Source organism: Enterobacter sp. BIDMC109, from assembly GCF_001037885.1.
Lineage (GTDB): Bacteria > Pseudomonadota > Gammaproteobacteria > Enterobacterales > Enterobacteriaceae > Enterobacter > Enterobacter hormaechei_C.
In genome coordinates, this window is sequence record NZ_KQ090002.1 from 4182852 (window position 1) to 4298194 (window position 115343).

The window sequence follows — 115343 nt, forward strand, 5'->3', positions numbered from 1 at the left end:
TAGTGTCCGAGGACATTAAGAATCCATGTCACTTTGAGTGCCCACACAGATTGTCTGATAAATTGTTAAAGAGCAGTTGCGACGCGCTTCAGCGCTCTGTCGCGAGGTGGCGTATATTACGCTTTCCTCTTTCAGAGTCAACCCGTTATTTCAGGATTTTTTCTCTTCAGCCGACCGGGTTATCTGTGAAGTGATTCACATCCGCCGTGTCGATGGAGGCGCATTATAGGGAGTTCCCGAGCGACCGCAACAGAAAAGTTGCAAAAAAATGACTGACTGCTGTATTCCCCAGCAAAACCCCGCCTTATACCCTTTTACACACAGAGTTATCCACAGCACTGCGAAAAAGTGAAAATATGCGAGCGTTGCGCAAACGTTTTCGTTAAAATGCTCGCGCTTAACAAGGAGGCCTCGTCAGGTGTGTTAGATGAGTTTTTCGCTGGAAAATTCATCTAACGCTCTCTGTAATCGTGAAATCCAGGGGATTTACCATGCAACAACGTCGTCCAGTCCGCCGCGCTCTGCTCAGTGTTTCTGATAAAGCCGGTATCGTCGAATTCGCTCAGGCACTTTCCGCACGCGGTGTGGAGCTGCTTTCTACAGGTGGCACCGCGCGCCTGTTAGCAGAGAAAGGTCTGCCGGTAACCGAAGTGTCCGATTACACCGGTTTCCCGGAAATGATGGATGGACGCGTCAAAACCCTGCACCCGAAAGTGCACGGCGGTATTCTGGGCCGTCGCGGTCAGGACGACAGCATTATGGAGCAGCACAATATTGCCCCCATCGACATGGTGGTCGTTAACCTCTACCCGTTCGCCCAGACCGTCGCCCGTGAAGGCTGTTCTCTGGAAGACGCGGTTGAGAATATCGATATCGGCGGCCCGACCATGGTGCGCTCCGCAGCCAAGAACCATAAAGATGTGGCCATCGTGGTAAAGAGCAGCGACTACAACGCCATTATTAATGAGATGGATGCCAACGAAGGGTCCCTGACGCTTGAAACGCGTTTCGATCTCGCCATCAAAGCCTTCGAGCATACCGCCGCCTACGACAGCATGATCGCCAACTACTTCGGTAGCCTGGTACCTGCCTACCACGGTGAAAGCAAAGATCCATCTGGCCGCTTCCCGCGCACCCTGAACCTGAACTTCATTAAGAAGCAGGATATGCGTTACGGCGAGAACAGCCACCAGCAGGCTGCCTTCTATATAGAAGAAGAGGTAAAAGAAGCCTCTGTAGCGACCGCCCAGCAGGTTCAGGGCAAAGCGCTCTCCTATAACAACATTGCCGACACCGACGCCGCGCTGGAATGCGTGAAAGAGTTCAGCGAGCCAGCCTGCGTTATCGTCAAGCACGCCAATCCATGCGGCGTTGCGGTAAGTGCGTCTATTCTGGAAGCTTACGATCGCGCCTACAAAACCGACCCGACCTCCGCGTTCGGCGGCATTATCGCCTTCAACCGCGAACTGGATGCGGAAACCGCGCAGGCCATCATCTCCCGTCAGTTTGTCGAAGTGATCATCGCGCCATCAGCATCCGAAGAGGCGCTGAAAATCACCGCGGCGAAACAGAACGTGCGCGTACTGGTTTGCGGCCAGTGGGCAGAGCGCGTTCCAGGCCTGGACTTCAAGCGCGTGAACGGCGGGCTGCTGGTTCAGGACCGCGATCTGGGTATGGTGGGCGAAGCCGATCTGCGTGTCGTCACCAAACGTCAGCCAACCGAGCAGGAACTGCGTGACGCGCTGTTCTGCTGGAAAGTGGCGAAGTTCGTGAAATCCAACGCCATCGTCTACGCCAAAGAGAACATGACCATCGGAATAGGCGCAGGCCAGATGAGCCGCGTTTACTCTGCGAAAATCGCGGGTATTAAAGCAGGTGACGAAGGTCTGGAAGTCAAAGGTTCCGCCATGGCCTCTGACGCCTTCTTCCCGTTCCGCGACGGTATCGATGCGGCCGCTGCTGTGGGCATCACCTGTGTGATCCAGCCTGGCGGTTCAATCCGTGATGACGAAGTGATTGCCGCTGCCGACGAGCATGGCATCGCAATGATCTTCACCGACATGCGCCACTTCCGCCATTAATTCCCGGAGCAGAAAATGAAAGTATTAGTGATTGGTAACGGCGGGCGCGAGCACGCCCTGGCGTGGAAAGCAGCGCAGTCTCCGCAGGTTGAAACCGTCTTTGTGGCACCGGGTAACGCCGGGACCGCGCTGGAGCCCGCGCTACAGAACGTCGCCATCGGCGTAACCGACATCCCGGCGCTGCTGAGCTTTGCCCAAAACGAGAATATCGATCTGACGATTGTTGGCCCGGAAGCACCGCTGGTGATCGGCGTTGTAGATGCCTTCCGCGCCGCGGGCCTGAAAATTTTCGGCCCAACGGAAGGGGCTGCGCAGCTGGAAGGCTCAAAAGCCTTCACCAAAGATTTTCTCGCGCGTCATAACATCCCGACGGCGGAATATCAGAACTTCACCGAGGTAGAGCCTGCTCTGGCTTACCTGCGTGAAAAAGGCGCGCCCATCGTGATCAAAGCCGACGGCCTGGCTGCCGGGAAAGGCGTTATCGTGGCGATGACCCTCGAAGAAGCGGAAGCCGCCGTGCAGGATATGCTGGCGGGTAACGCCTTTGGCGACGCGGGCCACCGCATCGTGATTGAAGAGTTCCTCGACGGCGAAGAAGCGAGCTTTATCGTGATGGTTGACGGCGAGCACGTTCTGCCGATGGCGACCAGCCAGGATCACAAGCGCGTAGGCAATGCCGACACGGGGCCAAACACCGGCGGGATGGGGGCTTACTCCCCTGCTCCGGTGGTCACTGACGAAGTACACCAGCGCACCATGGACCGCATCATCTGGCCAACAGTGAAGGGGATGGCTGCGGAAGGCAATACCTACACCGGTTTCCTTTACGCAGGCCTGATGATCGACAAGCAGGGTAACCCGAAGGTGATTGAATTCAACTGCCGCTTCGGCGATCCGGAAACCCAGCCGATCATGCTGCGCATGAAGTCCGATCTGGTTGATCTGTGTCTGGCGGCGTGCGAAGGCAAGCTGGACGAGAAAACTTCCGAGTGGGACGAGCGTGCCTCTTTAGGTGTGGTGATTGCTGCGGGTGGCTATCCGGGTAGCTACAACACCGGAGATGAGATCCACGGCCTGCCGCTGGAAGAGATTGACGGTGCGAAGGTGTTCCACGCCGGTACAAAGCTCTCTGACGACGACCGCGTGCTCACCAACGGCGGTCGCGTGCTGTGTGCGACCGCGCTGGGCCAGACCGTGGCAGAGGCGCAGAAGCGCGCCTATGCGCTGATGGCGGATATTCACTGGAATGGCAGCTTCAGCCGCCAGGATATCGGCTATCGTGCCATTGCGCGGGAGCAGGGAGAGTAATTTCACACCCTCACCCTAACCCTCTCCCACTGTACAGTCCGGGGACATGGTAGACAGGTGTTCGGGGACATGGTGAACACTTTTTAACATCCTTTACCCATGATGATCGACTTTTTCTTCAGGTCGATCATCCCCACTTTCGTGCTGTACCACCATACTTCATAGCAGCCGTCCTCCTGTGTCTCCCTCAGCCCCACACGCTCTCCCCTGAAGGCCTTCCCTGCGTTCAGACTGATACCCTGTATGCTCAGCTTCCCGCTGATATCCACCTTCCTGACCACCACGCCTTCATCGTACTCCGGTGGGGGTGTGCCGGCGCGGTACTGCCGCGCAGACGGCTGGTATCTCGAGGCCGGTACTGCCATGTCCAGCGCTTCATGTGGCCGTTCAAGGTTGTACACCGTCCGCCAGTGGTCGAAAGCGCGCTGCAACTCACCGCTGTCCGCGAACCATCTCTCCTGTAGCACTTCCGCCTTCAGGCTGCGGTGAAAACGCTCCAGCTTGCCCTGCGTCTGCGGATGGTAAGGCCGGGAATGGCCCACCCGGATACCGTGGCGCATCAGCCACAGCTCCAGCGCCGTCCAGGTGCCGGTGGTGTCACCCCACGGCGAGCCGTTGTCCATCGTCATCCGGTCCGGCAGGCCGTAACGCTCAAACACGCTGACCAGTTGCTGCTGCACGGTCTCGCGCCGTTCATCGGTACAGTGCGCCAGGCACAGGGAAAAACGGGAGTGGTCATCCAGCAGGGTGAGCGGATGGCAGCGGCCACCGCCAAAGGGAAAGTGGCCCTTAAAATCCATCTGCCAGAGCCTGTTCGGCGCATCGTGTTCGAAGCGGCCCGTAGCCGGAATACCGGGCGCCGTTCCCGGCAGCAGGCCATGGCGGGCCATCAGGTTATGGACGGTGCTGAAGGCAGGCATGGTGTGTCCCTGGTCTTCGAGCCAGCGCTTAATCTTGCGGGCTCCCCAGCGTTCATGACGGGCATGTGCCATGCGCAGCAGGGCAGTGATGTCGTCTGACGAGCGGTTCGGGGAATGGTGCGGTATGCGCGGGCGGTCCTGAAGGCCGGCGGCGCCTTCCTGAACCCAGCGCTGAAGCCACTTGTAGCCGGTGGCAGGGGAAATGCCGTAGTGACGGCAGAGGGAACGGATGTTCGCCCCGTCCTGCGAGGCGAACAAAACAAACTCGGTACGTAATGACATGGTATCTCTCGCATCCCAGGGCATAAGCGACTCCATAAACGGGTTCTTATGCCTTAGTTGTAAGTGTCTACCATGTCCCCGAACAAGTGTTCACTATGTCCCCGGACCGTACACCCACAGGGAGAGGGGATTTACGTCAGAAACTCTTCTCTGTCGGCTGCCAGGTGCAGAAATCTTCATTCGCCACCAGCAACAGCTGAGAGCCTTCCGGCGCTTCCAGCCATGCCACACTCACCTCCACAGATGAATGCCGCTGACGACGCTGAATGTGTTCGGTTGCCCAGGATTCAAGCTCAGGCTTCACTGTCTGCCCTTCGCAGGTGGTCACCGTGCCGTCGGCATGCCAGCGCCCCTGGCGCAGCACCACGCGGCCCTGACGCAGCGCATCGCTGGTCTGGCGGAGTTGTTCAGCACGGTAGCGGTAGAGAGCGACCTGATCGCTGGAAAGCTGCTGTTTCAGTCCACTGACCTCATGCTGCATAAAGCTCAGCTCGCCGTGGTCGTCGAAACGCACCTTCACGTGTTCGGGAGTCTTACTGTAGATATTCAGTTCAATGAGCGACAGCGCATCGCCCTGCCAGCGGTATTCTGCGGTCGAGGTGTTGCCGTTATGCCACGGGCTGAATGCGGTGAGCATATGGACTTCATCGCTGGAATCTTTGCGCCAGATCCTGACCGCACCCTGGTTGTCAGCATAGCCGCTGGCGGTAAACGGGGGGAGTGAGGAATCATGGCTACAGGCAGACAGCAACAGTACGCCTGCCAGCGCGAGCGTTCCACGCCAGAATGACAAAAGGGGCGTTGCCGCCCCTTCGTTAAAACTGTTCACTGCCACGCGTCTTACTTAACTGCGTCTTTCAGTGCTTTACCAGAAACAAATGCCGGCACGTTAGCTGCGGCGATTTTGATTTCTTTACCGGTCTGCGGGTTGCGGCCAGTACGCTCAGCGCGGTGGTTCACTTTGAAGGTACCGAAACCAACCAGTTGTACAGCATCGCCTTCTTTCAGAGACTCAGTAATAGCAGCCAGGGTAGATTCCAGAGCAGCTTTAGCCTGCACTTTAGACAGATCAGCCTTGTCCGCAATTACATCAATCAGTTGAGTCTTGTTCATAAGTTATCCTTTCAATGTGTTTATCGCTTGCTAAGCATCGAGTGCGACGAAAATGCCAAAAAAGCACTCTCCTGCATACACGCACCGATAGCCACTTTTTTTCGCCCCCCAAATGTAGACCAGACGGGGGGCGAAAGGGAAGAGTCGAGGAGTGACAAAACAGGCGTTAAATCACGTTTTGTTGTCTCATTGGTTAAAAATTATACCAATATTGCTCTCACCGGCCTCGCGAAGGTCCGCGCGAAGCCCTTTGATCAGCTCAATATCACGTTCTTCACACTCCGCCAGCAGACGGAAAATTTCCCACTGAATATCCCATTCCTGTTCAACCGCCGGGTTAGCACGCAGCTCCTCGTCGGTCATTTCACGGCCTTCCTGGGTCATTTCCAGCATCGCAACGGTGGTAATGGATGCCTTACTGACTTCAATGGCGTGTTCCAGGGTTTCACCGCTCAGACGGGAGTGGATCAGCTCGCTCAACGCCACACAGGCATCAATGGCCGGGTAGACGCCATACAGGTCGAAATCATCCGCAGCCGGAATAGCCTCTTCCAGCTTTTCGAGCTGAGAGTCAAAATTTACCTTCGCATCTTTGACCGTCAGCGTCTCCCAGATTAAATCCAGGATACGACGATAAATCTGGCCTTCGCCAAACGCCGTCTGCTTGCAGAACGCGGCATAGTTGGGATACATGCGCTCGCACAGGCAAGCCATAAACGTCACGTGCTGCCAGCTTTCCAGCTTCTCAAGGCGCAGATGAATCGGGTTTTGTAACATGATGATGTCTCGAATCGAAAATTAGCCGCAGTTTACCTGAATCACGGCTGAATTTCCTGCCAACGAATGAATGCCGGACGTGAAGAGGCCACGGCGTCAGCCCAGCGGGTTGGCTCAGGTAAACGGTAGCCCTTCATACAGCGTTGCACCCACGCCAGGGCGCTATCCATGCTGACCCGATGCCCGGTGGCGATAAACAGCGGGTTGCAGCGCGCTTTACTGCGCCAGACCCACGCCAGCTGCTCGCCTTTATGGATAAGCGGCGCCAGCGCACCCGGTTCGGCAGAGAGCGGCTCAAACGCGCCGCACAGGCGTTTTTTCGCTACGCCGATGGTCGGCACGTCCACCAGCAGACCAAAGTGGCTGGCGACGCCTAAGCGACGCGGATGGGAGATACCATGCCCATCAACAAACAGTAGATCGGGTTTTTGCGAGAGTTGCTCCCACGCGGCCAGCAGCGCGGGATATTCGCGGAAGGAGAGAAAGCCGGGGATATAGGGCATGGTGGTGGCGATACGCGCCACCTTGTACTCCACCAGCTCCAGCGAAGGGTATTTCAGCACCACCATCGCCGCTCGCGTCACTTCACCGCCCTGCTCAAACCCGACGTCCGCCCCGCCAATGTACCGCGGAGGGTCCGTATCCAGACGATCCTCGCGGATCACTGATGAAGCCAGTTCGATTTGCTGAGCGCGTAGCGACGCGAGATCCATAACCACTCCTTACTTATGATACTGGGCAGAAAGCCGATGCACCGCCTCCACAAATACGCCAGCGTGTTCTGGCGGTACATCCTGATGAATACCGTGACCGAGGTTGAAGACGTGGCCTTCGCCCTGGCCGAAACCAGACAGTATAGTCGACACTTCTTCTTCGATACGGGCAGGCTGCGCATAGAGCATGGACGGGTCCATGTTGCCCTGGAGCGCCACTTTGTCCCCCACGCGACGGCGCGCATCGGCAATATCGGTGGTCCAGTCGAGGCCCAGCGCGTCGCAGCCGGTGGCCGCCATCGCTTCCAGCCACTGACCGCCGCCTTTGGTAAACAGCGTCACCGGCACGCGACGGCCTTCGTTTTCACGCAGCAGGCCATCGACAATTTTGTGCATGTAGTACAGGGAGAACTGCTGATAATCACGTCCGGTCAGCACGCCGCCCCAGGTGTCGAAAATCATCACCGACTGCGCGCCCGCTTTAATCTGCGCGTTGAGATAGAGCGTGACGCTCTTCGCCAGCTTGTCGAGCAGGGCATGCAGGGCCAGCGGCTCGGCGTACATCATCTTTTTGATGACGGTAAAGGCTTTGCTGCTGCCGCCTTCCACCATGTAGGTGGCCAGCGTCCACGGACTACCGGAGAAGCCAATCAGCGGCACGTCGCCTTTCAGTTCGCGGCGAATGGTGCGCACGGCGTTCATCACATAGCCCAGCTCGCCTTCAGGATCGGGGATCGGCAGCTTATCAACGTCGGCTTTGCTTTTGATCGGAGAGGTAAAACGCGGGCCTTCTCCGGTTTCGAAATAGAGCCCAAGGCCCATCGCATCCGGAATGGTGAGAATGTCCGAAAAAAGAATGGCGGCATCGAGCGGGAAGCGGCGCAGCGGCTGGAGCGTCACTTCACAGGCCAGCTCGGCGTTTTTGCACAGCGACATAAAATCGCCTGCCTGCGCGCGCGTGGCTTTGTACTCTGGCAGATAGCGTCCCGCCTGGCGCATCATCCACACCGGGGTGACATCAACGGGCTGGCGCAGCAGCGCACGCAGATAACGATCGTTCTTCAGTTCGGTCATTTTGCAGTTCCTTATTGCGTCAGTCCGTCAGTGTAACACTACTCATACTCGGCCCGACACATTGCCACGGTATCTTCTATCAGGCGACGCGCCACCGTTCCCGGTGGGGGCAGCAGCGGTAAATCGTCGTAGCGATACCAGTTCGCCTCCAGCAGCTCTTTCTGATCGATAACAATCTCGCCGCTGTCGTATTCCGCCATAAACGCGGTCATCAGGGACATCGGGAACGGCCACGGCTGCGACGTCACATAGCGCAGGTTTTTCACCTTAATGCCGCTCTCCTCCATCACCTCGCGCGCCACCGCCTGTTCCAGCGTTTCGCCGACTTCCACGAACCCGGCAAGGACGGTGTGAATGCCGTTGCGATGACGGGTATGTTGCGCCAGCAGGATGGAATCATCACGGCGGATGGCGACAATGATGCACGGTGCGATTTGCGGGTAGTAGCGTTCACGGCAGTGGCCGCAGAGCATTGCCCACTCGGTTTTGCTCGGGTGCATGGTATGGCCGCAGTAGCCGCAGTATTTGTGCGAGCGATAAAACTCCGCCAGCTGCACGCCGCGCCCCGCCAGCTGGAACAGGCCGACGTCCAGATCCAACACCTGACGAACGGATCCCATATCCTGACGACGAGCCTGTTGGATCAACCATACCGGATCGCCCTGCCACTCGCCGATCCGCAGCGCAGGTTGCCCGACGAGATCGAAGATGTCTGCCGCGCCGTAGGGTATCTCCCCACCGGGCAGCCATAATTTTTGTTCGTGACTGACGATCCACCAACCCAGATCTGATTTTTCAATAATACGATCCATATCTATTGCACTACCTTCGCTTCACTGACATGTTGTTAGCATTGTGGTTACATTTTGGATAAGCAGATCCCATTCTAAACCTTATGGAGTCGACCATGTTAAACCAGCTGGAAAGCCTGACTGAGCGCGTTGGAGGAAGTAACACCCTGGTGGATCGCTGGCTACTTGTGCGCAAGCATCTACTCGTGGCGTATTACAATCTGGTTGGTCTTAAGCCTGGCAAAGAATCCTTTATGCGGCTGAATGAAAAAGCGCTGGACGACTTTTGTCAGAGCCTGGTCGACTACCTCTCCGACGGCCATTTCAATCTTTATGAACGCATTATCCGCGAAATGGAAGGGACAACGCCGTATTTAGCGGCCAGCAAACTCTGTCCGCTGCTGGAAGCCAACACCCAGCAGATCATGGACTACTACGATTCCACGCTAGAGAACGCTATCGATCACGATAACTATCTTGAGTTTCAGCAGGCGCTTTCCGACCTTGGCGAAGCGCTGGAAGAGCGATTCACGCTGGAAGACAAGCTCATCGCCCTCGTGCTGGACAACAACCTGAATATCAGCACCAGCGATAACGTTGCGCGCCCTGCTTGAGTTCTTAATCGTTAACGAGTAATTTACAACCATTCGCCCCTCTCACGAGGGGGATTTTTCTTGTCGGAGTGCCCAGTGTGAAAGCACGGGCTGAGACCGTTAATTCGGGATCCGCGGAACCTGATCAGGTTAATACCTGCGAAGGGAACAAGAGTCACACTGCTGTTGTATCGCCCCTGAGGCGATCTTCTCTTGCTTCATCCGTCGTCTGACAAGCCATGTCCTTCACATCTGGAATGAGCTATGTCTACAACAAAACTGACCCGCCGCGAACAGCGCGAACACGCACAACGCTTCATCGACACCCTGGAAGGCACCGCTTTCCCGAACTCAACGCGCATCTACATCACCGGTTCACAGGCTGATATCCGCGTGCCGATGCGCGAAATCCAGCTCAGCCCGACGCTTATCGGCGGCAGCAAAGAAAACCCGCAGTTTGAAGACAACGAAGCCGTGCCGGTGTATGACACTTCCGGCCCGTACGGCGACCCTTCTGTTGCTATCAACGTACAGCAGGGTCTGGCAAAACTGCGCCAGCCGTGGATTGACGCCCGTAACGACTGCGAAGAACTGAGCGTGCGCAGCTCGGCGTATACCAACGCGCGCCTGGCCGACGACGGTCTGGACGAGCTGCGCTTTACCGGCCTGCTGACGCCGAAACGCGCTAAAGCGGGCAAATGCGTCACCCAGCTGCACTACGCGCGCCAGGGTATCGTCACGCCGGAGATGGAGTTCATCGCCATCCGCGAAAACATGGGCCGCGAGCGCATCCGCAGCGAAGTGCTGCGCCACCAGCATCCTGGTGAAGGGTTTGGCGCTCGCCTGCCGGAAAACATCACGCCGGAATTTGTGCGTGACGAAGTGGCCGCCGGGCGCGCCATTATCCCCGCCAACATCAACCACCCGGAATCCGAGCCGATGATTATCGGCCGCAACTTCCTGGTGAAGGTCAACGCCAACATCGGCAACTCAGCGGTGACGTCATCCATCGAAGAAGAGGTGGAAAAGCTGGTCTGGTCGACGCGCTGGGGCGCGGACACGGTGATGGACCTTTCCACGGGCCGCTATATTCACGAAACCCGCGAGTGGATCCTGCGTAACAGCCCGGTGCCGATTGGCACCGTCCCGATTTATCAGGCGCTGGAGAAGGTCAACGGCATCGCCGAAAACCTCACCTGGGAAGCGTTCCGCGACACGCTGCTGGAGCAGGCCGAGCAGGGCGTGGACTACTTCACCATCCACGCGGGCGTGCTGCTGCGCTACGTGCCGATGACGGCGAAACGTCTGACCGGTATCGTCTCACGCGGCGGTTCGATTATGGCGAAATGGTGCCTTTCCCATCATCAGGAAAACTTCCTCTACGAACACTTCCGCGAAATCTGCGAAATTTGCGCCGCGTACGACGTCTCCCTGTCGCTGGGCGACGGCCTGCGTCCTGGCTCCATCCGCGATGCTAACGACGAGGCGCAGTTTGCCGAGCTGCACACGCTGGGCGAGCTGACCAAAATCGCCTGGGAGTACGACGTGCAGGTGATGATTGAAGGCCCGGGCCATGTGCCGATGCAGATGATCCGTCGCAACATGACCGAGGAGCTGGAGCACTGCCACGAAGCACCGTTCTACACCCTGGGGCCGTTGACCACCGATATTGCGCCGGGCTACGACCACTTCACGTCAGGCATTGGCGCGGCGATGATCGGCTGGTTCGGCTGCGCCATGCTCTGCTACGTGACGCCGAAAGAGCACCTCGGGCTGCCAAACAAAGAGGACGTGAAGCAGGGGCTGATCACCTACAAGATTGCCGCCCACGCGGCGGATCTGGCGAAAGGCCATCCGGGCGCGCAAATTCGCGACAACGCCATGTCCAAAGCGCGCTTTGAATTCCGCTGGGAAGACCAGTTTAACCTGGCCCTCGATCCGTTCACCGCCCGCGCCTATCACGACGAAACCCTGCCGCAGGAATCGGGCAAAGTTGCGCACTTCTGCTCCATGTGCGGACCTAAATTCTGCTCGATGAAAATCAGCCAGGAAGTACGCGATTACGCCGCCGCGCAGACCATTGAAGTCGGCATGGCGGACATGTCGGAAACCTTCCGCGCGAAAGGCGGCGAAATCTACCTCAAAAAAGAGGAGGCATAATGTACCAGCCTGATTTCCCCCCTGTCCCCTTCCGCTTAGGGCTTTACCCGGTGGTGGACAGCGTGGCGTGGATCGCCCGCCTGCTGGAAGCTGGCGTTCGCACCCTCCAGCTACGCATCAAGGATAAACGCGATGAAGAGGTGGAGGCCGACGTGATCGCCGCTATCGCGCTGGGACGTCGCTACCACGCCCGCCTGTTTATCAACGACTACTGGCGGCTGGCGGTTAAACACCAGGCGTACGGCGTGCATCTGGGACAGGAAGATCTGGAAACGACCGATCTCAACGCGATCCGTGACGCCGGTCTGCGGCTGGGCGTTTCTACCCACGATGATATGGAGATCAACGTGGCGCTGGCGGCCCGCCCCTCTTACATCGCGCTCGGGCACGTTTTCCCGACGCAAACCAAACAGATGCCGTCCGCTCCACAGGGTTTGACGCAGCTGGCGGCCCACGTTAAGCGCCTTGCCGATTACCCCACCGTCGCCATCGGCGGGATCAGCCTTGAACGTGCGCCCGCCGTGCTGGAAACCGGCGTCGGCAGTATCGCCGTCGTCAGCGCCATCACCCAGGCGGCAGACTGGCAGGCCGCCACCGCGCAGCTTTTACAACTGGCAGGAGCAGGTGATGAAAGATCGTGATTTTATGCGTTACAGCCGCCAGATCCTGCTGGAGGATATCGCCATCGAGGGGCAGCAAAAGCTGCTCGCCAGCCGGGTACTGATTGTCGGTCTGGGCGGATTAGGCACCCCCGCCGCGCTGTATCTGGCCGGCGCGGGCGTGGGCACGCTGGTGCTGGCCGATGACGACGAGGTACATCTCAGCAATCTGCAACGGCAAATTCTCTTTACGACAGAAGATATCAACCAGCCTAAAGCGCACGTTACGCGCCAGCGGCTGAACCAGCTTAACCCCGATATCGAACTGGTCGCACTCCAGACGCGGCTGAGCGGGGAAGATCTGCAACGCGAAGTGGCCCTTGCCGACGTGGTGCTGGACTGTACGGACAATATGGCGACACGTCAGGCCATCAACGCGGCCTGTGTTGCGCAGAACACGCCGCTGATCACCGCCAGCGCGGTCGGTTTCGGTGGGCAAATAATGGTGCTTACGCCGCCGTGGGCACAGGGCTGCTACCGCTGCCTGTGGCCGGACGAGGCTGAACCGGAGCGTAACTGCCGCACGGCAGGCATTCTGGGCCCGGTGGTGGGCGTGATGGGTACTCTTCAGGCGCTGGAGGCCATCAAGTTGCTCAGCGGCATGGAGACAGAACGCAACACGCTGCGGCTGTTCGACGCCCGCTCCAGCGGCTGGCGTCATCTGGCGTTAAACCGTGCCAGCCACTGCCCGGTATGCGGAGGCCGCAATGCGCATTCTGTTTAACGATGAGCCGATGACGTGCGACGACGATCTCACCGTTGCCGCCCTGCTCGACATGCTGCGCCAGCTGAAGCCGGGAACGGCGCTGGCGCTCAATCAACAGATCCTGCCGCGCGAGCGGTGGGAACATCAGCAGGTCAATGAGGGCGACCAGATCCTGCTGTTTCAGGTTATCGCAGGGGGCTGAGATGTTACGTATTGCCGACAAAGTCTTTGATTCACATCTGTTTACCGGAACCGGAAAATTCGCCTCCCCGCAACTGATGGTGGATGCCATTCGTGAAAGCGGCAGCCAGCTGGTGACGCTGGCGATGAAGCGCGTGGATCTGCGTCAGCACAACGATGCCATACTTGCGCCGTTACTGGAGGCAGGCGTGACGCTCTTACCAAATACCTCCGGTGCGAAAACGGCCGAGGAAGCAATTTTCGCTGCGCAACTGGCGCGGGAAGCGCTCGGCACCCGCTGGCTGAAGCTGGAAATTCACCCGGACGCCCGCTGGCTGTTGCCCGATCCGATCGAAACCCTGAAAGCGGCAGAGAAGCTGGTGCAGCAGGGATTCACCGTTCTGCCCTACTGTGGTGCCGACCCCGTGCTCTGTAAGCGTCTGGAAGAGGTCGGCTGCGCGGCCGTAATGCCGCTGGGCGCCCCCATTGGCTCCAACCAGGGGCTGGAGACCCGCGCGATGCTGGAAATCATTATTGAGCAGGCGACCGTGCCCGTGGTGGTGGATGCGGGCATCGGCGTACCCAGTCACGCCGCGCAGGCGCTGGAGATAGGGGCCGATGCGGTGCTGGTCAATACCGCGATTGCGGTGGCCGACGACCCGGTGATGATGGCGCGTGCGTTCCGCCTTGCCGTGGAGTCCGGTCTGCTGGCTCGGCAGTCCGGCCCCGGCTCGCGCAGTGTTCAGGCGCAGGCCACCAGCCCGCTGACCGATTTTCTGGAGGCGCTCTGATGGCTACCTTTACCGATCGCTGGCGTCAGCTTAACTGGGACGATATTGCCTTACGCATCAACAGTAAAACCTCTGCGGACGTAGAGCGGGCATTAACAGCCAAACATTTGACGCGCGAGGATTTGATGGCCCTGCTTTCTCCGGCAGCCAGCGCGTACCTTGAACCGATGGCCCAGCGCGCGCAACGCCTCACCCGCCAGCGCTTTGGCAACACGGTGAGCTTTTACGTGCCGCTCTATCTTTCTAATCTGTGCGCCAATGACTGCACCTACTGTGGTTTCTCCATGAGCAACCGTATTAAGCGTAAAACGCTGGATGAGCATGAGATCGCCCGCGAGTGTGCGGCTATTCGTGAGATGGGTTTTGAACATCTCCTGCTGGTGACGGGTGAACATCAGGGCAAAGTGGGGATGGACTATTTTCGCCAGCATCTTCCGGCCATCCGCCGCGAATTTGCCTCGTTGCAAATGGAAGTGCAGCCTCTGTCGCAGGAGGAATATGCGGAGCTGAAAACCCTCGGGCTGGACGGCGTAATGGTTTATCAGGAAACCTACCATGAGGCGACCTATGCCCGGCATCACCTGAAAGGGAAGAAGCAGGATTTCATCTTCCGGCTGGAAACGCCGGACAGGCTGGGGCGCGCCGGTATCGATAAAATTGGGTTGGGCGCGCTTATCGGTCTGTCCGACAACTGGCGGGTGGACTGCTATATGGTGGCGGAGCATCTGCTGTGGCTACAGCAGCAGTACTGGCAAAGCCGCTATTCCATCTCTTTCCCGCGGCTGCGTCCCTGTACGGGAGGCGTTGAACCCGCCTCGCTGATGGATGAGCGCCAGCTGGTGCAAACCCTGTGTGCATTTCGCCTGTTCGCGCCGGAAGTGGAATTGTCGCTCTCCACGCGTGAATCCCCCGCGTTTCGCGACCGCGCGATCCCGCTGGCGATCAATAACGTCAGCGCCTTTTCCAAAACGCAGCCGGGCGGTTACGCGGACGATCACCCGGAACTGGAACAGTTTGCACCGCACGACGGCCGACGGCCCGAAGCGGTGGCGGAAGCCCTGACTGCACAGGGGCTACAGCCGGTGTGGAAAGACTGGGATAGCTGGCTGGGAAGAGCCTCGCATTAGCGCTGAAACTGTCTGCAAAAATGCGAAAAGGTTACGAGGCGGCTCGTAAGATCATAACCGGGCGATTGAGGCGATCTGCCCGGTTTTCTTATGCTTAACCACGTCAGCAACGGACGCTGACCAGGGTGAAAATGCTTCTTCCTCGTTTCGCCCTGCCCTCCGCCTCTTAAACAAAATTCAATTGATACAATAAATACGTCGTTTCTTATCTACGCTTAAGATAAATCATCTCGTCGGTAATCGCCTTCTGTATAATTTACTACCAGCAACCGGACAGCGACTATGCTGAGGGTATCGACAGACGCAACGCGTCTACCATCTGGATTGATGTACAACTCATGGCACTCCACAGTAAAAAGCTCTCTTTTACCCGGCCAATTATGGTCAGCTTCGCGGGGATCCTGTTCAGTTTCGCGCTGATCGCCGTCCTGGTCGTCCTTTCACAGAGAAAGGATTTTCTTGAGGATTATCATAAGATTAATGGTAACTTCACCCATAATCTGGCGGTGAACTATACCGAATCCATCCTGCGAGAAAATGACTATATTCTTGGTCGCGCTGCGATGTACTTCGCCCGTAATGACAGAGTGAATCAGACAATAAATATCGATCCGACACACGGTTTGCAGATGTTGATGCATTTGCAGAACCTGATGCCGACGGTGTCGTCTATCTCTCTGGCGGACACAGAAGGGCGCCATCTGCGCGCGCCGGAAGTGCTGCCAACGGAGAAAAGTAAGTCGTTCGACGCCAGAACCCGCCCATGGTTTGTCGGGCAAGCGGAAGCCAGCAACTTTCCTCACTACACCCGCCCCTATCTGGACTATTTCACCCAACATCCTACTGTCACCCTCTATAAGCCGGTCATTTCACCGGAAGGCCGTCTGAAGGGCACGCTCGCTTTCCATCTTGATTTAACGTCCATGGGGTATACCCTGCGCCAGATGGTGGCGCCGGTTCAGGGTGAGTTTTTTGTCGTGGAGCGTGACGGCGCCGTTGTGCTGCATCCGGACACGGGGGCGCTCTTTAAGCAGTACGTAAGCGAAGCGCTGATGGACAAAATGACCAGCGGCGAAGGCCATCTTTTCGACCCCAAAAGTAAAACCTGGTATTACTACTACTCTTTCACCAATCCGGACTGGTTTGTGATTTATCGGGTCTCCGATGCCACGCTTACCGTCATCACCCGGCATGAAACCACCGTCGTCGGCTGGGGATTTGCGCTGGCGGCAATCATCATCATTTTGTTCGGGCTTTACCTTCGTCATGCCTCGCGTTCTGTGCTGATGAACATTATCAACGCCATCAAAACCGGCGACGTCAACCAGGCACCACGCCTTGAGGCGATGCTCAGCCATACCATTCGAACCAATAAAGAACGCGAGCTGGCCTATGTCCGTCAGGCCACCCATGATGCGCTGACAGGCTGCAAAAATCGCCGTGCGTTCGATAACGATGTGGATGAGCTGCTTACTGCTCATCAACCCTTCGTTCTGGCGCTGATCGACATCGATAACTTCAAATCCATTAACGACACCTGGGGCCACCTGAGCGGGGATATTGTGCTGCGCAACGTGGCGCGGGAAGGTATTCATATCATGCAGCCGCACCACGTTTCCGTTTACCGCTACGGTGGAGAAGAGTTCGGCGTGATATTCCCGGCCGAGCTGATGAACTCCGCGCACGCGCTACTGGAAGCCTGGCGCACCGCCGTTGAAAAGCGGACCTGGCGGGAAGAGAATCTGCGAGTGACCTTCAGCGCCGGGATGGGGGAGTGGCACTTCGAACCGCTGGAACAATTTATCGGTAGCGTAGATGAAGCGCTGTATACCGCTAAACAACAGGGTAAAAACCGCATCGTAAGCACGGCCAGCCGATAATACCCTTCCTCAAATTCTGCCCGATCTGACGGGCAGAATGCTCTCCGCTGTAAAATTGTAACCGGTTTCAGGAAAATGCCGATTTCTTTGTGATGCCTGACACACAATCGCGGTAAAGCGGTTGTTGAAGCGGTCTGCACGGGATAATTATCAATAAACACATGTAGATCGAGGCTGACTATGAAGAACATCGTTTTATGCTGTGCAGCGGGAATGTCAACCAGCATGCTGGTTCAACGTATGAAAGATGCCGCGCAGAAAAAAGGAGTCGAAGTAACCATTAAAGCCGTTCCGGTCGCGGAGTTTAAAGATAACATCGCGACGGCTGATATCGTATTACTGGGGCCACAGGTTAAATACGAACAGGCAAAACTCCAGGCGCAGGCCGATCCGCTCGGAAAAAAGGTTGCGGTCATCGACATGATGGATTACGGCATGATGAAAGGTGATGCCGTACTGGAAAAAGCGCTCAAACTTCTGGAGTCATAATGGAAGACTTAGAAACCACGATTATGGAACTGCTGGTCAACGCAGGCGCAGCGCGCAGTGCGGCCCTGACGGCGTTACAGATGGCGCGAAAAGGCGACTTTGATGAAGCCGAGAAAGCGATGGAAGAATCGCGTGAATATGTGAAGCATGCGCACACCATCCCGACACAGCTTATTGGTCTTGATGAAGGCACCGGGAAGCTTCCGGTTAACCTGATTACCGTCCACTCTCAGGATCACCTGATGAACGCAATGGTTATTCAGGATCTGGCGGGCGATATGATTGAGCTTTATCGACGCATCCCGTTAGTGAATTGAAGACATACAGACGTAAAAAAACCCGCCGAGGCGGGTTTATTATTTACGGCATCAACGATTACTCGTTGTCGGAACCGCCCAGACCTGCGTTCAGCAGTTCTGCAAGGCTCGCGGATGCATCTTCGGCAGTCACCTGCGGTGCAGCTGGCAGTTCGCCCGCTGCGCGACGACGCATACGATCCTGGTGGTACGCATAACCGGTACCGGCCGGGATCAGACGACCCACGATAACGTTCTCTTTCAGACCGCGCAGTTCATCACGTTTACCTGCAACAGCCGCTTCGGTCAGGACACGAGTGGTTTCCTGGAACGATGCAGCAGAGATGAAGGACTCGGTTGCCAGAGACGCTTTGGTGATACCCAGCAGATCGCGTGCGAAGGTCGCACCGATTTTGCCGTTCGCTTCCAGATCGCGGTTAGCGATCTTAACGCGTGAGTATTCAACCTGCTCGCCTTCCAGGAAGTCGGAGCTGCCCGCGTTTTCGATGGTTGCTTTACGCAGCATCTGACGAACGATAACTTCGATGTGCTTATCGTTAATCTTAACGCCTTGCAGACGGTATACGTCCTGTACTTCGTTAACAATGTAACGGGTAACAGCATGCACACCACGCAGACGCAGGATGTCGTGCGGCGCTTCTGGACCATCGGAAACCACGTCACCACGTTCTACGCGTTCACCTTCGAACACGTTGAGCTGACGCCACTTAGGAATCATCTCTTCGTACGGCTCGCTGCCATCTACTGGCGTGATAACCAGACGGCGCTTACCTTTGGTCTCTTTACCGAAGGAGATGATACCGCTGATTTCAGCCAGGATCGCAGGCTCTTTCGGACGACGTGCTTCGAACAGGTCCGCAACGCGTGGCAGACCACCGGTGATGTCCTTGGTACCGCCGGATTCCTGAGGAATACGCGCCAGGGTGTCACCAGAGCTGATCTGTACGCCATCTTCCAGCTGTACAATCGCTTTACCCGGCAGGAAGTACTGCGCAGGCATATCGGTACCAGGGATCAGAACGTCGTTACCCTGAGCATCAACGATTTTCAGTGCAGGACGCAGATCTTTACCGCCGGTAGTACGTTCAGCAGAATCCAGAACCACCAGAGAAGACAGACCGGTCAGCTCGTCGGTCTGACGAGTAATGGTCTGGCCGTCGATCATGTCAGTGAAGCGGATGAAACCACTTACTTCGGTGATAACCGGCATGGTGTGTGGATCCCAGTTTGCAACGGTTTCACCGCCAGCAACCTGCTCGCCATCACCTTTCGCCATAACCGCACCGTAAGGCACTTTATAGCTCTCTTTGGTACGACCGAATTCGTCGATCAGCTTCAGCTCGGTGTTACGGGAAGTGATAACCAGTTTACCGCTGGAGTTCACAACCGACTTCGCGTTGCTGAGCTTGATGCTACCTTTGTTTTTCACCTGGATGCTGGATTCAGCAGCCGCACGAGATGCCGCACCACCGATGTGGAACGTACGCATCGTCAGCTGTGTACCCGGCTCACCGATGGACTGTGCCGCGATAACGCCGATAGCCTCACCTTTGTTGATGATGTGGCCACGCGCCAGGTCACGACCGTAGCAGTGCGCGCACACACCAAAGTCGGTGTCACAGGATACAACGGAACGCACTTTCACGGAGTCAACAGAGTTCGCTTCCAGCAGGTCACACCACTGTTCGTGCAGCAGGGTGTTGCGTGGAACCAGAATGTCTGCGGTGCCCGGCTTCAGAATGTCTTCCGCGGTCACACGACCCAGTACGCGATCGCGCAGCGGCTCTTTAACATCACCACCCTCGATAACCGGGGTCATGGTGATACCTTCGAGGGTGCCACAATCGTCTTCGGTGACGACCAGATCCTGCGCAACGTCAACCAGACGACGCGTCAGATAACCGGAGTTCGCCGTTTTCAGTGCGGTATCCGCCAGACCTTTACGCGCACCGTGCGTGGAGATGAAGTACTGGAGTACGTTCAGACCTTCACGGAAGTTCGCGGTGATTGGCGTTTCGATGATGGAGCCATCTGGCTTCGCCATCAGACCACGCATACCTGCCAGCTGACGAATCTGTGCCGCAGAACCACGCGCACCGGAGTCGGCCATCATGTAGATGCTGTTGAAGGAGACCTGCTGCTCTTCTACGCCGTCACGGTTAATCACGGTTTCGGTTTGCAGGTTATCCATCATCGCTTTAGATACACGATCGTTCGCCGCAGCCCAGATATCGATAACTTTGTTGTAACGTTCGCCTGCGGTTACCAGACCAGACTGGAACTGCTCCTGGATCTCAGCAACTTCAGCTTCCGCTTCAGAGATGATCTCGTGTTTCTTCTCTGGGATGACCATGTCATCGATACCAACAGATGCACCTGAACGCGCTGCATAAGCAAAGCCGGTGTACATTGTCTGGTCAGCGAAGATTACGGTCGGCTTCAGACCCAGAATGCGGTAACAGGTGTTCAGCATTTTGGAGATCGCTTTCTTGCCCAGCGCCTGGTTGACGATGGAGAAAGGTAGACCTTTCGGTACGATCATCCACAGAATGGCACGGCCAACGGTCGTGTCTTTCAGGCTGGTGTGCGCAACGAACTCGCCGTTTTCATCTTTTTCGTATTCGGTGATACGCACTTTAACGCGCGCATGCAGAGAGGCCAGGCCAGCGCGATAAATACGCTCAGCTTCTTTCGGGCCAGTCAGCACCATGCCTTCGCCTTTGGCGTTAACACAGTCACGGGTCATGTAGTACAGACCCAGTACAACGTCCTGAGAAGGAACGATGATAGGTTCACCGTTCGCTGGAGACAGGATGTTGTTGGTAGACATCATCAGCGCACGCGCTTCGAGCTGGGCTTCCAGCGTCAGCGGTACGTGAACAGCCATCTGGTCACCATCGAAGTCGGCGTTATAGGCCGCACAAACCAGCGGGTGCAGCTGGATCGCTTTACCTTCGATCAGAACTGGCTCAAAGGCCTGGATACCCAGACGGTGCAGAGTTGGTGCACGGTTCAGCAGTACCGGGTGTTCGCGGATCACTTCGTCCAGGATATCCCAAACGACAGCTTCTTCACGCTCAACCATTTTCTTCGCGGCTTTGATGGTGGTGGCGAGGCCACGCAGTTCCAGCTTGCCGTAGATGAACGGTTTGAACAGCTCCAGTGCCATCTTCTTCGGCAGACCGCACTGATGCAGACGCAGGTATGGACCTACGGTGATTACAGAACGACCAGAGTAGTCAACACGCTTACCGAGCAGGTTCTGACGGAAACGACCCTGCTTACCTTTGATCATGTCGGCCAAAGATTTCAGAGGACGTTTGTTAGAACCGGTGATCGCACGACCACGACGACCGTTATCCAACAGGGCATCGACTGCTTCCTGAAGCATACGTTTTTCGTTGCGTACGATGATGTCCGGCGCAGCCAGATCCAGCAGACGTTTCAGACGGTTGTTACGGTTGATCACGCGACGGTACAGATCGTTCAGATCCGACGTTGCGAAACGACCGCCATCCAGCGGAACCAGCGGACGCAGATCTGGCGGCAGAACCGGCAGAACGGTCAGGATCATCCACTCTGGTTTGTTACCAGACTGAACGAACGCTTCCAGCAGTTTGATACGCTTGGTCAGCTTTTTACGCTTGGTTTCGGAGTTGGTTTCGTTCAGCTCTTCGCGCAGAGTTTCACACTCTTGCTCCAGATCCATGCTCTTCAGCAGGGCCTGGATAGCTTCCGCACCCATCTTCGCGTCGAATTCGTCACCGAACTCTTCCAGCGCGTCCAGATACTGTTCTTCGGTCAGGATCTGGTTACGTTCCAGATTGGTCATCCCGCCTTCGATAACCACATAAGATTCGAAGTACAGAACACGTTCGATATCGCGCAGCGGCATGTCCAGCAGCAGACCGATACGGGACGGCAGAGATTTCAGGAACCAGATGTGAGCGGTCGGAGACGCCAGCTCGATGTGGCCCATACGCTCACGGCGTACTTTGGTCTGGGTCACTTCAACGCCGCACTTCTCACAGATCACACCACGGTGTTTCAGGCGCTTGTACTTACCGCACAGGCACTCGTAATCTTTTACTGGCCCGAAAATACGCGCACAGAAAAGGCCGTCACGCTCAGGTTTGAACGTACGGTAGTTAATGGTTTCCGGCTTTTTAACTTCACCGAAAGACCATGAACGGATCATGTCTGGCGAAGCCAGAGCAATTTTGATCGCATCAAACTCTTCGGTTTTAGTTTGCGCTTTCAGAAACTTTAATAAGTCTTTCACGGATTTGCTCCCGTCGGAGTTAGCACACTCTGCTGTCGGGCGTTAACCCGACAGCAGTGACCTGTTTGAGCGAGAATTACTCGTCTTCCAGTTCGATGTTGATACCCAGCGAACGAATCTCTTTCAACAGTACGTTGAAGGATTCTGGCATGCCCGGTTCCATCTGATGGTTGCCGTCTACGATGTTCTTATACATCTTAGTACGACCGTTCACGTCATCAGACTTAACGGTGAGCATTTCCTGCAAGGTGTATGCTGCGCCGTATGCTTCCAGCGCCCACACTTCCATCTCCCCGAAGCGCTGACCACCGAACTGAGCCTTACCACCCAGCGGCTGCTGAGTAACCAGGCTGTAAGAACCGGTAGAACGAGCGTGCATCTTGTCGTCGACCAGGTGGTTCAGTTTCAGCATGTACATGTAACCTACGGTTACCGGACGCTCGAACTGTTCACCGGTACGGCCGTCAAACAGCGTAATCTGGCCAGACGTTGGCAGACCACCCAGTTGCAGCAGCTCTTTAATTTCAGCTTCTTTTGCACCGTCGAATACCGGCGTTGCAATTGGCATACCTTTGCGCAGGTTCTCTGCCAGACGCAGCACTTCTTCATCGCTGAAGGTGTTCAGGTCGACTTTCTGACGAACGTCGGTACCCAGATCGTAGGCACGCTGGATGAACTCGCGCAGTTTCGCGACTTCCTGCTGCTGTTTCAGCATGGCGTTGATCTTATCGCCGATACCTTTCGCAGCCATACCCAGGTGGGTTTCCAGAATCTGACCGATGTTCATACGAGACGGTACGCCCAGTGGGTTCAGTACGATATCTACCGGCGTACCGTTAGCATCGTGCGGCATATCTTCGATCGGGTTGATCTTAGAGATAACACCCTTGTTACCGTGACGACCTGCCATCTTATCACCAGGCTGGATCTGACGTTTAACAGCCAGATACACCTTAACAATCTTCAGCACGCCTGGTGCCAGATCGTCGCCCTGAGTGATTTTGCGGCGTTTCGCTTCGAGTTTTTTCTCGAACTCGTGTTTTAGTTCGTCATACTGCTCAGCCAGCTGTTCCAGCTGATTCTGTTTCTCTTCGTCGGTCAGGCCCAGTTCCAGCCAGCGATCGCGTGGCAGTTTGTCGAGCTTCTCAGCTTCAACGCCACCGGCAACCAGCACCGCATAGATACGGCTGAACAGACCTGCTTCGAGGATTTGCAGTTCTTCAGACAGGTCTTTCTTAGCCTGTTTGAGCTGCATCTCTTCGATTTCCAGCGCACGCTTATCTTTCTCAACGCCGTCACGGGTGAAGACCTGAACATCGATAACCGTACCGGAAACACCGTTTGGTACGCGCAGAGAAGAGTCTTTAACGTCAGACGCTTTCTCACCGAAGATAGCACGCAGCAGTTTCTCTTCTGGCGTCAGCTGGGTTTCGCCTTTCGGCGTGACCTTACCAACCAGAATGTCGCCGCCGGTCACTTCCGCGCCGATGTAAACAATACCGGATTCATCCAGTTTAGAGAGCGCAGCTTCACCCACGTTCGGGATGTCAGCGGTGATCTCTTCTGGCCCCAGCTTGGTGTCACGGGACACACATGCCAGTTCCTGAATGTGGATGGTGGTGAAACGATCTTCCTGAACCACACGCTCGGAGACGAGGATGGAGTCTTCGAAGTTGTAACCGTTCCACGGCATGAACGCTACGCGCATGTTCTGACCGAGCGCCAGTTCACCGAGGTCGGTGGACGGACCGTCTGCCAGCACGTCGCCGCGCTCAACTGGCTCACCCAGAGACACACATGGCATCTGGTTGATACAGGTGTTCTGGTTAGAACGGGTGTATTTGGTCAGGTTGTAGATGTCGATACCCGCTTCGCCCGGATACATCTCGTCTTCGTTAACTTTGATAACGATACGGGATGCGTCAACGTACTGAACGGTACCGCCACGCTTAGCAACTGCTGTAACACCAGAGTCAACGGCAACAGCACGTTCCATACCGGTACCAACCAGCGGCTTATCAGCACGCAGAGTTGGAACGGCCTGACGTTGCATGTTCGCACCCATCAATGCACGGTTGGCGTCATCGTGTTCCAGGAACGGGATCAGGGACGCACCGACGGATACCACCTGCTGGGTGGATACGTCCATGTAGTCAACCTGGTCGCGGCTGAACAAGCTGGATTCGCCTTTGCTACGGCAGGTAACCAGATCTTCTACAAAGTGGCCTTCGTCATCCAGGTTGGAGTTCGCCTGAGCGATAACGTAGTTGCCTTCTTCGATAGCAGACAGGTAATGAATTTCGTCAGTAACAACACCGTCGGTCACTTTACGATACGGGGTCTCGAGGAAACCGTATTCGTTCGTCTGTGCGTACACGGACAGGGAGTTGATCAGACCGATGTTTGGACCTTCAGGCGTTTCGATTGGACATACGCGACCGTAGTGAGTCGGGTGTACGTCTCGAACTTCAAAGCCTGCGCGTTCACGGGTCAGACCGCCTGGGCCGAGTGCGGAGATACGACGTTTGTGCGTGATCTCAGACAGCGGGTTGTTCTGGTCCATGAACTGAGACAGCTGGCTGGAACCGAAGAACTCTTTCACTGCCGCAGAAATCGGCTTCGCGTTAATCATATCCTGAGGCATCAGGGTATCCAGATCGCCCAGAGACAGACGCTCTTTCACCGCACGCTCTACACGTACCAGGCCAACGCGGAACTGGTTTTCCGCCATTTCGCCTACGGAACGGATACGACGGTTGCCGAGGTGGTCGATATCGTCCACTTCGCCTTTACCGTTACGGATATCGATGAGCTTCTTCATCACTTCAATGATGTCGTCTTTGCTCAGGATACCGGAACCTTCGATCTCGTCGCGCAGCAGAGAACGGTTGAACTTCATACGACCAACCGCGGACAGATCGTAGCGGTCTTCGGAGAAGAACAGGTTCTCGAACAGGCTTTCAGCCGCTTCGCGAGTTGGTGGCTCACCAGGACGCATCATGCGGTAGATTTCGACCAGCGCGCTCAGACGATCGTTGGTTGGGTCGACGCGTACAGTCTCAGAGATGTACGGACCGTGGTCCAGATCGTTGGTGAACAGCGTTTCGATACGTTTGTGGCCAGACTGGCTCAGCTTAGCCAGCAGATCCAGGCTCAGCTCCATGTTCGCCGGGCAGATCAGCTCGCCAGTTGATTCATCAACGTAATCTTTCGCGGCTACTTTTCCTGCAATGTATTCAACCGGAACTTCGATGTGTTTGATATCATCTTTTTCCAGCTGGCGGATGTGGCGCGCGGTGATACGGCGACCTTTTTCCACATACACTTTGCCGTCGGCTTCGATGTCGAACGACGCGGTCTCACCACGCAGACGTTCCGGCACCAACTCCATCTGCAACTTGTTGTCGCGGATTTCAAAGATCACTTTCTCAAAGAACAGGTCCAGGATCTGCTCAGTGGTATAGTTCAGTGCACGCAGAATGATGGTTGCAGGCAGCTTACGACGACGGTCGATACGGACAAACAGGTTGTCTTTTGGATCGAATTCGAAGTCCAGCCATGAACCACGGTAAGGAATGATGCGTGCGTTATACAGTACTTTACCGGAAGAGTGCGTTTTACCTTTATCGCTGTCGAAGAAGACACCCGGGCTACGGTGCAGCTGGGAAACGATAACACGCTCAGTACCGTTGATAACGAAAGTACCGTTGTCCGTCATGAGTGGAATTTCACCCATGTAGACTTCTTGTTCTTTAATGTCTTTTACGGTGCCTTCCGGCGCTTCGCGCTCGTAGATCACCAGACGCAGTTTTACGCGCAGCGGTGCGGAATAGGTCACGCCACGGATCTGACATTCCTGAACGTCAAACACCGGTTCGCCAAGGCGGTAGCTGACGTACTGCAGCTCGGAATTACCGCTGTAGCTCTGAATCGGGAACACGGAACGGAAGGCTGCTTCCAGGCCGTACTGCCCTTCAGGATCTTGCTCGATAAACTTCTGGAACGAGTCAAGCTGGATAGAAAGGAGATATGGAATGTCCAGAACTTGTGGACGTTTACCAAAATCCTTACGAATACGTTTTTTCTCGGTATAGGAGTAAACCATAGGGTTCCTCAGCTCGCTGACAAGTCGACCCATCTGTCCGACGAAGGGACAGTTTGTGCAACACCATTTTGTGGACCGGAAAATTGAATACTTTCCGCAATACCTGTTGCTATCACGCTTAAACCATTTCATTGCGATTTACACAGAGCGAGCACCCTGTCGCAGTATATTAAGTCGTCGATAGAAACAAGCATTGTCAGGACAACCAGCAGTCAAACAGTGTGAAATGCTGCTGATGCCTTACAGCGCAAAAAGGCTGGTGACTAAAAAGTCACCAGCCATCAGCCTAATTACTTAGGCTGCAACCAGAAAAGTTGGCTTATTTAACTTCAACTTCAGCGCCAGCTTCTTCCAGAGATTTTTTCAGTGCTTCTGCGTCGTCTTTGCTCACGCCTTCTTTCAGCGCAGCTGGAGCAGATTCTACCAGGTCTTTAGCTTCTTTCAGACCCAGGCCAGTTGCGCCACGTACTGCTTTGATTACAGCAACTTTGTTCGCGCCAGCAGCTTTCAGAATTACGTCGAATTCAGTTTTTTCTTCAGCAGCTTCAGCCGGGCCCGCAGCTACAGCTACAGCAGCAGCAGCAGAAACACCGAATTTTTCTTCCATTGCAGAAACCAGCTCTACAACGTCCATTACGGACATAGCTGCTACTGCTTCAATGATTTGATCTTTAGTGATAGACATTTAAATTGTTCCTGAAAATCAGAATAAGTTTATACGTAAGCAAATGCTTTATAAAGATAACTGCGATTAAGCAGCTTCTTTCGCATCGCGTACAGCAGCCAGAGTGCGAACCAGTTTGCCAGCCGCAGCTTCTTTCATGGTTGCCATCAGGCGTGCAATTGCTTCTTCGTAGGTCGGCAGGGTTGCCAGGCGATCGATTTGCGATGCCGGGATCAACTCACCTTCAAAGGCTGCAGCTTTGACCTCAAATTTTGCATTCGCTTTCGCGAACTCTTTGAACAGACGAGCAGCAGCGCCCGGGTGTTCCATAGAGTATGCAATCAGGGTCGGACCAACAAACGTGTCTTTCAGGCACTCGAACTGAGTACCTTCAACTACGCGACGCAGCAGGGTGTTACGAACAACACGCATGTATACGCCAGCTTCACGACCTGCTTTACGCAGTTCAGTCATTTTGTCTACAGTAACGCCACGGGAATCCGCAACTACTGCAGACAGCGCGCCTTTGGCTACTTCGCTGACTTCAGCAACAATCGCTTGTTTGTCTTGAAGATTTAAAGCCATTAGCTTTGCTCCTGGATGTTTGCCGGAACTCATGTTCCGGAACTCACTTCACTCGACCCAACGGGAAGAGCGTCTTAATACGGTGAGCAGAAACAAGCCAGAGTATTTAAAATAATCTTAGCGTTCTGTCACCGTCTACGCAGGGGATTAAGTTTCTTGCGAAACACCTGCGGTCTTCGACGGAGGCCTGGATAGGCCAGGCTCCAACGAACAATTCTTTTAGCCGCTAACTTTTGTTAGCAAACGTGGGGGTAAGATTGTAGACAAAATCACCGCCCACGTAAAGGCATTAGTTTGCAGCAGCGCTCAGGCCAGCCTGGTCAACTGCAACACCTGCACCCATGGTGGTGGAGATGCTAACTTTCTTGATGTACACGCCTTTCGCCTGAGTTGGTTTTGCTTTTTTCAGCGCAACCAGCAGAGCTTCCAGGTTTTCTTTCAGTTTGTCAGCGTCAAAGTCCACTTTACCGATGGTGGTGTGGATGATGCCGTTTTTGTCGTTACGGTAACGAACCTGACCTGCTTTAGCGTTCTTAACCGCTTCAGCAACGTTAGGCGTTACAGTACCCACTTTCGGGTTTGGCATCAGGCCGCGTGGACCCAGAACCTGGCCCAGCTGGCCAACAACGCGCATTGCATCTGGAGAAGCAATAACAACGTCAAAGTTCATTTCGCCTTTCTTGATCTGATCAGCCAGATCTTCCATACCTACCAGTTCAGCGCCGGCAGCTTTAGCAGCTTCAGCGTTTGCACCCTGAGCAAATACAGCTACGCGTACGGAACGGCCAGTACCGTGTGGCAGTACAGTTGCGCCACGAACGTTCTGATCGGATTTACGAGCGTCGATGCCCAGGTTAACGGCAACGTCAACGCTTTCAACGAACTTAGCAGTTGCCAGTTCTTTCAGCAGAGCGATAGCTTCGTTGATGTCGTACTGTTTGGTCGCATCAACTTTGTCACGGATCACGGACATGCGCTTGGTCAGTTTAGCCATTTCTTAGTCCTCCACTACCAGGCCCATGGAACGTGCAGTACCTTCGATGGAGCGAGTCATCGCTTCAATGTCGGAACCAGTCATGTCGGCAGCTTTGGTCTGCGCGATTTCCTGCAACTGAGCGCGGGAAATTTTACCCACTTTGTCTTTGTTCGGCTTACCGGAACCAGACTTGATGCCCGCTGCTTTCTTCAGCAGAACTGCTGCTGGAGGGGTTTTGGTAACGAAAGTGAAAGAACGGTCAGCGTAAACAGTGATTACAACTGGGATTGGCAGACCTTTTTCCATGGATTCAGTTTTGGCGTTGAACGCTTTACAGAATTCCATGATGTTCACACCCTGCTGACCCAGAGCTGGACCAACTGGTGGACTTGGGTTCGCCATACCTGCTGCAACCTGCAGCTTGACGTAGGCTTGTACTTTCTTAGCCATTCTAAAATCCTCTGATTGGGTAATAACGCCTCGGAGAGGCTCCCCGTGAATAAAATTCGTTTTACGGGCCGGGGCCCATAAAAACAAAAGGCGCGAAATTGTATTCCAATCTCGCGCCCTGTGCAACGATTAAATCGTCGCTTTTTTGATCGCTGCTTAGGCTTTTTCTACCTGAGCAAAGTCCAGCTCTACCGGGGTCGCACGACCAAAGATAGAAACGGAAACTTTCAGGCGGGACTTCTCGTAGTCCACTTCTTCGACGACGCCATTGAAGTCAGCAAACGGACCGTCGTTAACACGAACCATCTCACCCGGTTCAAACAGCGTTTTCGGACGCGGTTTATCACCAACCTGCTGGAGGCGGTTCATAATCGCATCAACTTCTTTGTCGCTGATTGGCGCCGGACGGTCAGATGTGCCGCCGATAAAGCCCATCACGCGTGGTACGCTGCGCACCAGGTGCCAGCTCGCGTCGTTCATCACCATCTGAACCAGCACGTAACCCGGGAAGAATTTACGCTCGCTTTTGCGACGTTGGCCGCCACGGATCTCAACCACTTCTTCGGTCGGAACCATAACTTCGCCAAATAACTCTTCCATATTGTGTAATTTGATATGCTCACGCAGCGACGTAGCTACGCGGCCTTCAAAACCGGAAAACGCCTGAACGACGTACCAGCGCTTTTTAGGGGCTTCAGACATCTCAGAACCTCAGGCCAGTGATAAAGGATACCAGGCGAACCAGAATACCATCCAGTCCCCACAGGATCAGTGACATTACAGCGGTTACCGCCGCTACAATCAGCGTGGTGTGCAATGTTTCCTGGCGAGTCGGCCAAATGACCTTGCGGACTTCGGTACGCGCTTCGCGGGCAAACGCAACGGTCGCTTTGCCTTTCGTCGTCAACAGCGCGACACCACCCGCCGCAGCAATCAGAATTACCACTGCAAGCGCGCGTAGCGGCAGCATCATGTCACGATAAAGATAGTTGCCGACAATCGCCACAATCAGCAGCACGGCTACAACTACCCATTTCATCGCTTCCAGGCCGCGCCCGCTCCCTTGAGCTTCGGTATTCGCACTCATAAACCAACCTGTCAGAAGTATTCTACAAACATTTTCACCCCGCGAGTGCGAGGCAAACCAATCGAAATGCTATTCGCTTTTCGTATTATACGCTCTCCGCAGAGCCTGTCTCAGCAATGATTATGACAAAATTAATCACTGATGAGCCAGGTTCTGATGTGAAAGCGTGCAAAAAGGGCATCAAATGATGCCCTTTTATTGCGCATTGCGTCAAATGTTATCAGCGATTAGCCGAGAACTTTAGCAACAACGCCCGCGCCAACGGTACGGCCGCCTTCACGGATTGCGAAACGCAGACCGTCGTCCATCGCGATTGGGTGGATCAGCGTCACAACCATCTTGATGTTGTCGCCTGGCATTACCATCTCTACGCCTTCTGGCAGTTCGATGGTACCGGTCACGTCAGTTGTACGGAAGTAGAACTGTGGACGGTAGCCTTTGAAGAACGGAGTATGACGACCGCCTTCGTCTTTGGACAGAATGTACACTTCAGATTCGAACTTGGTGTGTGGCTTGATTGAGCCTGGCTTCGCCAGAACCTGACCACGTTCGATTTCTTCACGTTTGATACCACGCAGCAGAACACCAACGTTCTCACCAGCACGGCCTTCGTCCAGCAGTTTGCGGAACATTTCAACGCCAGTACAGGTAGACTTCGCAGTCTCTTTGATACCAACGATTTCAACTTCTTCACCCACTTTGATGATACCGCGCTCTACACGACCGGTAACAACGGTACCACGACCGGAGATGGAGAATACGTCTTCGATTGGCAGCAGGAATGGCTTGTCAATCGCACGCTCTGGTTCTGGGATGTAAGAATCCAGGTAGCCAGCCAGTTCGATGATTTTCGCTTCCCACTCTGCGTCGCCTTCCAGCGCTTTCAGCGCGGAACCACGAACGATTGGAGTGTCGTCGCCTGGGAAATCGTACTGAGACAGCAGTTCACGAACTTCCATCTCTACCAGTTCCAGCAGCTCTTCGTCATCAACCATGTCGCATTTGTTCAGGAACACGATGATGTAAGGAACGCCTACCTGACGACCCAGCAGGATGTGCTCACGAGTCTGAGGCATAGGGCCGTCAGTCGCAGCAACAACCAGGATCGCGCCGTCCATCTGCGCAGCACCGGTGATCATGTTTTTAACATAGTCGGCGTGGCCTGGGCAGTCTACGTGCGCGTAGTGGCGAGTCGGGGTGTCATACTCAACGTGAGAGGTGTTGATGGTGATACCACGAGCTTTTTCTTCTGGTGCGTTATCGATCTGGTCGAAAGCACGAGCAGCACCGCCGTAGGTTTTAGCCAGTACGGTAGTGATTGCAGCGGTCAGCGTTGTTTTACCATGGTCAACGTGGCCGATAGTACCGACGTTAACGTGCGGTTTTGTACGTTCAAACTTTTCTTTAGACATCGATTGTCCCTCTAAGACACGGATAAATCGGTGATATCACCACATCAACCAGGCGAAAATGCCTGCACTGTTGAATACATTTACATTGAAACAGAGAGAAAGGGAGGGAGAAGTGAAGTGGTGCTGATACCCAGAGTCGAACTGGGGACCTCACCCTTACCAAGGGTGCGCTCTACCAACTGAGCCATATCAGCACGTATTGGAGCGGGCAGCGGGAATCGAACCCGCATCATCAGCTTGGAAGGCTGAGGTAATAGCCATTATACGATGCCCGCATCCTGAAACTCGGCTACCCAGTTCTTTCTGTAACAAAAAAAGAGATTTCTCTCTTTTCTGTTCGAGCTGGTCAATTTTTCCAACCAGCTCCGGCGGCGTTGTCGCTGCCAGAAAGTGGTGGTGGGGGAAGGATTCGAACCTTCGAAGTCTGTGACGGCAGATTTACAGTCTGCTCCCTTTGGCCGCTCGGGAACCCCACCGGACTTGATGGTGCCGACTACCGGAATCGAACTGGTGACCTACTGATTACAAGTCAGTTGCTCTACCTACTGAGCTAAGTCGGCATCAAGTAGCGCGCATTCTATGGAGACCTGCGCAGTCATGCAACTAAAAAATTGCATAAAACGTTCTTTCGCTCACATTTTATTCGAAACCAGGGCTAACCGCTGTAAATTCATCCGCTCACGGTTAAAAATTCAACATGAACGCCTGATTTCGGCACGCTATAGCCCCAGGTGATGCCTGCCCGGTTAAGCATCGCTTTCCCATATTTTTTCTTATTATTCCTCTCATCTGGTGTTAACCTCCTGCCCATTGTCCAAAATTAACTATGTGATGAGCCCGCACCCGCCGTTTCGTGATGGTTCACAGAAGCATGCTTATGAGCAAAAAAGAGCAAACGTTAATGACGCCCTATCTTCAGTTTAACCGTAGCCAGTGGGCAGCCCTGCGTGACTCCGTCCCTATGACACTGACGGAAGGTGAAATCGCACGGCTAAAAGGGATAAACGAAGATCTCTCCCTGGAAGAGGTGGCAGAAATCTATCTCCCCCTTTCTCGCTTGCTTAACTTCTATATCAGCTCCAATTTGCGCCGTCAGGCCGTACTGGAACAGTTCCTCGGCACGAACGGTCAACGTATTCCTTATATCATCAGTATTGCGGGCAGCGTGGCAGTGGGTAAAAGTACCACCGCGCGCGTGCTACAGGCGCTGCTGAGCCGCTGGCCGGAACACCGCAGCGTGGAGCTGATCACCACCGACGGCTTCCTGCATCCCAACGAGGTGTTGAAAGAACGCGGCCTGATGAAAAAGAAGGGCTTCCCGCTCTCTTATGATATGCACCGCCTGGTAAAGTTTGTTTCAGATCTAAAATCGGGCGTACCTCACGTTACCGCGCCGGTTTACTCGCATCTGATCTACGACCGCATCCCGGATGGCGACAAAACGGTTGTGCAGCCCGACATCCTGATTCTGGAAGGCTTAAACGTCCTGCAAAGCGGGATGGATTATCCTCACGATCCGCATCATGTGTTTGTCTCTGACTTTGTCGATTTCTCAATTTATGTCGATGCGCCGGAAGATTTGCTGCAACGCTGGTATATCAACCGCTTCCTGAAGTTCCGCGAAGGCGCGTTCACCGACCCGGATTCCTACTTCCACAACTACGCCCAGCTCTCTGAAGAAGAGGCTATCAGCGTGGCGACCGGGCTGTGGAATGAGATCAACTACGTCAACCTCAAAGAGAACATCCTGCCGACGCGCGAACGCGCAAGCCTGATCCTCACCAAGAGTGAGAAACACGCCGTCGACCAGATTCGTTTACGGAAGTAGACCTCAGACGTAAAAAAAACCGGCTTAACGCCGGTTTTTTTATTTATGCCTGCGGCTTTTCGCCGTTTTCATCCTGATCGACCGCGAAGCAGGCCACCAGCTGTCCGCCATAATCCTTCAGCTGTGGCTGCAACTGCGTGCACGGGCCGAAGCGGCGACGGCAACGGGCGTTGAACGCACATCCCGGCGGCGGGTTAAGTGGGCTTGGCAACTCGCCGGTCAGCTTAATGCGCTCCCGGCGGTCATCCGGGTTCAGCCGCGGCGTTGCAGACAGCAGCGCCTGCGTATACGGATGACGCGGGTTAGTAAAGATCTGATCTTTCGTCCCCTTCTCCACGCAGCGTCCCAGATACATCACCATCACCTCATCGGCAATGTGCTCAACCACGGACAGGTCATGGGAGATGAAGACGTACGACAGTCCCAGATCCTGCTGTAAATCCATCATCAGGTTAAGCACCTGCGCACGTACGGACACGTCAAGCGCTGAGACCGGCTCATCGGCAATCACCACGTCCGGGTCAAGCATCAGCCCACGGGCGATGGCAATACGCTGACGCTGACCGCCAGAGAACATATGCGGGTAGCGATCGTAATGCTCGGTTTTAAGCCCCACCTTCGCCATCATCGCCAGCGCTTTTTCACGACGCTGCTCTTTGCTCAGATTGCTGTTAATCAGCAGCGGCTCTTCCAGAATCTGCCCCACTTTTTTACGCGGGTTTAAAGAACCGTACGGGTTCTGGAACACAATCTGGATTTTTTGACGACGCAGCTTCTGCGCCTGCGGATCGTGCTTGAGCAGATCCTGGCCCTGATAGTAAAGCTCGCCGCCGGTTGGCGTTTCGATCATCGTCAGCAGACGGCCCAGCGTGGATTTCCCACAGCCCGACTCCCCTACGACCGCCAGCGTTTTACCGCGTTCAAGGCTGAAGGAGACGCCGTCCAGCGCTTTTACCAGGCGCTCGGGGGCAAAAATCCCCTTCTTCACCGGGTAATGTTTTTTCAGGTCGATAGCCTGCAACAGCGGCTGTTGCGTGGTGGCCTCGTGCGTACTCATAGTGTTGGCCTCCCGGCATCATCGAGTGGGTAGTGGCATTTTGACTGCCGACCATCGGCCAGCAGATTCAGCTCTGGCTCCTCGGCGCGGCATTTATCCGTCGCATACGGGCAGCGCGGATTCAGCAGGCAGCCCTGCGGACGGTCATATTTACCCGGAACCACACCCGGCAGTGACGCCAGACGCGCTTTGTCCTGGGCAAACTCCGGCAGCGCGCGCAGTAACGCCTGCGTATACGGGTGACGCGGCGCGCGGAAGATATCGTGCGAACTTCCGGTCTCCACTACCTGACCCGCATACATCACGATGATTTTGTGTGCCGCTTCCGCCACCAGCGCCAGGTCGTGCGTAATCAGCACCAGCGCCATATTCTCTTTCTGCTGCAACTCCAGCAGCAGCTCGATGATTTGCGCCTGGATGGTTACGTCCAGCGCGGTAGTTGGTTCATCCGCAATCAGCAGTTTTGGTCGACAGGCAATCGCCATGGCGATCATCACGCGCTGGCTCATGCCGCCGGAAAGCTGATGCGGGTAAACGTCCAGACGCGATGCTGGGTCAGGTATCCCCACCAGGTTCAGCAGATCGATAGCACGCTGGCGACGGGTTTTCTTATTCCCGCCCTGATGCACCTTAATGGCTTCCATAATCTGGAAACCGACGGTGTAGCATGGGTTCAGGCTGGTCATGGGGTCCTGGAAGATCATCGCCACTTCCGCGCCCACCAGCTGGCGGCGCTGTTTTTCGGAAATGCGCTTCAGATCCTGACCGTTGAACTCCAGATTTTCCGCCATCACGCGACCGGGGTAGTCAATCAGCCCCATAATCGCCAGCGAACTCACTGACTTACCGGAGCCCGACTCTCCTACAATCCCGACCACTTCGCCCTGATTAACGCTGTAGCTGATGCGGTCCACGGCGCGAAACGGTGTGCCTTCGTCGCCAAAGTGCACGGATAATTTATCTACATTTAATAACGCCATCTCGTGCCTCTTACTGCTTCAGTTTGGGATCAAGTGCATCACGCAGACCGTCACCCATCAGGTTAAATGCCAGCACCGTCAGCAGAATCGCCAGACCCGGGAAGGTGACGACCCACCAGGCGCTTTGCGCGAACTGCAACACGTCGGAGAGCATGGTGCCCCACTCCGGTGTTGGCGGCTGCGCACCCATGCCAAGGAAGCCAAGAGCGGCCATATCAAGAATGGCGTTAGAGAAACCGAGCGACGCCTGAACAATCAGCGGCGCAAGGCAGTTTGGGAAGATATTGATAAACATCTGACGCATAGCACCGGCACCCGCCACGCGAGAGGCGGTAACGTAGTCCCGGTTCACTTCCACCAGCACCGCCGCACGGGTCAGACGCACGTAATGCGGTAGCGCAACAAACGTCAGCGCAAGCGCGGCGTTACCAATCGACGGACCAAAGATCGCCACCAGCACCAGCGCCAGCAGCAGGCTTGGCAATGCCAGCATAATGTCGACGACGCGCATGATGATGTTATCAACAATGCCGCCGAAGTAGCCTGCCACCAGGCCGAGTACGATCCCCATGATCAGCGACAGTACGACAACGAGGCAGCCAACCAGCAGCGACAGGCGTGCGCCGTACATCAGGCGCGACAGCACATCGCGGCCCACGTCGTCGGTGCCCAGCAGGTGCGTCAGGCTTCCGCCGTCCTGCCATGCAGGAGGTGCCAGCAGCGCATCGCGGAACTGATCAGCCGGGTTATACGGCGCAAGGAAGTTCGCAAACACCGCAATCAGGATCATGATGGAAACATACACCAGCCCGACGACCGCGCCTTTGTTGCGCTTGAAGTAGTGCCAGAACTCCTGCATCGGCGTCATTGGCACCGGTGCGGTGACCACTTTATTTTGAGTAACTTGTGACATGATGGCCCCTTACTTCTTATGACGAATACGCGGGTTCACCACGCCGTACAGCAAATCGACCAGCAGGTTGACGAGGATAATCATCGTCGCGACCAGCAGTACACCGCCCTGCACAACCGGATAGTCACGGCGTTGCAGCGCATCAATCAGCCAGCGTCCAAGACCCGGCCAGGAGAAGATGGTTTCGGTCAGGATCGCCCCCGCCAGCAGCGTACCGACCTGCAAACCGATAACGGTTACCACCGGCAGCATAGCGTTACGCAGGGCATGAATGATGATGACGCGCATACGGGTCAGGCCTTTAGCGCGGGCAGTACGAATATAATCCTCGCCCAGCACTTCCAGCATGGAGGAACGGGTCATACGCACGATCACCGCCAGAGGGATGGTGCCCAGCACCATTGCAGGCAGGATCATGTGCGCAACCGCATCAATGAAGTTGCCCTCTTCGCCCCAGATCGCCGTATCAATCAGCATAAAGCCGGTTAACGGGTTGGTGTCGTCAAGGAAAACCATGTCGCTGACGCGTCCGGAGACCGGCGTCAGGTTCCACTGCACCGAGACCAGCATGATCAGCATCATGCCCCACCAGAAGATAGGCATGGAGTAGCCGGTCAGTGCCAGGCCAACAGCGGTGTGGTCGAAAATAGAGCCACGCTTAACGGCAGCCAGTACGCCAACGGGGATCCCTACCGCGGTCGCGAAGATCATGGCGCAGATACCGAGTTCCAGCGTCGCTTTAAAGCGCGGTACGAACTCGTCCCACACCGGAAGACGGCTTTTCAGTGAAATCCCTAAATCGCCGTGCAACACACCCCAGATATAGTGGAGATATTGCTGCCACATCGGCTTATCAAGGCCGAGTTCAGCCAGCAGTTGCGCATGACGTTCAGGGGAGATACCACGCTCGCCCGCCATAATCATTACCGGGTCACCCGGGATCATATGGACGAAGGCAAAAGTGAGAAGGGTGATACCGATAAACGTCGGGATAACCAGTCCCAGACGTCGGAGGATGAACTGCAACATAACCCGGATTCTCTCTGATGACGCACGCCCAGTGGCGTGACGTCTGTATTGCTCACAAATGTAAATTCCCTCTCCCTGTGGGAGAGGGTTAGGATGAGGGGATGCATGCACGCCCCTCACCCCTGCCCTCTCCCACAGGGAGAGGGAGAACACCCTACTTATTATTCAACAGATACGTTTTCGAAGTGGTGTTTGCCCAGTGGATCAACCACGTAGCCCTTCACTTCTTTACGCACTGGCTCGTACACGGTGGAGTGAGCAACAATCAGCGCCGGGGCCTGATCGTGCATAACAACCTGCGCTTGCTTGTACAGTTCAATACGTTTGTTGTGATCGTCGGTCGCACGCGCCGGCTGGATCAGATCTTCAAACGGCTTGTAGCACCAGCGAGAGTAGTTGGAACCGTCTTTCGCTGCCGCACAGCTGAACAGGGTCGCGAAGAAGTTGTCCGGATCCCCGTTGTCGCCGGTCCAGCCCATCATGACCGCCTGGTGTTCGCCCGCTTTAGCGCGCTTCAGGTACTCGCCCCACTCGTAGGTCACAATTTTGGCCTGTACGCCAATCTTCGCCCAGTCAGCCTGAACCATTTCCGCCATACGACGTGCGTTCGGGTTGTAAGGACGCTGTACCGGCATCGCCCACAGCTCGACGGTGAAGCCTTTGTCCTGGCCCGCTTCTTTCAGCAGCGCTTTCGCTTTCTCAGGATCGTAGGTGTAGTCCTTAATGTCGTCGTTATAACCCCACATGGTTGGTGGGATCAGGTTCTTGGCCGCAACGCCCGCGCCCTGGTAAACGGCTTTGATGATCGCTTCTTTGTTCACCGCGTAAGTCAGCGCCTGACGCACTTTCACGTCATCGAACGGTTTCTTCTCGGTGTTGAAGGAGAGATAACCCACGTTCAGGCCCGCCTGCTCCAGCAGGTTGATATTTTTGTCCTGCTTCATGCGCGCGATGTCAGCCGGGTTTGGATACGGCATCACCTGACATTCGTTTTTCTGCAATTTTGCGTAACGCACGGATGCGTCAGGCGTGATGGAGAAGACCAGACGGTCGATCTGCGGCTTGGTACCCCAGTAGCCCGGGAAGGCTTTATACAGAATACGGGAATCTTTCTGGTACTGAAGCAGCTGGAACGGGCCGGTACCGATTGGGTTCAGGTCCACTTTTTCCGGCGTGCCGGCTTTCAGCATGTTGTCAGCGTACTCTTTAGAGAGAATCGAGGCGAAGTCCATCGCCAGGTCAGCCAGGAATGGCGCTTCCGGACGCGTCAGCACAAACTGAACGGTTTTATCGTCCACTTTTTTCACTTCAGCGATCAGGTCTGGCAGACCCATCCCTTCGAAGTATTCATAGCTGCCGCCAGACACTTTATGGTACGGGTTCTGGGCATTTTTCTGACGGTCGAAGGAGAACACAACGTCGTCGGCGTTAAAGTCGCGCGTAGGTTTAAATTCTTTGCTGTCCTGCCACTTCACGCCCTGGCGCAGGTGGAAGGTATAGGTTTTACCGTCTTCACTGATATCCCACTTTTCAGCCAGGCCAGGAATCACTTCCGTGGTGCCGGTTTTAAATTCAACCAGACGGTTATAGATCGGTACAGAGCTTGCGTCGTAAGTCGTACCAGAGGTAAAGAGCTGTGGGTTAAAGCCTTCCGGAGAGCCTTCAGAACAGTAAACCAGGGTTTTTGCCTGTACGCTTGCTGCAACGGTCATGGCCACCAGGCTCAGACCAAGCTTCAGCATCCCTGACTTCTTCAAGGAAATACTCATTATTGTGCTCCAATGTGATGTTTTGCTTTGTTGTGTTACGCCGCCTGACCTTTATTTATTTTTTACCCGGTCCGGTCGGTGATGCCCGAAGGCGTTAAAAGGGATAGAGAATCCTTTCAGAAGAGCGTTTGAGTTGCAGCGCAGATCCTCCCTGAAATGCCCCTCGTGCCCTACAATCTGTCAACAGAATGTGAAAACGTCAATACAGGTGGCGGGGATTTACGTGGAGTGTGAGAAACCGCAAACAAAGATTAAAAAAACCCTGACCGTGAGTTTTCAGCAGAGAAATTTATGCTACTCGCCATGATGCAGCACAATTATCTTCATATTTCGCAACACTCAGTGATTAAGTTTTATTCAGAATGGGTAAATTTTCTTACAGAATGGTGATTATCTGAGCACTAAATACCGCGAACGTTAAAACGCACAGCGAAAAATGCTGAGGTTATCCATAAGCAACGCGAAAAAAGATCAAACTATATATAAAAAAATACAATGGATTATGTCACAAAACCGCAAGCAGGCAGGGGGAAGCAGGGCTAAGGGGTATTTTGAGGACTCGTGCGGGGTAACGCGTTAATGCAAAAAGGGCTAACCTTGCGGTTAGCCCTTTTTGGAATGTGGTCGGCGAGAGAGGATTCGAACCTCCGACCCACTGGTCCCAAACCAGTTGCGCTACCAAGCTGCGCTACTCGCCGAATGCGGAGCGCATCTTACTGCTGAGGTGCGCCCCCGTCAATCCCTTATTTTCAAAAAGCCATTCAACTGGCGATATTCTCGCCAGACCAGCTACTGCGCGGCTTTTGTGGTGTTATCAGGGAGTTTACACCAGTTGTTGTTTTCGTTAATCCCACCGTTCGGTGAGGTATAGCCGAGACAACCCATAATGGTGTCGTACAGCTCAACGTGACGGCGCGGTACCTTGATCTCTGCCTGCTGTTTCAGATGGGCAAACATTTTGGCTTTGTCCGGGTTTTCCAGGTACTTATCCGACATCCACATGATCATCGGCACGCGGAACTGCTCAGGCGGGGCCAGCTTACGCGGCGTGCCGTGTAAATGCTCTTTCTCGTTGATGGACTCGCCGTGGTCGGCCGCGTAAATCACAATCGCTTTCTTATCGCGAAGCTGGTCGATCACCCGGCTGAGGAAGGTATCCACATACAGAATCGAGTTATCATAGGCATTGATCAGCTCCTGCTTGCTACAGTTCTTGTTAATGCCGACGCACTCAGGCGTCCATTTGGCGAAATCGCGCGTGTAACGCTGATAGTAGCTGTAGTGTGAACCTTTGGTATGCAGAACAATAAGGTGCTTACCCTGCGGATGGTTTTTCAGCGACTGTTCCATCTCAGAGAGCAGCAGCATATCATCAACGTTCTTTCCGCGGTTACGCGGCTCGGCGCCAATCTGCTCGCGGTAGGCGATGTTATCCGCCATGGTGTTGGTGTAGAACCACATCTCACTTTGCATGGCGAACAGATCGGAGCTAAATCCAAGCTGCTTCAGAACAGCAAACACGTTTTGCTCTTTGAGAGTGCGCTGAGGATTATCACTCGCACCGCCCTCACGAACAAACATACAGCGCAACGAAAGCTTCGTGGCGGTATCGCAGGAGTAGCCGCGGTATGCCACCAGGTTCTTTTCCTGCGCCAGTTTCGGGGTGGTATCGCGGTCATAACCGAGAATACCCATATGATCCCAGCGCGTCGTTTCGCCGATAACGAAGACCACGTAAGTATCATCCAGTCCGTCAGCCGGAGCCTGGTAGGTGAACTTTTTGGTCGGGTTAATCAGCGATTTCACATCGCTGGATTCGTCCGCCTGAGCCCAGGCATAGAGACCTAGCGCCGACAGCCAGTTAGACGGCAGATACGAGTTAGCCACCACGCCGCCGTAGCTTGGCATATCTACGCCTGTCGCTTTTTCGATCCGCTTTTGCTGTTTTTCCATCAGGCGAATAGGCGCCCATACCAGCAGACCCGCCAGAAGAACGACGGCGACGTTGCGGATGCGTTGCCCACGGGTACGCAGCTGGCGTAACAGGGTATAGCGACAGGTATTACTCCAGATAAAGAAGAGCGGGATCAGGCAGGTCAAAATCGTCCACATGATGAACCCTTGCCCCACTACCTCTTTCGAGAGGTCGATGTCCGTGGTCATCACCGAGGCCACAATACCGTAGCCAATGACCACATTCATGAATGTCATGTAATAGCTTGCGGCGGCAGAGATAATCACCACCAGCGAGGCCAGAACCTGCCATGTACGTCTGCCAAAAAGCGAGAGCAGACGTAGCAGGAAGAAGGTTGCCAGAATTGAGCCAAACACTTCAATCGCGGCGAAAATCCCGTTTCTTACGGTGAGGTGTTCAAAATAACCTTCCACTCTTCTGAACAGCACCGCGCCATTCAGAAACAAACCGATATAGACAGCCAGCATCAGACACAATCTTTGCTGGGTAAGAGACCTGATATATTTCATGCAAACAACCCTGGGGGAAGGGGTATAAAGACCCGCCGAATCTCATTGAGAAAGCAGACAGAGTAAGTAGGTGCGAGATAAACCGTTATCAGAAACGTCTACAAGCGCGATAAGTAGACCACAGCGAGGAAGAAAAGTGGCAGCAGAGAATGTGAATCGATGAAAATTTTTACAAAATAACAAGTCCGGAAGTGATATGGCGATAAAAAAAGAGGCCCTGCGGCCCCTTTTTATCGAATCATGCATGCGCTTCTTTATAGACCTCGCGTTGCGGCTGACGAATCGTGGTGGACAGCGCCAGTGAAATAATCAGCAAGGCAAATATCACGCAGAATGTCACGTAGAAGCCACCAAACAGCGAGGCAATCAGCGATCCGCAAATACTGCCGATACCGAAGCCGAGATAAATCACACCGTAGTTTTTCGCCAGATTGTTCAGGCCGAAGAACTCGCTCACCAGCGACGGGAAGACGGTAATGGTACCGCCAAAGTTAAAGGCTACGCAGGCTATCGCCGCAAAGAATGTCGCTTCGTTCAGCGGTGCAAACAGCAGCGCCGCCATGCCCACCAGAGAGATGACCTGCCCCAGCGTAATCACGCGGATGCGGGCGATTTTGTCAGACAGGATACCGAGCACCAGACGACCCGAGAGGTTAGCAATGGAGATGACCGTTACCGCGTTCGCCGCCGTCGCCGCGTCCAGTTTCACCATTCCCTGCGCGATATCTTTCGCCACGCCGATGACATACAGACCGCTCATGCAGGCCGTCAGGAACATCACCGCCAGCATCCAGTACTGCGGTTTACGCATGGACTGTGCAAGGGTGAAATCATTCTCCACCACACCGTTAACGGTTTTCACTTCCTGCTGCGGCGCGTCTTTCATCAGCGTTGCGCCGAAGAGGATCATCACCAGCACAATCACGCCCCAGATCATAAAGGTTTTCTCAAGCCCCACCGAGGCCAGCAGATGCGCATCGATGAATTTGAAGCCAAGGCTGCCCAGGCCATATGAACCAATGGCAAACGCGGAGATAAGCCCTTTACGCTCCGGGAACCACTTCACGCAGTTAGACAGCGTCAGCAGGTAACCTGCCCCGTCCGCCAGCCCCACCAGCACCCCGGCGCTCAGCCACAGCATCATCAGGTTGTCGGAATATGCCGTCAGGAAGAAGCCCACGCCCAGCAAGATCCCGGAGGCCATGGTTACACGCTTCACGCCGAAGCGCTCCTGAAGTTTGCCCGCCACGGAAGAGGAAATTGCTAACCCAAGACTCAGCAAGCCGAAGGAGAACGCCACCTGGCTTATCGGCGCGCCGATCTTATCAGACAGGGCGCTGTTAAACAGGCTCCAGGTATAGACCGATCCCAGTGCGAACTGGGTAACGATGGTGCCGAATAGCGTCAGCCAACGCGTGCGGTTATAAGTTGATGTGTTCATGGCAGTGTCCTGCAAGATAAATTAAGGAAATTCGCTGAGGACACGATAAACAAAACCCCATAACACCAGGGGTAAAACGGCATGAAATGCAGGAGAAACGGAATGAAATGCCTGGAAGCGGGAATGAATGACCTTGCCGGAGAAGAAAAAGCTCAAAGGTGAGCGATCACTATCGCTACAGTCCCTGCCGTTATTGTATTAAATATGTTACCGCAGCGTTTAAAAAAGTGACAACCCTTTAAAATTTGGCGCTCAATCCCAGCGTATATAAATATTCTTCTTCAGTTTGCTGGTTATAGCTGATCTTCGCCCAGGGGTGTAAATCACCATACTGCGTATCGACACGCCACCCCAATGAGTTCACGCTGGCATGCCAGAGTGGATCGGTAAGCGACTGCGTGGTGGTTGTATCCTCAAACGCATTCACTGGTGCGGAGGGAGCGCCATCAGTGCGCCACGCCATTACGGGCCCGGTGGTGAAATGTCCCGCCACGGGAAAATTCCAGCCAACGCTCAGAACGGTTTCCGCATCTGAACCGGATGGGTCGTTCAGGGTAAACCCCGCAGCATTCTGCGTGCGGTTAATACGCTCCGCGAGAATATCTTCATAACGAGGTTGGTGATCGGCGTCCCATGTATAGCGTTCCATCGTATTACTTTGAGCATCTGAAACGATATATTCCTGTTGCCACGCAAAAGCGGTGTTACAAAAAAGCAGGCAGACTGAAACACCCACCAGGCCAGAAGCAGCATGGCGACCACTGATTTTTTTTATCATCATCAAAGCGACTCCAGAAAGAGCCGAGTTCGGCGATATATGTCATTGTTCGAAGAGGTATTAGGGCGTATAGCCCTGTATTAACTATTGTCTCTTTAGCAGACACGTCAAGCCGGGCAGATTGAAATTTTTGCGTTTACCGTATCAGGAAGGGAGATGACCTATGCAACGTTGCGGCTGGGTAAGCCAGGATCAGCTTTATATCGATTATCACGACAAGGAATGGGGCGTACCGGAAACCGACGGTAAAAAACTGTTTGAAATGATTTGCCTTGAAGGCCAGCAGGCCGGACTGTCGTGGATCACCGTTCTGAAAAAGCGTGAGAACTATCGCAAAGCCTTCCACCAGTTCGATCCGGCTGCGGTTGCCGCCATGACCGACGACGACGTGGAAAGGCTGGTTCTGGATACCGGTATCATCCGCCATCGCGGTAAAATTCAGGCCATTATTGGTAACGCGCGTGCTTATCTGGCGATGGAGCAAAACGGCGAACCCTTCTCAGCATTCGTCTGGTCGTTTGTGGATAACGAGCCGAAGGTGACGCAGGCCGCCACGCTTGCAGAGATCCCAACGTCGACCCCCGCCTCAGATGCCCTGTCGAAAGCGCTGAAAAAACGCGGCTTTAAGTTTGTGGGCACCACCATCTGTTACTCCTTTATGCAGGCCTGCGGGCTGGTCAATGACCACATTACGGGCTGCTTCTGCCATCCGGAGGGCCACCATGATCCGCAAATGGCAAAGTGAGGACACCGCTCCGCTTTTGAGTCTGTGGCTGGAGAGCACCACCGAGGCGCATCCGTTTATCGACGCAAGTTACTGGCAAGCGAATGAAGCGGTAGTGCGGGATGAATACCTTCCCGCCGCCGAGACCTGGGTCTGGGAAGAAAACGGTACCCTGTGCGGTTTTATCAGCGTCATGCAGTTCCAGTTCGTGGGGGCGTTGTTTATCGCCCCGGCGTTCATCGGAAAGGGGATCGGGCGTGCGCTGCTGAACCACGTTCAGCAGCACTATCCGTATTTAACTCTGGAGGTGTATCAGAAAAACGTGCGGGCGGTGAATTTCTATCATGCTCAGGGTTTTCGCATCGAAGACAGCGCCTGGCAGGATGATACCCAACACCCGACGTGGATCATGAGCTGGCAGGCGGATCAAACGCCGTAAGGGTAAGCGCCGGCCCCTCATATTTCTCCACCCATGCCAGCGCCGTATTCCCCGCGCAGCCATTCCCCAGCTTCGAGCTGGGGAGATCTTTGGTCAGCACGTTTACGGCGCCGTTCTTACAAATACCGCCCTCGTCCAGCGCCAGATCCGGCCATGCGCCCTGATGAATGCAGAAAACGCCAGGGCGGATCCCGTCACTCACCACGGCGCCTGCCAGCACCTGCCCGCGCGCGTTCCAGACCCGAACGAGGTCGCCGTGGTTAATCCCCCGCGCCTTTGCGTCATCGCTGTTCAGCGCAATCGGCTCACGACCCGCCACCGCATACTGCTCGCGCAAAGCCGAATAGTTGAGCTGGCTGTGCAGACGATGGGCGGGATGGGCAGACAGCAGCTGAAGCTGCCCCGGCTGCGCATTGCCATGCCATTCGTCCGGCTCCAGCCACGCCGGATGTGGCGGACAGTCCGCGTAGCCAAAGCTGGCGATGCGTTCGCTGTAGATCACAATCTTCCCGCTTTCGGTTTTTAGCGGGTGATTCTCCGGATCGCGACGGAAGTCAGCAAAGCGCACAAACCGCGCATTCTGCTCGCTTTCCGGCATTTCGAAGAGTTGATTCGCCTCCCAGAACTCAGCGAATGGCGGCAGCGTCACGCCCTGCGCAGCCCCGCGCTGGCTGGCAATCTGGTAAAACGTTTCCAGCCATTGCAGATCGGTTTTGCCCTCGGTGAAACGCTCCCGACCGCCCGCTTCCCACATTTCACTCAGGTCGGCAAAGACATCAAAATCATCCCGCGCTTCATCCCGGGGAGCCACGACGCGCTTCATCGGCACCATATGCTGATTGCTGTAATCCCCCGTCATGGTGAGATCGTTACGCTCGAACGAGGTCGTGGCGGGCAAAACGATATCGGCATGTTTCGCTGACGCGGTCCAGAAGCACTCCGAGATCACCACCAGCTCCGGTTTCTGCCAGGCGCGGATCAGGCGGTTAGTATCCTGGTGATGGGTGAAGTTGGCCCCACCCGCCCACCAGACAAACTTAATATCCGGGAAATGCCGATCCTGGCCGTTGTGCTGATAAAACCCGCCTGGGTTCTCCAGGGCTTCAACAATGCGTGCCACCGGAATTTTATCTACCGCGTCCACGCCACCCTGCACTGAGCCCTGCATGGAGGCCAGCACCGCGGCTTTTCGCGTCGGGTTGCCGCCGTTAGCAAAGTGATAGGAAAGCCCAAAACCGCCGCCGGGTGTGCCAATCTGCCCGAGCATCGCGGCGAGCGTCACCAGCATCCAGTGCTTCTGCTCGCCAAACTGCTGGCGCTGCATCCCCCAGCCGGACATAAGCATCGTGACACGGCTATGGAATAACGTCGCCAGTTCGCGGATTTTAACGGCATCAACGCCACAAATCGCCGCAGCCCACTCTGCGGTTTTGGCGATACCGTCGGTTTGTCCCGTCAGGTAGTCGGCAAATTTATCGAAGCCCGTGGTGCAGCGCGCCAGAAATTCCGTATCGTGCCAGCCGTTCTCCACCAGGGTGTGGGCGATGCCCAGCATCATCGCCACGTCGGTGCCCATATGCGGCGCGATCCACTCGGCGCTGTCGCCGAAGAAATCCAGCGTTTCAGAACGCATCGGATCGATACAGATGATGCGCTTGCCGCTTTTGCGCAGCGCATCAAAGTAGGAAACGCCCTGCTCGTCGGACGCATTCCAGGCAATTTTCAGGGTATTGAGCGGGTTGGCGCTCCAGAGCACCACCACCTCCGCATGCTCCAGCACCAGCGGCCAGCTGGTCTGCTGCTGATAAACCTCATTCCCGCCCACGACATACGGCATGATTGCCTGCGCCGCGCCGGTCGAGTAATCGCCCAGATGGCCGGTGTATCCTCCGGCCAGGCTCATATAGCGTTGCAGCAGGGTTGCGGCCTTATGCAGCACGCCGTTCGAGCGCCAGCCATAGGAGCCGGCAAAAATGGACGACGGGCCATAGCTGTCGCGAATGCGTTTATGCTGGGTATGGATCAACGCCAGCGCGTCGTCCCAGCTCACGCGTACGAACTCATCCTGCCCACGAATACCCTGCGGCTTATCCGGTGACGCCAGAAAGCCTTTACGCACCATCGGCCAGCGGACGCGGGTTTTACTGTGTACCTGATCGCGAACGACGGTCTGTAAAGAGTTGAGATGGCGCGAAGGCAAAGCCCCGCGAGACGACAGCACAGTGTCGCCATCGGTTTCGACCAGCATCGGCCCCCAGTGGGCGGCGGTCAGAATGGTTTTTGTTGAGGTGCTCAAAGCGTGCGCTCCTGGTTGCGTGCAGGTGTTTCGGCCTTTCATTGAGGCAGTTTATCGTTTGTGACAAATTTCAGAGTTATACACTGAATTTTCTCCGTATCCGGACGTCATAATCCACTGCCACGTCCATCGTGGCAAAGAATAAAAAGGATTAAGGAAATAAGATGAAAAAACGCGTACTCGTTATTGCCGCTCTGGTGAGCGGCGCACTGGCTGTTTCAGGCTGCACAACCAACCCTTACACCGGTGAACGCGAAGCGGGCAAATCCGGCATTGGCGCGGGTATTGGTTCCCTGGTGGGCGCTGGCGTTGGCGTACTCTCCTCCTCCAAGAAAGATCGCGGCAAAGGTGCGCTGATTGGCGCAGCGGCAGGCGCAGCCCTGGGCGGCGGCGTGGGTTATTACATGGACGTGCAGGAAGCAAAACTGCGTGACAAAATGAAAGGTACGGGCGTGAGCGTGACGCGCAGCGGTGACAACATCATCCTGAACATGCCAAACAACGTGACCTTTGACAGCAGCAGCGCGACGCTGAAACCCGCAGGCGCAAACACCCTGACCGGCGTGGCCGCAGTGCTGAAAGAGTACAATAAAACTGCCGTGAACGTGATTGGCTACACCGACAGCACCGGCAGCCAGGATCTGAACATGCGTCTGTCCCAGCAGCGCGCCGATTCCGTGGCCAGCTCGCTGATCGCCCAGGGCGTAGAAGCGAACCGCATCCGCACCAGCGGCATGGGTCCGGCTAACCCGATCGCCAGCAACAGCACGGCGGAAGGCAAAGCGCAGAACCGCCGCGTTGAGATTACGTTAAGCCCGGTGCAGTAGTTAAAAGCAAAACGGCAACCCCGTTGCCGTTTTTAGTGTTTGCGCCCTCTCCCGTGGGAGAGGGTTGGGGTGAGGACATCAGACCGCAACCTCCGGTAAGCGCAGCGCCACCCGGTAAATTGCTTGATTCGCCAGATTTTCCCGCTAAGGTATTCTCACTAAATTCAGGGAAATCAGCGATGATCAAACCAACCCGGGCCACCATCAGCGACGTGGCGAAAGCCGCCAAAACCGGTAAAACCAGCATTTCACGCTACCTCAACGGCGAGAAACACCTGCTTTCCGATGCGCTGCTGGCACGAATCGAACAGGCCATTGCCGATCTCGACTACCGTCCCAGCCTGATGGCGCGCGGCCTCAAGCGGGGCCGCACCCGTCTGATTGGCCTCATCATCGCCGATATCACCAACCCCTATTCCGTTAACGTCCTCAGCGGCATCGAAGCGGCGTGCCGTGAGAAAGGCTTTACCCCGCTGGTCTGTAACACCAATAACGAGGTTGATCAGGAGCTGCATTACCTCGATCTGCTGCGCAGCTATCAGGTGGAAGGGATTGTGGTGAATGCCGTCGGGATGCGAGAAGAGGGGCTAAATCGCCTGCAACAATCCTCTCTGCCAATGGTGCTTATTGACCGAAAAATCCCGGAATTTGCCTGCGATGTGGTCGGGCTGGATAACACCCAGGCGGCCACCACCGCCACTGAGCACCTGATTGAACAGGGCTTCGAAGCCATTTTATTCCTGAGCGAACCGCTGGGCATGGTTAACACCCGCCGCGACCGCCTGGCTGCATTTCGTGCCACGCTGGCGCGATATCCCGGCGTGATCGCCGAGAATGCCGAAATCCCCCTGCATGAAGCCGGGCAGCTGGATAATACCCTGCGCCAGTTCCATACCCGCCATCGGGGAATGCGCAAAGCGGTGATCTCCGCGAACGGGGCGCTGACGCTTCAGGTTGCCCGCTCGCTTAAACGCATTGGCCTGCACTGGGGCAGCGACATCGGCTTACTCGGCTTTGATGAACTGGAGTGGGCAGAACTTGCTGGCGTAGGCATCACCACCCTCAAACAACCCACCTGGCAGATCGGCTATGCCGCAGTTGAACAAGTGGTTCGCCGCATTGAAGGCACCCGCGACGCCGTACGCGAGCAGGTTTTTTCCGGCGAGCTGATCGTTCGCGGCTCTACTGCCCGTTAATTTCCCCTTCGTGACAGCGATCATAAATTCAGCATCCCGATCTTTTCTTTGGAACCGGTTCCATCTAGCGTAATACTATCGATTACGCTCTGGAGTCAGGAAATGAGCAGGAAAATTATGGTGGTCACCGCCGCGTATGGCGCGGACCAGGTGCGACAGGCAGGCGGTCAACGGGCGATGCTTCCCGTTATTGCCGGCGCAGGAGCTGATGGCGTTGAAATCCGCCGCGAGCTCTTCAGCAACGACGAGTTAATGGCCCTGCCTGCGCTCGGCGAGTCCATTGAACTGCTGGGTTTACTGGCGTGCTACTCCGCCCCGGCCCCCCTGTTTATGCCCGATGGCACCCTCAACACGGATCTCCCGCGCTACCTTAGCGAAGCCAGCGCCCTGAACGCGCTGTGGCTTAAAGTCTCGCTGGGTCATTTCAGCGACAAACAGCCGCTTGAAGCCCTGCGCGCACTGCTGGATGAAAGCGGCATGACGCTGGTGGTGGAAAACGACCAGACCGACTGCGGGCAGCTCGCGCCGATGCAGCGTTTCAAAGCCGCCTGCCGGGTAATGGCGCTGCCGGTCACGCTGACGTTCGATATGGGCAACTGGCTGTGGGTTGGCGACTCCCCGGAAGAGGCTGCACGTCAGCTGGCTCCCGCCGTGAGCTATATTCATGTTAAGGCCGCGGTCCCACATAAGGCGCAGTTCCGCGCCGTCGCGCCGGATCAGGCCGATTCTCGCTGGCGGGATCTGCTTAATCAGCTCCCTGCCGATGCGCCACGCGGTATCGAATTTCCGCTGGAAGGGACGGATCTCACCGCCGTCACCCGCCATTACGTCAACCTGCTGCGCGAGGAGTAAACCATGCACAAGACGCTGGATGTCATCACCATTGGCGAGGCCATGGCGATGTTTGTCGCCACCGAAACGGGCGAGCTGAGCGCAGTGGAGCACTTCATTAAACGCGTGGCAGGTGCCGAGCTGAATGTTGCTACCGGCCTTGCGCGTCTGGGGCTGAATGTCGGCTGGGTAAGCCGCGTGGGAAATGACAGCTTTGGCCATTTTGTTCTCGACTCGCTGAAAAAAGAGGGTATTGATGCCGCAGGCGTGACCCTCGACGGACGCTTTGCGACGGGCTTTCAGCTGAAATCTAAAGTTGAAAATGGAACCGATCCCATCGTGGAGTATTTCCGCAAAGGCTCAGCGGCAAGCCATCTCTCCGTGGATGATTATCACGCCGCGTATTTCTCCTCCGCGCGCCACCTGCACCTGAGCGGCGTGGCGGCGGCGCTCTCGGCCAGCTCGTACGATTTACTGGATCATGCGGCTTCGGCAATGAAAGCGCAGGGCAAAACCATCTCCTTTGATCCGAACCTGCGCCCGGTGCTGTGGAAAAGCGAAGCGGAGATGGCTGAGAAACTCAACCGACTGGCGTTTCAGGCGGACTGGGTTCTGCCTGGCATAAAAGAGGGAATGATCCTTACTGGCGAAAGCACGCCCGAAGGCATTGCTGATTTTTACCTCAACAGAGGGGTAAAAGCCGTGGTGCTCAAAACCGGTGCCGACGGCGCATGGTTCAAAACTGCCGACGGTGAGCAAGGCGCTGTCGCTGCGGTAAAAGTCGACAACGTGGTCGATACCGTGGGCGCGGGCGATGGGTTTGCCGTCGGGGTCATCAGCGCTCTGCTGGAGGGCAAACCGCTGTCGCAGGCCGTGGCGCGAGGCAACAAAATTGGTTCGCTGGCGATTCAGGTGCAGGGCGACAGCGAAGGATTACCAACACGAGCAGAGCTCGGCGTCTAAATTCCCTCTCCCTGTGGGAGAGGGCCTGGGTGAGGGCAGCAATCCGCACCAGATAATTAAGCCACCGTGTACCCTACAGACAACGGCGGCAACAACCTCAACAACAGAGGCAAGCCTATGAACAGTTCGACCAATGCAGTAAAACGCTGGTGGTACATCATGCCAATCGTGTTTATCACGTACAGCCTGGCGTACCTGGATCGTGCCAACTTCAGTTTCGCATCCGCCGCCGGGATCAACGAAGACCTCGGGATCACCAAAGGGGTCTCCTCCCTGCTGGGTGCCCTCTTCTTCCTGGGTTATTTCTTCTTCCAGATCCCCGGCGCGATTTACGCTGAACGCCGCAGCGTGCGAAAGCTCATTTTCATCTGCCTGATCTTATGGGGTGCCTGTGCGTCGCTTACTGGCGTGGTGAATAACATTCCTGCTCTGGCGGCTATTCGCTTTATTCTCGGCGTGGTTGAGGCGGCTGTCATGCCAGCAATGCTGATTTACATCAGCAACTGGTTCACAAAATCTGAGCGTTCACGTGCTAATACGTTCCTGATACTCGGTAACCCGGTCACCGTGTTGTGGATGTCGGTGGTTTCCGGCTACCTGATTCAGTCCTTCGGCTGGCGCGAGATGTTCATCATCGAAGGGGTTCCCGCGATTATCTGGGCCTTCTGCTGGTGGGTGCTGGTGAAAGATAAGCCAGCCCAGGCAAAATGGCTTTCTGAGGACGAAAAAGCCGCGCTCCAGGCGCAGCTGGATAAAGAGCAGCAGGGGCTGAAAGCGGTGCGTAACTACGGTGAAGCCTTCCGCTCCCGGAACGTTATTCTGCTGTGCGCACAGTATTTTACCTGGAGTATTGGCGTGTACGGCTTTGTGCTGTGGCTGCCGTCGATTATCCGCAGCGGCGGTGAAAACCTTGGCATGGTGGAAGTGGGCTGGCTGTCATCCGTGCCTTACCTGGCTGCGACCATCGCGATGATTATCGTCTCCTGGGCATCGGACAAGCTGCAAAACCGTAAGCTGTTCGTCTGGCCACTGCTGCTGATCGCTGCTTTTGCCTTCATTGGCTCCTGGGCCGTAGGCGCAAACCACTTCTGGGTCTCGTACACTCTGCTGGTGATTGCGGGTGCGGCCATGTATGCCCCGTATGGTCCGTTCTTTGCCATCATCCCGGAAATGCTGCCGCGTAACGTCGCAGGGGGCGCGATGGCGTTGATCAACAGTATGGGTGCGCTGGGTTCGTTCTTTGGCTCGTGGTTTGTGGGCTATCTGAACGGCGCCACCGGCAGCCCGTCGGCCTCTTACATCTTTATGGGGGTGGCGCTTTTTGCCTCGGTATGGCTTACTCTGATTGTTAAGCCTGCTAATAATCAACAGCTACCCGTCGGCGCACGCCACGCCTGAATCCTTTTAAAATCAACGGAGATTAGCATGAAGCCGTCCGTCATTTTGTACAAAGCACTGCCTGAAGATCTGCAAAAACGCCTGGAGGAACACTTTACCGTTACCCGGGTAAAGAACCTCAGCCCGGAAACCGTGGCACAGCACGCCGACGCGTTTGCCAGCGCCGAGGGCCTGCTGGGTTCGAGCGAAAAGGTGGATGCAGCGCTGCTGGAGAAAATGCCGAAGCTTCGTGCTACCTCAACCGTTTCGGTGGGATACGACAATTTCGACGTGGATGCGCTAAACGCGCGCAACATCCTGCTGATGCACACGCCGCATGCCCTGACGGAAACCGTCGCCGACACGCTGATGGCGCTGGTGCTCAGCACCGCCCGTCGCGTGGTGGAAGTGGCCGAGCGCGTGAAAGCGGGCGAATGGACGAAAAGCATTGGCCCGGACTGGTTCGGCGTGGACGTTCATGGCAAAACGCTGGGGATTGTTGGGATGGGCCGTATCGGACTGGCGCTGGCACAGCGCGCGCATTTTGGCTTCAACATGCCCATCCTGTATAACGCACGCCGTCACCACAGTGAAGCTGAAGAACGTTTCAATGCCCGCTATTGCGAGCTTGATACGCTGTTGCGGGAAGCCGACTTTGTCTGCCTGATCCTGCCGCTGACGGATGAAACGCGTCATCTCATCGGCAAAGCGGCGTTTGAAAAGATGAAGAAATCGGCCATTTTCATCAACGCGGGTCGTGGTCCGGTGGTCGATGAGAAGGCGCTGATTGAGGCACTGCAAAACGGTGAGATCCACGCCGCCGGTCTGGACGTGTTTGAACAGGAGCCGCTGCCGGTGGATTCTCCGCTACTGACCATGCCGAACGTCGTCGCCCTGCCCCACATCGGCTCTGCCACTCATGAAACACGCTACAATATGGCGGCGACCGCAGTGGATAATCTGATTGCCGCGCTTGGCGGTAAAGTGGATAAGAACTGCGTTAACCCACAGATACAGCAGTAGAAACGAAAAAACCCGCCAGAAGGCGGGTTTTTGAATTTTGTGCTACTGGGCTGGAAGCTTACAGGCTTACAACGTTACCAGCTGCTGGGCCTTTAGCGCCGCTTTCGATGGTGAAGGAAACTTTCTGACCTTCATCCAGAGATTTGTAGCCATCGTTCTGGATAGCAGAGAAGTGTACGAACACGTCTTTAGAGCCATCGTCAGGAGTGATGAAGCCGAAACCTTTATCAGCGTTGAACCATTTTACCAGACCAGTCATTTTAGCAGACATAGAAATTACCTTATTAAAAATATATTGTGCCTTCCGGCTTGATGGATTGCGTTACAGATTTTTAAGCGATGAAGGAAGGGTCACTACGAAGGGTATCTATGGATAACAATCTGGACTGCTTTACTAAACTGCTTTAGGTCTGTGTAACAAACCGACGAACATAGTTATACCGATGTGGTAGATGAATGACAAGCGTTATTTTCATCAAGCATAAAAAAAACCCCGCCGAAGCGGGGGTTTTTCTTATTCCGTAGCAGCGACCGCTGCGCTCCAGGCCTGGCTGAAGGCCTGATGCTGGGACGCGAGCGGCCCGATCAGCGCGTTGTACTGGCTCGCCTGCTGGGAGGTCGGGAACTGGATACCGTTAGAGACGAAGCTCACCTGCGTACCTTGTTCACTGATAAAGTCACCCACCTGAACCAGCTGCTGAGTAAAGACCTGCGCCGCCGGGATCAGCGGTTGCAAGGCGTTTGACGGCTTGGTCACGACTTTCTCATACACCTGGTCATAGACCGGTTTGAGATCCTCGCCCTGCTTCAACGCGGAACGCGACGCATCAGCCTGCATTTTGGCATTTTGCAGCTGCTGGCTCAGTACCCCAAGCGCGCCATTTGACTGGCGCAGCGGTTCGCGCTGGGTCATATAATCCTGTGGAACGCGGATGGCATTCACGCTATCCACTACCGGGCGAATACCGGAATCCATCGCCTGGCTTACCTGCTGTGAATAGCCATACAGAATGGCGTAATCCGACACGAATGGACCAAACTGTTTTTTCTGATCCGCAGTCAGCGTTGGTAAACGCTCGCCGCTACGCATCACTGTATTCTGTAGAAAATCGATAAACGCTTTGCGCTGATCGCCTTCTTTATCGAAACACCCACTCAGGCTAACAACCATCAACAACGCCGCAATAGGCGCAAACCAGCGAGAGCAGGACTTTCCTGTCGCCATTTTATTACTCCTTTCACCCAAAAAGCGCACACCGGCACACGCGTGCCCAACGCTGACAAGGATAGTCCAGGTCAGCCTTGCAAGATAGAGTTTTCATGCAAAACGGGTATTCCCGTTTTTGTACTGACTATTTACAAAAAAATACCTGTGCATCCCTACATATGACTAATCAGGTAATTAGCATAACTATCCATATAGCTGAAACGCGTAAAGCGATCGTTATCGCACAATTAATCACAGCCGTGACGATCCTGTGTCTGGTTTAGGGACTATTCTTAACAGGCTCTCTGATGTTCATGATCCCGATGTGTGATTTATGAGGAGTTCTCAATGGAATTAAAAGATCCTGAGTTTGAGCTGCTGAGCAGCCTGGAACAGATTATTTTTAAAGATGTACCGCCGACGGTTACCCTGAATCAAAAGTCCAATCCTTTTAGTGAATTTGAGCGTTTACGCAAAGGATCGGGCCTGAAAACAGATGAATTCGCAAGAGCGATGGGTGTCAGCGTAGCGATGGTGCTGGAGTGGGAGTCAAAACGTGAAAAACCAACCCCAGCCGAGCTAAAGCTGATGCGCCTGATCCAGGCAAACCCTGACCTTCGCAAGCAGTTAGCCTGATAAAGTTTGTTCGCCCCCGCCCTTGCGGGGGCTTGTGTTTACAGGCTTTCACATCGCCATCCCGTCTCTTCCCACACCAGTTCATGCGTCAGCTTCAGCCCTGCCAGAAAGGCTTCATCATGCGACACCACCAGCAGCGCGCCGGGGTAATCGGCTAAGGCCGCTTCTATGGCCTGAACAGAGGCCAGATCAAGATGGTTGGTCGGCTCATCCAGAAGCAGCAGTTGCGTTGCCGCTTCACGCCACAATACGCAGGCCAGCGCGGCCTTCAGGCGCTCGCCGCCACTCAGTTCGGCCAGTGGAAGGGTCACTTTCTCTGCGCCCAGCTGAAGCTGCGCTAAACGGGTACGCAACGCCCCCTCTTCGAGCGGCGTATTGCCGAGGCTAAGGTGTGTCATCACCGACTGCGACAGATCCAGCCGGGAAAGATGCTGATCGAGATACGCACACCTGACAGAGACCTTACAGGTTCCCGTAACAGGGGCGGTTTCGCCCAACATCACTTTCAACAGCGTGGATTTTCCACAGCCGTTCGGCCCGCGTAGCGCCACGCGCAACGGGCCATCCATTCGCCAGTTTATCGGGGAGACAGGCACGTGCGGAACCACCAGTTCTTCCAGCACCAGCACCTGTTTTCCTTCCGGGATTTCACTGCCCGGCAGGGTAAACATCACCGCGTTCTCCTCTTCAACCCGCTCGCGTGCCTGGTTGACCGCAGCGTTCAGAGCATGATTTTGATCGCTATGCTGTTTTTTCCAGGAACCAATACGCTCTTTCGCCGCCCCTTTGTATTTGACCCGTTCAAACGAGGCGATGTTAAGGCTGTCGACCGTGCGAAGCGTTTTGGCTGAACGCCGCAGGCTGTCGTCATGCTCTTTATGCATACGGGCGCGGGTACGCTTGCGTTCGGTGGCAGCATGCTCCAGCGCGGCGCGGGCAGCCAGCTGCTCAGCATCACGCTGGGTTCGATAGCCAGCATAATTCCCACCGTAGCTGCGCAGGCCCAATGCGCTCAGTTCAAGGATACGCGATACCTGGGCCAGCAACTCACGGTCGTGGGAGGCCACCAGCACCCCGCCCTGATACCGGGAAAGCTGCTCGTAGAACCACACGCGGCCTTGCCTGTCGAGGTGGTTGGTCGGTTCGTCCAGCAGCAGGTAGTCAGCATCCGCGGTGAATGCGCTGCACAGCAAGGCACGAATGCGCTCACCGCCACTCAGCTCTGCCACGCGTTTATTCGGGTCAAAAGGGGGAAGTTTTGCAGCAATAAAAGCCTGGCTCAGCCGTTCAGCCAGATCCCAGTAACCGTCGAGCGTGTCGAGATCGTCGGGTTCATAATGACCGCTGTCGATGCGCGTGCGCGCCGCAAAGATCGCGTCGTAACCAAGCAACCCGGCAAGCGTGGTATCCGCAGAAATATCCTGCTGCTGCGCCACATAGACGTGTGTACCAAAGCGCTCAATATGACCGCTGGCGGGTTCATCAACCCCTGCCAGCAGCCGCAAAAGGCGTGTTTTACCGCTGCCGTTGCGGCCAACCAGCGCGCACACTGACGCATCCAGGGAAAGATTCAGTGGACCAAAAAGGATATCGCCCGTCGCAAACTGACAGGTGACCTGATGCAAAATAAAAGAGGGGGACTGCGCAAAATGAGCCATAAGCACTCCTGAATGAAATCAAAACATCCCCTGCCGACGCGGTGCGTTGAGCAAGGATCGAAATTCATCAGTCGTGTTTGTTCATTTTTGGGGGCGCTCCTGAGGGCGAAATTTAACGGGAACAAGAATAACGGCAATGCGCCGCCCATTTCAAGGTTAAATTTTCACCAGGCTATTGCCCGAGCGTAAAAAACCCGCCGAAGCGGGTCTCTCAATCAGATAAACGCAAACGCATCGCCAAACAGACGATCTTCCCGCGCGTCACGCTCGTTGCAGAACAGGTCGCGGGCAATTTTTGCCATTTCAAAGCGACCGGCAATATAGATATCGTGCCCGGCCAGCGTCCCATGATCCTGCAATACCGCAGTCAGCACCGTACCGCTGCGCCCGCGCCAGCCCTCTTCAGGCTGCTCGACAACCGGCTCGATGCGCAGGTTTGGATGATTTACGCTCAGCGCTTCCAGCTCAGACAGATCGTAAAGATGCTTCTCTTCACGGCCGCCCCAGTAGATGGTGATATCGCGATTCGGGTTGCGCGCCAGCGCGGTCAGCAGAATAGAGCGGACATAAGAGAAGCCCGTGCCACCGGCAATCAGGATCAGCGGACGGTCTTCGTCTTCACGCAGCCAGGCCTCGCCATGAGGAATATCGACCACGATTTCACGCTCTTTCAGGATGCGGTCCATCACGGCCATCGCGTACAGGTTAAGCTCAGACGCACCAATATGCAGCTCAATAAATTCCTTCTCTGCTGGCGTTGAGGCCATAGAGAAAGGACGCTTATCACGCTCGTCCATCACGACCATCAGGTACTGACCGGCACGGAATGAGAAGGCCGCTTCAGGAACCAAACGGACGCGATATACGGTGTCGGTAATAGCATCTACCGACGTCACTTTACAGCTTAAGGTTGTCATTCGCTCTCTCTGTCGGGAAGTCTATAGGGCTAAACGGTCTTATTCTGCCTTACCGTTATTCATTATGGCCAGCTCGTCCCAGATCGCGTCAATTCGCGCGGTCACGGCAGGATCTTTTTCGATCGGGCGACCCCATTCACGGTCGGTTTCGCCAGGCCATTTATTCGTGGCATCCAGTCCCATTTTTGAGCCAAGTCCGGAAACCGGCGAGGCAAAGTCCAGATAATCAATCGGCGTGTTTTCCACTAACACCGTATCACGCGCCGGATCCATACGCGTGGTGATGGCCCAGATGACGTCATTCCAGTCGCGGGCATTGACGTCATCATCGCAGACAATCACAAACTTGGTATACATAAACTGGCGCAGGAAAGACCATACGCCCATCATCACGCGCTTAGCGTGACCGGCATACTGCTTCTTCATCGTCACCACCGCCAGGCGATACGAACACCCTTCCGGCGGCAGATAAAAATCAACGATTTCCGGGAACTGCTTTTGCAGGATCGGCACAAACACTTCGTTCAGCGCCACGCCAAGCACCGCCGGTTCGTCGGGTGGACGGCCGGTATAGGTGGAGTGATAGATGGCATCTTCACGCTGGGTAATGTGGGTGACGGTGAACACCGGGAAGTTATCCACTTCGTTGTAATAGCCGGTGTGGTCGCCGTACGGCCCTTCGGGCGCCAGCTCGCCCTGTTCAATGTAACCTTCCAGCACAATCTCTGCGCTGGCCGGCACTTCCAGGTCACTGGAGATGCACTTCACCACTTCGGTTTTGGTGCCGCGCAGCAGCCCTGCAAAGGCATATTCAGACAGCGTATCAGGAACAGGCGTCACCGCGCCCAGAATGGTTGCCGGATCGGCACCCAGCGCGACTGAAACCGGGAAGCGTTCGCCCGGATGGGCCGCGCACCACTCCTGGAAATCCAGCGCCCCGCCGCGATGGGACAACCAGCGCATGATGAGCTTGTTTTTGCCAATCAGCTGCTGGCGGTAAATGCCGAGGTTTTGACGCTCTTTATGCGGCCCACGCGTCACGGTGAGGCCCCAGGTGATCAGCGGTGCGGCATCGTCAGGCCAGCACTGCATGATGGGAATTTTGGTCAGATCCACCGCATCGCCTTCCAGCACTTTTTGCTGGCACGGCGCACCGCGCAGGCGTTTGGTGGGCATGTTCAGCACCTGCTTAAACTGCGGCAGCTTGTCGAACAAGTCGCGGAACCCTTTTGGCGGCTCCGGCTCTTTAAGAAAGGCCAGCAGTTTGCCCACTTCACGTAATGCCGTGACATCTTCCTGTCCCATCCCCAGCGCCACGCGGCGAGGTGTGCCAAACAGGTTGCACAGCACCGGCATGGCGTAGCCTTTTGGGTTTTCAAACAGCAACGCCGGGCCGCCCGCGCGCAGGGTTCGGTCAGCGATTTCTGTCATTTCCAGATACGGATCAACAGGAAGCGTAATGCGTTTGAGTTCGCCCTGCTTTTCCAGCAGCGCCAGGAAGTCGCGTAGATCGTGGTATTTCATGCAGTTAATCATGGCCTCTCTGTAAGCGCTTCATTATACGGCGTAAGACCGCGTGATGCTGTAATTTTGTTAAATTAGCGTGAACTTCCACGACTTACTCTCTTTTTCGCCATTATAATCACCTTAGCGATCCCGCCAGGGTTTTGGTATGCTTGCGCCCCGAACAATGGGAAGAGTGATTATGCAGGCCTGGTATTTACTGTATTGCAAACGCGGGCAACTTCAGCGCGCGCAGGAACATCTTGAACGTCAGTCTGTTAACTGCCTGACACCCGTGATCACGCTTGAAAAAATGCAGCGTGGAAGACGCACGACCGTCAGTGAGCCTCTGTTCCCGAACTATCTGTTCGTCGAGTTCGACCCCGAAGTGATCCACACCACGACGATCAGCGCCACGCGCGGCGTCAGCCATTTTGTGCGTTTTGGCGCCCATCCGGCAAGAGTACCGTCATCGGTTATTCATCAGCTTTCTGTCTACCAGCAGCCTGAAGATATTACCGATCCGGAAACCCCTTATGCCGGCGACAGCGTGGTGATCACCGAAGGCGCCTTTGAAGGGTTACAGGCCATCTTCGCTGAGCCGGACGGTGAAGCGCGCTCCATGCTGCTGCTCAACCTGCTGAACAAAGAGGTGTTGCAGAGCGTTAAAAACACCGATTTCCGCAAAGTTTAGAACTGCACGCCGAACAGACGACGCACGTTATCATCGGTTTGTGCTGCCAGCCACTGGGCATCTTCTCCGCGCCAGTGCGCCACTCGCTCAGCAATATGCCCCAGGTAGGCCGGTTCATTACGTCGTGATGGCGGTTTGGGCTGCATATCCCGGGGCAACAGATACGGCGCATCCGTTTCCAGCAGCAAACGATCGGCCGGGATAACGGGTAACAGCTCACGCAGTTCCAGCCCACGACGCTCATCGCAGACCCAGCCCGTGATACCCAAATACAGCCCGCGGTTCAGGCAATCCAGCGCTTCCTGACGGGAGCCCGTAAAGCAGTGCAACACCGCGCCCGGCAGTTTCTCCAGCCAGGGTTCCAGTAGCGCCATAAAACGTTCATGCGCATCGCGACAGTGCATAAACACCGGCATCTCCAGCTCTGCTGCCAGCGCGAGCTGGGCGGTAAATGCCTTCTCCTGCTCTTCAGGTGTCGAGAAGTTACGGTTGAAATCAAGCCCGCATTCGCCAATGGCAACCACTTCTGGCGTTTGTGCCAGACGATGAAGCGCCTCAGCGCTTTCATGCGTCCACTGGCTGCTGTCATGAGGATGCACGCCTGCGGTGGACCAGCAGTGTTGATAGCGTTGCGCCAGCTGCCGTGCCTGCTCACTCTCATGCAGATTCGTTCCCGTCAGTAGCAGCCCACCCACGCCGGCGGCAAAGGCGCGCGCCACCACCTCATCGTGGTCTTTCGCAAACTGGGCGCTGGTGAGGTTAAGCCCGATATCAAACATACGTATCCCCATATGACAACCGCCCTGACGGGCGGTTGGTTTTATTCTTTAGTAGTCTCTTCAGACGGCTCGTCTTCTTCGTCCCGGGTACGCCCCTTTCCGACGTAGAAACGAGCGAAGAACACGCCGACTTCAAACAGGCAGTACATAGGTATCGCCAGTAAGGTTTGCGAGAAGACGTCCGGTGGCGTTAACAGCATACCTACGACAAATGCCCCCACCAGGATGTACGGGCGCTTCTTACGCAGATCGTCAGGCGTGGTCACCCCCACCCAGCAGAGCAGGACAATTGCTACGGGCACCTCGAAGGCGACACCAAAGGCCATAAACAGCGCCATCACGAAGCTGAGGTAGCTGGCGATGTCCGTCGACACCTGTACCCCTTCCGGTGCGGTATGCGTCAGGAAGCCGAAGGCCAGCGGGAAGACAACGAAGTAGGCGAACGCCATGCCGATATAAAACAGCAGCGAACTGGACACCAGCAGCGGAATAACCAGCTTGCGTTCATGCTTGTACAGCGCGGGCGCCACAAATGCCCAGACCTGATACAAAATGACCGGCGCAGAGGCAATCAACGACACCCAGAAGGTCAGTTTGATCGGGGTAAAGAACGGTGAAGCAACGTCTGTTGCAATCATCGTCGCGCCCAGAGGCATCTGTTTAATCAGCGGCGCGGAAACCACCTGATAGATATCGTTGGCAAAATAGACCAGACATAAAAAAATGAGGAAAACCGCAATAATGCAGTTTAACAGGCGCTTACGCAGCTCAATGAGGTGCGTAATAAGCGGTTGAGTATCATCTACTGCCATGTTTACGCTTTATCACTCGACGAGGGGGATGATTCGGAAACGGGCGCGGCGGGTTTTACCTCAGCCGTTTTGACCACGGGCTCTTCCGGCGGCACCTGCTTTTTCACTTCGGGCTCCTGCGGCGATTGCTCTGGCGAAGCAGCCTGATGCTCCGCGCTGGAAGGCGTTACACCCTCGCGCTGCTCTTCGCTACCCTTCACCACCGGATTGTGGATGGTGTTTGCTTCATCGCTCGCCTTCTCAGGATCGTTAATGCTGTAAGAACGCTTCATGGATTCCGCCGCTTCGCGCAACTCATCCATTGATGCTTTCAGCTCCGGCGTCAGGTTGTCCATGCTCGCCTTTTCAACCTTTTTCAGGCTGTCCTGAAATTCCTGAAGCTTCAGCTCCTGCGCCAGCTCGTTCTGCACGGTAGTTGCCAGCGAGCGAAGCGCCCGCACCCAGCCCACGACGGTTTTCACCGCAACGGGTAAACGCTGCGGCCCCAACACAATCAGACCAATCACAAAGACCAGCAGTAACTCACCAAAACCAATGTCGAACACGAATTACACCTGCTCTTTATCGTGACGTTTAGCCTCTTCCTTTTTGGCTTCGTCCTGCTTATCGGCGATGGATTTAGCGGTAAAATCAGCATCCTGACTGGTTTTTTCCTGCTTATTCTCATCATCGCTCATGGCTTTCTTGAAGCCTTTGATTGACGCGCCCAGGTCGGAACCAATCGATCCGAGTTTTTTCGTGCCAAACAGCAGCACAACGATGACGGCAATGATCACTAACTGCCAGATACTGATACCACCCATGCGTGTTCCCCAGTGATAGATGATTAATTAGTCAGATCGCATTATACGTATGCAATCTCTCGATAGCGACGCTAATTCAGCGCGTTTTTCGCCAGCCAGCAAGCCAGACAACCACACCGGCAGCCATAATCCAGGCTGGCATCATTTCCCAGTCCGGACGATTGATCAACAGCAACGTGCCGCTTATCAGCAGCGTCGCGCCAATTCCGAAGAGATAGCGGGACTGCCCCTGACGCACGCGACTGGATTGAAGCTCGTGCGCGATTTTATCCATGCTGTGCTGAAGGTTCTTGCTCTGACGCAAACTGTCGTAAACCAGTTCAGGAATTTCAGGCATTTTTTCAATCCAGAACGGGCCTTTCTCTTTAAGCGAGCGAACCAGGGCTGGAATACCGACCTGATCCTTAATCCAGGATTCGAGGAACGGTTTCGCGGTTTTCCACAAGTCTAACTGAGGATAGAGCTGGCGGCCTACGCCCTCAACGTAAAGTAATGTTTTCTGAAGTAAAACTAATTGTGGCTGCACTTCCATATTGAAACGGCGTGCGGTGTTGAACAGGTTGAGCAGGACGTGTCCGAAAGAGATCTCCGAGAGCGGCTTTTCAAAAATCGGCTCACAGACGGTGCGAATCGCAAATTCAAACTCTTCCACGTTGGTATCTGGCGGAACCCAGCCTGAATCCACGTGCAGCTCGGCCACCTTACGGTAGTCGCGATTGAAGAAAGCGATAAAGTTCTCAGCGAGGTAGCGCTTATCCTCTTTATTCAGCGAGCCGACAATACCGCAGTCGATGCCGATGTATTTCGGATCTTCCGGGTGCTCATAGCTGACGAAAATGTTGCCCGGATGCATGTCTGCATGGAAGAAGCTGTCGCGGAAAACCTGAGTAAAGAAGACCTGCACGCCACGCTCGGCCAGCAGCTTCATGTTGGTGCCCTGTTTTTCCAGCGCCGCCACGTCCGAGACCGGAATACCGTAGATACGTTCCATCACCATCATGTTCTGACTGCAATAGTCAGAATAGACTTCAGGAACATACAGCATCGGGCTGTCTTCAAAGTTTCGACGCAGCTGAATGGCGTTCGCCGATTCACGCAGCAGATTAAGCTCGTCAATCAGCGTTTTTTCGTATTCCCGAACCACTTCCAGCGGACGCAGACGGCGACCATCCGGCAACAGACGCGGCACCCAGCGAGCCAGGCGATAAATCAGCTTCATGTCTGCTTTGATAACCGGCAGGATATCCGGACGAATCACTTTGATGACCACCTCTTTGCCATTTTCCTTCAGGCGCGCGGTGTGAACCTGCGCAATAGAGGCAGAGGCCAGGGGCTGAATATCGAAATCATCAAACCAGGTCTCGATGGGGATATTGCCCATCGCTTCTTCGATTTGTTTCTTCGCTCTCGCTCCGTCAAACGGAGCAACGCGGTCCTGCAATAGCGCGAGCTGATCGGCAATCTGCGGTGGGAAAAGGTCGCGACGTGTTGAGAGCATCTGCCCAAACTTGATCCAGACCGGGCCCAGCTCCTGTAACGCAAGACGCAGGCGTGCGCCCAGCTCCTGATCCTTATGGCGATTCGGCATCCAGAACAGCGTGCGACGCCAAAGCCGAAGCGGCAGGGTGATACGCATTCTGGGGATAAGCTCGTCGAGCCCGTAGCTCAAAAAGGTGCGAACGATAAAATAGAGGCGCCGAATTTCACCAGGCGTCATTTGCCCTCCAGTTTTTCCAGCCGTTTGGTTAACGCATCAACTGCGCGCTCAACTGCCGCGGTCTCTTCTGCAAACCAGGCGACTTCTAAAGGCCCCGGCGCCATACGCCACTCTTCGGTCAGCACCTCGGCAGCGTAGCGCTGTTGACGGAGCAGACCTTTACGAAGGAAAGCGGAACCCGTGCGCAGCGTTTTGCTTATACCTTCAGCCGCGATGTCGCCGATATAGGGCGCCATCAGTTCCGCCGGGTCGAATTCAGCCTGATCGCTGAGTGCAACGAAGTTCTGTACCACCTGAATATCGCCTTCGACCTCCAGCTCACCGCTGCGAATAAGCGCCGTCATCTGCTGACGGTCACGCAGTTTTGGCAATACGCTCATGTGCGTAATCACCGAGCAGTCAGCCTCGCCTTCCCACTCCCCCAGAACGTCAAGCTGGCGTTCGCTGAAGACCAGCACAAGCGGCGTCGAGAACTCCTTTAAAACGATGCGCAGCACCTTTCCGTTAAGCCGCTGACGTGCGGTTTTCAGCGCCGGAGCGCGATACAGAAAGGCATTCAGTACATTCTCGATGCCTGCGGTGACTAAGGGTTTAATGGGCACGGGAAACCTCCACTCAGAACTTGTAACCACGATGCAGCGCGACGACACCCGCCGTCATATTGAAGTATTCCACGTTTTCAAACTCCGCATCCTGCATCATCGCTTTCAGCGTGTCCTGATCCGGGTGCATTCGGATGGACTCGGCCAGATAACGGTAACTTTCTGCATCGTTTGCCACCAGCTCGCCGATGCGCGGCAGAACGTGGAAGGAATAGGCATCGTAAGCTTTGCTCAGCGGGTCGATAATCGGTTTAGAAAACTCGAGTACCAGCAGTCGACCGCCCGGCTTAAGCACGCGGTACATGGAGCGCAGCGCTTTATCTTTATCGGTCACGTTACGCAGACCGAAAGAGATGGTGATGCAGTCGAACGTATTATCCGGGAACGGCAGCGCTTCGGCGTTGGCCTGAACATATTCAACGTTGCCTACCACGCCGATATTACGCAGCTTTTCGCGTCCCATTTTCAGCATTGAGTCGTTGATATCCGCCAGCACCACGCGGCCGGTTTCGCCAACCAGACGGGAGAATTTAGCGGTCAGATCCCCTGTGCCTCCGGCTAAATCCAGCACCGTTTGTCCACGGCGCACGCCGCTGCAATCAATAGTGAAGCGCTTCCACAAGCGATGAATGCCGAATGACATCAAATCATTCATCACATCGTACTTCGCCGCCACGGAATGAAATACGTGGGCCACCATGTCAGCTTTCTGCGCTTTGGCGACAGTCTGAAAGCCAAAGTGCGTTGTGTCTTGTGAATCGTCAACCATCTCAGAGCCTGCTAATCAGTCAAATGTTCGTGAAGTGTAACAGATTGGGCGCATTTGCCCTACGTTTCAACCACCGTGAAAGAAACGCGCCGGCTGCGCTTCGGGGGATAAACTCGCCGCTAAATCGTTGTCTTCATTGCGGCTATTTTGCTTACCGTCGCCTTCACGCAGACGAAACTCTTCGTCCTGAGCGGTAGCCTGCTCCACCAGTTCCGGATTAATCTCGCGTTTAACTTCCACCCCCAGGCTGCGAAACGCCTCCGCCTGCGCCAGCAAATTGCCACGCCCGGAGGAGAGTTTTTTCATCGCCTGGCGGTAGTTATCCTGCGCGCGATCCAGGCTTTGCCCCACCGAGGACATATCGTCCACAAACAGCCGCATTTTGTCGTACAGCTTGCTGGCGCGATCGGCAATCTGCTGCGCGTTACGGCTTTGGTGCTCATAGCGCCACAGGTTGGCAATGGTACGTAACGCCACCAGTAGCGTGGTGGGGCTGACCAGCATAATGTTATTTTTCAGCGCTTCGGTGATCAGTTCGGGCTGTCTGTCGAGCGCCAGCAGGAACGCAGGCTCGACCGGAATGAACATCAGCACATAATCCAGCGATCGCAGCCCCGGCAACTGCTGATAATCTTTTCTGCCCAACAGACGGATATGGTTACGCACGGAGGCGATGTGCTCCTGCAACGCTGTTTCGCGGGTGTAGTCATCCTCAGCGTTGAAGTAGCGCTCATAGGCCACCAGCGTCATTTTGGCGTCGATAACCACATCTTTGCCCTGTGGCAGACGAACAATGACATCCGGCTGCATCCGCGAGCGCGCATCGTTCTCAATGCTGACCTGCGTTTCGTATTCGTATCCTTCGCGCAGGCCAGAGGCCTCCAGCACGCGCGTCATGACCACTTCGCCCCAGTTTCCCTGCGCTTTGTTATCACCTTTCAGTGCGCGCGTCAGGTTAACCGCCTCCTGCGCCATCTGCGCATTCAGCTGCTGGAGATTACGAATTTCATGCGCCAGCGTGTGGCGTTCGCGGGCTTCCTGACCAAAGCTGTCCTGTACCTGACGGCGAAAGCCATCCAGCTGTTCACGCAGCGGCGTCAGCAGGCTGTTCAGGCTCTGGCGGTTCTGCTCATCCACGCGGCGATTGCTGTGCTCAAAAATGCGGTTCGCGAGGTTCTCAAACTGCTCGCTAAGACGCTGCTCGCTGTTGATCATCTGACGGATTTTGTCTTCGGCGTGCAGTTGGGTGGACTCAAGACGGGTGGTCACTTCACGGAGATCGGCCTCCAGCGAGGTATTGATATCACGCAGATTGCGCAGTTCGTTATTGAGCAGTTCGCATTCGTCGCGCCAGTGATCACTCAGCGCAAGCTGTTGTTTCGTCGCGCTAAGTTCAGCGACGATCTCCTCGCGCTCTGCCAGCTGTTCGGCTTTCTGCTGCGCATGCTGGTAGCCGGAAATGAGCCAGCCAATTCCCACGCTCACCAGCGCAATCACTGCATAAATCAGGATTGAGATATCCACAATGCCCCCTGCATCAACGTATTACCGCACAAAATAGAATTGTGCTGTATGAACGTCCAGTTTGAAAGGGTTTTCCTGCGAGGCGTTACGCAAAAAGAAAAGGCCGAGCATGTCGACCTTTCAGCACTGAAGAGAGAATTAGATCAGGCGGCGCGCCGCTTCAACCACGATTTTCACCGCATGGCTTTCAGTCTGCTTCATGGTTTCAGCGTTCGGGATCTCCTGCTGAGTACGGTTGACGATAACGCCCGCCACCATACCGGCACGCAGACCCTGGCTTGCGCACATGGTCAGCAGCGTCGCAGATTCCATTTCGTAGTTCATGACGCCCATCGACTGCCACTCTTCCATGGAGCCTTTGAAACGGCTCACCACGCGACCAGAGAAGGTGTCGTAACGCTCCTGGCCCGGGTAGAAGGTATCGGAAGAGGCAGTTACGCCCACGTGGGTGGTTGCGCCCACGGACTTCGCGGCTTCAACCAGCGCGGTGGTGCATTCGAAATCGGCCACTGCCGGGAATTCCATCGGTGCAAAGTGCAGGCTTGCCCCGTCCAGACGCACGGATGCGGTGGTAACCAGCACGTCGCCCACGTTGATGTGCGGCTGAATGGCGCCTGTGGTGCCGATGCGCAGGAAAGTACGAATGCCCAGCTGCGCCAGCTCTTCTACGGCGATAGAGGTAGACGGGCCACCAATACCGGTAGAGCACACGATCACCGCTTTACCGTCCAGCTCTGCGCGCCAGGTGGTGAATTCGCGATGCGCTGCCAGCTTAACCGGCTTATCCATCAGCGCGGCGATCTTTTCCACACGCTCAGGATCGCCAGGGACGATAGCAAGCGTAGCCCCTTGTAAATCGTTTTTAGTGAGGCCGAGATGAAAAACATCAGACTTAGACATAGGTGACTCCTCTGTGGGTCGGTTTGTCAGAAGAAGTAAAACGGTACTTTACAGAAGCAATGTGCATTATTTCGTGACACACCTCACCATGAATGAAAATGATTGCAGTTAATTTCCATAAAATAGTGATTCACATCACATTAACAAGTTATATCGCCGGGTGCTGCACAAAAGATAGACGCTATAAGGCACTGTGGATTGTTAACCTGGTGTCTATATTTATCTTTGCGCTAATCCATTCATTGGTACGGAGAATGCCATGACTGAAAAAATCGGTTTTGCACCTGCTGCGGCCCCGCATGCTTCAACCATCGTCTCAACCCCTGAAGAGGCCATTACCGCAGGCGAGACCTCCATTCCCTCCCAGGGAGAGAACATGCCAGCGTACCACGCGCGGCCAAAATCCGCCGATGGCCCGCTGCCCATCGTGATCGTGGTGCAGGAAATATTTGGCGTTCATGAACATATTCGCGACCTCTGCCGCCGTCTGGCGCTGGAAGGTTACCTGGCCGTTGCGCCGGAACTCTATTTCCGTCAGGGCGATCCGAATGATTACAGCGACATCCCGACGCTGTTCAGCAACCTGGTCAGCAAAGTGCCGGACGCGCAGGTGCTGGCCGATCTCGACCACGTTGCCAGCTGGGCGGCGCGCAACGGTGGCGACCCGCACCGTCTGATGGTGACCGGCTTTTGCTGGGGCGGACGCATTAGCTGGCTGTATGCCGCGCACAATCCGCAGCTGAAAGCCGCTGTGGCCTGGTACGGTAAACTGGTGGGTGAAAAGACCCTGAACTCGCCGAAACATCCGGTTGATATCGCCACCGATTTAAATGCCCCGGTGCTAGGGCTGTATGGCGGCCAGGATACCGGCATTCCGCTTGATACCGTCGAGACCATGCGCCACGCGCTGCGGGCGGCAAACGCGAAGGCCGAAATCGTGGTGTACCCGGATGCGGGACACGCGTTTAATGCCGATTATCGTCCGAGCTATCACGCAGAATCGGCGAAAGATGGCTGGCAGAGAATGCTGGCGTGGTTCAGCCAGTACGGCGGGAAGAAAGCGTAATACAAAAAGCCCGGTGGCGGCTGCGCCAACCGGGCAATCCAGCCCCACTACGCCTGACGCAAATTCTGCGCCGCCTGTACCATGTTCGCCAGCGCCGCGCGGGTTTCAGGCCAGCCGCGGGTTTTCAGGCCGCAGTCCGGGTTTACCCACAGGCGTTCCGCCGGAATGCGCCGGGCGGCTTTTTGCAGCAGCGATTCAATCCACTCCACGCTCGGCACGTTAGGGGAGTGAATGTCATACACGCCCGGCCCGATTTCGTTCGGGTAGTCGAACTCTTCGAACGACTCCAGCAGCTCCATGTCTGAACGCGAGGTCTCGATGGTGATCACATCGGCGTCGAGCGCGGCAATGGAGTCCATGATGTCGTTAAATTCGCAGTAACACATGTGGGTGTGGATCTGCGTGTCGTCCTTCGCGACGGCCGCGTTGAGGCGGAACGCCTCCACGCCCCACGTCAGATAAGCATCCCAGTCGCTGCGACGCAGCGGCAAGCCTTCACGCAGCGCCGGTTCGTCGATCTGAATGATGCCAATCCCCGCCGCTTCCAGATCCGCCACTTCATCACGCAGCGCCAGGGCGATCTGTTTGGCGATGGTTTCCCGGGATACATCTTCACGCGGGAACGACCAGCAGAGAATGGTCACCGGCCCCGTAAGCATGCCTTTTACCGGTTTGTCGGTCAGAGACTGGGCATACTTCGCCCACTCCACGGTGATCGCCTCCGGGCGGCTGACGTCACCGATCACCACCGGCGGCTTCACGCAGCGGGAGCCGTAGCTTTGCACCCAGCCGTTCTGGGTAAAGACAAAGCCGTCCAGGTGTTCACCGAAGTATTCCACCATATCGTTACGCTCGGCCTCGCCGTGCACCAGCACGTCCAGACCCAGACGTTCCTGCTCGACGATCGCCTGTTTGATGTGCTCCGCAATGCCGGTGCGGTAGTGATTCGCATCCAGATTGCCCTTTTTGAAGTCCAGGCGCAGGCCGCGGATCTCGGTAGTCTGCGGGAAGGAGCCGATGGTTGTGGTCGGCCACGCGGGCAGGTTAAAGCGCGCACGCTGGGCTTCGGCGCGCACTTCATACGGGCTCTGGCGCTGGCTGTCCCGGGCAGTGATGGCTGCCAGACGTTTTTCCACCGCCGGGTTATGCACGCGCGTCGAGTGACGGCGCGCCTGGATCGGGGCGCTCCAGTCGGTAATCGCTGCCGTGTCGCCGCTGTTCAACGCGTCGCGCAGCAGAGCCAGCTCCTCACACTTTTGCAGGGCAAAGGCAAACCAGCTTTTCACCTCAGGGTCGAGTCGGGTCTCCACGCTCAGGTCGATCGGGCTGTGCAGCAGGGAACAGGAAGAGGCTACCCACAATTCACGTTTACCGACAATGTCCTTGATTTGTGCATATTTCCCGGTGAGATCGGCACGCCAGACGTTACGACCATTCACCAGACCGGCAGAGAGCAGCCACTCCGCAGGCAGACGCTTGTGCAACTCTGCCACATCGTCTTTGCCGTGAACGAGATCAACGTGCAGACCCTGAACCGGCAGCGCGGTAATGGTGTCGAGGTTCGGCGTTACGCCCTCGAAATAGGTGGTCAGCAGCAGCTTCACCTGGCCCGTGAGCGCGTCATACGCCGGTTTGAAGGCATCCAGCCACGCCTGCGGCAGCTCAAGCACCAGCGCCGGTTCATCGATTTGCACCCACTGAATACCGCGCTTACCCAGCTCAATCAGAACCTGCTTATAAACCGGCAGAATAGCGTTCAGCAGGCGGAGGCGGTCGAACTGCTCACCTTTCACTTTGCCCAGCCACAGGTAGCTGACCGGCCCCAGCAGGACGGGTTTCACCTGGTGACCCAGCGCCAGCGCTTCGTCCACTTCATCCAGAAGCTGGGTCCAGGTCAGTTTGAACTGCTGGCCCTTAACGAACTCCGGCACCATATAGTGATAGTTAGTGTTAAACCACTTGGTCATTTCCGCCGCTGCCGCTGGCTCACCCGTTGGCGCGCGGCCACGGCCGATGCGGAACAGGGTATCGATATCCACCGATCCATCGTTGTTCTGATGACGAGCCGGCACGTTGCCAAGCAGCAGGCTGGTGGTCAGAACATGGTCGTACCAGGCGAAATCGCCCACCGGCAGCAGGTCTACGCCCGCCTGCTTTTGCTGATCCCAGTGACGGGCGCGCAGCTCGCGTCCCACGGCCAGCAGTTCTTCGCGGGTGGCGTTACCCGCCCAGTAGCTTTCTTGCGCTTTTTTCAGCTCGCGACGCAGGCCAACGCGAGGGAAACCGAGAGTGTGAGTGCGGATTGTCATGGCATACCCCTTGTAGAAATTCGTTATTTAGACGTCCAGATGTTTACACTTCTATAATTGGCAGGTACTGTATATTCCTCAAGCGCAAAATGTTCATGGCGAAGTGAAGGACTTTCATGATCGAGATAAAACACCTGAAAACGCTACAAGCGTTGCGGAACTGCGGTTCTCTTGCGGCGGCAGCGGCCACGCTGCACCAGACTCAGTCTGCCCTTTCTCACCAGTTCAGCGATCTGGAACAACGCCTCGGCTTTCGTCTTTTTGTGCGTAAGAGCCAGCCTTTGCGCTTTACGCCGCAGGGCGAAATTTTGCTTCAGCTGGCGAACCAGGTGTTGCCGCAGATTGCCAGCGCGTTGCAGTCCTGCAACGAGCCGCAGCAGACCACTCTGCGCATCGCCATTGAGTGTCACAGCTGTATTCAGTGGCTGACCCCCGCGCTTGAGAACTTCCGCCAGAAGTGGCCGCAGGTGGAGATGGACTTCAAATCCGGCGTCACGTTTGATCCGCAGCCGTCGCTTCAGCAGGGTGAGCTGGATCTGGTGATGACCTCAGATATTCTGCCGCGCAGCGGTCTGCACTATTCGCCAATGTTTGATTTTGAGGTGCGTCTGGTGCTGGCCCCGGACCATCCGCTGGCCGCTAAAACGCGTATCACGCCGGAAGATCTGGCAACGGAGACGCTGCTGATTTACCCGGTACAGCGCAGTCGTCTGGATATCTGGCGCCATTTCCTGCAACCCGCGGGCATCAGCCCACAGCTGAAAAGCGTGGATAACACGCTGCTGTTAATTCAGATGGTGGCGGCCAGAATGGGGATTGCGGCGCTGCCGCACTGGGTGGTCGAGACGGTTGAACGCCAGCGTCTGGTGGTCACCAAAACCCTGGGTGAAGGACTGTGGAGCCGGCTGTACGCCGCCGTGCGTGACGGCGAGCAGCGTCAGCCGATTACGGAAGCGTTTATTCGCTCAGCGCGGAACCACGCGTGCGACCATCTTCCGTTTGTGCGGAGCGCGGAGCGACCCAGCGGCGATGTACCCACAGCGAAGCCAGGATCACCGTTCCCCCAATAAGGAAACTCGGCCAGTGCGGCTGCTCCTGCCAGATGGCGAGGTTCACCAGTAGCCCCGCTGGCACGTGCACGTTGTTCATGATCCCCAGCGTCCCGGCGTCTACCTGCGTAGCGCCGTAGTTCCACATAAAATAGCCCAGCCCCGACGCCACCACGCCCAGCCAGACCAGAACGCTCCACTGCACGGAGGTAGTCGGCAGCTTTTGCGGATTGCCGAGCAGAAACCACGCCGCTATCGCGACAATCGCCGCGCCCATATAGAACCACGCAAACGCGTTATGCTGCGGCATCGGGCGGGTCTCCATCAGACGTTTGTAACCCACCATCCCGATGGCAAAGCTGATATTAGCGAGCTGGACGAACATCAGCCCGGTCCAGAAGTGATCGCTTACCTTGTCATAGCGAATAATCGCAGCGCCAATGACTGCCAGCGCAGCGCTCAGCAGATATCCCCAGCGCAAACGGCGCCTGCTGAGCAAGTCATAAATCAGCGTGATGTAGAGCGGCGTCAGCACGGTGAAGAGCAGAAATTCCGAGACGGACAGGTAAACGTAGGCCCGGAAGCTGAACAGGTACATGATGCCGAGCTGCATCGCGCCTACCAGCATGTACAGCAGTATCGTTTTTAGCGACTGCCCGCGGGTACGCAGGAACGGCAGGAACACCAGCGCCGCCAGCCCCACGCGCATCAGTACCGAGAAGTAGCTGTCGACCGATCCGGCAAGGTATTCGCCAATCAGACTAAAGGAGAAGGCCCACAGGATAGTGGTGATAATGAGTAGCGCCACAATGCTTGTCTCTCAGAAAGAAGGAGAGGCATTGTAGCGAACTCTTTAGTTGACATCTGAACAATAAACAATCAATTGAAGATTATTCAAGGAACAGTTTGCGCAGATACTTAGGCACGGCGTTATCGCCGTTGGTGCCGATCACTTCCAGCTCCGGGTGCAGATCTTTCAGGCGCTGGTGCGCGTTCTGCATGATGCAGCCTTTACCCGCCATGGAGAGCATCTCGGCATCGTTCATGCCATCGCCAAAGGCAATACAGTCTTTCAGATCAAAGCCCAGCCGTTTCGCTACCGCTTCCAGCGCGTGACCTTTGGACACCCCGCCCGCCATCACTTCCAGACAGGTCAGCGTGGAGAAGCTCACGTTCACGCGGTCGCCCCAGCGGGCGTTGATCGCCTGCTCCAGCGGCAGTAACTCCTCATGATTTACACAGGTGAAGAACACCTTACTGATCCCTTCCGGCTCCAGCAGACCCGGCTCGTACAGTGAGTACTGGAATACGGCTTCCTTGAAAAAGCGCATCTCTTCCGGGCGGTGGCGGTTCATAAACCACTCGTCGTCGCGGTAAACGTTAGTGACGATATCCGGGTTGTTATGCACAATGCCGAACAAATCGGTGGCGATGTCGCGATCGAGATTGTGGGTAAAAATCAGGTTGCCGTCCGTGTCATGTACGCGCGCACCGTTGGAGGTGATCATGTACGACTTGATCTCCAGGTTATCGCGGATCTGCCCCACGTCCACGTGGTGGCGGCCAGTGGCGAAGACAAAGTTCACGCCACGGGCAGTCAGGAGTTTTAAGGTCTCTTTCGCATAAGGCGACAGGGTGTGGTCGGGGGAAAGCAGCGTGCCATCTAAATCAGATGCAACAACCTGGTACATAGGGATTTCAACCTCTGGTGGAAAACAATAATCAGTTATGCCTGTTGAAAAATTCAACAATGGCGTTGAGCGCGACTGAGCGCATAGCGTCCTTTTCAAAAAGGATCTCATGGTACGCACCGTTGATGACCAGCGGTTTACCCCCTTCACAGGGATGGCCCGCAGCGGCGCGAAGTTCACAATAGCGGTCATGCATGCGGTTATCCACCACACGCTCTTCTTCCGCCTGGATCAGGAGCGTCGGCGTGTCATCATCGCCTACGCCCGCCAGCACCTGCTCACCGGCATGAATACCTTCCCGCACCCAGTGCCAGGTGGGGCCGCCGACCCGCAGACGCGGTTCATCGGCATAAAAACGCAGGTTGCGGCGATAACGCTGCCGGCTGTGGGTTAACACGTTGATGGCAAATGGCAATGCCCGCCAGCGTCCTGTTCCGATGGCATAGCCTTCTCGAATGCGCTGATGGCCCTCAGCCCAGTCCAGCAGATGGCGCACCATCCAGTCAGGAAAACGTATCACAATGCCGTACATCGGCGCGGTCAGCGCAATGGCGTCACACTGGTGCTTATGGCGCTGCAAAAACAACGTCGAGATCGCGCCCCCCATGGAGTGGGCAAGAATATAACGCTTGCGCCACGGTCCGGGCTGCACTTCCTGCTGCCAGAACGCGGCCAGATCGTCGACGTAATCGCTGAAGTTATCCACGTGGCCGCGATGGGTATCCGGCAACATCCTGCCAGAAAGCCCCTGCCCGCGATGGTCGATAATTAACACATCAAAGCCCAGATGGAACAGGTCATACGCCAACTCGGCATATTTGATATAGCTTTCGATGCGCCCGGGGCAGACCACAATCACCCGGTCATTTTTTTCATCACGGAAACGAACGAAGCGTACCGGGATTTCCCCGACGCCCATAAACTCATCTTCCTCACGCTGGCGCCAGAAATCGGTCAGCGGCCCCATGGAGAAAGCAGCAAATGCGTTTTCTCGTGTTTCCCAGTCCTTTTTCTGCTGAAACATTGGGTTTCCACCCCCCGTAATTCAGGGAATATCGTTTTTTTCGTCACCGGTCACAAAATGACTCAACAATAGCGTATTGTGGCATAAAAACAGACGATCCGGGAGTTTCAAATGACCTTCGAATGGTGGTTCGCCTACCTGCTGACATCCATCATCCTCAGCCTTTCACCTGGCTCGGGCGCAATCAACACCATGACCACCTCCATTAATCACGGCTATCGCGGCGCGGCGGCGTCAATCGCCGGTTTACAGACCGGGCTTGGCATTCATATTGTGCTGGTGGGGATTGGTCTGGGCACGCTGTTCTCCCGTTCGGTGCTGGCCTTCGAGGTGTTGAAATGGGCTGGCGCAGCGTATCTTATCTGGCTGGGTATTCAGCAGTGGCGCGCCGCAGGCTCGATTGATCTGCATACGCTCTCCCGGACGCAAACACGCGGCCACCTGTTTAAACGCGCGGTGTTCGTTAACCTGACCAACCCGAAAAGCATCGTGTTCCTCGCCGCCCTGTTCCCGCAGTTTATCGTGCCGCATCAGCCACAGGTGATGCAGTACGTGGTGCTGGGCGCGACCACCATTATTGTCGATATCATTGTGATGATTGGTTACGCGACGCTGGCGCAGCGAATTGCGGCGTGGATCAAAGGGCCTAAGCAGATGAAGGCCCTGAACAAAGTCTTTGGTTCGCTGTTTATGCTGGTTGGCGCGCTGCTTGCGTCAGCGCGTCATGCTTAGCGAGAAATGATGAGATGAATGCCGAAGCCGGCGAACAGCGCGCCGGCAAAGCCGTCGATCCACTTCGCGATGCGCTGGTAGCCGCGACGCATCGCCGGTAAGGCAAACAGGCTTGCCACAACGGTAAACCAGGCGAACGTCTCAACAACGATCAGCAGGAAGATCCCCCAGCGCGCGCCCGCGCCGACGTTATCCCCTACAAACAGCGAGAACACAGAGCCGAAGTAGATAATCGCTTTCGGGTTCGCCAGGTTGGTCAGCAGCCCTTTCACAAAGCTACGGCCGCCCGTTGCCAGCTCAACCTTTGGCTCTTCCGGCTTTTTCTCTTCTTTCTTCAGCGCCCCGCGCAGCATCTGGTAGCCCATCCAGCACAGGTACAGACCGCCGCCGACCATGATGATGTTATGCAGCCACGCCATTTTCGCCAGGATCAGGTTCAGACCGAGCAGCGCAACCGCCGCCCAGACCATGACGCCCATGGTAATACCGAGCACACCCATCATTGCCTCTTTGCGGGAGCGGCTGACGGCCGTTTGTGACACGAAGAAAAAGTCAGGGCCAGGGCTCATCAGCGCAACGATGTGCACTAACGCCACGGTGAGAAATAGCATTAACATAATTAGCTCGCGGGGAAATAATACAGTGAGTCACCATCCTGGCACTTTTTCGCCCGGCTGACTACTCCTCATCATCACCATCAGCGTGGGAACGGATGAGCGCCATAAACTCTTTACCAAAGCGCTCCAGCTTACGCGTGCCGACGCCGTTGACGCTGAGCATCTCGCTGGCGCTGAGCGGCATTTGCTCGGCCATCTCGATAAGCGTCGCGTCGTTGAACACCACGTATGGCGGGATGTTCTCTTCATCCGCAATGGCTTTACGCAGCTTACGCAGCTTGGCGAACAGCTTGCGATCGTAGTTACCGCCGTAGGATTTTTGCATCACGCGCGGCTTCAGGGCGACGACGCGCGGAACGGCGAGCTTCAGTTCAACCTCGCCACGCAGGACCGGTCGCGCCGCTTCGGTCAGCTGAAGCGCAGAATGCTGGGCAATGTTCTGCGTGGCAAAGCCGAGATGGATCAGCTGGCGGATGATACTCACCCAGTGCTCGTGGCTCTGGTCTTTCCCGATGCCATAAACCGGCAGCTTGTCGTGACCCATATCGCGGATACGCTGGTTGTTAGCCCCGCGCAGCACTTCAACGACGTAGCCCATCCCGAAGCGCTGGTTCACGCGTCCGATAGTCGAGAGCGCTTTGCGCGCGTCCATCAGGCCATCGTACTGCTTCGGCGGGTCGAGGCAGATATCGCAGTTGCCGCACGGTGCCTGACGCCCTTCACCAAAGTAGTTGAGCAGCACCAGACGGCGGCAGGTTTGCGCTTCGGCGAAGGCCCCCATCGCGTTAAGCTTGTGGCGTTCGATATCCTGCAACTGCCCCTGCGGTTTCTCCTCGAGACAGCGGCGCAGCCACGCCATATCCGCCGGATCGTAAAACAGCATCGCTTCCGCAGGCAGGCCGTCACGCCCGGCGCGGCCGGTTTCCTGATAGTAGGATTCGATATTGCGCGGAATGTCGAAATGCACCACAAAGCGCACGTTGGGCTTGTTGATCCCCATCCCGAACGCCACCGTTGCGACCACGATTTGCAGGTCGTCGCGCTGGAATTTCTCCTGCACGTCGGCGCGGATATGGTTCTCCAGCCCGGCGTGATAGGCCGCGGCGCTAAAGCCACGGTTTTGCAGACGCGCGGCGGTGTCTTCCACCTTCGCCCGGCTGTTGCAGTAGATGATGCCGGACTTTCCGCGCTGCTCCTGCACGTAGCGTAAGAGCTGATCCAGCGGCTTGAACTTCTCCATCAGCATATAGCGGATGTTCGGGCGGTCGAAGCTGCTGACCTGAATATACGGGTCGTTTAGCCCCAGCAGGCGAACGATGTCCTGACGCGTGGTGTCGTCCGCCGTGGCGGTAAGCGCCATAAACGGCAGCTCGGGGAAGCGCTGACGAAGCTGGCCAAGAGCGGCGTATTCCGGGCGGAAATCGTGCCCCCACTGGGAGATACAGTGCGCTTCATCCACCGCCAGCAGCACCGGATTCCAGTGCGCCAGATGATCGAGGAAGTTGTCCAGCATCAGGCGTTCTGGCGCGATATACAGCAGGCGGATCTGCCCGGTGCGGCACCCGGTCATTACCTCTTGCTGTTGCTCGCGGGTCTGCGTCGAGTTCAGGCAGGCCGCCGCCACGCCGTTGGCAAGCAGCTGGTCGACCTGGTCTTTCATCAGGGAAATAAGGGGCGATACCACGACCGTCAGGCCATTAAGCACCAGCGCGGGCACCTGATAGCAGAGCGATTTTCCGCCGCCGGTCGGCATGACCACCAGGCAATCGCGGCCTTCCAGCACGGTTTCAATGATGGTTTCCTGGCCAGGGCGGAACTGCTGGTAGCCAAAGGTTTCCTGCAAAACCTGTTTAGCCAGCGATTCCTGATTCAATACTTCCGCCTGCGCCACGTTAACCCCATATGCCAGAAATGAAACAGGCGCTATTTTCAGCGCCTGAGAGAGAAACTTCAACGTTTAACGCAAAAACATTCGAGCAGCTTAGAAAATATCGTTCAGCATGACGCCCACACCGACGCGGGTCTGATTGAAATTGTAGTCGATCAGCGATTCGCCATACCCGCTATACACCTGAGTATAAAGACGAACGTGTTTCGTTACCGGGTAGCTCAGGCCCAGCTCTGCACCGCCGTAGCCGGTATTCCAGTTGTACTGGCCTTTGGCGCTCAGCACCGCGTCACCCAGCTGATAGCCCACTTTAAGCTGATAGTAGCCCATATATTTGGTGATATCCGGGTTGTCATCGGTGCTGCCCACCACGTACCACGGCTTCACTTCCACCATGAAATTGCCGTTCTGCGCCATCAGACGCGTATAGATGCGGTTCCAGCTGCGTGAGGTTGGGTCGGAACGACCGTTGGAATCGTGGTTATAGCCCACCTCCGCGTCTCGCAGCGTCCAGCCTGCAAACTCATAATCGGTGGCGAAACCGAGGAACAGCTGCGGTTCATAGTTGGTTTCGCGGAACGGTGAAGATTCCCCGCTGTTGGAGAGCTGCCACCATGACTTCTGCGTGTAAGACGCGCCAAGCACCGAGTTCGGCCCCAGGATGCCGCGCCAGAACGGGAAGGCGAGGCTGAGCTGGAACTTCACCTCATCTTTACGCGCATTATCAGACCAGTTATAGGAGCTTATCGCCTCTTTGTTGAGATCGCTGGTCTGGGTGTAGATCACGTAGTTTGTATCATAAGGGTACAGCGTGAACGGATTGTCATGCTCCTGAAGCATATTGGCGATGATGCTGCCCTTAACGGCAGGTTTATCATGCACCTCTTTGATTGTCGCTTCCTGCGCATATGCTGTGAGGGGCAGCGCAACCGCCGCCAGTAACCAACCCAGATACGTCCGCATCGGTGGTGTTCTCCTGAAATGGTGACATTTAATGAATAGTTTTGTCCGGGCATTCTACAGACTTCTGCGATAACTTCCGCTTCCTCGTTTCTTAAAGTGGCATTCCTTTATCCTGAAGCATAAAATCAACATTTTGTTAACAACAAGGATGCCACGTCAGATGTCAGCCACACTCACCGCCGAAGAAACCTTAAAGCTCGTGGGCGAGATTTTTGTGTACCACATGCCGTTCAACCGTGCACTGGGTCTTGAGCTGGAGCGATACGAAAAAGACTTCGCTCAGCTGAGTTTCAATAATCAGCCAATGATGGTCGGTAACTGGGCGCAAAGCATTTTGCACGGCGGGGTCATTGCCTCCGCGCTGGACGTGGCGGCCGGTCTGGTGTGCGTGGGTAGCACGCTGACGCGCCATGACACCATCAACGAAGATGAGTTACGCCAGCGCCTGTCGCGCATGGGCACCATCGATTTACGCGTCGACTACCTGCGTCCGGGACGCGGAAACCGCTTCACCTGCACCAGCAGCCTGCTGCGCGCCGGGAATAAAGTTGCCGTCGCCCGCGTTGAGCTGCATAACGAGGAGCAGGTTTATATCGCCAGCGCAACCGCCACTTATATGGTGGGTTGAGACGGCAAATTCGGGTAAAATTACTTCACTTTTTTGTAACGGATTTTCCCGATGGATGCTAAACAGACGCGGCAGGGCGTTTTACTCGCCCTTGCCGCTTATTTTATTTGGGGTATCGCACCGGCGTACTTCAAACTTATCGCCTATGTCCCGGCGGACGAGATCCTCACTCACCGCGTTATCTGGTCGTTTTTCTTCATGATTGCGCTGATGAGTATCAGCCGTCAGTGGTCAGGCGTCAAAACGCTGCTGAAAACCCCGAAGAAGGTCTTCCTGCTCGCTCTCTCTGCGGTGCTGATTGGCGGAAACTGGCTGCTGTTTATCTGGGCGGTGAATAACCATCACATGCTCGAAGCCAGCCTGGGCTACTTTATTAACCCGCTGGTCAATATTTTGCTGGGGATGATTTTCCTCGGCGAGCGCTTTCGCCGGATGCAGTGGGTGGCGGTGATTCTGGCCTTCTGCGGCGTGCTGGTACAGCTGTGGACCTTCGGCTCACTGCCGGTTATCGCCCTGGGGCTGGCGTTCAGCTTTGCGTTTTACGGCCTGGTGCGTAAGAAGATTGCGGTGGAAGCGCAGACGGGAATGCTGTTTGAAACCCTGTGGCTGCTGCCTGTCGCCGCGATCTACCTGTTCGGTATTGCCGACAGCGCCACCAGCCACATGGGCAGCAACCCATGGTCGCTGAACCTGATGCTGATGGCCGCAGGCGTGGTCACAACGATCCCACTGCTGTGCTTTACCGGCGCGGCAACGCGTCTGCGCCTCTCCACGCTGGGCTTCTTCCAGTACATTGGCCCCACGCTGATGTTCCTGCTGGCGGTGGTGTTTTACGGCGAGGTGCCGGGTGCGGATAAGATGGTGACGTTCGCCTTTATCTGGGTGGCGCTGGCCATCTTTGTTGCGGATGCGATTTATACCCAGCGCAGGGTGCGCAAAGGGCTGTGATGTTGCCCTCACCCTAACCCTCTCCCACAGGGGAGAGGGTTCCCCAGTAATTTGAAAGCAAAAGCGATAACGTTGCCTCAGAATAACTGAGGGCTTTCAGCGATGCCTCGGTCCGGCTGTAAATCGCTGAGGCGTTTCCTGTAGGCCGGGGCGAGGCGCAGGGATGCGCCGAGAGGGCGGGCTTTACAGGGATGTTACCTCCTCCCGTCCCCGATAAGCCGGAAGGAATAAGCCGAAGGCACCGCGAAGCGGCGATTTTCCGCCGGAAGCCCGGGTCGCCAGGGTGGTGGCGACTGAGCCACCCTGGCACGTTCACCGGTCATGTCGTGACAGAGTAGCAAGGAACATAAAGTGAACGGAATGACCACCAGAGCCGTATGTTCCCCCTCACCCCAGCCCTCTCCCTCAAGGGAGAGGGGGCCGTCTGTGCAGGCATTATTTTGTGGGGAACCCTCTCCCACAGGGAGAGGGAATTCGATCGTAGGGCGGGTAAGCGCAGCGCCACCCGCCAGATTTTTACAGCCAGTTCTTCCGCTTGAAGTACAGATACGGCGCCAGCCCGGCGAGGATCATAAAGATAATCGCCCCCGGGTAGCCAAAGCTCCACTTCAGTTCCGGCATAAACTCAAAGTTCATCCCGTAGCTGGACGCCACCAGCGTCGGCGGCAGGAACACCACGGACACCACCGAGAAGATCTTGATGATGCGGTTCTGCTCGATGTTGATAAAGCCCATCGCCGCCTGCATCAGGAAGTTGACCTTCTGGAACAGGGATTCGTTGTGCGGCAGCAGGGATTCGATATCGCGTAAGATCTCACGCGCCTGCTCCAGCTGACCGCCCGGCAGACGCGCCTTGCGCACCAGGAAGTTCAGCGCGCGCTGGGTATCCATCAGACACAAACGCACCTTCCAGCCGATATCTTCCAGCTCTGCCAGCGTGGACAACGCTTCGTCGTACTCATCGCCCTGATGGCCTTCCATGATCACGCGGCTCAGCTTTTCCAGGTCGCTGTAGATGTTTTCGATTTCATCCGCCAGCTGTTCGATTTTGGTTTCGAACAGATCCAGCAGCAGCTCATAGGCGTTGCCGTCCATCATCGCCTGGCTGCGGGCGCGCATACGGTAGAGACGAAACGCAGGCAGTTCGCGCTCGCGCAGGGTGAACAGGCGGCCATCGCGGATGGTAAACGCCACGGTGGAGTTCCCCGCGTGGTCTTCGGCATCTTCGAAAAAGAAGAAGGAGTGAATGTGCAGGCCGTCTTCGTCTTCAAAAAAACGGGCGGATGCTTCGATGTCTTCCAGTTCCGGGCGTGTCGCCAGGCTTTGCCCCAGTTCAGATTGTACGCGAAGGCGCTCATCGTCGTCCGGCTCGACCAGATCCACCCATACGGCATCAATGAGGGGCTGTGACTCTTCGGCTTCAAGCCGAGTCAGTCGGTTATTTTCGAGTTGAAATGCGCTCAACATGACCGGGACTCCCAATGCAAAAAATATCGGACAGTTCGGTGGGCACACAGAAACAAATTGGGTTTCAGACCATTAAACAGCCTGACTCAGCGCGACGGGAATGATGCAGTCGCTGACAACCACTAAGGCCATCAGCAAGAGGAGATAGCCTTAGGAGTTGTTCCTGGATGACAGGGAATTGAGCCAGTATCTACTGGGTGTGTCCAAGGCGAATGTCCTCTTAGCGTAATCGTGCGCGCATGTTACGCCAGCAATAACTGTGGCGTCAACACGCAACGGAACGCTGAAGGGCATTAATTGACCTTCAACGTATAAGGCTAGCAGATTATTACAAAATAGTGATATTTTTCTGAAAGTTACACACTTTCCAGCTTGGCATAGGCTGCCACCAGCCATTTGATCCCCTGCCCCTGGAACGCTACCTGCAAACGGCTGTGCTCGCCGCTGCCTTCCAGGTTGACGATGGTGCCTTCGCCAAACTTCGAGTGGCGCACGCGCTGGCCCAGCTTGTAACCGGTGTCGGTTTCAGAGATCGGCGAGCCCATACGCTGATGGCTGACCGGACGGCTGATGCTGGCGCGCAGGCGCACCTCTTCCACACACTCTTCCGGCAGTTCGCCGATAAAGCGCGACGGACGGTGATACACCTCTTTCCCGTACAGGCGGCGAGTTTCCGCGTAGGTCAGGGTCAGTTTCTGCATCGCACGGGTCACGCCCACGTAGGCCAGACGACGCTCCTCTTCCAGACGCCCGCCTTCATCCAGCGACATCTGGCTCGGGAACATCCCCTCTTCCATCCCGACGATGAACACCTGCGGGAACTCCAGACCTTTTGCGGAGTGCAGGGTCATCAGCTGAACCGCATCCTGCCAGGTATCGGCCTGCCCTTCACCCGCCTCCAGCGCGGCGTGAGAGAGGAATGCCTGCAACGGCATCAGGTCTTCGTCTTCTTCGTTGTAGCTGAACTGGCGCGTTGCCGTCACCAGTTCCTCTAAGTTCTCAATACGGGTCTGGCCCTTCTCGCCTTTTTCCTGCTCGTACATGGTGCGCAAGCCGGAATCTTTGATCACCCGGTCGGTCTGGACGTGCAGCGGCATGTCGGCCGTTTCCTGCGCCAGCGCGTCGATTAACTCCAGGAAGCGCTGCAATGCGCTGGCGGCGCGCCCGGCAAGGGCTTTTTCCTGTAACAGCTCGCGGCACGCCTGCCACAACGTGAGCTGACGATCGCGCGAGGCCTGACGCACCACGTCCAGCGTACGATCGCCGATGCCGCGCGTCGGCGTGTTCACCACGCGCTCAAACGCCGCATCGTCGTTACGGTTGGCAATCAGACGCAAATACGAGAGCGCATCTTTGATCTCCTGACGTTCGAAGAAGCGCATACCGCCATAAATGCGGTACGGCATGCTCACCTGCAACAGCGCCTCTTCCAGCACGCGCGACTGGGCGTTGCTGCGATAGAGAATGGCACACTGCTCCAGCGCGCCGCCGTTCTCCTGCCAGGTTTTAATGCGGTTCACCACGAAGCGGGCTTCGTCGAGCTCGTTGAAGGCGCAGTAAATCGAAATCGGTTCGCCGTCGACGCCATCGGTCCACAGCTTTTTACCCAGGCGCCCGTTGTTGTTCTCAATCAGGGCGTTGGCCGCGCTCAGAATGTTGCTGGTAGAACGGTAGTTCTGCTCCAGACGGATGGTTTGCGCGCCGGGGAAATCGTTGAGGAAGCGCTGGATGTTCTCCACCTGCGCGCCGCGCCAGCCGTAGATAGACTGATCGTCATCGCCTACGATCATCACCTTGCCGGTATCCCCGGCCAGCAGGCGGATCCAGGCGTACTGGATGTTGTTGGTATCCTGGAATTCGTCCACCAGGATGTTGGTAAAGCGTTCACGGTAGTGTTGCAGGATATGCGGTTTGTTCAGCCACAGCTCGTGGGCGCGCAGCAGCAACTCGGCGAAATCCACCAGACCGGCGCGATCGCACGCTTCCTGATAGGCCTTGTAGACGTTCTGCCAGGTCTGCTCGACCGGGTTACCGAAGCTCTGGATATGATGCGGACGCAGCCCTTCGTCTTTCTGACCGTTGATGTACCACATCGCCTGACGCGGCGGCCACTGCTTCTCATCGAGGTTCATCGCCTTGATCAGGCGTTTCAGCAAGCGCAGCTGATCTTCGCTGTCGAGGATCTGGAAATCCTGCGGCAGGTTAGCGTCCATATGGTGCGCGCGCAGCAGACGGTGCGCCAGGCCGTGGAAGGTGCCAACCCACATGCCGCCCTGGCTGGTGCCCATCAGCTGCGCGATACGGTGGCGCATCTCCGCCGCCGCCTTGTTGGTGAACGTCACGGCCATAATCGAGTACGGCGAGCAATTCTCCACGCTCTGTAGCCAGGCGATACGGTGAACCAGCACGCGCGTCTTACCACTGCCCGCTCCAGCCAGTACCAGCAGGTTCGTACGCGAGGCGGCAACCGCGTCACGCTGTTTATCATTAAGGCTGTCGAGCAGGTAAGAAACGTCCATTGGCACCGTCACGTCATGTCGGGCAGGCAAATGTTTCCATTCGCCAAAACCCTGTTAATTTATACAGAACAATTGATGATTATATCAGCGTCGTGAGGGATGCCAACCGTGAAATTTCCACGTGCGGCAGAAGACGGCTATCCGGGGTAGTCATCAGATCGGCATTTTCCGGCTTGATCCAGCAGGCCTGCATGCCGCAGCGGATCGCCCCGGCGACGTCCGTGGTCAGGTCGTCGCCCACGTGCAGGATCTCACCGAGCGGCAAATCCAGTTTTTCCGCTGCCAGATGATACATATCGTTGAACGGCTTCGAGCGTCCGTGCGGGCCCGCGCGCAGCACGAACTGAAAATAGTTCCCCAGACCAAACAGTTCAGGCTGAGCGTTGCCGTTGGTGATGGCCACCAGCGGCCACTTTTCGGCGAGCTTCGCCAGCGTGTCGTGGGTCTCCTGCGGCACGTCGATCCGACTGCGCCATTTGGCGAAGTTTTCCATGGCCGCTTCGGCACCCGTGGCCGCGTCCTGCGCGCTCAGGCCGGCATTGAGCATCGCCTGCTCAACCGCACGGCGGCGCCATTCGGTCACGTCGTGGTAAATCTCCGGTTCGGTTTCCCGCAGGGACTGACGCAGCTTCTGGAAGTCTTTGTTCTGCATCGCTTTCAGCGCAGGATGGTAGTTCTGCACAAACGCCAGCGACTCCTGCTCGGTACGCAGGATCACCGGACGATTGTCGTAAAGGGTGTCATCAAGATCAAACGTCAGGGCTGAGATCTGACCGAGTGGGCGGTAAAAACGCATTATTTCCCCCGTTTGGCGCGTGGATGCGCCGCGTCATACACCGAGGCAAGGTGTTGGAAGTCTAAGTGGGTATAGATTTGGGTGGTCGACAGATTCGCGTGACCAAGCAGCTCCTGTACGCCGCGCAGGTCGCCGCTTGATTCCAGCATGTGCGTCGCAAAGGAGTGGCGCAGCTTGTGGGGGTGAACGTGGCTGTTCAGCCCCTGCTTAATGCCCCACTCCGCAAAGCGCTTCTGCACGTTACGCGCCGAGATCCGCTTGCCGAGTTTCGACAGGAACAGCGCATCTTCGTCGGCGCCAAACAGCCCGCGAAGGTCCAGCCAGTGCTCAATCCAGGAGACCGCATTGCGGCCGATCGGCAGGCGGCGCTCTTTGCTGCCCTTGCCCATTACCCACACCTCGCCGGATTCCAGATCGAGGTGCTTTAAGTCGAGGTTCACCAGCTCAGAGAGACGCAGGCCCGCGCCGTACATCACCTCCAGCATCGCGCGGTCGCGCACGGCCAGCGGATCGTTAAGATCGATATCCAGCAGGCGGTTTACGTCGTCGACGTCGATATTTTTCGGCAGATGACGCGGGGCTTTCGGCGTGGCGATCCCTTTTGCCGGGTTGGCTTTCAGACCGCCCTGACTGACCAGCCAGTCGAAGAAACTGCGCAGGGCAGAGAGCCGGAGCGCCAGGCTCGCCGGGCTGAGATTTTTTTTACGGCTACGCACGACGAACCCGCGTACCGTGGCGGCGTCACATTGTTGCCAGCTTTTCAGGCCGATTTCATCGGCAAGCTGCATGATGGCATCAAGCTGACGCTGATAGTTGAGCAGCGTAATAGGGCTGAGCTGGCGTTCTACGCCCAGATAGCGCAGAAAGCGGTTGACGTCAGTGGCGAGCAATCCGTCCGTCATACGCGCTCAATCCAGCGCTCCAGCAGCTCAGGCAGCATCAGGGCGATCTCCTGCAACAGTTGCGTGCCCTGCCCCTGTTCATAATGATGCGCGTCGCGGCTGGTAAATAACATCACGCCCAGGTCACCATCGCGCCCCATCAGCGACATCGCCACCGAGCCGATAGCTTTGGCTTCCGGCAGCACCACCAGCAGTTCTGGCCCGTTAAGCGGCCCCAGATAGTGGTGCTCATGGCCCAGACGCTGAATGCGCAGCGGCTCAAACGCCTGACGGCTCAGCGCCAGATGGGTAAACCCGGACGGCGCGCCAATGCGCCAGCGGTCAGGGAAGAGACGGATCGTCGCGCCTGCCAGCCCCAGCTCGCGCGCCCAGCGGTGGAAGCGGTTGAGGAACTCTTCGAGACTGTGCGCGGAAGCCAGACGCGCCTGAAGGTGCAGTAGACGGTAGAACAGGCTTTCGTTATTGCTGGCCTGCTCCATCAGCAGCGTCATGTTCTCTTCGAGCTGATTGATGTGGTTGCGCGAGCGCGCCATGTGCCATTCAACCAGCGACACGGTCTCGCGAACCGGATGCGGCACGCGCATCCGTTCGACGACGCGTGCATTGCGGATAAAAAACTCAGGATTGTGCAGCAGGTAATCCACAACAGCGCTGTCGTCCAGCTCCGTTACAGGTTCCCGCAGTTCTTCCCCTGGTTGCTTCATAGATGGATAAACCCGTCATAAACATGTGTCGCCGGGCCAGTCATGTACAGTGGATGACCCGCTCCTTTCCAGGCGATATCAAGACGTCCGCCCGGTAATTCCACGCGAACCTCTTCTGCCAGTAACCCCTGTGAGATACCGACGGCCACCGCCGCACAGGCACCGCTTCCGCAGGCCTGGGTTTCGCCCGCGCCGCGCTCGTAAACCCGCAGGCGAATGTGTTCACGCTTCACCACCTGCATGAAACCGATGTTCGCCCGCTCCGGGAAGCGCTCGTGGCTTTCCAGCACCGGGCCGAGCGTTTCAACCGCCGCGGTTTGCACATCATCCACCTGAATCACGCAGTGCGGGTTACCCATTGAGACGACGCCGCACAATACTGTCTGCTCGGCGGCACGCATAATATAGGTCTTTTCCGCTTTGTTGGCGCGAAACGGCACGGCAGAGGGGTCGAAGTTCGGCTCGCCCATGTTCACGCGCACCAGTTCGTCGTCGGTGACGCTGAGCACCATCCGGCCGTTGGCGGTGCTGACGCGGATATCGCGCTTGTTGGTCAGCCCTTTCAGCCGAACAAAGCGGGCAAAACAGCGCGCGCCGTTGCCGCACTGGGAAACTTCGCTGCCGTCGGCGTTAAAAATGCGGTAGTGAAAATCCAGGTCAGGATCGTAAGGCGGCTCCACCACCAGCAGCTGATCAAACCCCACGCCCACGTGTCGATCCGCCAGGCGACGGATCAATTCCGGGGAGAAAAAGACATTCTGCGTTACCGCGTCGACGACCATAAAGTCGTTGCCAAGGCCATGCATTTTAGAGAACTGCATCATTTGCTCCATTGCGCGGGTACAGAACGTAATTGTCAGAGATTGACCTGAGTCGGGCCGCCGTTATTGCCGCGATCGTTGGTATCCGGCGTAGATGACTCGATACCACTTTGCACCGGTTTTGTCGGCGGTGGTGCGTTTTTATCCTCTGGCGGGAAGTACAGTGGTCCCTTCAGTCCACAGCCGGTCAGGCTAAACAGAGTGACAAGAACGACAAGCGTTCGGAAGACGTTTTTCATGTAGAGATTGCCCGTAAGTTCAAATCTGTTTCTATCATCGCAGGAGAAGACACAAAAGCAAGAGTTTGCCGCTTTCCTGCAACGGGAATTATTTAGCGTTATACTGCCGCCATCACGAAAAACAGGAATAAAACCATGAACGACAGTGAATTTCATCGCCTTGCCGATACCCTGTGGATGACCATCGAAGAGCGTATCGACGACTGGGACGGCGACAGCGATATCGATTGTGAAATCAACGGCGGGATCCTGACCTTAAGCTTCGAAAACGGCAGCAAGATTATTATTAACCGTCAGGAGCCGCTTCACCAGGTGTGGCTGGCGGCGAAACAGGGCGGCTATCACTTTGATCTGAAAGGTGACGAGTGGGTCTGCGATCGCAGCGGCGAAACGTTCTGGGATCTGCTGGAGCAGGCGGCGACGGCGCAGGCAGGCGAGGCAGTGAGTTTCAGGTAGTTGCGTTGCCCGGTGGCGGCTACGCCTTACCGGGCCTACAACGGCTCGGACCGTAGGCCGGGTAAGCGTTAGCGCCACCCGGCAACAGCGGCTCAAACCGTAGGCCGGGTAAGCGTTAGCGCCACCCGGCAACAGCGGCTCAAACCGTAGGCCGGGTAAGCATTAGCGCCACCCGGCAACAGCGGCTCGGACCGTAGGCCGGGTAAGCGATAGCGCCACCCGGCGAAAAGCCTCAGGAAAAATACTGCTGCAACAGCGGCGCAGTTTCCTGGTTAGCGGGCGCCGCAGGGGTAATCGCCTGCGTACGGAACGGGATCACCTGCGCTCGCCCATCCACATTCACAATCTGGTAGAACTGCGGCAGGTTGAAGTTGATAAAGCTTGAGCCGTAGGTAAAGCGATCGTGCGAGGACGAATAGAAGCGGCTGACGTCGCGCACCAGCTCCTCTTTGCTGCCTTCGCAGTGGTGATACACCTCGGCACGGTTGGTTTCATCCAGAATGTAGATGTTAAACCCGGCGTTATCGCCCGACTCTTCGAAGAAGAACTGAATAATCCCTTCACTCGCAAAGCCATCCACCACCTGCGGCAGCTTAACGTGATTGGTTTCCACCTGAACCGACAGGCCATGCAGTTTGTTGTGTGAAATCGCGCCGTAGAATTCAATGGCGTTTTCCAGCTTCTGCACCGACACGTTCAGGCGCTCAAAGAACAGCCCCCAGGTCTGGCCGGAGACGCGCAGCGCTTTAAAGCGCCCGGTTTCCTGTCGGGTGCTGGAGAGACGCAGTTCGATGCACTCAGACACCAGCTGCTGAACGCGGGTACGAATCAGGCCGCGCAGGTGCTGGCTGTAGCAGAACACCTCCACGCTGTCCGGCGGCGCGGCGTCCTGGTGCATCTTGCCGAGGATCGTTTTCAGCGCCTCGATCATCGCCTGCTCGCCGTTAAAGTGCAGGGTACGCACTTCGTTCCACGAGTTGCGGTACAGCAGATCCACGCTGCCCACCAGGCAGTTTTGCTGTTCGCCAAAGCTAAAGACGTCCAGCTTGCGGAAGTCAAAGTGAACGACCTGATTGCGGAAGGCCGCCGTCGGGTCGTATTCCAGGTTGACGATGATCGCCAGATGGCGAATCTCACACGGGCTGTAGAGCGCTTTTGGCGTCGGCGCAGGCAGACGCAGCGGGAAGTGGTGCGAGACATCCGCCACCATCTCCTGCAACTTGGCTAAATCGACCACCTCGTTGCCTTTGATAAACAACCGGGTACGTGAGGTGAGAAGGCCGTTAAACCAGGCCCAGGCCACCAGCTTGTTCAGGTAGCGGTTATACTCCAGCGGCTGATGGCTGATGATCGAATCCATGCTTGGCGCACGGTTGTACAGATACCACCCGGTGCGGTTCGCGCGGCCCGGCGGTACGTAGATAAAGGTCAGATTCGGTTCAGACAGGTCAGGCGAAATCTGTGGGTTAACCAGCGTTACCTTGCCCGGCAACGCTTCAAACGCGGCGTACAGTTTGCGGGTCAGCACCCCGATATCCTGTGGGCTGGCAGAAACGCTAAGGTTGTTACGGCGGGCAAAGCGGATCAGGTTGCGGTAGCTCTGCATCATCGCATCAAGCAGTTCGTTGTGCGCCTCACGCACCTGATCGATCTTCCAGTTGGCGCGGTTGTCGAGCATGGCGAGACGCTCTTCGTCCCATCCCCACTCTTTGACTAACTGGCTGACGACTTCACGACGCCAGCCCACGCAGGCGCGTTCGCGGCTCAGTTTTTCACAGACTTTGAGATAGAAACATCGACGCACCAGGTCAAGACGCGTGGCGTCATCAATGGCTGTCAGGTATTCGGTGACGCGTTCCAGCATCATGCAGTAGGCATCAAGCCCGTAGGAGACGATCTCCCCGTCGTGCAGACGCTGTTTAATATCTTTCGCCAGCAGGCGCGGCGTGGGGTATTCCCAGGAGTAGGCTTCCAGCAGCAGGGTTTTCAGCACCGCTTTGTACGGTGAATCAATGCTCTTATAAAGCTGCCAGAGGCTTGCGCCAAAGTACTCTTCGGCGGACAGGGAGCTCAGGCCGCCCAGATCCAGCCACTCGTTTGGCGTCAGAACACCCTGCGAGTAAAGCGACATGACGTAGTCGTCATAATTCTCTTCTTCATCGCACGGCACCATATTCCACAGAATACGTTTCCCGGCCAGGCGAACGGCAGTACGGTAAAACTCATCCAGCAACAGGATGTGCTGAGTCGAGCCGCAGTCTTCACCACCCAGACTGCCGCTTTCGTTATGGCGGAAACGGTTTTCATCAATCAGGAAGAAGCTCACTTCCACGCCGAGCGACGCCGCCCAGCTCTCCAGCAGGCTGCATTTACGCTGCAACAGCTGGCGCTCTTCATTGTCGAGCCAGGACTGATGGCAGACCCAGATATCCAGGTCAGAAGAGCAACTTTGCCCAACCGATGACGTGCTGCCCATGGAGTAAACCCCGGTAATCGGCAGCTCGCCTTTCGGCGAATCCTGCGGCGGCATACCACGGTAGAGTTCAAGTTCAGTCAGGTAATGCTGTTGGGTTTCATCAGGCGTGAAGAGGCAAATGCCCTGGGGAACGTTACCATCAAGGTAACCCGGCATCAGCGGATGGTGATAGTGCAACAATGTTGGCAGTAGACTGTATACCTGCTGGAAAGCAGGGCCCATGGCAGCAAGCGCGCGATCCACACGCAATTGATTGATGGCATCCAGTCTCTGTTTCAGAGTCTCAATATAGAGGTACAAGACGTATCGCCTGATGTTTCCGGGTGTCGCACGCCAGTCAGAACACAAAAAGCAGCGGACCCGCAGTATTTCAAAAAATAACCGTTACCCTTTTTTCGCCTTTTGCTTTTCTGGTGGTACAGACGAAAAAATGGTCTAAAACGTGATCAATTTAACACCTTGCCGGTTGACCGTAAAGAAAGATGCGCTACATACAAGTGTAGCACCGTTCTTGACGTGTAAATTCCTGAATACGGCGATGGCTGACGAGTACGCCGCCCTGTCCCTCTCACTCTTCATCAACCGTAAAACTGCCATCCGAGTGTCAACAATGTTAGGATGGTTAGCGATTGATAATGACGGTAACAAGCATGTTAGACAATGTTTTGAGAATTGCCACACGCCAAAGTCCTCTTGCACTCTGGCAGGCACATTATGTTAAGCAGCGCCTGGAAGCCTGCCACACCGGATTACGCGTTGAGCTGGTGCCAATGGTCACGCGTGGCGATGTCATTCTGGATACGCCGCTGGCCAAAGTGGGCGGAAAAGGTCTGTTTGTCAAAGAGCTGGAGCTGGCATTGCTTGAAAACCGCGCCGATATCGCCGTGCATTCGATGAAGGATGTGCCCGTTGAGTTCCCGGAAGGGCTGGGGCTGGTGACCATCTGCGAGCGCGAGGATCCGCGCGATGCGTTTGTCTCTAATCGCTATGACTCGCTCGATGCGTTGCCGGCAGGCAGCGTGGTCGGCACGTCAAGTTTACGCCGCCAGTGTCAGCTGGCTGAACGTCGCCCGGATCTGGTGATCCGTTCGCTGCGCGGGAACGTCGGCACACGCCTTGGCAAGCTGGATAACGGCGACTACGATGCCATTATTCTTGCGGTTGCGGGCCTGAAACGCCTGGGGCTGGAAGAACGCATTCGCGTCGCGTTGCCGCCGGAGCTGTCGCTGCCCGCCGTCGGCCAGGGTGCCGTCGGCATTGAGTGTCGTCTGGTTGATGCGCGCACTCAGGCACTGCTCGCGCCGCTGAATCATGACGATACCGCCGTTCGCGTAAAAGCCGAGCGCGCGATGAATACTCGCCTCGAAGGAGGCTGTCAGGTGCCAATTGGCAGCTATGCTGAATTAACTGACGGTGAGCTGTGGTTGCGTGCGCTGGTTGGCGCGCCGGACGGCTCACAGATGGTTCGCGGTGAACGTCGCGGCAAGCCGCAAGATGCCGAGGCGCTTGGCGTATCGCTGGCGGAAGAGCTGCTGAATAACGGCGCGCGTGAAATTCTGGCTGAGGTCTATAACGGAGAGCCCCCTGCATGAGCATACTTGTCACCCGCCCTTCTCCCGCAGGAGAGCAGTTAGTGAGCCGTCTGCGCGCACTGGGGCAGGTGGCCTGGAGTTTTCCGCTGATTGAATTCTCCCCCGGTCGCGAGCTGCCTGAGCTCGCTGACCAGATGCGTCTCTTACAGGAAGGCGATCTGCTCTTTGCGCTGTCGCAGCATGCCGTGGAGTTTGCCCATGCGCAGCTGCAACAGCATGCCGTTAGCTGGCCTCACGCCCCCCGCTATTTCGCCATCGGGCGCACCACGGCGCTGGCCTTACATACCGCGAGCGGAATCGATGTTCGTTACCCGTTAGATCGGGAAATCAGCGAAGTCTTGCTACAATTACCTGAATTACAAACCATTGCCGGAAAGCGCGCGCTCATTTTGCGCGGCAACGGTGGCCGCGAACTGCTGGGCGAAACGCTGCGCGAACGCGGCGCAGACGTGACGTTTGTGGAGTGCTATCAGCGCTGTGCGAAACACTATGATGGCGCGGAAGAAGCAATGCGCTGGCACGCCCGCGGTATTAATACGCTGGTGGTCACCAGCGGTGAAATGTTACAACAGCTTTGGTCGCTGATTCCGCTTTGGTATCGCGAAAACTGGTTACTCCGCTGTCGGCTTCTGGTCGTCAGTGAGCGTCTGGCGAACCACGCCCGGGAACTGGGCTGGCAGGATATTCGGATCGCTGAAAACGCCGACAACGATGCGCTGCTGCGCGCATTACAATAACTCTCAAATGGGAAGCCATAATGACGGAACACGAAAAATCCTCCGCCGTGGTTGAAGAGACCAGGGAGACTGTGGACACCACGTCACAGCCAGAGACGACAGACACAACCGTTGAGAAGAAAAACGGCAGCAACAAAACCAGCCTCACGCTGAGCGTGATTGCCATCGCGATTGCGCTGGCCGCAGGCGTGGGACTCTACGGACTGGTGAAGAAACAAGGCACCAACCAGACGGCCACCAGCGACGCGCTGGTTAACCAAATCACTGCCCTACAGAAAGCGCAGGAGACGCAAAAAGCTGAGCTGGAAGGCGTGATCAAACAGCAGGCTGCCGCCCTCGCCGACGCGAACAGCAAACGTGAAGAGTTGACCAAACAGCTGAGCGAAGTGCAGGAAAAAGTCGCCACAATTTCGGGAACCGATGCCAAAACCTGGCTACTTTCACAGGCCGATTTTCTGGTGAAACTGGCCGGGCGCAAGCTCTGGAGCGATCAGGATGTCACCACCGCCGCCGCGCTGCTGAAAAGCGCCGACGCAAGCCTGGCGGACATGAACGATCCGAGCCTCATCAACGCTCGCCGCGCTATTACGGAAGATATCGCCAGCCTGTCCGCGGTTTCTCAGGTCGATTACGATGGTATCATCCTTAAGGTAAATCAGCTCTCCAACCAGATTGATAACCTTCAGTTGGCCGATAACAACGACGATGACTCCCCGATGGATTCTGACGGCACCGAGCTGTCCAGCTCCCTGAGCGAATGGCGTATCAACCTGCAAAAGAGCTGGCAGAACTTTATGGACAGCTTTATTACCATTCGCCGCCGCGATGAAACTGCCGTGCCGCTGCTGGCGCCGAACCAGGACGTCTATCTGCGCGAAAACATTCGTTCCCGCCTGCTGGTGGCTGCCCAGGCCGTACCGCGTCACCAGGAAGAGACCTACAAACAGGCGCTGGATAACGTTTCAACCTGGGTACGTGCTTACTACGATACCAATGACGCAACCACGACCGCGTTCCTTGAGGATATTGACAAGCTGAGCCAGCAAAACATCACCATGAACGTGCCGGACAAGCTGGAAAGCCAGCCGATTCTGGAGAAGCTCATGCAGACGCGCGTGCGTAACCTGCTGGCCCAGCCGGGCGTTCCGGCAGAGCGTCCGGCTGAAGCACCTGCCGCCGCGCCAGCGCCTGAAAGCGCGCCGCAAGGAGAGTAATGATGCTAAAAGTCTTCTTACTCTTCATCCTGCTGATCGCCGGGATTGTACTGGGGCCGATGCTCGCGGGTCACCAGGGTTATGTATTGATCCAGACCGATAACTACAATATCGAAACCAGCGTAACAGGGCTGGTAATTATTCTGATCCTGGGTGTGGTCGTTCTGCTGGCAGTGGAGTGGCTCCTGCGTCGTATTTTCCGTACCGGCGTACATACGCGCGGCTGGTTCGTTGGCCGTAAGCGCCGTCGCGCCCGCAAGCAGACCGAGCAAGCGTTGCTGAAGCTGGCCGAAGGCGACTATCAGCAGGTTGAAAAGCTGATGTCGAAAAATGCCGACCATGCAGAACAGCCGGTTGTTAACTATCTGCTGGCCGCTGAGGCGGCGCAACAGCGAGGCGATGAGGCCCGCGCCAATCAGCATCTTGAACGCGCGTCTGAGCTCTCTACTAAAGATCCGATTCCGGTTGAGATCACCCGCGTTCGTCTGCAACTGGCGCGCAATGAAAACCATGCCGCCCGTCACGGCGTTGACCGTCTGCTGGAAATTACCCCTCGTCACCCGGAAGTGCTGCGTCTGGCTGAGCAGGCATATATTCGGACCGGTGCCTGGGGCTCGCTGCTGGACATTATCCCTTCCATGGCGAAAGCCGACGTGGGCGATGATGAACATCGTGATGAACTTCAGCGTCTGGCCTGGATTGGCCTGATGGATCAGGCGCGCGCCGATCTCGGCAGCGACGGCCTGAAAACCTGGTGGAAAAACCAGAGCCGCAAAACGCGCCAGCAGGTTCCTCTTCAGGTGGCGATGGCAGAACATCTGATTGAGTGTGACGACCATGACACCGCGCAGGAGATCCTCCTCGACGGTCTCAAGCGACAGTATGATGACCGCCTGGTGATGGTCATCCCGCGTCTGAAAACCAACAATCCGGAACAAATTGAAAAAGCACTGCGCCAGCAGATCAAAACCGTGGGCGATCGTCCGCTGCTGTGGAGTACGCTGGGCCAGTCTCTGATGAAACACGGCGAGTGGCAGGAGGCGAGCCTCGCCTTCCGCGCCGCGCTGAAGCAACGTCCGGACGCATTTGATTACGCCTGGCTTGCTGATTCGCTGGACAAGCAGCATAAGCCGGAAGAGGCCGCAGCTATGCGCCGTGATGGGCTGTTATTGACGTTGCAAAATAACGGAACGCAGCAGTAATTAACAGGAGGCCAGATGGCCTCCTTTTTTACGCCCATAAAAAAACGCCTGCTATAAAAGCAGGCGTTAAAACAGGTCTGTAAGACAACATATTTGGTGCTTCACTCAACGTTGTGTCCATGGTGTCTGATGAGGCCGAAGCGACATCTGTCAGTGGACGATAAGCACCGTAAACGGCTCTGCGTCATTCCTGAGTTTATGAGGCCTTAAGGCTAACATAAGAGATGGAATGAGCATCTACACGCATATTATTGCATGTAATGTGCCAGGTTTACACGCAGAACTTTTACATCGCGCAACATTTTAAGATAAAAGGAAATTATGCTGTTAAGAACCGCCTGAAGCCATACAACATCGCGCTGAAGGCGGCGATATGTCGTCACCAGGAGACAGGTTAAGAAGTAAAATAATAAATTCTTGAATATTAACGGGTTATATGTCGCTGAATCGCGACAAGGATATAGAGTGTTGTCGGGGAAAGGCTACAGGATAAAAAACGCAGAAAATAAAAAACCCCGCCGAAGCGGGGTTCAAAATTGGTCGGCGAGAGAGGATTCGAACCTCCGACCCACTGGTCCCAAACCAGTTGCGCTACCAAGCTGCGCTACTCGCCGATGTACTGCTTTTTTGAATTTTTAGTTCAACTCATTAAAAGTCGTGGTGCGAGGGGGGGGACTTGAACCCCCACGTCCGTAAGAACACTAACACCTGAAGCTAGCGCGTCTACCAATTCCGCCACCTTCGCAATTCACAACTCTTTCAATAATGGGGTGGCTAATGGGATTCGAACCCACGACAACTGGAATCACAATCCAGGGCTCTACCAACTGAGCTATAGCCACCACTGTATTCTTTCACGCGGTTCTGACTACTTCTCAGACCACCGCAGCTCTAGCGCCGGGACTAAAATGGCGCGCCCGACAGGATTCGAACCTGAGACCTCTGCCTCCGGAGGGCAGCGCTCTATCCAGCTGAGCTACGGGCGCTTAGCGCCGTTGCGGGGCTGGATATTACGTACCTCCGTCCCCGCTGTCTAGTGCTTTTTTGAAAAAAATGCGCGTTTGGTTATGGTTTGCACATTTTGCCGCTTATTCCTCCACTTTATGGGCGGAGCCACGGCGGCCCAGGCCAAAAAGTTTATATGCAGCTGTGACGGCAGCCAGGAAGATCATCCCGACAAACAGCGACATGCGGGTATCTTCATTAAAGTACATTCCAATTAATACGCAAATCAGGAACGCCATCGTCAAATAGTTCGCATACGGGAACAGAATGGAGCGGAACGGATGGCTGGCGATCGCTTTTTTGTGCGCCTGTCGGAAACGCAGCTGGCTAATCAAAATGACAAACCACGGTACCATTCCCGGCAGCACGCTGGCGCTATAGACGTAAACAAACACGCGCTGCGGATTCGGGATGATGTAGTTCAGGCAAGAGCCAATCAGCAGAATCACAATCGACACCGCTACGCCCGCCACCGGTACACCCACGCGGGAGACTTTACCCATCACCGCCGGCAGCTGTTTGTTTTGCGAGAGCGCGTAAAGCATACGCCCGCAGCTGTACATCCCGCTGTTACAGCCGGAGAGCGCCGCCGTCAGCACCACAAAGTTGATAATGGCGGCCGCCGCCGTGATGCCAATCTTAGCGAAGGTTAAGACAAACGGGCTGCCGGTGGTGCCGATCTCGTTCCATGGGAAAATGGTCACGATAACGAAGATCGCGCCCACATAGAAAATCAGGATACGCCACAGCACCTTGCCTACCGCGCTACGCAGCGTGACCTGCGGGTTTTTCGCCTCACCTGCGGTAATGCCGATCAGCTCAACGCCCTGATAAGAGGCGACAACGATACAGAGTGCGGTCAGGAAGCCTTTCCAGCCGCCGGCAAAGAAGCCGCCGTGTCCGGTCAGGTTACCGAAACCAATCGCGTGCCCGCCGTTACCGAAACCAAAGAAGATGACACCCAGACCCACAACAATCATCACGATAATGGTGGTGACTTTGATCATCGCAAACCAGAACTCGATTTCACCGTAAAGGCGAACGGCGGCAAGGTTCGCCAGCGCCACAAGCCCTACGGCGATGAGCGCGGGTATCCACTGGGCCATCTCCGGGAACCAGAACTGCACGTAGACCCCGATGGCGGTGATCTCCGAAATCCCGACGGCCATCCACATAAACCAGTACGACCAGGCCGTGAGATAGCCAAAGAACGGGCTCATATAACGGTGGGCGTAAACGGCGAAAGAGCCCGTTACCGGCTCCAGAAACAACATTTCGCCCATTGAGCGCATGATGAAGAAGACGAACAGCCCGGCAATAATATACGCCAGCAGGACGGAAGGCCCCGCCCATTTCAGCGTGCTTGCCGAGCCCATAAACAGGCCAACGCCGATAGTCCCGCCCAGCGCGATCAATTCAATATGTCGAGCTTCCAGCCCACGCTGAAGCTCCGGTTTTTTCTCTGCCATAAATCCTCGGTTGTGTTTGCTGTTTCCCGACTTATTGCCGGGTATTGTTTTGAGGGGTACTGAAATACGGAGCGAATGGTTTCTTAAATTCTGGCAAATGGCAAACAATGCATTAAAAAAATGAATGCATTGTACAGAAATCCAGCAGTTTTACAGGGGGGCTGCAGCGCGAACAGCAGATCGCGCTGCATATTGATTACATTTTCCCGGTGTAGTGCCAGGCGAGGTAGCGCAGCAGACGAATCTGTCGTTTGATACGCGTCGGTTGAGAGAGCAGGCGGTAGAGCCACTCCAGCCCCAGGTTTTGCCAGACTTTGGGCGCCCGCTTAACGTGGCCGGTAAAGACGTCGTAGGTGCCGCCAACGCCCATATAGAGCGCATCCGGGCTGACCAGACGGCAATCGCGCATCAGAATTTCCTGCCGCGGCGACCCCATGGCGACAGTGACAATTTTCGCCCCGCTGTCGCGCACGCGCTCATATAACGCCTGGCGATCTTCCGGCCTGAAATAGCCATCCTGGCTGCCCACGATGTTAACATTCCACTGGCTACGCAGCTTTTGTTCGGTCTGCGCCAGCACCTCTGGTTTGCCGCCAATCAAAAATACCGGCGTGCCTTCAGCGCCTGCGCGTTCCATAAGTCGCTCCCAAAGGTCAGCACCCGCCACGCGAGACACATTAGCGTCAGGAAACTTTTTACGAATTGAACGCACCACGCTAATACCGTCGGCATATTTAAACTCCGCGGCTTCAATCAGGCTTTTCACTTCCGCATTATCTTCAACCGCCAGCATTTTTTCTGCGTTGATGGCCACCAGCGTGCCCGATTTCATCTGCCCGTCCGCGAACAGGAAATCCAGCGCGTGTTGCATGTCACGCCAGCCAATAAGCTGTAGCCCACGCAGCGCATAACGCGGGGCTGAAGTTGTATCCGTCATGATAATCCCTACTCAGACTTGCGACAGCGTTGTGCTGCCCTGTGGCTCACGTCTGTGCACAAGCCCTGCACTGTCAAACAACCAGTACAGCAGTTTTGCCAGCAGCAGACAGAGACCGAAAACGACCATAAAAAACACCACGCGTGAGACGAACGAATCCAGCCCCTCGCGCGCCAGAACGATCATATTGAAAATGGCACCGAAACAGAAACTGTGCAAAACAGCGGCTTTGTAGCGGTTGGTCTCTTCATTACCCAGCGTATATAGCCAGTCGAACCATTTTATTATCAGCCCGACCGCGATCGCGCCCGGCAGGATAAACCACGTTCCGCCCATCACTACCAGCGAGCCAATCAGGGTTGGGGAAATCGCCAGGCCCGAATGGTTGTTCAGCACTTCCCAGGTAAAGTAGTTCGCCGTGTTCAGGACAATACCGGGACGGTCAGGCCACAGCCACGTCGGTATAAAGACATAGAAATCGCGAACAATCGGCGCCAGCCCCTGGAATTCGATTTTGTCGTAGTTTTGCAGCAGTAAAGCCAGGTTTTCCCACGGCGAGAAGGTGTCGCGCGTCAGATACAGGAAGGTATAAAACGCTTCGTCGCCCGCCACGTTCAGTCCGTAGCGCTTCAGCGCCAGCCAGAACATCCCCACAATGCCAAAGACGCCTGCCGCCGCCAGCATCCACAGCGAGATCCAGCCGCGAATAATGCCGATAAACAGGAAAATCGCGAAGGCGATAATGATGTTGGCGCGGGTGCCGCCGACGATCATGTAGGTCAGAATGCCAAATGCGACGGTGCTGACCAGGAAGAACAGCCAGGCTTTACTGTCCTGACGCAGGAAAAAGACCACCAGCATCGCCGGAATGAAGAAATAGAAGAAACGCTTGAGCGCGACGCCGGAGACTTCGGCGGAGAAAATCTGGCTATAGGACTGCAACTTAAACAGTAAAAAGCCGTTATGCATGAAGAAAATCGCCACGCTGACGAGGGCGATGGTCATCAGCATAACCCACGTCAGATGGGTTTCTACCCGGTTCATGGTAAACAGCGGACGACGGGGTGTGGTGTCTTTCGCCGCGCGCAGCCGCGTTTTATAGGTGACGTAATACACCGCGTAGAAGCAGGTCGCAGAGAGCAGCGCCTGCAACAAGATTTCCGGCGGAGCGACGCCAACATCAAAGCGGAACACGAGGATGCTGGTCAGCGGGAAGCCAAAGAAAAAGGTCAGCAAAAACAGCAGCGAGAAGAATACGTTGAAGTTAAAACGTACGCGCCGGAACTCAAACCAGGTGAGCGTGGCGATAAACAGCGTGCTCAGCAGCCAGACCACCAGCAAGCCGCTAAATTGCAACTGGCTCATGCGTTGTCTCCTGAAGCAATACGCAGCGCGCGGTGCCACGGCGTGAGATAGTTCGGGCTGAAAAAGTCGATGCTATTTTTATCCACCAGCGTGAGCTGACGCTGCGCTTCCCGTACCACCTCGACATTAAGCGTGTCAGAGGTAAACAGCACCGGAATATGCTGTTCGGCCATGTCCTGCCAGAACGGGTTTTCGCGGTTGAGCACGCACGGTACGCCCGCCTGAATCAGCAGACACAGCGTACCAATCCCCTGCTGACGGGCAAAGATGAAATAGCCCAGATCGCATTTTCGCAGCAGCGCGAGATAGTCATCAAATTCCAGCTTATCGCTGAGAATGTGCAGATTTTCCGCGCTAAACAGCGCAAGCCCCTGCTGGCGAACTTCATCGATGTAGGCGTCGTTATTGGCGGGATAGCCCATCGGCACCACCACGTTCACCGTATCGCCAAACTGCTGATGCACCGCCCGCAGCGCCGCGACATGCTCGTTACTGCGATCGCCGGAATTTCCCACCAGGATAGTCAGTTTACCCTCACGAACCGCGTCATTCGCCATGGTATTCAGTGCCGGATCCATACGGGTCGGAAAATAGAGCAGTTCCCCGCGAACCTTCGGGTGCTGTTTAGCAAAATAGTTGAGGTCGCCACGGGTAGCAAAAACGCAGCCCACGCGCGCCTGCGCCAGACGACGCAGCGGATAGAAAAGACGGAACTTCCAGCCGTGGGAGACTTCGTAGAGATCCGCTCCCCAGATATGCCAGCTGAACTGGGAAGGTTTTATCCCGCCGCTTAACAGCGCCAGCCACAGCCCGGTATTGAATTGTCCGTGGAAGAAGAAACGCTGGCTTCGGTCCGCTTTGGCTTTCGCGACAACGGCTTTGGTCAGGGCCGCTTTGTCTGGCCAGAAGGTGATGTGCAATGCCGGACACGCCGCGCTCAGGCCGTTATCGCGTCCAACGACCATAAACTCGCGCGCATCGGGCGTGCCGGATGCCAGTTCATCGTTGAAGAACCGCAGAACGGTCTGGTTATGATGCGGGATATCCGATCCCAGTATGTGTATCAGTGCAGTCATGCGCGTTTACGCCAAAGTAAAAATACGCCGCAACAGGCAGCGAAATAAACGATATAAGTTGCCATATAGGCCTGAGCCGCCCCCAGCGCACCGTGGGTGGGGATCAGCCAGTGAGAAAATGCCGTCAGCAGCGCAAACTGGCCGATCTCTGCCAGGATATACAACCGCAGCGAAGCCTTCGCAATCACCAGATAGCCGAAAACGTATGCCCCCACTTTCAGCACATCGCCGACCAGTTGCCAGGCAAACAGATCGCGCATGGCGGTAAACTTCGCCGAAAACAGCAGCCAGATGGCGAAATCACGCAGTAACCAGACGGTAAAGCTGGCGATCGCAACCGCCGGCAATACAAAACGCAGGGAGCGAAAAATCTCGCGGGTAATATCCTGCCTGGAAGTCAGGCGCGATAAGGTTGGCAGTAAATAGACGCTAAAGGAAGCCGTAATAAATTGGAGGTAAGCATCTGAAATGCTGCTCACGCCCTGCCAGATCCCCACTTCATCCCAGCTGTAATGCGCTGCCAGCAGGTTTCGCATCATCACGTAGGCAACGGGAAGCGTTACCGAAGTGATGAGCGCCATCAGGGTAAACTTTCCTAGCTGCCCCGCCAGCATCTTGTCCCACTGCGGTTTCAGGTAATTCAGCGGGACATTGCCTCTGCGCATCAGCATAAACGCTGCCGGAATGACAACGAGCGCAGGCACCAGCGCCAGCCCCAGCAGCGCGCCTTCATAGCCGCCCAGCCGATAGCAAAAGTAGTAGGCGATAACGCCGATGATGCTGCCGAGGATCAGCGCCAGCGCATTCCCGGCGGCATCACGGAAGCCTTTCATCAGCGCCAGCAGCAGGTTTGCCCAGGCGATCCCCATCTGAACGAGCGCCACCAGGCGCACCAGCCCCTGATAGTGTGTGTGTCCGAACAGTCCCTGGCTGATGGGTGCCGCCGCCAGCAAAAAGACGACGGCCAGCAACGTAGAGAAGCCCAGCACCATAGCAGAGGAGGTGCCCACCACCGTGCGGAGCTTTTCGGCATCGTCATGATGCTGCGCGACGTATTTGGTGACGCCATTGAATATCCCGGCACCCGCCAGCACGCCAAGCACCGTGACCAGCTGGCGGAAATTCCCTGCCAGCCCAACGCCTGACGGACCAAATGAGACGGCCAGCAGCTTGACGACCAGTAACCCGGCGCCAATTTTTACAAGCGTGGACGCTGCCGTCCACACCGACGCTTTTGCCAGAGACATATCAGGCGAAATAACTCAGAAGCGAATTGATCACCGTACGCTGGTTCACCGGCGCGAGGTTGTAGAACAGGGGCAGGCGGAGCAGACGTTCGCTCTCTTTGGTGGTGTAGCGGTCTTCACCGGCAAACATCCCGAAGGCTTCGCCAGCCGGGCTGGAGTGCAGCGGAATATAGTGGAATACCGCCATAATTTCCGCCTCTTTCAGCCAGGCAATCAGCTTGCTGCGATCGTCGTTATCGCGCAGCTTGATGTAGAACATGTGAGCGTTGTGGATGCAGTCTGCCGGAATAGTCGGCAGTTCAATACGTCCGGCTTTTGCCAGCGGCTCCAGCGCGTCGTAGTAGGTTTGCCACAGGGAGAGGCGTTGCAGATTGATTCGCTCTGCCGCTTCCAGCTGCGCCCAGAGATACGCGGCCTGCAAATCCGCCATCAGGTAGCTTGAGCCGATATCGCGCCAGGTGTACTTATCCACCTGACCGCGGAAGAACTGGCTGCGGTTGGTCCCTTTTTCACGGATCACTTCCGCACGCTCCACCAGGGCACGATCGTTAATCAGCGTCGCGCCGCCTTCGCCGCCTGCGGTGTAGTTTTTGGTTTCGTGGAAGCTAAAGCAGCCGATATGACCAATGGTGCCCAGCGCGCGCCCTTTGTAGGTGGACATCACGCCCTGCGCGGCGTCTTCCACCACAAAAAGGTTGTGCTTTTTAGCGATGGCCATGATGGAGTCCATCTCACAGGCCACGCCTGCGTAATGCACCGGCACAATCGCCCGCGTTTTATCGGTGACCGCCGCTTCAATCAGCGTTTCGTCGATGTTCATAGTATCCGGACGGATATCCACAAACACAATTTTCGCCCCGCGCAGGACAAACGCGTTCGCCGTGGAGACGAAGGTGTAGCTCGGCATGATCACTTCATCGCCGGGCTGGATATCCAGCAACAGCGCCGCCATCTCAAGCGATGCGGTACAGGACGGCGTCAGCAGTACCTTGGCACTGTGAAAACGTTGCTCCATCCACTGCTGGCAGCGGCGGGTAAAACCGCCGTCGCCACAGAGCTTGCCGCTGCCCATAGCAGACTGCATGTAATCAAGTTCAGTGCCCACAACGGGAGGCGCGTTAAATGGAATCATCTTGTCACCTGTATAACCAGTAGGCGGTGGCGTCGATGCTGGCACCACTCGCAATATAACGTTTAAGCGCAGCGGTGTTGCCCATCTGGGTTGCGACCCGCAGCGTCGATACCTGTTGTTGCTCCGCCCAGTGCAGCGCCGCCTGCATGAGTTTCTCGCCCATGCCGCGCCCGGCTAACAAACCGATGCGCGCCTCGTGCTCGTTGAGCCTGCGAAGCGAAACAAAACCCTGAATCTGCCCCCCGGCAGTACGGAACACCAGACAGACGTGGTCAAACGTGCCTTTGACCGCATTCTCTATCCACTGGGCATAAAAGCGGCCGCTGTCATCGGGCGCATACCAGGGCGCCCGGAAACGGCTCTGAGCGAAGGCCAGCGCCGCCATCTTGCGCAGCGCGGGGATATCCTGCTCCGTTGCAATTTCCGCGCCCGGTGAGGCGTGGAGAGCCACGGTAACAGAGAGATCAACCTCACCCTCGACCAGCCGGAATCCGTGCTGCTGGAGGGCGTCCAGCAGATCGGCGCGGTCCGCCGGGATCTTAGCCTGTACGCGCTGCCAGGCGCTGAAGTCTGCTTCCTGCAACGCAGGGGCATTGTCGCGCAGACGCACTATCGCTGAGGGACGCGCAAAGAATGCGCTTTCCCACTCAAGGGACTCCAGCACGCCGTTGAGGATACTCAACGCCACACGCCTTTGGTATCAACAACATACTGCTGACGAACGGCATCGCCGGAAACCGCTTTGAACGCATTGTGATCCACCAGCAGCACCAGCACATCCGCCGTCGCCAGCGCGTCATCCAGGGCGGTAAGGGTGCAGTGACCGGCAAGTTTTGCCGGCAGCGCATGAATATTCGGCTCAACCACCAGCGTTTCACCGCTGTGCCAGGCAGCGATCATTTCGGCAATTTCCATCGCCGGGCTTTCGCGCAGATCGTCAATATTCGGTTTGAATGCCAGACCAAAGCAGGCAATTTTCAGCTCACTGGCGCGTTTGCCGCTGTCGGCCAGGCAATCCGCGACCGTGGCTTTGACCTGGTTGATAACCCAGTGCGGTTTGTGGTCGTTTACTTCGCGCGCGGTGCGAATCAGGCGTGCCTGTTCCGGGTTCTGCGCCACGATAAACCACGGATCGACCGCGATGCAGTGCCCACCCACGCCCGGCCCCGGCTGAAGGATGTTCACGCGGGGGTGACGGTTGGCAAGACGAATAAGTTCCCAGACGTTAATCCCCTGATCGGCGCAAATCAACGACAGTTCATTCGCAAACGCGATGTTAACGTCGCGGAAGCTATTTTCGGTCAGTTTGCACATCTCGGCGGTGCGGGAGTTGGTCACCACACATTCGCCTTCAAGGAAAATTTTATACAGCTCGCTGGCGCGCGCGGAGCAGACTGGCGTCATGCCGCCAATCACGCGGTCGTTTTTAATCAGTTCCACCATCACCTGGCCTGGCAGTACGCGCTCAGGGCAGTAGGCGATATTGATATCGGCCTGGTCGCCCGCCTGCTGCGGGAAGCTGAGATCGGGGCGCGCCTCGGCCAGCCACTGTGCCATCTGCTCGGTTGCCCCAACAGGTGAAGTGGACTCAAGGATAACCAGCGCCCCTTTCTTCAGCACAGGCGCAATGGATTTTGCCGCCGCCTCGACGTAAACCATGTCAGGCTCATGATCGCCTTTAAAGGGCGTTGGAACTGCAATCAGGTACGCATCGGCTTCTACCGGCGTGGTGCTGGCGCGCAGGAAGCCACCGTCCACCGCCTTTTTCACCACGCGATCGAGATCGGGCTCCACGATATGAATTTCGCCACGGTTGATGGTTTCCACCGCGTGCGCGTTGATATCTACGCCAACGACCTGCTTTTGACGAGAGGCAAAGGCCGCCGCAGTAGGCAGCCCGATATAGCCAAGACCAACAACAGAGATGGTAGTAAAACTCATAGCGTTACCCGATTGTGTATAAGTGCGTGCAAAATACGACCACAAGCCTGCCCGTCACCGTACGGATTGTGGGCCCGGCTCATCGCCTGATACTCTTCATCGTCATGCAGTAAGCGCGTGACCTCTTCGACAATACGACGCGGATCCGTTCCCACCAGACGCACGGTGCCGGCAGTAACCGCTTCCGGACGTTCGGTGGTTTCACGCATCACCAGTACCGGCTTACCGAGTGAAGGCGCCTCTTCCTGAATGCCGCCTGAATCGGTCAGGATCAGCCAGGCGTGGTTCATCAGCCAGACAAATGGCAGATAGTCCTGCGGCTCGATCAGGAGCACGTTTTCCACGTGGCCGAGGATACGGTTGACCGGTTCGCTGACGTTCGGGTTGAGGTGCACCGGATAGACAATCTGCACATCCTCGTTCTGCGCGGCGATTTCAGCCAGCGCGTGGCAGATTTGCTCAAAGCCACGGCCAAAACTTTCGCGGCGGTGGCCCGTCACCAGAATCGTTTTCTTGCCGTTGTTCAGGAACGGATAACGCGCAGCAAGTTCTGCCTGAAGCTCGCTGTTAGCCAGCACGCGGTCACGCACCCAAATCAGCGCATCAATGACCGTATTGCCGGTGACGAAGATCTTGCTGTCGCTGATATTTTCGCGCAGCAGGTTTTGGCGTGAGTTCTCGGTTGGCGCAAAATGGTACATCGCCAGGTGACCGGTGAGCGTACGGTTGGCCTCTTCCGGCCACGGGGAATAGAGATTGCCGGTACGCAGACCCGCTTCAATATGACCAACGGGGATACGCTGATAGAACGCGGCCAGGCTGGTCGCCACGGTGGTGGTGGTGTCGCCGTGCACCAGCACCACATCCGGCTTGAACGACTCCAGAATAGGCTTTAATTCTTGCAGAATACGGCAGGTGATTTCCGTCAGTCCCTGTCCCGGTTTCATTATATTGAGATCGTAATCCGGGACGATAGAAAAGAGGGTTAAGACCTGATCGAGCATCTCACGGTGCTGGGCAGTCACGCACACTTTCGCTTCGATATCAGGATCTCTGGCCAGCGCATGAACCAGAGGCGCCATCTTGATGGCCTCCGGCCTGGTGCCAAATACGGTTAGTACTTTCACATCGATTCTCTTCGATTAGACGATGAAGGCCGCAGCCTTCATCGTAGACGGCGTTCTTAGTTTGTGCGGCGACGCAATAACGCTACGCCAGCGCCAGTCAGTGCGCCCACAATCCCCCACATGATCATCAGGAATGCGCGACGCGGACTATCGCGTTTTACAGGCTCTTCAGGTGTTCTTAAATAACGATAGGTCTGAAAACGCGGGTCGAGCGTTGGACCGACGTTGAGCGTATTGAGCATCGCGCGGTTTTGGTCGTAATCAAGGTCAAAATCAGGGCCAACGGCCTGGATATTTTCCAGACGCGCCTGAAGCATTGGGCGACCAAGAAGGAACATTTCTGAATCCGGGAGTTCGTCAGCCGGAACATCCGTTTCGCTACGGGAAATATTGTGCTGTTCCGCAATCTTCAGCGCCTGCTCAATATTATGTACGCGACGGGCGAAGATAGCCTTAGCGACCTCTTCCTGACGTTTGACCTGCGCTTTCATCTGAATAGTACGCGCAGCCCAGGCGCCTTTCAGCTCGTCATTCAGATGACTGGCCGCGCGCTGGCTGGCAAAAGCAACGTACTGACGCAACAGGTTATTGGCGTCCGGCGCCGTTTCCGCAATCAGCTTCACGCTGTCGCTAACGTTACGGAGTACATCGCCAGGCATAAACTGAATGTTATTAATCAGGTCATCCAGCAGCGCGGCATCCGCTTTGCTGTTACCGACCATACGCTGCTTGTAGTAGTCCGTCTGGGACCAGAAATCGCGACGTGTATCCCACGACGCCAGCTGCATCACAAACTCTTTGTAGGATTCATCCATCACCGAGGCCTGATCCGGGGTCGCCAGATTGGCCTTGATATCAAGATTACGCAGGAATTGCTGCTGGGAGTAGTAGCCTCCAAGCATATTCACCGTTGGTCGGTCTGTGATCGCCGTGGCGCTCCACTCTTGTTTTGCAAAGAAGGTGTAGGCAAGCGCTAACAGCGCGAACCCCAGGGCAATCCCCACAATCCACAGTTTGCCCTGCCATAACACGCGAAACAAACCACGAATATCCAGCTCGTTCTCAGTGCCCACTGATTTCGCTCCCGCCAACGGTTGAGTCATCATAGTCCCGGTTTTACTTAGTTAATGTTGTGTTTTTGCCACTGTTCCGACGCATCCTGCGTTTTAAACGTTTAATAAAACGCGCGACTTTCCATGCACGCTTGATGCAGTAACCGTACATGAAAAATGCTAGCAAGAATAATACCAACATTACCCATTCAGGAATGAAATGTGCGTATTCCGCGGCTACGCCAATCGCAGCCAGAATAGCAGCCGCAAGCGTAATCAGCACAAATGCCTGACGAGACGTGAAGCCAGCGCGCATAATCAGGTGATGAATATGTTGCCTATCGGCAGAAAACGGGCTCATCCCTTTACGCAGACGGCGGTACATAATAGCGACCATGTCCATCAGCGGGATGGCGATAATCCAGAGAGCCGTTACCGGGCTGATAGGGTGAGTCTTACCCTGCGTAGTTTCCAACAAGATCCAGATAATAGTGAAACCAATCAATGTGCTACCCGCGTCGCCCATAAAGACTTTATAGCGACGGCCCAGCGCCCCAAGATTTAACAGGATGTAGGGTAGAATGGCCGCAATCATGGCGAAACACCACATTGCCAGGCTGTATTGACTATCAAACCATAGGATAATGCCAATAGCAGCAAATGAGACACAAGATAATCCGCCCAATAAACCATCTATCCCATCGACCATATTAAAGGCATTGATTGAAACCCATACGGCAAAGAGTGTGAGGAAGTAACCAAATGGTCCGAGCACCATCTCCCAGGAACCAAAAATGTAACCAAGGCTGCTCAAGTGAAGTTTTGCTGCCACCATCATGGCAATACCAACAGCAGCCTGTACGAGAGCTCGAATTTTTACACTGATATCGTAACGATCATCCAGTGCCCCCACAATAACCAGAACCGCCGCGCAGCTGAGGTATAACCTTGCATGAGGGATATAGTAATCAGCGATAGCAAAAGTGAAACAGACACCTGCAAAAACGGAGATACCACCCACCAAGGGGATCATACCCTGATGCCGTTTACGAAAATTGGGTTTATCCACTAACCCCAGATACTTTGCCACCTTGCGCGCGAAAAAAAGAAAGCAAGTAGTAAACAAAAAAATACTGGTTAGTTCAGCAAACGTATCGAATAGGTTCACAATGGATGTTCTCAACATATGTTAGTCAAAGAAGTATAACCATGATGGCATCAAGCCAGAAGGCATAAAGCATACCTCTTGCGACCCATTTGTTTATTATTCAAGCTATTAATATTTTTACTGTGCGAATTATCTCATTCTCGCACCGACCGGTCAAAATTGGGAGTGTGTGGTAATAGCGTATAGTCCATAAATAAAAAACGCCACGTAAAAACGTGGCGTTTACTGGGATTATTTGCGTTACGAGCGTTTCATCATGTCGAAGAAATCGTCGTTCGTTTTGGTCATCGCCAGTTTGTTAATGAGGAATTCCATTGCGTCGATTTCGCCCATTGGATGGATGATTTTGCGCAGGATCCACATTTTCTGAAGCTCTTCCTGAGTGGTAAGCAGCTCTTCTTTACGGGTACCGGAACGGTTATAGTCGATCGCCGGGAAGACGCGTTTTTCTGCGATTTTACGAGAAAGGTGCAGTTCCATGTTGCCTGTACCTTTAAACTCTTCGTAGATAACTTCGTCCATTTTGGAGCCGGTATCGATCAGCGCCGTCGCGATAATGGTCAGGCTACCGCCCTCTTCCACGTTACGCGCCGCACCGAAGAAACGCTTCGGACGATGCAGGGCGTTGGCATCCACACCACCGGTCAGTACTTTACCGGAAGCTGGCACCACGGTGTTGTAGGCACGCGCCAGACGGGTGATGGAGTCGAGCAGGATGATCACGTCTTTCTTGTGCTCAACCAGGCGTTTCGCCTTCTCGATAACCATTTCCGCAACCTGAACGTGGCGAGAAGCAGGCTCGTCGAAGGTAGACGCAACCACTTCCCCTTTCACCAGACGCTGCATCTCGGTCACTTCTTCCGGACGTTCGTCAATCAGCAGCACCATCAGCACACAGTCTGGATGGTTGTAAGCAATGCTCTGCGCGATGTTTTGCAGCAGCATGGTTTTACCGGCTTTTGGCGGCGCCACAATCAGACCACGCTGGCCACGACCAATTGGCGATGCCAGATCCAGCACACGCGCAGTTAAGTCTTCAGTAGACCCGTTACCACGCTCCATGCGCAGACGAGAGTTAGCGTGCAGCGGCGTTAAGTTCTCGAACAGGATCTTATTGCGGGAGTTTTCCGGTTTGTCGTAGTTAACTTCGTTAACCTTCAACAGCGCAAAGTAGCGTTCACCCTCTTTTGGAGGACGAATCTTACCTGAAATGGTGTCACCAGTGCGGAGGTTGAAACGGCGGATTTGGCTAGGGGATACGTAGATGTCGTCAGGGCCGGCGAGGTAGGAGCTGTCTGCGGAGCGGAGGAAACCAAATCCGTCTTGCAGTATCTCCAGCACACCGTCGCCAAAGATATCTTCGCCACTCTTAGCGTGCTGCTTCAGGATGGCGAAAATGATGTCCTGCTTGCGCATACGAGCCTGGTTTTCCAGTCCCATATTTTCGCCGAGAGTGATCAGCTCAGAAACCGGCGTATTCTTTAATTCGGTAAGATTCATAATGGTGTGGGTTCTTAAACTCGGGGTGATTCTCGAACTTAATGTTGTGAATGGTATGGCAGGGTCATCCATGCCTGTTTAGCGGCCATCACCTCATGTCTGTTCGCTGTCTGGTCACAGGGAAAGAACGCAGAACTGAAACGACAAGACGGATTGAGTGACAAGCCCGGAATCTAGCAACTTCACGCACTGTTTAAGTTAACAACGGGAAGTATCGGGTAAAACAAGATTCAAACAACAAGATATGTTTAAAACGTAGTCATAGCTAACTTAGCACGACTAAAGCCGGGCGTCCAGATCTCGCCGTTAATTAGGCGCTCTGGACGCTCAGCTGAGAAACCTTACGCCAGGTTAGCGTCCAGGAACTCTTTCAGTTGACCTTTGGACAGTGCGCCCACTTTGGTCGCCGCCACGTCACCGTTCTTGAACAGCAGCAGGGTCGGGATGCCACGGATACCGTATTTTGGCGCGGTGCCCGGGTTCTGGTCGATGTTCAGCTTGGCAACGGTCAGTTTGCCCTGATATTCGTCAGCGATTTCATCCAGAATCGGAGCGATCATTTTGCAAGGACCACACCATTCAGCCCAGAAATCAACGAGGATCAGCCCGTCAGCTTTAAGTACGTCCGTGTCAAAACTGTCGTCAGTCAGGTGAATAATTTTATCGCTCATATATAACTCCACAGGAATAAGCCTGGTACGTTGGTTTTGTCTCCACCAACGACGTGTTGATGTCGCATTAACCAACTAAAGGTTGACTTTATTTCACCGGATACGCTTTCGTAAAGCAATAGTAAGCTGATATTCTACCACACTATGAGCAAAACACATTTAACAGAACAGAAGTTTTCCGACTTCGCCCTGCACCCAAAGGTTATCGAAGCCCTTGAAACTAAAGGGTTTCATAACTGCACGCCCATTCAGGCTCTCGCCCTGCCGCTGACGCTGGCCGGTCGCGACGTTGCAGGGCAGGCGCAAACCGGTACTGGCAAAACGATGGCGTTTTTAACGTCAACGTTTCATTATTTACTTTCTCACCCGGCGATTGCAGACCGCAAAGTTAACCAGCCGCGCGCGCTAATTATGGCCCCGACGCGAGAACTGGCGGTACAGATCCACGCAGACGCTGAGCCCCTGGCGCAAGCCACCGGCCTGAAACTTGGCCTGGCCTATGGCGGCGACGGCTACGATAAACAGCTGAAAGTGCTGGAAAGCGGCGTCGATATCCTGATTGGGACCACCGGCCGTCTTATCGACTACGCCAAACAGAACCATATCAACCTCGGCGCAATCCAGGTCGTGGTGCTGGATGAAGCAGACCGCATGTACGATCTGGGCTTCATTAAAGACATCCGCTGGCTGTTCCGCCGTATGCCTGCGGCAAACCAGCGTCTGAACATGCTGTTCTCCGCTACCCTGTCATACCGCGTACGTGAACTCGCATTCGAGCAGATGAACAATGCGGAATATGTGGAAGTAGAACCGGAGCAGAAAACCGGGCACCGCATTAAAGAAGAGCTCTTCTATCCTTCTAATGAAGAGAAAATGCGCCTGCTGCAAACCCTGATCGAAGAAGAGTGGCCGGATCGCGCGATTATCTTCGCGAACACCAAACACCGCTGTGAAGATATCTGGGGTCACCTGGCGGCAGATGGGCACCGTGTGGGCCTGCTGACCGGCGACGTGGCGCAGAAAAAACGCCTGCGCATTCTCGACGAATTTACTCGTGGCGACCTTGATATTCTGGTCGCGACCGACGTGGCGGCCCGTGGCCTGCACATTCCAGCCGTGACGCACGTCTTTAACTATGACCTGCCAGATGACTGTGAAGACTATGTACACCGTATCGGACGTACCGGTCGTGCCGGCGCAAGCGGTCACTCCATCAGCCTTGCGTGTGAAGAGTATGCGCTGAATCTTCCGGCCATTGAGACCTACATCGGTCACTCTATTCCACAGAGCAAATACAATCCGGACGCGCTGTTGAGCGAGCTGCCGCCACCTAAGCGCCTTACCCGTCCACGCTCCGGCAATGGTCCGCGTCGTTCCGGCGGTGCACCGCGTAATCGTCGTCGTTCAGGTTAAAAAATATGCTCAGCTCCACCTCGCTTTATGCGGCAATTGATCTCGGTTCGAATAGTTTTCATATGCTGGTTGTGCGCGAGGTGGCGGGAAGCATACAAACGCTGACGCGCATTAAGCGCAAGGTCCGCCTCGCGGCGGGCCTGAGCAGCGATAATCACCTCTCCCCGGAAGCCATGGAACGTGGCTGGCAGTGTCTGCGTCTGTTTGCAGAACGTTTGCAGGATATCCCGCTCAGTCAAATTCGCGTTGTTGCCACGGCGACCCTTCGTCTGGCGGTTAACGCTGGCGATTTCATTGCCAGAGCACAGGAAATTCTGGGCTGCCCGGTGCAGGTCATCAGCGGTGAAGAAGAAGCGCGTCTGATTTATCAGGGTGTGGCGCATACGACCGGCGGCGACGATCGTCGTCTGGTGGTCGATATCGGTGGTGCCAGTACTGAACTGGTCACGGGCACAGGCGCGCAGGCGACGTCACTGTTCAGCCTGTCGATGGGCTGTGTGACCTGGCTGGAACGCTACTTTACCGATCGAAACCTTGCCAAAGAGAATTTTGACGAGGCGGAAAACGCGGCGCGTGCGGTCCTGCGCCCGGTCATGGACGAACTGCGCTATCACGGCTGGAAAGTGTGTGTCGGCGCGTCCGGAACCGTTCAGGCGTTGCAGGAAATCATGATGGCACAGGGAATGGACGAGCGGATCACGCTTGCCAAACTCCAGCAGCTTAAACAGCGCGCCATCCAGTGTGGTCGTCTGGAAGAGCTTGAAATAGAAGGGCTGACGCTCGAACGCGCGCTGGTTTTCCCCAGTGGGCTCGCCATTCTGATCGCCATTTTTACTGAACTCAATATCCAGTGTATGACCCTGGCAGGCGGTGCGCTGCGCGAAGGTCTGGTCTACGGAATGCTGCACCAGTCGGTCGATCAGGACATCCGTAGCCGTACGCTGCGTAACGTTCAGCGCCGCTTTATTGTTGATATCGACCAGGCACACAGAGTGAGTCAACTGGCGTCACTGTTTGCCGATCAGGTGAAAAAAAGCTGGGATATTGAACCGTTAAGCCGCGATCTGCTGCTAAGCGCCTGTGCGCTACATGAAATTGGTCTCAGCGTGGAGTACAAGCAGGCACCGCTGCACGCGGCCTGGCTGGTGCGTAATCTCGATTTACCGGGCTATACGCCCGCCCAGAAGAAGCTGCTGGCCACCCTGCTGCTAAATCAGACTAACGCCGTCGATCTCTCTTCCCTTCACCAGCAGAACGCTGTACCGCCGCGCGTGGCGGAGCATCTGTGTCGTCTGCTTCGCCTGGCGATCCTGTTTGCCAGTCGGCGTCGTGATGATTTGCTGCCAGCCATTACGCTGGCGGCAGACGATGAGAAACTGACGCTGACGCTACCGGAAAACTGGCTTGAGGATCATCCGCTTGGGGCGGAACTGATTGAGCAGGAGTACCAGTGGCAGAGCTATGTGCACTGGGCGCTTGATGTGAAGTGACCCTTTGAAGCGTGCCGGGTGGCGGCTTCGCCTTGCCCGGCCTGCAAATAGTTATCCCTTCTCTTTGGCTTTTGCCAGCATCGCGCGAATATTTGCCACGTTTGCCTGCCCTTTGTGCATACGCTCTTCAGCGGTAATGGCTTTACGCTCCTGCTCCCAGATAAGATCGTCCTGAGGCAACTCCAGCAGAAAACGGCTCGGCTCCGGGCGCACCAGCTCACCATACTGGCGGCGCTCTTTGCACAGCGTAAACGTCAGCTCTTTCTGCGCACGTGTGATCCCCACGTAGGCCAGACGGCGCTCTTCGTCGACGTTATCTTCATCAATGCTGCTCTGGTGCGGCAATAAGCCCTCTTCCATCCCCACCAGATAGACATAGGGGAACTCCAGCCCTTTCGAGGCATGTAACGTCATCAGCTGAACCTGATCGGCCTCTTCTTCGCTTTCGCCGCGCTCCATCATATCGCGCAGCGTGAAGCGGGTGACCACCTGCGTCAGGGTCATGGGCTCGTCAATCTCAGATCCTTCAAGCATTTCGGTCATCCAGCTGAAGAGCTGGTTAACGTTTTTCATCCGCATCTCGGCTGCTTTCGGGCTGGCAGAGGTTTCATACAACCAGGATTCGTAATCAATACCGTGGATCAGATCGCGTACTGCCGCCACAGGCTCGCGCTCTGCCAGACGCTGCACCTCACCCAGCCAGTGGGTAAAG

General features: G+C 55.8%; 104 protein-coding genes, 9 tRNA genes and 1 riboswitch (1 of these 114 only partly in view). Of the genes, 35 read left to right on the top strand and 78 right to left on the bottom strand.

Going from position 1 to position 115343, the window contains the following annotated elements; genetic code table 11:
• Positions 1 to 491: 491 nt before the first annotated feature.
• Positions 492 to 2081 carry a bifunctional phosphoribosylaminoimidazolecarboxamide formyltransferase/IMP cyclohydrolase gene (purH, locus tag SK62_RS19675; protein ID WP_017384075.1) on the top strand — a complete coding sequence of 530 codons (1590 nt, stop codon included), beginning with the start codon at positions 492 to 494 and terminating at the stop codon, positions 2079 to 2081.
• A 15-nt stretch (positions 2082 to 2096) separates the two neighbouring features.
• Positions 2097 to 3389, top strand: a complete 1293-nt coding sequence (purD, locus tag SK62_RS19680; protein ID WP_015569963.1) for a phosphoribosylamine--glycine ligase — start codon at positions 2097 to 2099, stop codon at positions 3387 to 3389.
• Between the two features lie 83 nt (positions 3390 to 3472).
• On the opposite strand, the gene SK62_RS19685 is transcribed toward purD, so the two are convergent.
• The 7 genes from SK62_RS19685 to nudC all read right to left on the bottom strand — a co-directional run bounded on the left by SK62_RS19685 (position 3473) and on the right by nudC (position 9080).
• Positions 3473 to 4627, bottom strand: coding sequence for an IS481 family transposase (locus SK62_RS19685; protein WP_080346137.1), 1155 nt, complete (start codon positions 4625 to 4627; stop codon positions 3473 to 3475).
• A gap of 100 nt (positions 4628 to 4727) precedes the next feature.
• Positions 4728 to 5420: a DUF1481 domain-containing protein gene (locus SK62_RS19690; protein ID WP_017384076.1), complete on the bottom strand. Its 693-nt coding sequence runs from the start codon at positions 5418 to 5420 to the stop codon at positions 4728 to 4730.
• A gap of 11 nt (positions 5421 to 5431) precedes the next feature.
• Positions 5432 to 5704, bottom strand: coding sequence for a nucleoid-associated protein HU-alpha (hupA, locus tag SK62_RS19695; protein ID WP_002445246.1), 273 nt, complete (start codon positions 5702 to 5704; stop codon positions 5432 to 5434).
• Positions 5705 to 5890: 186 nt separating this feature from the next.
• Entirely contained in the window at positions 5891 to 6481 is a 591-nt protein-coding gene (locus SK62_RS19700) for a YjaG family protein (protein ID WP_003862310.1), read from the bottom strand.
• A gap of 41 nt (positions 6482 to 6522) precedes the next feature.
• Positions 6523 to 7194: a deoxyribonuclease V gene (nfi, locus tag SK62_RS19705; RefSeq protein WP_003862312.1), complete on the bottom strand. Its 672-nt coding sequence runs from the start codon at positions 7192 to 7194 to the stop codon at positions 6523 to 6525.
• A 9-nt stretch (positions 7195 to 7203) separates the two neighbouring features.
• Positions 7204 to 8268, bottom strand: a complete 1065-nt coding sequence (hemE, locus tag SK62_RS19710) for a uroporphyrinogen decarboxylase (protein WP_022650209.1) — start codon at positions 8266 to 8268, stop codon at positions 7204 to 7206.
• 38 nt (positions 8269 to 8306) lie between these two features.
• A complete protein-coding gene (gene nudC, locus SK62_RS19715; RefSeq protein ID WP_047052401.1) occupies positions 8307 to 9080 on the bottom strand; it encodes an NAD(+) diphosphatase in 774 nt (257 codons plus the stop codon).
• Between the two features lie 95 nt (positions 9081 to 9175).
• Here nudC and SK62_RS19720 point away from each other — a divergent pair, with 95 nt between their 5' ends.
• The 10 genes from SK62_RS19720 (at position 9176) to SK62_RS19765 (ending at position 17961) form a co-directional block, all read left to right on the top strand.
• Positions 9176 to 9673, top strand: coding sequence for an Rsd/AlgQ family anti-sigma factor (locus SK62_RS19720; RefSeq protein ID WP_045340548.1), 498 nt, complete (start codon positions 9176 to 9178; stop codon positions 9671 to 9673).
• Between the two features lie 54 nt (positions 9674 to 9727).
• Positions 9728 to 9837, top strand: a riboswitch (TPP riboswitch).
• 79 nt (positions 9838 to 9916) lie between these two features.
• Positions 9917 to 11812: a phosphomethylpyrimidine synthase ThiC gene (gene thiC / locus SK62_RS19725; RefSeq protein ID WP_015569968.1), complete on the top strand. Its 1896-nt coding sequence runs from the start codon at positions 9917 to 9919 to the stop codon at positions 11810 to 11812.
• A complete protein-coding gene (gene thiE / locus SK62_RS19730; RefSeq protein ID WP_045348337.1) occupies positions 11812 to 12453 on the top strand; it encodes a thiamine phosphate synthase in 642 nt (213 codons plus the stop codon). The genes thiC and thiE overlap by 1 nt, the downstream gene beginning before the upstream one ends.
• Positions 12440 to 13195, top strand: a complete 756-nt coding sequence (gene thiF, locus SK62_RS19735; protein WP_023302918.1) for a thiazole biosynthesis adenylyltransferase ThiF — start codon at positions 12440 to 12442, stop codon at positions 13193 to 13195. The genes thiE and thiF overlap by 14 nt, the downstream gene beginning before the upstream one ends.
• Complete coding sequence (thiS, locus tag SK62_RS19740) at positions 13179 to 13379, top strand: sulfur carrier protein ThiS (RefSeq protein WP_015569971.1); 201 nt, start codon at positions 13179 to 13181, stop codon at positions 13377 to 13379. Before thiF ends, thiS begins: the two co-directional genes overlap by 17 nt.
• Before the next feature lies 1 nt (position 13380).
• A complete protein-coding gene (thiG, locus tag SK62_RS19745) occupies positions 13381 to 14148 on the top strand; it encodes a thiazole synthase (RefSeq protein WP_015569972.1) in 768 nt (255 codons plus the stop codon).
• Complete coding sequence (gene thiH, locus SK62_RS19750) at positions 14148 to 15275, top strand: 2-iminoacetate synthase ThiH (protein WP_047718881.1); 1128 nt, start codon at positions 14148 to 14150, stop codon at positions 15273 to 15275. Before thiG ends, thiH begins: the two co-directional genes overlap by 1 nt.
• 338 nt (positions 15276 to 15613) lie before the next feature.
• On the top strand, positions 15614 to 17155 hold the full coding sequence (locus SK62_RS19755; protein WP_047718880.1) for a sensor domain-containing diguanylate cyclase: 1542 nt from the start codon (positions 15614 to 15616) through the stop codon (positions 17153 to 17155).
• Between the two features lie 180 nt (positions 17156 to 17335).
• On the top strand, positions 17336 to 17644 hold the full coding sequence (locus SK62_RS19760; RefSeq protein WP_010425948.1) for a PTS sugar transporter subunit IIB: 309 nt from the start codon (positions 17336 to 17338) through the stop codon (positions 17642 to 17644).
• Positions 17644 to 17961: a PTS lactose/cellobiose transporter subunit IIA gene (locus SK62_RS19765; protein WP_048249835.1), complete on the top strand. Its 318-nt coding sequence runs from the start codon at positions 17644 to 17646 to the stop codon at positions 17959 to 17961. Before SK62_RS19760 ends, SK62_RS19765 begins: the two co-directional genes overlap by 1 nt.
• Positions 17962 to 18019: 58 nt before the next feature.
• Here the strand turns inward: SK62_RS19765 and rpoC are convergent, their stop codons facing one another.
• From rpoC to SK62_RS19830, 13 genes are all read right to left on the bottom strand, one after another.
• Positions 18020 to 22243, bottom strand: coding sequence for a DNA-directed RNA polymerase subunit beta' (rpoC, locus tag SK62_RS19770; protein WP_017384083.1), 4224 nt, complete (start codon positions 22241 to 22243; stop codon positions 18020 to 18022).
• Positions 22244 to 22319: 76 nt separating this feature from the next.
• Positions 22320 to 26348, bottom strand: a complete 4029-nt coding sequence (gene rpoB, locus SK62_RS19775) for a DNA-directed RNA polymerase subunit beta (protein ID WP_015569976.1) — start codon at positions 26346 to 26348, stop codon at positions 22320 to 22322.
• A gap of 319 nt (positions 26349 to 26667) precedes the next feature.
• Entirely contained in the window at positions 26668 to 27033 is a 366-nt protein-coding gene (rplL, locus tag SK62_RS19780) for a 50S ribosomal protein L7/L12 (RefSeq protein ID WP_002445276.1), read from the bottom strand.
• Positions 27034 to 27099: 66 nt separating this feature from the next.
• A complete protein-coding gene (rplJ, locus tag SK62_RS19785; RefSeq protein WP_003862338.1) occupies positions 27100 to 27597 on the bottom strand; it encodes a 50S ribosomal protein L10 in 498 nt (165 codons plus the stop codon).
• A gap of 289 nt (positions 27598 to 27886) precedes the next feature.
• Positions 27887 to 28591, bottom strand: coding sequence for a 50S ribosomal protein L1 (rplA, locus tag SK62_RS19790; protein ID WP_006810530.1), 705 nt, complete (start codon positions 28589 to 28591; stop codon positions 27887 to 27889).
• Positions 28592 to 28594: 3 nt separating this feature from the next.
• Positions 28595 to 29023, bottom strand: a complete 429-nt coding sequence (gene rplK, locus SK62_RS19795) for a 50S ribosomal protein L11 (RefSeq protein WP_003862340.1) — start codon at positions 29021 to 29023, stop codon at positions 28595 to 28597.
• Positions 29024 to 29179: 156 nt separating this feature from the next.
• Positions 29180 to 29725, bottom strand: a complete 546-nt coding sequence (nusG, locus tag SK62_RS19800; RefSeq protein ID WP_003862341.1) for a transcription termination/antitermination protein NusG — start codon at positions 29723 to 29725, stop codon at positions 29180 to 29182.
• A 1-nt stretch (position 29726) separates the two neighbouring features.
• A complete protein-coding gene (gene secE / locus SK62_RS19805; protein WP_003862342.1) occupies positions 29727 to 30110 on the bottom strand; it encodes a preprotein translocase subunit SecE in 384 nt (127 codons plus the stop codon).
• A gap of 227 nt (positions 30111 to 30337) precedes the next feature.
• Positions 30338 to 31522, bottom strand: a complete 1185-nt coding sequence (tuf, locus tag SK62_RS19810; RefSeq protein WP_014885484.1) for an elongation factor Tu — start codon at positions 31520 to 31522, stop codon at positions 30338 to 30340.
• Between the two features lie 118 nt (positions 31523 to 31640).
• Positions 31641 to 31716: transfer RNA gene (locus tag SK62_RS19815), tRNA-Thr, on the bottom strand.
• A gap of 6 nt (positions 31717 to 31722) precedes the next feature.
• A tRNA-Gly gene (locus tag SK62_RS19820) sits at positions 31723 to 31797 on the bottom strand.
• 116 nt (positions 31798 to 31913) lie between these two features.
• A tRNA-Tyr gene (locus SK62_RS19825) sits at positions 31914 to 31998 on the bottom strand.
• Between the two features lie 8 nt (positions 31999 to 32006).
• Positions 32007 to 32082: transfer RNA gene (locus SK62_RS19830), tRNA-Thr, on the bottom strand.
• A gap of 317 nt (positions 32083 to 32399) precedes the next feature.
• On the opposite strand from SK62_RS19830, the gene coaA reads away from it, so the two are divergent.
• On the top strand, positions 32400 to 33350 hold the full coding sequence (gene coaA, locus SK62_RS19835; protein ID WP_015569977.1) for a type I pantothenate kinase: 951 nt from the start codon (positions 32400 to 32402) through the stop codon (positions 33348 to 33350).
• A 43-nt stretch (positions 33351 to 33393) separates the two neighbouring features.
• Here the strand turns inward: coaA and dppF are convergent, their stop codons facing one another.
• The 9 genes from dppF to SK62_RS19880 form a co-directional block, all read right to left on the bottom strand.
• The gene (gene dppF, locus SK62_RS19840; RefSeq protein WP_017383568.1) at positions 33394 to 34407 is read right to left on the bottom strand and encodes a dipeptide ABC transporter ATP-binding subunit DppF; all 1014 of its coding nucleotides are present in this window, start codon (positions 34405 to 34407) and stop codon (positions 33394 to 33396) included.
• Positions 34404 to 35387 carry a dipeptide ABC transporter ATP-binding protein gene (dppD, locus tag SK62_RS19845; protein ID WP_015569978.1) on the bottom strand — a complete coding sequence of 328 codons (984 nt, stop codon included), beginning with the start codon at positions 35385 to 35387 and terminating at the stop codon, positions 34404 to 34406. The genes dppF and dppD overlap by 4 nt, the downstream gene beginning before the upstream one ends.
• Positions 35388 to 35397: 10 nt before the next feature.
• Complete coding sequence (gene dppC, locus SK62_RS19850) at positions 35398 to 36300, bottom strand: dipeptide ABC transporter permease DppC (protein WP_017383569.1); 903 nt, start codon at positions 36298 to 36300, stop codon at positions 35398 to 35400.
• Between the two features lie 9 nt (positions 36301 to 36309).
• A complete protein-coding gene (gene dppB / locus SK62_RS19855; RefSeq protein WP_006810536.1) occupies positions 36310 to 37329 on the bottom strand; it encodes a dipeptide ABC transporter permease DppB in 1020 nt (339 codons plus the stop codon).
• A 161-nt stretch (positions 37330 to 37490) separates the two neighbouring features.
• Positions 37491 to 39098, bottom strand: coding sequence for a dipeptide ABC transporter periplasmic-binding protein DppA (dppA, locus tag SK62_RS19860; protein WP_003860756.1), 1608 nt, complete (start codon positions 39096 to 39098; stop codon positions 37491 to 37493).
• 621 nt (positions 39099 to 39719) lie between these two features.
• A tRNA-Pro gene (locus SK62_RS19865) sits at positions 39720 to 39796 on the bottom strand.
• Between the two features lie 91 nt (positions 39797 to 39887).
• Entirely contained in the window at positions 39888 to 41582 is a 1695-nt protein-coding gene (gene eptB / locus SK62_RS19870; protein WP_017383570.1) for a kdo(2)-lipid A phosphoethanolamine 7''-transferase, read from the bottom strand.
• 238 nt (positions 41583 to 41820) lie between these two features.
• Positions 41821 to 43023, bottom strand: a complete 1203-nt coding sequence (locus SK62_RS19875; protein WP_015569982.1) for an L-lactate MFS transporter — start codon at positions 43021 to 43023, stop codon at positions 41821 to 41823.
• A gap of 238 nt (positions 43024 to 43261) precedes the next feature.
• Entirely contained in the window at positions 43262 to 43804 is a 543-nt protein-coding gene (locus tag SK62_RS19880; protein WP_015569983.1) for a hypothetical protein, read from the bottom strand.
• Positions 43805 to 43964: 160 nt separating this feature from the next.
• Here SK62_RS19880 and tag point away from each other — a divergent pair, with 160 nt between their 5' ends.
• Both tag and SK62_RS19890 read left to right on the top strand, forming a co-directional pair.
• On the top strand, positions 43965 to 44546 hold the full coding sequence (tag, locus tag SK62_RS19885; RefSeq protein WP_017383572.1) for a DNA-3-methyladenine glycosylase I: 582 nt from the start codon (positions 43965 to 43967) through the stop codon (positions 44544 to 44546).
• Positions 44524 to 44964 carry an N-acetyltransferase gene (locus SK62_RS19890; protein WP_015569985.1) on the top strand — a complete coding sequence of 147 codons (441 nt, stop codon included), beginning with the start codon at positions 44524 to 44526 and terminating at the stop codon, positions 44962 to 44964. The genes tag and SK62_RS19890 overlap by 23 nt, the downstream gene beginning before the upstream one ends.
• On the opposite strand, the gene SK62_RS19895 is transcribed toward SK62_RS19890, so the two are convergent.
• On the bottom strand, positions 44933 to 47302 hold the full coding sequence (locus tag SK62_RS19895) for a molybdopterin guanine dinucleotide-containing S/N-oxide reductase (protein ID WP_044488942.1): 2370 nt from the start codon (positions 47300 to 47302) through the stop codon (positions 44933 to 44935). The two genes, SK62_RS19890 and SK62_RS19895, sit on opposite strands and share 32 nt — an antisense overlap.
• A gap of 122 nt (positions 47303 to 47424) precedes the next feature.
• Between SK62_RS19895 and SK62_RS19900 the strand changes: the two genes are divergently transcribed.
• The 6 genes from SK62_RS19900 to ghrB all read left to right on the top strand — a co-directional run bounded on the left by SK62_RS19900 (position 47425) and on the right by ghrB (position 53477).
• Entirely contained in the window at positions 47425 to 48087 is a 663-nt protein-coding gene (locus SK62_RS19900) for an OmpA family lipoprotein (protein ID WP_045142459.1), read from the top strand.
• A 179-nt stretch (positions 48088 to 48266) separates the two neighbouring features.
• Positions 48267 to 49283 (top strand): LacI family DNA-binding transcriptional regulator, encoded by a 1017-nt coding sequence (locus SK62_RS19905; protein ID WP_015569988.1) that lies wholly within the window; start codon positions 48267 to 48269, stop codon positions 49281 to 49283.
• A gap of 102 nt (positions 49284 to 49385) precedes the next feature.
• Entirely contained in the window at positions 49386 to 50135 is a 750-nt protein-coding gene (locus tag SK62_RS19910) for a sugar phosphate isomerase/epimerase family protein (protein WP_047718509.1), read from the top strand.
• A gap of 3 nt (positions 50136 to 50138) precedes the next feature.
• Positions 50139 to 51077: a sugar kinase gene (locus SK62_RS19915; protein WP_017383575.1), complete on the top strand. Its 939-nt coding sequence runs from the start codon at positions 50139 to 50141 to the stop codon at positions 51075 to 51077.
• A gap of 117 nt (positions 51078 to 51194) precedes the next feature.
• The gene (locus tag SK62_RS19920; protein ID WP_017694735.1) at positions 51195 to 52475 is read left to right on the top strand and encodes an MFS transporter; all 1281 of its coding nucleotides are present in this window, start codon (positions 51195 to 51197) and stop codon (positions 52473 to 52475) included.
• Positions 52476 to 52502: 27 nt separating this feature from the next.
• On the top strand, positions 52503 to 53477 hold the full coding sequence (ghrB, locus tag SK62_RS19925; RefSeq protein ID WP_017694736.1) for a glyoxylate/hydroxypyruvate reductase GhrB: 975 nt from the start codon (positions 52503 to 52505) through the stop codon (positions 53475 to 53477).
• A 58-nt stretch (positions 53478 to 53535) separates the two neighbouring features.
• On the opposite strand, the gene cspA is transcribed toward ghrB, so the two are convergent.
• Together cspA and SK62_RS19935 are read right to left on the bottom strand one after the other, a co-directional pair.
• A complete protein-coding gene (cspA, locus tag SK62_RS19930; RefSeq protein WP_003860775.1) occupies positions 53536 to 53748 on the bottom strand; it encodes a transcription antiterminator/RNA stability regulator CspE in 213 nt (70 codons plus the stop codon).
• A 243-nt stretch (positions 53749 to 53991) separates the two neighbouring features.
• Positions 53992 to 54702, bottom strand: a complete 711-nt coding sequence (locus SK62_RS19935) for a DUF3053 domain-containing protein (protein ID WP_017383576.1) — start codon at positions 54700 to 54702, stop codon at positions 53992 to 53994.
• A gap of 330 nt (positions 54703 to 55032) precedes the next feature.
• Here SK62_RS19935 and SK62_RS19945 point away from each other — a divergent pair, with 330 nt between their 5' ends.
• Positions 55033 to 55320 carry an HTH-type transcriptional regulator gene (locus tag SK62_RS19945; protein ID WP_003860776.1) on the top strand — a complete coding sequence of 96 codons (288 nt, stop codon included), beginning with the start codon at positions 55033 to 55035 and terminating at the stop codon, positions 55318 to 55320.
• A 38-nt stretch (positions 55321 to 55358) separates the two neighbouring features.
• On the opposite strand, the gene SK62_RS19950 is transcribed toward SK62_RS19945, so the two are convergent.
• From SK62_RS19950 to ubiD, 3 genes are all read right to left on the bottom strand, one after another.
• Complete coding sequence (locus SK62_RS19950) at positions 55359 to 56978, bottom strand: ABC-F family ATP-binding cassette domain-containing protein (RefSeq protein WP_047718507.1); 1620 nt, start codon at positions 56976 to 56978, stop codon at positions 55359 to 55361.
• A 215-nt stretch (positions 56979 to 57193) separates the two neighbouring features.
• Positions 57194 to 57895 (bottom strand): NAD(P)H-flavin reductase, encoded by a 702-nt coding sequence (gene fre / locus SK62_RS19955; RefSeq protein WP_003860778.1) that lies wholly within the window; start codon positions 57893 to 57895, stop codon positions 57194 to 57196.
• Positions 57896 to 57934: 39 nt separating this feature from the next.
• Positions 57935 to 59431, bottom strand: a complete 1497-nt coding sequence (gene ubiD, locus SK62_RS19960; protein ID WP_032652159.1) for a 4-hydroxy-3-polyprenylbenzoate decarboxylase — start codon at positions 59429 to 59431, stop codon at positions 57935 to 57937.
• Positions 59432 to 59600: 169 nt separating this feature from the next.
• On the opposite strand from ubiD, the gene rfaH reads away from it, so the two are divergent.
• On the top strand, positions 59601 to 60092 hold the full coding sequence (rfaH, locus tag SK62_RS19965) for a transcription/translation regulatory transformer protein RfaH (protein ID WP_003860779.1): 492 nt from the start codon (positions 59601 to 59603) through the stop codon (positions 60090 to 60092).
• Here rfaH and tatD read toward each other — a convergent pair.
• The 9 genes from tatD to udp form a co-directional block, all read right to left on the bottom strand.
• The gene (gene tatD / locus SK62_RS19970) at positions 60089 to 60871 is read right to left on the bottom strand and encodes a 3'-5' ssDNA/RNA exonuclease TatD (protein WP_017694739.1); all 783 of its coding nucleotides are present in this window, start codon (positions 60869 to 60871) and stop codon (positions 60089 to 60091) included. The two genes, rfaH and tatD, sit on opposite strands and share 4 nt — an antisense overlap.
• Before the next feature lie 41 nt (positions 60872 to 60912).
• Complete coding sequence (tatC, locus tag SK62_RS19975; protein ID WP_015569997.1) at positions 60913 to 61683, bottom strand: Sec-independent protein translocase subunit TatC; 771 nt, start codon at positions 61681 to 61683, stop codon at positions 60913 to 60915.
• Positions 61684 to 61685: 2 nt separating this feature from the next.
• Complete coding sequence (gene tatB / locus SK62_RS19980; RefSeq protein WP_003860783.1) at positions 61686 to 62228, bottom strand: Sec-independent protein translocase protein TatB; 543 nt, start codon at positions 62226 to 62228, stop codon at positions 61686 to 61688.
• A 3-nt stretch (positions 62229 to 62231) separates the two neighbouring features.
• Complete coding sequence (gene tatA / locus SK62_RS19985; RefSeq protein ID WP_003860787.1) at positions 62232 to 62486, bottom strand: Sec-independent protein translocase subunit TatA; 255 nt, start codon at positions 62484 to 62486, stop codon at positions 62232 to 62234.
• 76 nt (positions 62487 to 62562) lie between these two features.
• Positions 62563 to 64203 carry a ubiquinone biosynthesis regulatory protein kinase UbiB gene (gene ubiB, locus SK62_RS19990; RefSeq protein WP_017383580.1) on the bottom strand — a complete coding sequence of 547 codons (1641 nt, stop codon included), beginning with the start codon at positions 64201 to 64203 and terminating at the stop codon, positions 62563 to 62565.
• Positions 64200 to 64805, bottom strand: a complete 606-nt coding sequence (locus SK62_RS19995; RefSeq protein ID WP_023295740.1) for a ubiquinone biosynthesis protein UbiJ — start codon at positions 64803 to 64805, stop codon at positions 64200 to 64202. The genes ubiB and SK62_RS19995 overlap by 4 nt, the downstream gene beginning before the upstream one ends.
• A 13-nt stretch (positions 64806 to 64818) precedes the next feature.
• The gene (gene ubiE / locus SK62_RS20000) at positions 64819 to 65574 is read right to left on the bottom strand and encodes a bifunctional demethylmenaquinone methyltransferase/2-methoxy-6-polyprenyl-1,4-benzoquinol methylase UbiE (RefSeq protein ID WP_003860790.1); all 756 of its coding nucleotides are present in this window, start codon (positions 65572 to 65574) and stop codon (positions 64819 to 64821) included.
• A 66-nt stretch (positions 65575 to 65640) separates the two neighbouring features.
• Positions 65641 to 67098 (bottom strand): DNA recombination protein RmuC, encoded by a 1458-nt coding sequence (rmuC, locus tag SK62_RS20005; protein WP_017383581.1) that lies wholly within the window; start codon positions 67096 to 67098, stop codon positions 65641 to 65643.
• Positions 67099 to 67236: 138 nt separating this feature from the next.
• Entirely contained in the window at positions 67237 to 67998 is a 762-nt protein-coding gene (gene udp, locus SK62_RS20010) for a uridine phosphorylase (protein WP_003860792.1), read from the bottom strand.
• 259 nt (positions 67999 to 68257) lie between these two features.
• On the opposite strand from udp, the gene SK62_RS20015 reads away from it, so the two are divergent.
• Entirely contained in the window at positions 68258 to 69064 is an 807-nt protein-coding gene (locus SK62_RS20015; RefSeq protein WP_023302906.1) for a dienelactone hydrolase family protein, read from the top strand.
• A 47-nt stretch (positions 69065 to 69111) separates the two neighbouring features.
• On the opposite strand, the gene metE is transcribed toward SK62_RS20015, so the two are convergent.
• Entirely contained in the window at positions 69112 to 71373 is a 2262-nt protein-coding gene (gene metE / locus SK62_RS20020) for a 5-methyltetrahydropteroyltriglutamate--homocysteine S-methyltransferase (protein WP_047718504.1), read from the bottom strand.
• 116 nt (positions 71374 to 71489) lie between these two features.
• Here metE and metR point away from each other — a divergent pair, with 116 nt between their 5' ends.
• Positions 71490 to 72443, top strand: a complete 954-nt coding sequence (gene metR / locus SK62_RS20025; protein WP_047718502.1) for an HTH-type transcriptional regulator MetR — start codon at positions 71490 to 71492, stop codon at positions 72441 to 72443.
• On the opposite strand, the gene SK62_RS20030 is transcribed toward metR, so the two are convergent.
• From SK62_RS20030 to pldB, 3 genes are all read right to left on the bottom strand, one after another.
• A complete protein-coding gene (locus SK62_RS20030) occupies positions 72331 to 73230 on the bottom strand; it encodes a carboxylate/amino acid/amine transporter (RefSeq protein ID WP_047718500.1) in 900 nt (299 codons plus the stop codon). The genes metR and SK62_RS20030 overlap by 113 nt on opposite strands.
• An 82-nt stretch (positions 73231 to 73312) precedes the next feature.
• A complete protein-coding gene (yigL, locus tag SK62_RS20035; protein WP_015570001.1) occupies positions 73313 to 74113 on the bottom strand; it encodes a sugar/pyridoxal phosphate phosphatase YigL in 801 nt (266 codons plus the stop codon).
• A 31-nt stretch (positions 74114 to 74144) separates the two neighbouring features.
• Positions 74145 to 75137 carry a lysophospholipase L2 gene (gene pldB, locus SK62_RS20040; RefSeq protein WP_015570002.1) on the bottom strand — a complete coding sequence of 331 codons (993 nt, stop codon included), beginning with the start codon at positions 75135 to 75137 and terminating at the stop codon, positions 74145 to 74147.
• A gap of 111 nt (positions 75138 to 75248) precedes the next feature.
• Here pldB and rhtB point away from each other — a divergent pair, with 111 nt between their 5' ends.
• Positions 75249 to 75869, top strand: coding sequence for a homoserine/homoserine lactone efflux protein (gene rhtB / locus SK62_RS20045; RefSeq protein ID WP_006812363.1), 621 nt, complete (start codon positions 75249 to 75251; stop codon positions 75867 to 75869).
• Here rhtB and rhtC read toward each other — a convergent pair.
• From rhtC to pldA, 3 genes are all read right to left on the bottom strand, one after another.
• Positions 75866 to 76486 carry a threonine export protein RhtC gene (gene rhtC, locus SK62_RS20050; RefSeq protein WP_006179256.1) on the bottom strand — a complete coding sequence of 207 codons (621 nt, stop codon included), beginning with the start codon at positions 76484 to 76486 and terminating at the stop codon, positions 75866 to 75868. The genes rhtB and rhtC overlap by 4 nt on opposite strands.
• Before the next feature lie 61 nt (positions 76487 to 76547).
• Positions 76548 to 78377 carry an ATP-dependent DNA helicase RecQ gene (gene recQ, locus SK62_RS20055; RefSeq protein ID WP_032620661.1) on the bottom strand — a complete coding sequence of 610 codons (1830 nt, stop codon included), beginning with the start codon at positions 78375 to 78377 and terminating at the stop codon, positions 76548 to 76550.
• A gap of 90 nt (positions 78378 to 78467) precedes the next feature.
• On the bottom strand, positions 78468 to 79337 hold the full coding sequence (pldA, locus tag SK62_RS20060; RefSeq protein ID WP_023295733.1) for a phospholipase A: 870 nt from the start codon (positions 79335 to 79337) through the stop codon (positions 78468 to 78470).
• 160 nt (positions 79338 to 79497) lie between these two features.
• Between pldA and yigI the strand changes: the two genes are divergently transcribed.
• Together yigI and rarD are read left to right on the top strand one after the other, a co-directional pair.
• A complete protein-coding gene (yigI, locus tag SK62_RS20065; protein ID WP_006812366.1) occupies positions 79498 to 79965 on the top strand; it encodes an acyl-CoA thioesterase YigI in 468 nt (155 codons plus the stop codon).
• Positions 79966 to 80016: 51 nt separating this feature from the next.
• Entirely contained in the window at positions 80017 to 80913 is an 897-nt protein-coding gene (rarD, locus tag SK62_RS20070) for an EamA family transporter RarD (protein WP_017694744.1), read from the top strand.
• Positions 80914 to 81429: 516 nt separating this feature from the next.
• Here rarD and corA read toward each other — a convergent pair.
• From corA to SK62_RS20105, 8 genes are all read right to left on the bottom strand, one after another.
• Positions 81430 to 82380, bottom strand: coding sequence for a magnesium/cobalt transporter CorA (gene corA / locus SK62_RS20075; RefSeq protein ID WP_003860807.1), 951 nt, complete (start codon positions 82378 to 82380; stop codon positions 81430 to 81432).
• 150 nt (positions 82381 to 82530) lie between these two features.
• The gene (ysgD, locus tag SK62_RS23105) at positions 82531 to 82587 is read right to left on the bottom strand and encodes a YsgD/CorL family protein (protein WP_212743980.1); all 57 of its coding nucleotides are present in this window, start codon (positions 82585 to 82587) and stop codon (positions 82531 to 82533) included.
• Positions 82588 to 82736: 149 nt separating this feature from the next.
• A complete protein-coding gene (uvrD, locus tag SK62_RS20080) occupies positions 82737 to 84899 on the bottom strand; it encodes a DNA helicase II (protein ID WP_017383586.1) in 2163 nt (720 codons plus the stop codon).
• Between the two features lie 79 nt (positions 84900 to 84978).
• On the bottom strand, positions 84979 to 85695 hold the full coding sequence (yigB, locus tag SK62_RS20085; RefSeq protein ID WP_015570005.1) for a 5-amino-6-(5-phospho-D-ribitylamino)uracil phosphatase YigB: 717 nt from the start codon (positions 85693 to 85695) through the stop codon (positions 84979 to 84981).
• A complete protein-coding gene (gene xerC, locus SK62_RS20090) occupies positions 85695 to 86597 on the bottom strand; it encodes a tyrosine recombinase XerC (RefSeq protein WP_017383588.1) in 903 nt (300 codons plus the stop codon). The genes yigB and xerC overlap by 1 nt, the downstream gene beginning before the upstream one ends.
• Positions 86594 to 87301 carry a DUF484 domain-containing protein gene (locus SK62_RS20095; RefSeq protein WP_023295731.1) on the bottom strand — a complete coding sequence of 236 codons (708 nt, stop codon included), beginning with the start codon at positions 87299 to 87301 and terminating at the stop codon, positions 86594 to 86596. Before SK62_RS20095 ends, xerC begins: the two co-directional genes overlap by 4 nt.
• Positions 87298 to 88122: a diaminopimelate epimerase gene (gene dapF / locus SK62_RS20100; RefSeq protein ID WP_017383590.1), complete on the bottom strand. Its 825-nt coding sequence runs from the start codon at positions 88120 to 88122 to the stop codon at positions 87298 to 87300. The genes SK62_RS20095 and dapF overlap by 4 nt, the downstream gene beginning before the upstream one ends.
• Before the next feature lie 35 nt (positions 88123 to 88157).
• Complete coding sequence (locus tag SK62_RS20105) at positions 88158 to 88361, bottom strand: LPS translocon maturation chaperone LptM (protein ID WP_003860815.1); 204 nt, start codon at positions 88359 to 88361, stop codon at positions 88158 to 88160.
• A gap of 135 nt (positions 88362 to 88496) precedes the next feature.
• On the opposite strand from SK62_RS20105, the gene cyaY reads away from it, so the two are divergent.
• The gene (cyaY, locus tag SK62_RS20110; RefSeq protein WP_006812374.1) at positions 88497 to 88817 is read left to right on the top strand and encodes an iron donor protein CyaY; all 321 of its coding nucleotides are present in this window, start codon (positions 88497 to 88499) and stop codon (positions 88815 to 88817) included.
• A 232-nt stretch (positions 88818 to 89049) separates the two neighbouring features.
• Here the strand turns inward: cyaY and cyaA are convergent, their stop codons facing one another.
• Entirely contained in the window at positions 89050 to 91593 is a 2544-nt protein-coding gene (cyaA, locus tag SK62_RS20115; protein WP_045349547.1) for a class I adenylate cyclase, read from the bottom strand.
• A 350-nt stretch (positions 91594 to 91943) separates the two neighbouring features.
• Between cyaA and hemC the strand changes: the two genes are divergently transcribed.
• From hemC to hemY, 4 genes are read left to right on the top strand one after another with little or no spacing between them, the layout of a single operon-like run.
• The gene (gene hemC / locus SK62_RS20120) at positions 91944 to 92885 is read left to right on the top strand and encodes a hydroxymethylbilane synthase (protein WP_017383592.1); all 942 of its coding nucleotides are present in this window, start codon (positions 91944 to 91946) and stop codon (positions 92883 to 92885) included.
• Entirely contained in the window at positions 92882 to 93622 is a 741-nt protein-coding gene (gene hemD / locus SK62_RS20125) for a uroporphyrinogen-III synthase (RefSeq protein WP_017383593.1), read from the top strand. Before hemC ends, hemD begins: the two co-directional genes overlap by 4 nt.
• 20 nt (positions 93623 to 93642) lie before the next feature.
• Complete coding sequence (gene hemX, locus SK62_RS20130; RefSeq protein WP_015570012.1) at positions 93643 to 94836, top strand: uroporphyrinogen-III C-methyltransferase; 1194 nt, start codon at positions 93643 to 93645, stop codon at positions 94834 to 94836.
• A 2-nt stretch (positions 94837 to 94838) separates the two neighbouring features.
• Entirely contained in the window at positions 94839 to 96038 is a 1200-nt protein-coding gene (gene hemY, locus SK62_RS20135; RefSeq protein WP_026080629.1) for a protoheme IX biogenesis protein HemY, read from the top strand.
• A gap of 537 nt (positions 96039 to 96575) precedes the next feature.
• Here hemY and SK62_RS20140 read toward each other — a convergent pair.
• From SK62_RS20140 to trxA, 17 genes are all read right to left on the bottom strand, one after another.
• A tRNA-Pro gene (locus SK62_RS20140) sits at positions 96576 to 96652 on the bottom strand.
• A 44-nt stretch (positions 96653 to 96696) separates the two neighbouring features.
• Positions 96697 to 96783, bottom strand: a tRNA-Leu gene (locus tag SK62_RS20145).
• 21 nt (positions 96784 to 96804) lie between these two features.
• Positions 96805 to 96880, bottom strand: a tRNA-His gene (locus SK62_RS20150).
• Positions 96881 to 96947: 67 nt separating this feature from the next.
• Positions 96948 to 97024 (bottom strand) — tRNA-Arg (locus tag SK62_RS20155).
• A 102-nt stretch (positions 97025 to 97126) separates the two neighbouring features.
• Positions 97127 to 98512 carry a bifunctional threonine/serine APC transporter ThrP gene (locus SK62_RS20160; protein ID WP_017693946.1) on the bottom strand — a complete coding sequence of 462 codons (1386 nt, stop codon included), beginning with the start codon at positions 98510 to 98512 and terminating at the stop codon, positions 97127 to 97129.
• Positions 98513 to 98708: 196 nt separating this feature from the next.
• Positions 98709 to 99449 carry a lipopolysaccharide N-acetylmannosaminouronosyltransferase gene (gene wecG, locus SK62_RS20165; protein ID WP_015570015.1) on the bottom strand — a complete coding sequence of 247 codons (741 nt, stop codon included), beginning with the start codon at positions 99447 to 99449 and terminating at the stop codon, positions 98709 to 98711.
• Between the two features lie 12 nt (positions 99450 to 99461).
• On the bottom strand, positions 99462 to 100814 hold the full coding sequence (gene wzyE / locus SK62_RS20170) for an ECA oligosaccharide polymerase (protein ID WP_017693948.1): 1353 nt from the start codon (positions 100812 to 100814) through the stop codon (positions 99462 to 99464).
• Positions 100811 to 101890, bottom strand: a complete 1080-nt coding sequence (locus SK62_RS20175; RefSeq protein ID WP_017383596.1) for a TDP-N-acetylfucosamine:lipid II N-acetylfucosaminyltransferase — start codon at positions 101888 to 101890, stop codon at positions 100811 to 100813. Before SK62_RS20175 ends, wzyE begins: the two co-directional genes overlap by 4 nt.
• A complete protein-coding gene (gene wzxE, locus SK62_RS20180) occupies positions 101887 to 103137 on the bottom strand; it encodes a lipid III flippase WzxE (protein WP_017383597.1) in 1251 nt (416 codons plus the stop codon). Before wzxE ends, SK62_RS20175 begins: the two co-directional genes overlap by 4 nt.
• Before the next feature lies 1 nt (position 103138).
• Positions 103139 to 104269, bottom strand: coding sequence for a dTDP-4-amino-4,6-dideoxygalactose transaminase (gene rffA, locus SK62_RS20185; RefSeq protein ID WP_047718499.1), 1131 nt, complete (start codon positions 104267 to 104269; stop codon positions 103139 to 103141).
• 4 nt (positions 104270 to 104273) lie between these two features.
• Positions 104274 to 104951 (bottom strand): dTDP-4-amino-4,6-dideoxy-D-galactose acyltransferase, encoded by a 678-nt coding sequence (gene rffC / locus SK62_RS20190; RefSeq protein WP_032646798.1) that lies wholly within the window; start codon positions 104949 to 104951, stop codon positions 104274 to 104276.
• Positions 104948 to 106210 carry a UDP-N-acetyl-D-mannosamine dehydrogenase gene (wecC, locus tag SK62_RS20195; RefSeq protein WP_039269338.1) on the bottom strand — a complete coding sequence of 421 codons (1263 nt, stop codon included), beginning with the start codon at positions 106208 to 106210 and terminating at the stop codon, positions 104948 to 104950. Before wecC ends, rffC begins: the two co-directional genes overlap by 4 nt.
• Positions 106207 to 107337 carry a non-hydrolyzing UDP-N-acetylglucosamine 2-epimerase gene (gene wecB, locus SK62_RS20200; protein ID WP_047718496.1) on the bottom strand — a complete coding sequence of 377 codons (1131 nt, stop codon included), beginning with the start codon at positions 107335 to 107337 and terminating at the stop codon, positions 106207 to 106209. The genes wecC and wecB overlap by 4 nt, the downstream gene beginning before the upstream one ends.
• A 56-nt stretch (positions 107338 to 107393) precedes the next feature.
• Positions 107394 to 108440: an ECA polysaccharide chain length modulation protein gene (gene wzzE, locus SK62_RS20205; protein ID WP_017693953.1), complete on the bottom strand. Its 1047-nt coding sequence runs from the start codon at positions 108438 to 108440 to the stop codon at positions 107394 to 107396.
• A 13-nt stretch (positions 108441 to 108453) separates the two neighbouring features.
• Positions 108454 to 109557 (bottom strand): UDP-N-acetylglucosamine--undecaprenyl-phosphate N-acetylglucosaminephosphotransferase, encoded by a 1104-nt coding sequence (wecA, locus tag SK62_RS20210; RefSeq protein ID WP_023295723.1) that lies wholly within the window; start codon positions 109555 to 109557, stop codon positions 108454 to 108456.
• A gap of 240 nt (positions 109558 to 109797) precedes the next feature.
• Positions 109798 to 111057, bottom strand: a complete 1260-nt coding sequence (gene rho / locus SK62_RS20215) for a transcription termination factor Rho (protein ID WP_001054528.1) — start codon at positions 111055 to 111057, stop codon at positions 109798 to 109800.
• A gap of 341 nt (positions 111058 to 111398) precedes the next feature.
• A complete protein-coding gene (trxA, locus tag SK62_RS20220) occupies positions 111399 to 111728 on the bottom strand; it encodes a thioredoxin TrxA (protein ID WP_006812392.1) in 330 nt (109 codons plus the stop codon).
• Positions 111729 to 111872: 144 nt separating this feature from the next.
• Between trxA and rhlB the strand changes: the two genes are divergently transcribed.
• The gene (gene rhlB, locus SK62_RS20225) at positions 111873 to 113141 is read left to right on the top strand and encodes an ATP-dependent RNA helicase RhlB (RefSeq protein WP_006812393.1); all 1269 of its coding nucleotides are present in this window, start codon (positions 111873 to 111875) and stop codon (positions 113139 to 113141) included.
• A gap of 5 nt (positions 113142 to 113146) precedes the next feature.
• Positions 113147 to 114631: a guanosine-5'-triphosphate,3'-diphosphate diphosphatase gene (gene gppA, locus SK62_RS20230; RefSeq protein ID WP_017383602.1), complete on the top strand. Its 1485-nt coding sequence runs from the start codon at positions 113147 to 113149 to the stop codon at positions 114629 to 114631.
• A gap of 51 nt (positions 114632 to 114682) precedes the next feature.
• Here gppA and rep read toward each other — a convergent pair whose 3' ends face one another.
• Positions 114683 to 115343: the 3' end of a DNA helicase Rep gene (gene rep, locus SK62_RS20235; RefSeq protein WP_022646642.1), read on the bottom strand. Its footprint extends 1364 nt past the window's final position; 661 of the gene's 2025 nt are visible here — the last part of the coding sequence; its start codon lies off the right edge, out of view; its stop codon occupies positions 114683 to 114685.

Bases quoted from the DNA above. Each gene is read 5' to 3' on its own strand.
- purH (WP_017384075.1), top strand. From the start codon at position 492: ATGCAACAACGTCGTCCAGTCCGCCGCGCTCTGCTCAGTGTTTCTGAT.
- purD (WP_015569963.1), top strand. From the start codon at position 2,097: ATGAAAGTATTAGTGATTGGTAACGGCGGGCGCGAGCACGCCCTGGCG.
- SK62_RS19685 (WP_080346137.1), bottom strand. From the start codon at position 4,627: ATGGAGTCGCTTATGCCCTGGGATGCGAGAGATACCATGTCATTACGT.
- hupA (WP_002445246.1), bottom strand. From the start codon at position 5,704: ATGAACAAGACTCAACTGATTGATGTAATTGCGGACAAGGCTGATCTG.
- SK62_RS19700 (WP_003862310.1), bottom strand. From the start codon at position 6,481: ATGTTACAAAACCCGATTCATCTGCGCCTTGAGAAGCTGGAAAGCTGG.
- nfi (WP_003862312.1), bottom strand. From the start codon at position 7,194: ATGGATCTCGCGTCGCTACGCGCTCAGCAAATCGAACTGGCTTCATCA.
- hemE (WP_022650209.1), bottom strand. From the start codon at position 8,268: ATGACCGAACTGAAGAACGATCGTTATCTGCGTGCGCTGCTGCGCCAG.
- nudC (WP_047052401.1), bottom strand. From the start codon at position 9,080: ATGGATCGTATTATTGAAAAATCAGATCTGGGTTGGTGGATCGTCAGT.
- SK62_RS19720 (WP_045340548.1), top strand. From the start codon at position 9,176: ATGTTAAACCAGCTGGAAAGCCTGACTGAGCGCGTTGGAGGAAGTAAC.
- thiC (WP_015569968.1), top strand. From the start codon at position 9,917: ATGTCTACAACAAAACTGACCCGCCGCGAACAGCGCGAACACGCACAA.
- thiE (WP_045348337.1), top strand. From the start codon at position 11,812: ATGTACCAGCCTGATTTCCCCCCTGTCCCCTTCCGCTTAGGGCTTTAC.
- thiF (WP_023302918.1), top strand. From the start codon at position 12,440: ATGAAAGATCGTGATTTTATGCGTTACAGCCGCCAGATCCTGCTGGAG.
- thiS (WP_015569971.1), top strand. From the start codon at position 13,179: ATGCGCATTCTGTTTAACGATGAGCCGATGACGTGCGACGACGATCTC.
- thiG (WP_015569972.1), top strand. From the start codon at position 13,381: ATGTTACGTATTGCCGACAAAGTCTTTGATTCACATCTGTTTACCGGA.
- thiH (WP_047718881.1), top strand. From the start codon at position 14,148: ATGGCTACCTTTACCGATCGCTGGCGTCAGCTTAACTGGGACGATATT.
- SK62_RS19755 (WP_047718880.1), top strand. From the start codon at position 15,614: ATGGCACTCCACAGTAAAAAGCTCTCTTTTACCCGGCCAATTATGGTC.
- SK62_RS19760 (WP_010425948.1), top strand. From the start codon at position 17,336: ATGAAGAACATCGTTTTATGCTGTGCAGCGGGAATGTCAACCAGCATG.
- SK62_RS19765 (WP_048249835.1), top strand. From the start codon at position 17,644: ATGGAAGACTTAGAAACCACGATTATGGAACTGCTGGTCAACGCAGGC.
- rpoB (WP_015569976.1), bottom strand. From the start codon at position 26,348: ATGGTTTACTCCTATACCGAGAAAAAACGTATTCGTAAGGATTTTGGT.
- rplL (WP_002445276.1), bottom strand. From the start codon at position 27,033: ATGTCTATCACTAAAGATCAAATCATTGAAGCAGTAGCAGCTATGTCC.
- rplJ (WP_003862338.1), bottom strand. From the start codon at position 27,597: ATGGCTTTAAATCTTCAAGACAAACAAGCGATTGTTGCTGAAGTCAGC.
- rplA (WP_006810530.1), bottom strand. From the start codon at position 28,591: ATGGCTAAACTGACCAAGCGCATGTCCGTGATCCGTGACAAAGTTGAT.
- rplK (WP_003862340.1), bottom strand. From the start codon at position 29,023: ATGGCTAAGAAAGTACAAGCCTACGTCAAGCTGCAGGTTGCAGCAGGT.
- nusG (WP_003862341.1), bottom strand. From the start codon at position 29,725: ATGTCTGAAGCCCCTAAAAAGCGCTGGTACGTCGTTCAGGCGTTTTCC.
- secE (WP_003862342.1), bottom strand. From the start codon at position 30,110: ATGAGTGCGAATACCGAAGCTCAAGGGAGCGGGCGCGGCCTGGAAGCG.
- tuf (WP_014885484.1), bottom strand. From the start codon at position 31,522: ATGTCTAAAGAAAAGTTTGAACGTACAAAACCGCACGTTAACGTCGGT.
- coaA (WP_015569977.1), top strand. From the start codon at position 32,400: ATGAGCAAAAAAGAGCAAACGTTAATGACGCCCTATCTTCAGTTTAAC.
- dppF (WP_017383568.1), bottom strand. From the start codon at position 34,407: ATGAGTACGCACGAGGCCACCACGCAACAGCCGCTGTTGCAGGCTATC.
- dppD (WP_015569978.1), bottom strand. From the start codon at position 35,387: ATGGCGTTATTAAATGTAGATAAATTATCCGTGCACTTTGGCGACGAA.
- dppC (WP_017383569.1), bottom strand. From the start codon at position 36,300: ATGTCACAAGTTACTCAAAATAAAGTGGTCACCGCACCGGTGCCAATG.
- dppB (WP_006810536.1), bottom strand. From the start codon at position 37,329: ATGTTGCAGTTCATCCTCCGACGTCTGGGACTGGTTATCCCGACGTTT.
- dppA (WP_003860756.1), bottom strand. From the start codon at position 39,098: ATGAGTATTTCCTTGAAGAAGTCAGGGATGCTGAAGCTTGGTCTGAGC.
- eptB (WP_017383570.1), bottom strand. From the start codon at position 41,582: ATGAAATATATCAGGTCTCTTACCCAGCAAAGATTGTGTCTGATGCTG.
- SK62_RS19875 (WP_015569982.1), bottom strand. From the start codon at position 43,023: ATGAACACATCAACTTATAACCGCACGCGTTGGCTGACGCTATTCGGC.
- SK62_RS19880 (WP_015569983.1), bottom strand. From the start codon at position 43,804: ATGATGATAAAAAAAATCAGTGGTCGCCATGCTGCTTCTGGCCTGGTG.
- tag (WP_017383572.1), top strand. From the start codon at position 43,965: ATGCAACGTTGCGGCTGGGTAAGCCAGGATCAGCTTTATATCGATTAT.
- SK62_RS19890 (WP_015569985.1), top strand. From the start codon at position 44,524: ATGATCCGCAAATGGCAAAGTGAGGACACCGCTCCGCTTTTGAGTCTG.
- SK62_RS19895 (WP_044488942.1), bottom strand. From the start codon at position 47,302: ATGAAAGGCCGAAACACCTGCACGCAACCAGGAGCGCACGCTTTGAGC.
- SK62_RS19900 (WP_045142459.1), top strand. From the start codon at position 47,425: ATGAAAAAACGCGTACTCGTTATTGCCGCTCTGGTGAGCGGCGCACTG.
- SK62_RS19905 (WP_015569988.1), top strand. From the start codon at position 48,267: ATGATCAAACCAACCCGGGCCACCATCAGCGACGTGGCGAAAGCCGCC.
- SK62_RS19910 (WP_047718509.1), top strand. From the start codon at position 49,386: ATGAGCAGGAAAATTATGGTGGTCACCGCCGCGTATGGCGCGGACCAG.
- SK62_RS19915 (WP_017383575.1), top strand. From the start codon at position 50,139: ATGCACAAGACGCTGGATGTCATCACCATTGGCGAGGCCATGGCGATG.
- SK62_RS19920 (WP_017694735.1), top strand. From the start codon at position 51,195: ATGAACAGTTCGACCAATGCAGTAAAACGCTGGTGGTACATCATGCCA.
- ghrB (WP_017694736.1), top strand. From the start codon at position 52,503: ATGAAGCCGTCCGTCATTTTGTACAAAGCACTGCCTGAAGATCTGCAA.
- cspA (WP_003860775.1), bottom strand. From the start codon at position 53,748: ATGTCTGCTAAAATGACTGGTCTGGTAAAATGGTTCAACGCTGATAAA.
- SK62_RS19935 (WP_017383576.1), bottom strand. From the start codon at position 54,702: ATGGCGACAGGAAAGTCCTGCTCTCGCTGGTTTGCGCCTATTGCGGCG.
- SK62_RS19945 (WP_003860776.1), top strand. From the start codon at position 55,033: ATGGAATTAAAAGATCCTGAGTTTGAGCTGCTGAGCAGCCTGGAACAG.
- SK62_RS19950 (WP_047718507.1), bottom strand. From the start codon at position 56,978: ATGGCTCATTTTGCGCAGTCCCCCTCTTTTATTTTGCATCAGGTCACC.
- fre (WP_003860778.1), bottom strand. From the start codon at position 57,895: ATGACAACCTTAAGCTGTAAAGTGACGTCGGTAGATGCTATTACCGAC.
- ubiD (WP_032652159.1), bottom strand. From the start codon at position 59,431: ATGATTAACTGCATGAAATACCACGATCTACGCGACTTCCTGGCGCTG.
- rfaH (WP_003860779.1), top strand. From the start codon at position 59,601: ATGCAGGCCTGGTATTTACTGTATTGCAAACGCGGGCAACTTCAGCGC.
- tatD (WP_017694739.1), bottom strand. From the start codon at position 60,871: ATGTTTGATATCGGGCTTAACCTCACCAGCGCCCAGTTTGCGAAAGAC.
- tatC (WP_015569997.1), bottom strand. From the start codon at position 61,683: ATGGCAGTAGATGATACTCAACCGCTTATTACGCACCTCATTGAGCTG.
- tatA (WP_003860787.1), bottom strand. From the start codon at position 62,486: ATGGGTGGTATCAGTATCTGGCAGTTAGTGATCATTGCCGTCATCGTT.
- ubiB (WP_017383580.1), bottom strand. From the start codon at position 64,203: ATGACGCCTGGTGAAATTCGGCGCCTCTATTTTATCGTTCGCACCTTT.
- ubiE (WP_003860790.1), bottom strand. From the start codon at position 65,574: ATGGTTGACGATTCACAAGACACAACGCACTTTGGCTTTCAGACTGTC.
- udp (WP_003860792.1), bottom strand. From the start codon at position 67,998: ATGTCTAAGTCTGATGTTTTTCATCTCGGCCTCACTAAAAACGATTTA.
- SK62_RS20015 (WP_023302906.1), top strand. From the start codon at position 68,258: ATGACTGAAAAAATCGGTTTTGCACCTGCTGCGGCCCCGCATGCTTCA.
- metE (WP_047718504.1), bottom strand. From the start codon at position 71,373: ATGACAATCCGCACTCACACTCTCGGTTTCCCTCGCGTTGGCCTGCGT.
- metR (WP_047718502.1), top strand. From the start codon at position 71,490: ATGATCGAGATAAAACACCTGAAAACGCTACAAGCGTTGCGGAACTGC.
- yigL (WP_015570001.1), bottom strand. From the start codon at position 74,113: ATGTACCAGGTTGTTGCATCTGATTTAGATGGCACGCTGCTTTCCCCC.
- pldB (WP_015570002.1), bottom strand. From the start codon at position 75,137: ATGTTTCAGCAGAAAAAGGACTGGGAAACACGAGAAAACGCATTTGCT.
- rhtB (WP_006812363.1), top strand. From the start codon at position 75,249: ATGACCTTCGAATGGTGGTTCGCCTACCTGCTGACATCCATCATCCTC.
- rhtC (WP_006179256.1), bottom strand. From the start codon at position 76,486: ATGTTAATGCTATTTCTCACCGTGGCGTTAGTGCACATCGTTGCGCTG.
- pldA (WP_023295733.1), bottom strand. From the start codon at position 79,337: ATGCGGACGTATCTGGGTTGGTTACTGGCGGCGGTTGCGCTGCCCCTC.
- yigI (WP_006812366.1), top strand. From the start codon at position 79,498: ATGTCAGCCACACTCACCGCCGAAGAAACCTTAAAGCTCGTGGGCGAG.
- rarD (WP_017694744.1), top strand. From the start codon at position 80,017: ATGGATGCTAAACAGACGCGGCAGGGCGTTTTACTCGCCCTTGCCGCT.
- corA (WP_003860807.1), bottom strand. From the start codon at position 82,380: ATGTTGAGCGCATTTCAACTCGAAAATAACCGACTGACTCGGCTTGAA.
- uvrD (WP_017383586.1), bottom strand. From the start codon at position 84,899: ATGGACGTTTCTTACCTGCTCGACAGCCTTAATGATAAACAGCGTGAC.
- yigB (WP_015570005.1), bottom strand. From the start codon at position 85,695: ATGCGTTTTTACCGCCCACTCGGTCAGATCTCAGCCCTGACGTTTGAT.
- xerC (WP_017383588.1), bottom strand. From the start codon at position 86,597: ATGACGGACGGATTGCTCGCCACTGACGTCAACCGCTTTCTGCGCTAT.
- SK62_RS20095 (WP_023295731.1), bottom strand. From the start codon at position 87,301: ATGAAGCAACCAGGGGAAGAACTGCGGGAACCTGTAACGGAGCTGGAC.
- dapF (WP_017383590.1), bottom strand. From the start codon at position 88,122: ATGCAGTTCTCTAAAATGCATGGCCTTGGCAACGACTTTATGGTCGTC.
- SK62_RS20105 (WP_003860815.1), bottom strand. From the start codon at position 88,361: ATGAAAAACGTCTTCCGAACGCTTGTCGTTCTTGTCACTCTGTTTAGC.
- cyaY (WP_006812374.1), top strand. From the start codon at position 88,497: ATGAACGACAGTGAATTTCATCGCCTTGCCGATACCCTGTGGATGACC.
- hemC (WP_017383592.1), top strand. From the start codon at position 91,944: ATGTTAGACAATGTTTTGAGAATTGCCACACGCCAAAGTCCTCTTGCA.
- hemD (WP_017383593.1), top strand. From the start codon at position 92,882: ATGAGCATACTTGTCACCCGCCCTTCTCCCGCAGGAGAGCAGTTAGTG.
- hemX (WP_015570012.1), top strand. From the start codon at position 93,643: ATGACGGAACACGAAAAATCCTCCGCCGTGGTTGAAGAGACCAGGGAG.
- hemY (WP_026080629.1), top strand. From the start codon at position 94,839: ATGCTAAAAGTCTTCTTACTCTTCATCCTGCTGATCGCCGGGATTGTA.
- SK62_RS20160 (WP_017693946.1), bottom strand. From the start codon at position 98,512: ATGGCAGAGAAAAAACCGGAGCTTCAGCGTGGGCTGGAAGCTCGACAT.
- wecG (WP_015570015.1), bottom strand. From the start codon at position 99,449: ATGACGGATACAACTTCAGCCCCGCGTTATGCGCTGCGTGGGCTACAG.
- wzyE (WP_017693948.1), bottom strand. From the start codon at position 100,814: ATGAGCCAGTTGCAATTTAGCGGCTTGCTGGTGGTCTGGCTGCTGAGC.
- SK62_RS20175 (WP_017383596.1), bottom strand. From the start codon at position 101,890: ATGACTGCACTGATACACATACTGGGATCGGATATCCCGCATCATAAC.
- wzxE (WP_017383597.1), bottom strand. From the start codon at position 103,137: ATGTCTCTGGCAAAAGCGTCGGTGTGGACGGCAGCGTCCACGCTTGTA.
- rffA (WP_047718499.1), bottom strand. From the start codon at position 104,269: ATGATTCCATTTAACGCGCCTCCCGTTGTGGGCACTGAACTTGATTAC.
- wecC (WP_039269338.1), bottom strand. From the start codon at position 106,210: ATGAGTTTTACTACCATCTCTGTTGTTGGTCTTGGCTATATCGGGCTG.
- wzzE (WP_017693953.1), bottom strand. From the start codon at position 108,440: ATGACTCAACCGTTGGCGGGAGCGAAATCAGTGGGCACTGAGAACGAG.
- rho (WP_001054528.1), bottom strand. From the start codon at position 111,057: ATGAATCTTACCGAATTAAAGAATACGCCGGTTTCTGAGCTGATCACT.
- trxA (WP_006812392.1), bottom strand. From the start codon at position 111,728: ATGAGCGATAAAATTATTCACCTGACTGACGACAGTTTTGACACGGAC.
- rhlB (WP_006812393.1), top strand. From the start codon at position 111,873: ATGAGCAAAACACATTTAACAGAACAGAAGTTTTCCGACTTCGCCCTG.
- gppA (WP_017383602.1), top strand. From the start codon at position 113,147: ATGCTCAGCTCCACCTCGCTTTATGCGGCAATTGATCTCGGTTCGAAT.